We start from the raw sequence: 102,363 nt of genomic DNA on the forward strand, positions 1-102,363 counted from the left end.
CCCCTTCCCCTGTTTTGTTATGCCCAAAAACAGAGCACAACTGGGGAGATAAGCCTTAATCGTGGCAAAAAACAAGAGAAAAGAGCTATCGCCCTACGTTAATAATTAAACGTTTTGCGACAGCCCCTTTATTTTTTCCGGACTCCATATTGCTAATATTAAAGTTAATATTAAATTATTTAAGTGTAGGGCTTGCAATTTCTCTGGGAACATGTATAATATAATTCAAAACAAGCGTGCAACTTAAATTATTAAAGTATAGCATTGCATAAATCAATACAGGGAGGGATTGTTTTGACCCGCAAAGAAGAACTATTGGAAAAGGAAAAGGTTAAGTACTGGGAAATCTGTGGCAGCAAGTAGTTTTGATTACTAGCATACTCCTACACACCTCTTTTTCAGCCAAGCCAGCTTCGGTTTGGCTGTTTTTATATCCCCATAAAACCCACAGATATGCTATCATGGTGTTATCAGTTCAAAGGAGGTCACCATGCGTAAATTGATCGCCCTGGATTTGGATGGAACGCTGTTACAGAGCGACATGACCATATCCACGGCCACCAAAAAGCTTCTTAAAGAACTTCAAGCCGCCGGCCACCTAGTGACGATTGCCACTGGCAGACCATTCGTTTCTGCGGTCGGTTTTGTCCGGGAGCTTGAGATCACCAATCCGTTTTTAGCGATAAACGGCGCCCTGATGGTCAACTCCAATGGGAAAATCTACAAGACCCATCCTGTTCCTAAAAATCTTGCCAGGGAATTCCTTGATTTTTGCCTGGAAAAAGATATAACATGCACACTGGTCACCAAAGATGAAATGTTTATCAGCCGCAATGACATTTATGCCATCCAGATGCATCAGCTATATGACAAAACCACGCCGACTTTAATCGAAAACCGGGAAACGGCAACGGAAGCGCCTATCTTAAACATCTTCCTCAATTCATCTGACCATGCGCGTTTTGAGGAGATTTTCAAAACCATCCATGATGCTTTCGAACCGAGACTCAGGGTTGTACGCGTTGGCGACTTGATGATGGACGTTGTGCAGCCGGGAGTTTCCAAAGGTGAGGGGCTAAAAGATTTAGCGGCAATGCTTAATATTCCAATGTCTGACACCATCGCAATCGGCGATAACCATAATGATATTCAAATGCTAAAAATGGCCGGCACCGGTGTAGCAATGGCCGGCGCTGACCGGGAAGTACAGCAAGCAGCCGACATGGTGACGGCCGGAAATGATGAAGATGGGGTTATCCGTGCTCTGGAGAAACTGATACAGTAACCTGCACCGCCCAACGGCGGTGCTTTGCTTTACGAATATTACAATTTGATGGCGGCACTTGTCTAAAGACAGGGATGGTGATATATTTTTAACATAATGTGAGCAATTTATAACAGAGGTGATGATATGCGCCTGAATCCAATTTCCCTAGTTGGCTTGCTGGCCTTTATAGGGCGTGGTGACTGAAGGTGAAGCTAAACTCACAGCTAAAAAAACACCGGGTGCTGGCAGAACTAACCCAGGATGAACTGGCTGCCAAAGTTGGTGTGCGCAGGGAGACGATTGTTCACTTAGAGGCAGGCCGCTACAATCCATCCTTAAAGCTAGCCTGGCAGCTTGCCAAAGTTTTAAACACCGGGATTGAAGAGATTTTTTGGTACGATGAGGATAGCGAAAGCTAAAATATTTTTGGAGAGGTTTGAGCAAATGGACCATTTACTGTCTGTACGCAACCTAAGCAAAGCCTATAACGGCAAACCGGCGGTGGACAATATCAGCTTTGACGTGCGCCGCCACGAAATCATGGGATTTCTTGGGCCCAATGGCGCTGGCAAAACCACGGCGATTCGCATGATTCTCGGGATACTGAGGCCCAACGGGGGAGAAGTCAGTTTTTTTTGGAACGGTGAAGCGAGCGCTTTGAACAAACAAATGGTCGGCTACCTGCCAGAAGAGCGGGGACTGTACGATAACGCCAAAGTTCTGGACTCACTGATTTATCTTGCCGCCCTTAAAGGCGTGGACGGGCGCACCGCCCGGGCCCGGGCCATTGAGTGGCTGGAGCTCTTGAAATTAAGTGATTACGCCAACCACAAACTGGAGAAACTCTCCAAAGGTATGCAGCAAAAGGTGCAGTTTATCGCCACCATCCTGCATAAACCAGAATTGGTGGTTTTGGATGAACCCTTCTCGGGCCTGGACCCAATTAACCAGGACTTGTTCAAAGAGATGATTCTCAAGCTCCGGGAAGAGGGAATCACGGTGCTACTCTCGGCCCATCAAATGAATGTCGTGCAGGAACTCTGTGACCGGATTTTTTTGATTAACAATGGTAAGGCGGTATTGTACGGCACCTTGGAAGAAATCCGCGACCAACATAAGATTAACCAAGTTGTAATCGAGTTTACTGGGGAAGACAATCTGGAGCGTTATCTTACCGGACTGCGAGATGCCAGCGATGTAAAGGTTGCCGGCAACAGGGCCAGCCTGCGCCTGCATACCGATATGGATGTCAATCAATTTATTCAGGAAGCAGGACGGCACTGTACACTCAAAGGAATCAAAGTGGAAAAACCCCAGCTTCATGAAATATTTATCGAAACTGTCGGCGGGAGGTCTAAATAATGCAGAGACGTAATATCGCCAGTGTTTTTAAATGGGAACTGCGCAAGCACATAAAGAGTCCGATATTCTTGATCTTCACCTTTTTGATTCCCGGGTTCATGATTCTGGGAGGATTTTTACCTAACTTCGTGGTCTCCCAAATCGGGGCCGATGCCCAGGATCTCTATATCAGGGATGAAACAGCGCAACTGGCGCCCCTGATTGAGGATACCCTCAGGGATTCAAACTACGAGATCATTATCACCGACAGTGATGTTGATGAACTGGAAGCAAAACTGGAAGCGGGCGAAATCCCCGGCTATCTGCATATTACGGAAGAAACTTTGGCCAGCGGCCAGATGACCTTTTATCTTGCAGACGCAAAGGATATCAGTCGCAACGATTTGCAACAATCCCTGCAGCCGGCATACACCCAATACCGTCTGCAAGCGTCCGGGGTCAACCCCGAGGAGCTTGCGTCGATCATGGTTCCGGCAACGGTGAACGTGCTGACAGTAAGTGGCGAAGAGCAAGGGATAGCCGATATCCTAATTCCGATGTTCACCGGAATGATTCTGTTCATTTCGATTCTGTTCTCCGGTCAGATCCTGATGCAGAGCGTAATCAAGGAAAAGCGCAACCGCATTATCGAGATTCTCCTATCTTCGTTGTCAGCCAGAGAATTATTGGTTGGCAAAATCCTCGCCTTTGGCGCTCTTGGTCTGATTCAAATTGGCATTTGGTTGACTGCCGGTCTTACTGTCGCCACCCGATTCATGGACTTAAGCGCCCTTCAATTTGAATATACACAGATTCTCACGTCCCTGCCCTATTTTGTCCTCGGTTACCTGCTGCTGGCAACGATGTTTGCGGCGATGGCGGCGATGATGAAAGATGCCGAGAGTGGCAGCCAGGCCCATGGTCTTGTAATCATGATCCCCATTCTCCCGCTGATGCTTTCGGCGCCAATCATGATGGCCCCGAACCACATCATCGTCCGGATTGTCAGCTTCATCCCGATATTTACACCGGCGACAATGCTGATGCGGATGGGTGCGACCACTGTTCCGGCATGGGAAATAATCGCCACATCACTGGCACTGCTGGCGGGAACCATTTTCTTCCTTTATATCGGAGCCCGGATATATGGCGGCAGCCTCTTGAAGTATGACACCGCCTCCGGGTTCAAGGATGTAATCGGCCTCCTAAAAAACAAAGATTAAAACTAATAAGACCACAGCTATTTATGGCTGTGGTCTTATTAGTTCAAGTTATCCATAACTGAATTAAAACAATAGTTATGAGCAGCAAAAAGAAAATTGAGGACCACTTGGCCACCTTAATCGCCAATTCACTTGGCTCGAGGTCATTATCAAACTGCCAGCGTCTGCCGAACAACACGGCCTGCTCCGGAAAGAAATATGACCAGGCCAACCCCCCGATTACAGGCAACAAAGCGAATGTCAGTACCCACTTTTGGATAATAATTCTCCCTCCAGAATCCAAATCACGACAAGAGTTATGGCAATGCCCATGCCTGGGACACATCTGACTGCTTTTGCCCCGCAGTGACGACAGTTGACTTCCTTTTCGCCAGCAGGGGCTTACAATGAAACCCAATTAGTCCCTTATTCATTATACCAAAGTTGGTTAATACCCAACACAACCAGGTACGTAATTTAAAGCATATATTCAAAGGGATAGGTGATCCACGAAAGTATTCTGACCAACAAGCGCTTAAACCTTGACACAGGCCTGGCCTCCACCGCCGAGCTGTCTTGATATCCATAATCGGGGCCTACGGCCAGACTGCCTTCCGCAACAAGGTGCTTGATTTGCTCCTCCAGGATGGCTGCAAATTCCTCGCTGTCAATAACAACCATGGTTTCAGTGCTTAAAAATGCGCTGCGTGGGTCGATGTTGAAGGAGCCAACCAGACTGAGCCGGCTGTCAAAGACATAAGATTTGGCATGAACAGAGCCCGGACCCTGATACTCATATAGATTGATACCAACATCCACCAACCAGGGGCGATAACGGGTATAGCCGGACATGGCGAAGGGATTGGGGCTGGTGGCCACCGAATTTGTTAGAATATTGATATCCTCCGCCGAAATTTGTTCCACATCCAGGCAGCGCATCATTTGGCCGCCGGGAATAACGTACGGGCTTTGCATATATATCGACTCTTCAGCTCCGACAAGCAGACCCGCCAACTCCTGCCACACCCAGGGCTCTTTGTTCAGGCGTTGCAAGGGATTATGGATCAGAGTTATCTTATTTGTCGGAACTGAATCCTCCAACCAGTTATTAGCAGGCTTAAACAATTCCGGCTGCGCCCGTCTTTGTTCAGCGACAAACCGGCGCAACTCCTCTATCCGCTCTTGACCGCGGCGCCGCTGGCGCCCGGTCAAGTCCTGGCTGGGCATACTGGTAAATTCATGCTCCCAAACCTCATCGAAATAATCACCTATCTGGCTGACAACGCTCTGGGTGGGCACGTCCATGTCAGTGTTGACTATAACAACATCCCGGTCATGGACAGGCTCCCCGTCGAAGTCCTCAAGAAAATATTTATCACCGATGTTTCGGCCGCCGGTCATCGCCAATTGTTTGTCAACAACCAGCAACTTGTCATGCAAGCGATTATTTGCCGTCCAGGGCTGAAGCAAATTCAAGGGCTCATAGAGGCGGAGCTCAATATTGGGATGGTCAATCACGGCGTAGAGCAAGTCTTTGTTAGTTCCCCGGAGACTATGGAACAGGCCATCCAAAAGCAACCGCACTTGCACACCCCGGTCGGCCGCGGCAAAAATGCACCCAAAGAATAAATCGGCACTCTCCCCGGCATGGACTGCATGGTAAGTGATGTCCAGGGTATGCTGCGCTTTCTCAATTAGATTAACCCGTGCCTGGGCAGATTGGGAGCGTCCCTCCACCAAAACCACCCGGTCGGGACCAGTTTCTTCGCTAAAGAATCTGGCACTAACATACTCTGTGGGCTGGTTCACCGCCGGTTGATGAAAACCAAAGATGATCACTCCGGCCACCAGGGCGTAAACTGCATAGATTGCTGCTATGTATAGAACTACTTTTAGTGCACGACTCAGCGTCAAATCACTTACACCTCCCGGAGCATGGGCGGAGCATGGGGACGGTTCTCCTGCTCCCGTCCAAAGCCACTCCAGATAGTTTTACGAAAAAATCCTTGTTTACAATATACCCACAGACTCAGTGAAAACTCATCCCGCACCTGGAGCAAAGAGCTTAACTCCGCCACTCCCGCCAAGTCGAGAAAAAACAAGACAGAGTAAATCTGCCTTGTTTTATTTCCCGATGTTTCCCGGCTGAGTTGCGAAAACATATTTAAACGTTGCCTGGTAATGCAAAGCATTTCAAGGTCAGAAAGCCGGGAGCAGCCGGGAGCAGCAGAACCGTCCCCGTGCTCCTACTCTACTGTGACGCTCTTGGCTAGGTTGCGGGGTTTGTCGACATCCCGGTCCCGGACAACTGCGGCGTAATATGCCAGCAGCTGGGTGGGAATAACGGAGATTATTGGCATCAGCGGGTCGGGCAATTTGGGCAACTGGATGAGAATGTCTGACGCTTCCCGCATCCGCTCTGGGTACTGACTGATGCCAATGACCAGCGCACCCCGCGCCTTGGTCTCCTTAATATTGCTAATAGTCTTATCCAGCAGATCGCTTTGGGTGGCGAGACCGATTACCGGTGTTCCCTCTTCCACCAAGGCAAGGGTGCCATGTTTCAGTTCGCCGGCGGCATATGCCTCGGCGTGAATATATGATATTTCTTTTAGTTTCAATGAACCTTCCTGGGCCACAGCCCAATCCAGCCCGCGACCAATAAAGAACGCGTCATGCCATTCGCGGCCGCTATCGGCCAGTTCGGCCAGTTCTTTGCTGCTGTGGGTAAGGAAGCTGTCGGCCACATTAGGCAGTTCTCTGAGCGCCTTCAGCAGTGGCTGGAACTGCTGCCAATTGCGGTCCAGTTCCCGGGACAGGTAGCAGGCAAACAAGGCCAGGGCCACCAACTGGGTGCTGTAGGCCTTGGTGCTGGCCACAGCAATTTCAGGCCCGGCGGCGGTGAAGATGACATTGTCTGCCTCCCGGGCTATCGAGCTGCCCACCACATTAGTAATCGCCAGGGCTTTGGCGCCGCGGCGCTTTGCCTCCCGCAGGGCGGCCAGGGTGTCGGCGGTTTCACCGGACTGGCTGATTACCAGGACCAAATGGCGGGAATCGAGAACCGGGTCCCGATAGCGGAACTCGCTGGCCAAATCGTTCTCCACCGGAATCCTCAGCATCCGCTCCAACAGGTATTTGGCCATAAGGCCGGCGTGGTAGGCGGTGCCGCAGGCAACGACAAAGATTTTCTCAACCCCGGCCAGGTCTTCTGCGGTCAGCCTGACGTCGGGGAAGTCGATTGAGTCATCGGCAGACAGATACTGACTAATGGTGTTGCGCAAAGCCGCCGGCTGCTCCATGATTTCCTTGAGCATGAAGTGGGGATACCCCCCTTTTTCCACGGCTTCGGCATCCCAATCGATTGTAGTGGGCGCCTTTTCAACCTGGTTGCCGTCGGCGTCAAAGACTGTTAGGTTCTTCCTGGTCACCCGGGCCAGCTGCCCGTCTTCGAGGATGACAATCTGGCGGGTGTACTCCAAGATTGCCGGAATATCTGAGGCGATGTAATTCTCATTCTCGCCCACGCCCAGGACCAACGGACTGTCCTGGCGGACGACAATGATTTCTTCCGGATTGTCCCGGCACATCACGCCCAAGGCATAGGATCCCTCCAGCCGGCCTACAACCTGACGCACAGCGGCAAGCAAATCTCCCTGCCAGTATTCCTCCAGCAAATGCGGGATCACTTCAGTGTCGGTTTCGGAGCTGAAGCTGTGGCCCCGGGATTTTAACTCCTGAATCAACTCCTGATAGTTCTCAATAATCCCATTGTGCACCGCAGCAAACCGGTTATCGCAACCGGTATGGGGGTGGGAGTTGGCGTCAGAGGGCTTGCCATGGGTAGCCCAACGGGTGTGTCCGATACCAATGGTACCGACATTGTTCTGATTGCTCACCTGGGTTTCCAGACTGTCCAGTCGTCCCTTGGTCTTAATCACGCGAATCTCGCCCTGATGCAAAGCAATACCGGCCGAATCGTAGCCCCGGTACTCCAGGCGCTTCAATCCAGCTATCATAATCGGTGCGGCCTCGCGGCCCCCGATGTATCCCACAATTCCACACATATTTTGTTTTCCTCCAATTGTTTTGTATAGGTTGCATTGATTAGATCGTACGCCTGGTCCTATTGTCCCGGAGATCGCTCTCCGGATTTGTCAGACCGTTAACGGCGGCGCTTACGCCGGGAGGTCACCCGCCGAAAAACTCGCCAAACCTCCATCCGCGTCAACTTGCCTCACGGCAAGCCCGGGCGCTTTGCCTAAACTTTGTTTTTCACCTCCTCGCCTTATTTCCACATGTACAGGCCTCACCTCCTTAAGAGCGAGAGTTTTAGCCCTGCTCGGCTTTAATTACGTCTGCGATACCCTGGGCAAGCACAGCCAGTTGTTCCTGCTCCGGTCCCTCTAACATCACTCTGATCAGGGGTTCGGTTCCGGAAGGCCGCACCAGAACCCTGCCCCGGTCGCCTAACTGGACCTCGGCGCCAGCAATCGCCTCGTTAATGCGCTGATTGCTTTCCCAGCCATCTTTGCTGGCAACCCGCACATTCACCAGAACCTGGGGCAATCGTTCCATAACCTTTGACAGATCCGCCAAGGAACTACCGGTTTGGGACATTATCTCCATCAGCTGCAATCCTGTGAGAATACCGTCACCGGTGGTGGCGTAGCGGCGGAAAATCACATGCCCTGACTGTTCGCCGCCCAGACTGTACTCGCCTTTGAGCATTGCCTCCAGTACATACCGATCCCCGACCTTGGTGGCTACGGTCTTGATACCCAAGTCCCGAGCCGCAAGTTGCAAGCCCATATTGCTCATAACCGTCACTACCAGAGTATTGTCTTTGAGCAAACCTTGTTCCTTTAAATGCCGGGCGCAGATTAACATGATTTTGTCGCCGTCCACCTCGCTACCGGTATGATCCACGGCAATCAGGCGGTCGGCGTCCCCGTCAAGAGCTAGCCCCAGATCGGCGCGTTGTGCCCGCACTGCCTTGGCCACTGCCTCCGGATGGGTCGAGCCGCAACCGGCGTTGATATTGCTGCCATCAGGATTGGCATAGATAACCTGCACAGTTGCGCCGGCGCTCTCCAGAACCCGGGGGGCGATAAAACTACCGGCGCCGTTGGCGCAATCCAGAACCACCTTGAGCCCGTTAAGCGGCTTGCAGATGGTGCTCCCCAGATACTCTATGTAGCCCTCAGCCAGAGACTGATCATGGGCAATTCGCCCGACATTGGGACCCACCGGCCGCGGCAGGGCATCCATACCCTCCCTGATGATACTTTCAATCTCTTCTTCCTGGGCATCCTCTAATTTCAACCCCCAGGTATTTACAAACTTTATGCCATTATCGGCCATGGGATTGTGTGATGCGGAAATCATTGCACCGGCCACAGCATTGCTGGTCTTGGTAAGCCAGGCCAGAGCAGGGGTTGTCACCACGCCGGCCAAACGCACATCGACACCAACAGAGGCAATGCCGCTGGCCAAAGCCGCTTCCAGCATCGTTCCCGAAAGCCGGGTATCACGTCCAATAATAATTTCGCCACCCTGTTCCCGGGCCAGGTTCCAGGCCGCTGCCCGGCCAAGGGAAAATGCCAATTCTGGCGTCAATTGGGAATTGGCCTCGCCACGCACGCCATCGGTGCCAAACAATTTACTCATATCAAATCACTCCTTCCATCCAGGTTGCCAGCGTCTAGAAAATAGCGAGTGCTCTTGCTGTCTTGTTTGCAAAAATGTCTCCAGACGCTGTTTGAGATTCTTTTCATCTAAATAACGGGTAAGGGTTCCCTCCACCGCCATCGAAATCGCTCCGGTCTCCTCCGAAACAACAATTGCTACAGCGTCGGATTGTTCGGTAATCCCCAGGGCCGCCCGATGCCGGGAGCCCAATTCGATGTTGACCTCGGGATTATCGGTTAGGGGCAGATAACAGCTGGCGGCGCGTACCCGGTTGGCCCGGAGAATGACAGCGCCGTCATGCAGCGGTGTGTTGGGTTCGAAAATGTTAATTAAGAGTTCGGATGTAAGCTGGGCGTCAACCGCCACTCCGGACTCGGACCAGTCTTTGAGACCAGTCTCTTGCTCCCAAATAATCAGCGCTCCGACCCGGCGCTCTGCCAGGTTGACAACGGCCCGCACCAGGTGACTGATTGCCTGGGCGCGCTCCTGGGGCGGCAACAGCGACGCTTTCGGGAAAAGCCTGCCCCGACCCAACTGCTCCAGGGCCCGACGCAATTCAGGATAGAATATGATTGGCAATGCCACCAAACCAACAGTCATCACCTGGCTCAGCAGCCAGCTGGTTAACTGCAGGCCCACCCATTGACTGATGACGCTGGCAATCACCAAAACGGCCAACCCCTTAAGCAGCTGAACTGCCCGGGTGCCACGAATCAGCAGCAAAACCCGGTAAAAGAGCAGGCCGATAATCGCCAAGTCCAAAAGCAGAACCGGCGATATTAGTGTCCGCACAGATTCATACAAACCAGCGATGGTTTCCCACATCTCTTTTCCCTGCCTTATGCTTAGGTTACTCGGAACCGTTAAACTTAAACCCGCGAATCTTCAGAGCCGGCACCCGCACACTCCCCCAAAACCAACCGAAAAGCTTGCTGCTGTCTCCAACCATTTCCACCCGGCTTAAAGCGCGAATCAAACTCTCGGTAAAACGGAGGTTCTTCAGGGACCGGGTGAGTTTTCCGTCCTCAATTAACAAGGTGCCGTCCCTGGTGACGCCGGTAAGCACTGCCTGCCGGGCGTCCAGTACGTTCACATAGTGAAACCTGCTTATAAGTATACCACGTTTTGTGGACACAATCATATCGTCTAACATTGCATTGCCGGCTTCCATGAACATATGATTGGGCAGCGGGCCCTGGGAGGGCGGTAGCTGTCCGTGTCCGGTACTGGCCTTTTCCATATAGGTTGCAACAGAATTATCCGTGGCGACATTCTGAACAATACCCTTGGTAATCAAATTGAGCTTGCGTTTGGGGACACCCTGAAAATCAAAGGGCATCGCCAGCCCTTCGGGGTCAAGGGCATCATCCCAGATTGTAACGTTATCACCAAGATATTTTTCCCCCAGTTTGGGGAAGGGGCTGCGCCCTTCAAGGAGTGCCTGGCCGTTCAAGCCAATCAATGCCAGAAACCTGACTAAGTCTGCGACAGCGGCAGGCTCCAAAATGACTGTATGCTCGCCTGGCGGAAACCCTTGGGGATTGCTGGCTGCTTCACACTTCGCTGCAGCGGCGGTCATCGCCCCAATAAAGTCCAAATCTGCCAGACGCCGGCCACAGGTGCTGCCATATCCGGAGGTTGTTTGCTGGTGGTCGCTGACCACCAAATGGAAATCTGCAAATGTGGCCCGGGTCCAGGCCCGCAGGCCCCGGGTATTCACCAAGGCCAGCTCTTGGTCGGCGCCGGTAAAAGCGCCGCTAGCCTGCATCTTGGCGTTTCGCACAGTCACCAATGTGTCGGCCACCAACTGGGCATGCCCCTCAGGAGTAAGGTTGCTCAGTTCGGGATCGTGTAAATTCATTTCTTTATATGAGGTGGCCGGACTAAGGGGCGGCTGGGATGAACGGGGCATAGGCAGTTTTGCCGCCTCCAGCGCCTTGCGAACGGCACCGGCCAACTGTTTGCTATCCAGGCTGTTGGTAATAAAAGTGCCGCCTTTACCATTCTCGATCACCCGCACAAACACGCGACTGTTTTGCTCCCTGATGTTCTGATGGATGGTATTGTTACTAAACCGGGTCAGCTGCTCGCTGCTGACCTGGGCGATAATTTCGGCGTCGATATGCTCCGGCAACGCAGCCTCTAGACGGGAAAGCAATTGTTCTTTAGCCATCAGCGAGCTGCACCTGCCTTTACACGGCGGAATCGGGCAGGAGCAGCGCCATGACCGACCATCATTGCCTGGAGTGGCTCCCCTTTGCCACAATTGGGAATCCCCCACATCTGCCAAGCTTCGGGGCCGGCAATGCCGTCACACCGGGACCAGAATTCCGGCGTTATGCCAGTATAGACAGGATTTTTCACCATATGGGTTATTTTACCGCCCGCAATTCGCCAACCGATTTCGGTGCCAAACTGAAAATTGAGCCGCTGATCGTCGATGCTGAAACTGCGATTGGTCTCCAATAGCAATCCGCGCTCGATACCGCCCACAAGGTCTGCCAGGGAACCGTGGCCTGGGTGAAGGTTGACATTGGTCATCCGCACCAAGGGTAGATGGTGCCAACTCTGGGCACGCATCGCCCCGGAGCTAAAACGTCCGATGGCACCCGCCGACTCGCGCCCAGAAAGGTAGTTTTGAAAAATACCGTTACGGATTATTGGGGTTACCTGGGCCTTAACCCCTTCGTCATCATAAGCGAAACTACCCGGCGCCCCCGATATGGTGGCGTCGGCAGTGATGTTAACTATATTGGAGCCATAGCGATAATTGCCCAGTTTGTCGGGAGTGAGGAAGCTGCCGCCGGCCAAGCTGATCTCGCTGCCCAGGGCGCGGTCCAACTCCACCGCATGTCCGCAGGTTTCGTGTAAGTGCAGAGCCAGCTGGGAGCCGGCGATGATGATATCTGTTTCCTCATCGGGGCACAGGGGCGCCCGGACCAGTTCTAAGGCCTGCTCCGCAGTCTTGCGGGCATTGCCCACCAGATCCAGCTCGCGTATATATTCATAACCACGACTTGCATAGTTGCCACCAAATCCACAGGGGTAAGTACGCACCTGGGCATCTTCATCAGTGACCGCCGTTATCGTGAGCCCACCGCCACTGTAGACAAATGTCTGATCTATTACTGAATCTAATGTCGATACAAATTGCTTGCGTTCTCTACGGAAGCGCATTTGCGCCTGGCGCACAGCCACTCCCGGCAGGTTCATCTCCTGATCAGCTGCCAGCAGTAGTTCCAATTTATCTGCGTTGGGAATCGCAAACGGATCTTCTTCCAACGGGCTCTTGTAGCTGGTCTGCACCGACACATAGGGGCTGAGCCGGGCGGGTTCGCCGCCACCCAGGGCACTTGCCCGGGCCACCGCCATCGCCTGCAACACCAGCTCCTCGATTTGCTCCGGGAGCAGCGCCGGCGCAGCGGCAAACCCCCAATAACCAGCAAGCAAGACCCGGACACCTATGCCCCGGGTCTCAGACTCCATGAGAGTATCGAGACTGCCATTCTTGACAGATATTAACTGTTCAGTGCTGGTGACTCCCCGGAGCTCAGCGTAATCTACTCCCTGCTCCCGGGCAATTTTAAGGCCTTCCAGCAATAAGACATCCATGCCTCCACCTCCCAGACAGAAAAAATGCGCCCGATGGCGCCAAAACTGCAACCGGGCTTTATCAATATATTCGCTGAATCTGTTCTTAAAACCTGCTTAGCCGGTGATTTTGTCGAATCTTCTATTGCCCGGGAAATTTTTTGTCGAAATCTGACTTAAATCTGGTCTTCGTGGTCGAGAGCGCCGTCCCGGAAGGCCTCCAGCAGCTGACGCGCTTCCTCCAGGTTTTGCTCCCTAACATAGAGATCTACGTCCTGACCGAGGCCGGTATAAATTTTGGCAGCGTCACCAAATCCTCGATACTGCCGATGCACCGGAATGTTCGCCGATTTGAGCACATCCTCAAGCATTTGCGCTTCAAAGTCATCCCGACAGTTAACCAGAAGTTTCATGCTCACTGCTTACACCTCCCTATTTAGTATTTCGCTTCCTAAATACTTAATCCCTGTGTATATCTCAATATATTAACTGAAACTTTACTCAATGACCGATTAAAACAGCCCGCTCCGAAAACCGTTGAGCGGGCTATTGCGATTAGACGCTGTATTGAACTATCAAACCGGGGTCGAGCACCCGGAAGGTAAAGGACTCGGCAACAAACAAACGCACTTTTTTGCTGTCATGGGATTCATAGCCGATGGAAAAGTCCATGCCCAGGGTAAGCTCCAGATCTTCGTGGTCATAGGGCAGGAGCAGAGCGCCTTCTAAGGCGGGGCTGTAGAGGATTTCGCCGCCAATCAGCTTCTCAACCCGCTTGGATAACGGATAACCGGCAGATTCTTTGTGCAGCAACTGCCAGGCCTTTTCACCCACAACCAAAGTCAGGGGCGGCAAGACAAAGGCATCCTTCAAGGCCAAAACGCCTGAAGATAATGATTCTAAAATGGCTTCACTGCTTGCCCCAAAGGGACGGGCTTCGGCGCCAACCTGCCGGAGGCCGGCAATCATCCCGCGTTCATAACCATTAAACACTGCATCCTCTTCAAAGCGGGCCGCCTTTTTCGCTGCATCCTCCAGAGCCTCGAGATTTACATCCCGGGCGCCGCGGGCTATGTTATCCAGCTCCCAGCGATCCAGTTCAAAACTGACCCGGGTTTCCACCAGCGGCTTAACCTGATGGATACCGGTGCGCACATTTCCGGGCTCATCGTCCAGCATTGCCAGGCGGCCTTCGGGCACAGCGGTATAATCCAAGCCCAGCGGGCCTCTTACCCGAACCGCTTTCCGGGCGGTGAGATTACTTTTGAGCACCTGGGTGGCGCGTTCGTCAATTTCATGCCATGCTTCCTTGGTCAATGGAGCTAATTGCCGTTTAAGAATATCCATTAAATTTCCCTCCCAATTTATTTCTTTAAGTCGCCGAGCTTGAGCCCGGCTTGCTTATGGTCTTCGCCGTCTTCACTGTGGCCGATGGGGCCCTCGGTGAACAGATACTTCCTCAGTTCCTTGTCCCAGCCCGGCATGTTCCTGCGCAACCATTCCAAAGTCATCGCCGCATGCTCAATCTCTTCATCTCTGTTATGGGCGAGTATTTCTTTGAGAGCGGGATTGTCGCTGTTATCTACCCGCTGCTGGTACCAACTTACTGCCTCCACCTCTTCTTTGAGGCTGCTCAGGGCGCGAACATAGTCCTTCGTCTCTTCGCTCAATTTCGCCAACCCTTCCACGTATACAGACATGGTTTCCTCCTCCTTATTAGTAATGGTTCTTGTTTGTAATACTACCGGAGTTTCTGCTTGCAGTCAAGGGTTTTTTGGAACTTTTTCATTAGTATTCACGTTGCCTCAATCTATGACTAATTGACCAGTAATTAGACTGCGACATAAAAGCGAGACCGCCCCCCAGAGACAGTCCCGCAGTTTATTTTGCTACTTCCCAGAATCGCGGCCAAAATTATGATACCCGAGTGCAATCCTGGGGTTCAACTTTTTCTGCCCTAATAATCAGGGCAGCGAAAAAACCGGTATACGCGGCAGTGCCAATAAAGAGCCAATCTATGTGCTCAACATTGACAGAGGTAAAAGCCCGCAACAGGATAAGCAGAGCTAAGAGCAGAATAAAGCTTGCGAGTATAATCAAAACCATCCGCAAATGCATGCCCGGCTTTCCAACACACTCAATGAATCGATGGGCTACCCGCTTGAGCTTGGGAACCAGATTTATCCGTTGGCCCACAGTGCAATAAATCATGCCCAGCCCCAAAAACATGACACCCAGTACAATCAATTTCCACGCCGAGTCAACTGTAGCTCGACTCAGTATACGATATATTAACAGTATTAGATAAAGACCAACTGCCGACGCCCACGATTTAAAAAATGTATTTTCGTTATTCTGCAATAATTACACCCCTCCCCTTGAATAACGATAGCATTATGCAATTACCAAATCAAGGCAATACCGAATCCCTACTAAAGCTATTTAAAACGGGACTGCTCCCCAGAGACAGTCCCGTAGTGTAATTACTTCAGTTTCTCCAGGACATCGGCCAGGGTGGGATGCCCAATTTCTTGTAGTTCGTAGCGCACCCGCAAAGCGGGCTTGTTAATCCCGAGAATTCTCGTCAAGTCGATGGGCGTGGCGACGATTACCAGGTCCACATCGGTGGCGTTGATGGTCTCCTCCAGCTCTTTAATCTGCTTGTCACCATAGCCCATGGCCGGCAGCAAATTGCCCATGTGGGAATACTTCTCGTACGTATGTCGAATTGTTCCCACCGCCCAGGGTCGAGGATCGACCATCTCGGCAGCGCCGAATTTATGGGCCGCAACGACGCCGGCGCCATAGGCCATTTCGCCATGGGTGAGGGTGGGACCATCTTCAATTACCAGTACCCGCTTGCCCTTGACCTGCGCACCGTCCTCGATGTAAATTGGCGAGGCGCCCTCGATAACCACGGCGTCGGGGCAAGCCCGGGCGATGCTAGCACGCACGGTGGCAACCCCTTCAGGGGAAGCGGTTTCCATTTTGTTGATTACAACCACATCGGCCATTCGCAGATTACTTTCACCGGGATGATAGTTCAGTTCATGGCCTGGCCGGTGCGGGTCCACCAAGGTGATATATATGTCGGGCTTGTAGAAGGCAAGGTCATTGTTGCCCCCGTCCCAGACGATGACATCTGCTTCTTTTTCGGCCTCGTGAAGAATCTTTGCATAGTCGACACCGGCGTAGACGATGATGCCTTTGTCAATATGGGGTTCGTACTCCTCCCGCTCCTCAATTGTGCATTCATGCCGATCCAAATCTGCGTATGTTTCATAGCGCTGCCGGACCTGTTTGGACAGGTCGCCGTAGGGCATCGGGTGGCGAATTGCCACAACCTTTTTACCCATTCCCCTGAGCGTGTCGCATACCTTGCGGGTTGTCTGACTCTTGCCAACACCAGTGCGGACAGCGGTCACCGCCACCACCGGCTTGTTGGCCCTGAGCATGGTGGTAACGGGGCCCATCAGGCGGAAATCGGCGCCGGCAGCCATGACGATACTGGCCTTTTCCATGACATAAGTATGAGGGACATCACTGTAGGCAAAGATTACTTGTTCCACATTATGCCGCTCAATTAAGTCTGGCAGCTCTACTTCACTGTGGATTGGGATGCCGTCGGGATACATCTTTCCGGCAAGCAATGCCGGATACACCCGCCCGTCGATGTCGGGAATCTGGGTAGCAGTAAAGGCCACCACCTGATAAGCGTCGTTGTCCCGAAAGTAGACGTTGAAATTGTGGAAGTCGCGACCCGCGGCCCCCATGATAATAACTTTCGTTGCCATTCGTTTCCCTCCCAGTTTGAGTTGTATGAGTCCCTTTGGAACCCGAAGCAGTTCACCTGCTGCATTTAGCACAACTCAGAAGTCAGTCCGTCCCCCTTTCTCTATTTAGCTTATGTCAAGGCCCCTGACTACTTTCCTTTTGCAGTCAGACGCTCGGTTTTTCTCCGTAAAACAAAGGCAACCGAAAGTGCGGCTGTGCCGTACCCCGGTCGCCTAAGTTGCCCTCATTTCAGTAATTGACTGAGGCAGGCTTGGTTTATTTTTTTTGGTGCAAAAAATAGCGACCCCGTACAGTTTCGCCCGTACCGCGGTCGCTAAGCTGTCCTCATCGTGGTATGACTGAGGCACGTTTGGACTTTTTCGTTACTCCCGTTCTAAGGGCAGGCTCATGCAACGGGGGCCGCCCCGGCCCCGAACCAATTCCGAGCCCTCGATTTCGATGGTTTCGATGCCGGCAGACCGTAAAGTTTTGTTGGCCAAAGTATTGCGATTATAGACCACTACTTTACCTGGGGCCACCGCCAGCGTGTTGGTGGAATCGTTCCACTGCTCCCGGGAGGCCTGATGCAATGAGCTGCCATTGGTGTAAATTATCTGCACCGGCCGCTCCAGTGCCTGGGTAAGTCCGCCCTTGAGGTCACCCAGCTGTTCGGCATGGATGCGTCCGGACCGTCCCCGGGTCAGACGGTAAAGATATACCGAATCACGAATGCCGGGATAAAACAGGAACTTATCATAATCCAGCATTGTAAACACTGTGTCCAGATGCATATATGCCCGCTGGATAGGAATTTGCAGAACGAGGATCTGCTTGAGACGCTCCTGCTCGCCCAACAGCCGCAGGGCCAGAGTCTCTATCGCCTGTTCGGTGGTGCGCTGGCTCAGCCCCACAAGCAAAGTATCCTCCGAAAGCACCAGCACGTCGCCCCCCTCCAGGCCCTTGGGCATCGGTTCGGTGTCGATGATTTCCACATCGGCAAACAGAGGATGGTGCTTGACCACTTTGCGCAGGAACAGAGGCTCCCGTTTGCGGGCTTCGCTAAACATTGAACTCATCAGGATATCTTTGCCTACCATTACCCCATGGTCACGCATGAAATACATGCTGGGGAGCGGTGGCAGGTAGAAGGGAAAACCAACCGGTGTCAAATCGCTCAAGGACAAATGGTCCTTGAGGTCGCGGACCAAGCGCTTATGCAGACCGGCGGTCAATAACTCGGTAGTTTTATTATCAGGCAAATCCAATAGGTATTCAAAGACTGCGCTCCTGGTATCGGGATCAGCGATATTGCTCAGCTCTAAATGTTCCCGGATTAAATCTTCCTTAATTGGGCGCTCTGCCATGATGTCGGCAACAAGATCCTGGATGTAATAAACCCTGGTCCCGGCTTCGGTTAACGCCCGGGCGAAGGCATCATGCTCCTCCCTGGCCCGTTCCAGCCAGGGGATCTCGTCAAACAACATATCTTCCATATATGCAGGCAGCAGATGTTCCAGTTCCATACCGGGACGGTAGAGTAGCACTTTTTTCAGGGCGCCGATTTCAGATGTGACATTCATGGTTAATGCCCCCTTGGCTACAGCGTGCGCTGCTTAGGTTGGTTGGGCCCGGGCCATGCCGGGCCCTGGATTTAATTATTCCCTGCTGTTGCGACCATTACCGCCTTGATGGTATGCATGCGGTTTTCGGCCTGGTCAAAGACCTTGGAATACTTGCTCTCAAATACTTCATCAGTAACTTCCATTTCGGGGATACCGTGCTCTTGGAAAATCTGCTCGCCAACTGTAGTTTCCCGATTGTGGAATGCAGGCAGGCAATGGAGGAAAGTGACATCAGGAGCCGCCATTTTTATCATGTCCATATTGACCTGATAGGGCTTGAGCAGGGCGATACGCTCGGCGAATTGATCTTCTTCGCCCATGGAAACCCAGACATCAGTGTAAATGACATCGACACCAGCCACGCCTTCTTTTACATCGTCAGTAAGGGTGACCTGGGCGCCCGTTTCGGCAGCAATGTTCCGGGCCTGATCCACCAGTTCCGGCTCGGGGAACAGGCTGGATGGTGAAACGATCCGGAAATCCATGCCCATTTTGGCGGCGCCAATCATCAGCGAGTTGGCCATGTTATTGCGTCCATCGCCAACATAAGCAAACTTGATGCCCTTGAGCTTGCCCTTTTGCTCGATGATTGTCAGGAAGTCGGCGAGAATCTGGGTGGGGTGGTATTGGTCGGTGAGGCCATTCCACACCGGCACACCGGCGTGTTTGGCCAGCTCTTCCACAGTCTCGTGCTTGAAGCCACGGAACTGAATGCCGTCAAACATGCGCCCCAGGACCCGGGCGGTGTCAGCAACAGATTCTTTTTTACCCAGCTGAATGTCATCTTTGCCCAAGTAATCGGCATGGGCGCCTTCATCAGAAGCGGCAACCACAAAGGCGCAACGGGTGCGGGTAGAGGGCTTTTCGAAGATTAGGGCGATATTTTTCCCCTCCAGCATCCGGGGTTTTACGCCCGAGTACTTAAGACGTTTGAGTTCAGCCGAGAGCTCCAGCAGATAATTGATTTCCTCGGGGCTGTAATCCAACAACTTGAGAAAATGTCTTCCTTTCAAGTTAAAAGCCATTTCTATCCACTCCTTATATACGTTTTTACCGGATAAACCGGGTACCGGACTTACCTTCAATTGCTTCTAGGGCATTGTTCAGGGAAGCGATAACAGCCATCTGGCCACCAGCTTCCAGGAACCGTAGGGCAGCTTCCACTTTCGGACCCATGCTGCCGGCCCGGAAATGGCCCTGTTCCTGATATTTGCGGGCTTCTGTTATCGTCAGTTCGCCCAGGAACTGCTGATCGGGCTTGCCCCAGTTGATTGCCACGGCTTCGACATCGGTGAGAATCAAGAGGATATCGGCCTCGACATCGGCGGCCAGGCGCTGACCGGCCAAATCCTTGTCAATTACTGCTTCGACACCGACTAGCTTTCCATTCTCATCTTCGATAACCGGAACGCCGCCGCCACCAGAAGCAATGACCAGAATGCCCTTTTCAATCAGGGCGAGGACTGCGTCCTTTTCGATGATAGCCTTGGGATTAGGAGAAGGCACAACCCGACGCCAACCCCGCCCCGAGTCCTCGACAACAGCATAACCCTTTTCCGCCCGCAGTCGTTCCGCTTCTTCCTGGCTATAGAAGGGACCGATTGGCTTGGTGGGGTTCTTAAACGCGGGGTCATTGATGTCCACCAACACCTGGGTGACGACGGTGGCCACTGCTTGCTCTGGCAAAAGATTGCCCATGGACTGCTGAATCATGTAGCCGATAAAGCCCTGGGTTTCGGCGCCACAGAAATCCAGCGGAAACGGTGGGACAACGTTCTTGGCCTCTTCGTTCTGCAGAAGGATATTCCCCACCTGGGGACCATTGCCATGGGTGATAATGACCTCATACCCGTTGGTTATCATGTCCGCCAACTGTGCGCAGGTGTTGCGAACATTTTCCATCTGTATTGCCGCAGTTCCCGACTGTTTAGGCTGCAACATGGCATTGCCGCCCAGGGCAACCACAATCCGTTTGCTCAATCTAATCACTCCATTTCGTTAAAGATGTATGGGTATCCGGTGAGTACACCGGGGACATGAATCTTTATTTAGGTTGAATGCTATTCCCCGTCCTCTTACTATCACCGCTTCGCCGCATTCCGGACAATGAGTGCCGTCGATCTTGCCCGGGATATTGCCGACGTAGACATAACGCAAACGCTTCCGCGCCCGCGCTGCCAGGGCTCTGACCGTGGCAACAGAAGTAGGCGGTCGGCGCCAGTTACGCGCGGGGTAGTAGCGGGAAAGATGCAGAGGGATATCCGGGTCCAGCTCAGCAAGGAATTCGCTCAGCGCATCAATTTCTGCGGTGCCAGTGTTCTCATCGGGAACCAGCAGCGTGGTGACCTCGACATGGCAGCGGCCCACCGCCTCCCTGACGGTTTCGAGAACCGGGGCCAGACGGCCGCCGCAATGCTCCTGATAAAATTCCGGCCGGAAGGATTTAATGTCGATGTTTACGGCGTCAATGTAAGCCACGAGCTGTCGCCAGGGCTCGGGATTGATGAAGCCGTTGGTAACCAGCACGGTCTTCAATCCCTGTTTTTGCGCCAAGCGGGCTGACTCCAGCACAAACTCATACCACATTAGGGGTTCGGTATAGGTCTAGGCCAAGCCGATATTGCCGCGGTCCCTGGTTTCTTTGGCAAGTTCGACCACTTCGGCTGGGGTGACCGCTTTTGTCGGCCAGGCGCCGCTTACCGCCTCATGGTTCTGGCAAAACCCACAGTCTAGATTGCATCCCGTGGAGCCCAGAGACAAAATCATTGACCCGGGGTGGAAATGGTAGAGGGGCTTTTTCTCCATCGGGTCTAAGGCAATGCCGCCGAGCTCGTCATAGTTTCGGGCATGGAGAGCTCCCTCTCGATTTTCCCGGACAGTACAGCGCCCCCGCCTTCCGGGCTGAATTCGGCAGTTATGCGGGCAAAGCGAGCAAATCACGCTGCCGTCCTTTCCGGGCTGCCACCAAAGCGCTTCCATCTCAGCTATACCTTGTGACCGTAAATGTGAAGAGTTTGGCTTCATCGCGATGCTTTTCCGAGATGCCAGCTTTCTGGCAAGTTATCGCCAACTGTTCTTCCGCTGTATCGACTCCGGGGAGATCGGGCAGCAAGAGACCGCGTCGGCCTTGCCATTCCACCACAAGTCCCAGTTGTTTCGGGTCCAAGTCCGCGAAGGAGGCGGGAGTCAGCCCGCCCAGGACATCTATACTGATGGACAACTCTGTCAGCTCCGCTTCGGTCACCGGTTCAAACCGGGGGTCATTGACAGCGGCGTCAACAGCGTTCGCAATGATTTCTGTTGCCAGATTGGGATGTCTGGGCTCGATGGTGCCAATACAACCCCTGAGCTGATCATCCAGCTTGAGACTGACAAAGGTCCCGGCCCGCTTATCCAGAGGCGGCGCCAAGTCAGCAGGAGCATCCAAGTATTCACCGCTGGTCAAATAATGGCTTATCGCCTCCCGGGCAAGCGCGGTGAGCCGACTCCTGTCCTGGGGGGTGTGGTCGGGGAACTCTGCCTGACCGTTGGGGCCCCGTACATCAAACCCGGCCACCAGATAGCCGACGCCAAAGGGTCCTTCATAGCTGAGCACCTGTGACTCAACCTGCCACTGGGATAAGCTCCCCAAAAGGGTAATCAAGGGGCGCCAACCGCATTCGGCGGCCCGTTGACGCTCATCGGGGGGAATCGCCAGTACAGTTGCAAACTCTCCCCGTTCCAGGGCGCTGGTCACCAGTTTATCGAATTTGGCTCCTGCCGGATTGTACGGCGAAGGCGCGTCATCTGTCAAACAATGGGACATGTCGCCGCTGGCAATCAAGGCGAGTTTTTTGTCAGTGGCCATTGTCAATGCTCGGCCGATTTCCCAACATTGTCGGGGCGCCAAACCGCCGATGCGGACAACCGCAATTTTTCCGCGCCAACCCGCCTGTTCCAGATACCAGAGGGGAATCATGGCGCCATGGTCCAGTTCGGTGCTTTGTCGGTGTTTACCTAATTGCCTGCCGTCCACGGCATACAGGGGTAAGTTAACGCGCTCAGCCAGCTGATCCAGCGCTTGCACATAAGCGCTATCATTTTCCCAGACCATGGACTCGGGCGAACCAAAGGCAGTGAACCCGCCTTTCAGCGGCGTCCAATCGGCGACGGTGTACGCATCAGAAAACACGGGACCGTGGGGGGTGATAATCACCACCAATTCCGGCTCCCGGGCCGCTATCCGGCCGGCCAACTCCCGACAAGCCTGGTCGGTGGACTGCACTTCCGGTTTTTGTTCATCGCCCACGCCTGTAATCAGCAGGGGCGGATGGGGAAACAGTCCGGCGTAGACCAGAGGGGACAAATTAACACCTCCCAATTTAGTGACGGTATTCTTTGTGCACGAACTGGGATGTCATTGCTGCAAGCAACGCGCCGTACCCCGGGCTGAAGGTTAGTATATCTCCAACCGCCAGCGTACTTGCATAATTGGTCACATCCAGAAGCAGGTGGTCGCTGCTGGCACCAATTATTTCAATGCCATCAGGCGCCTCCAAACTGTCGATGGCAACATCTTGCCGCCCCAGGGCGACAATTGCCCGCTTGTGGATGCCTTTGTTTACAAATTCCGGCGTACCGCCAAAGGCATCCTGACCGATCTCTCCAATGGGCACCGATGGTTTTTCACGAAGTTCGATGACTTCAGCCTGCAACTGGAAACAATCGAGGTGGGCGCCGGGAACAGGCGCCCGGGCCACCGTCTCGCGGCCCAGCACAATGGACTCGCCAAGACGCAATTGGGTAACCGGCGGCAGCTTACCTGCCAATAGCAGGGGCAGGCTGCTGGAGTTACCGCCGGAGATTACTGGCAACGGCCGTCCGTAAACAGCCTGGGCGCGCTCATTGAGACTCAAGAGCTGTCCCAGGTTTTGCTGGGTGGGGATTACGCCACCGTAACAAGTGAGGTTTGTGCCCAGTCCCAGCAGCTGGATATGCTCAAGTCCGGCGATTGCTTTAACGGTTGTTTCCAACTGATCCGGCCAGATACCTTCCCGCAAGTCACCCAAATCAACCATAAGGATGATTTTATGGATGGTGCTCTGGTTGGCAGCGGCCCGGTTCAGGGCTTCGATGGTGGCCAGCTCCGAGTTGAGACTGACCTGAAAATATTTAACTACGTCTTCGACCTGGCTGGCCATGGGCAGACGCAATAAAAGCATTGGCGCATTAATTCCTGCCTCTCGCAGACGACGGGCGTTCTCCACCCGGGATTCACCAAGCATTTCAATACCACCGGCAATAAATGCCCGGGCCACTTCCGGATCGCCACAGGTAACCTTGGTTACTCCCACCGGCTCGATGCCGTTTTCTCGGCACAATTTATTCAGCAAGGCGGCATTTTCCTGTATTTTAGCCAGATCAATAATCAACTTGGGGTATTTCACTCTGCCTCTCCTTTCCCGTCAATGGCCAGCGATTTCATGAGCAGCTGCACTGCCGCCCGGGGATGATTCTTTGCCAACACCCCAACGGTGGCCATTATATAGTCCCGGTCCAATAGCACCCGGGTCTCTGCATCCGGTTTTAGCAACTGAGGGTCCCGGATTTTCAGGCCCTCGGCCAGTAATTGTTTGCCCCGGGGCAAGCGGGTGAGGGCGCCGCCGGTGCCAATCACGTATTTGACCTTGGTCAAATCCTTACCCCGGACTATTCGGTGGCGGCCACCGGGTCCGTAGATATAACTAATCCGGCCGGCATGGCGTTCTAAAGCCGCCTTTACCGCCCCCCCGGTCAGGGCCTCGGCCACGGCAATCTGTTCTGGGCTGGTGGGAATCGGCACAACGGCCGCTTCCGGGTCCGCGACACCGGTCAGCGCGTGCAAATTCTCCTGACCGAGCAAGTTTATCAGGTTGGAAGCGTTGACATAGACCCCCAAATCCCCTTCCACCGTCCGCTTGGCCAGCGGCTCAGGACTGAGGGCAATTGCGTTATATTCATCAGAGCCGGGGGTCACCGAATGCAGATCAGTGGTGGCGCCGCCAACGTCAAAGACCATCAGGTCGCCCAGCTCCCGGTATAGGGTGATGGCAGCGTTGAGCACCGCACCGGGCACCGGTTGGATGGAGCCCTGAACAAGCTCCCGGATTTGCCCCATTCCCGGGGCATGGACGATATGCTTCTCAAATGCAGCCTGAATCGCCTGACGGGTTGGTTCCACGTTTAACTCGTCTATCCTGGGGTAAACATTCTCCACCAGCACAAGGTCAAATTCACTGCCGCCAAATATTTTGCGGATATCCTCGGTGATGGCGACATTGCCGGCATAGATCAAGGGAATCGGCAGATTCAGGGCCGCAAGCTTGCGGGCATTATCGAGAATGATCTCCCTTTCGCCATAGTCGACACCGCCAGCCAGCAAGATAATATTTGGCATAATCGTCCGGATCTGCTCCAGGTCGCTTTCGGACAAGGGACCCGCTGTTACCTGGTGCAGGACAGCGCCAGCCCCCAGGGCGGCCTCCCGGGCTGCCCGGGCCGTCATGTCATAGACCAGGCCGTGGACGGTCATTTTCAGACCGCCGGCAGCGCTGCTGCAGGCATAGATTGTGTCCCAGGATAACTCCTCGGCGCCGAGATTATTCTGGAGAGCGGCCAGGGCCTGTTTCAGGCCCTGGCGCACATCTCCCTGTTCCACTGTTGTCGGTCCCTGACCCTGCCCAACAAAACAGGGGTCTGTTTCCAGATTGGCGAAACCGCTGACCACCGTAGTGGTGCTACCGATTTCTGCCACGATTACATCGAGTTTCACGGGATCAACTTCCTTACTCGCCGCGGCGTTTTTTGACCAGGAAGCTTGCGACCATGTGTCCATTGCTGCCCCGGCCAAAACCGGCGTCCATGCCCTCTTCCTTGGCGATATCATCAGTTACCTGGGTTCCGCCGGCCACCAGGATGATTTTATCCCGGATTCCTTTTTCCTTACAGAGGTCGTTGAGCCGGCGCATGTTGATGCGGTGAATGTCGGCATGAGTAATGATTGTGCTAATGAGAATCGCGTCGGCTGCTGTTTCAATCGCCGCATCCACTACCTTCTCGATGGAAACGGAAGTGCCAAGATAGTGGCACTGCACGCCGAAACCTTCGATGCCGCCGTGCTTGATGTCGATAATCTCCCGCATACCGACCGAGTGCTCATCCTCGCCGACGGTGGCGCCGACAATGGTCATCGGTTTTTCCTTGATATCAGCGCGAATTTCATCTTCGCTCAAGAGCGGCACTTCCGGCGGAATGTCCAGGGTGGAGGGATCGATGTCGATATCGACCTTGCCCTTCAGCTCCAGAAAGGTGCCTTCCACAGGGTGCATCGCCTGCTTGTTGATAACCTCGGCGTCCTTGATGCCCATCTTCTCCGCCAGGGCAAGGGCAGTATACTCTGCCACCCGCAGACTGGTGGGGAAGAATAGATTCATGCTGACCACGCCGTCGGCATACCATTCCACCTCGGGGCGCAGCAGGCCCTGCTCCCGATGCTCGGCCTTGGCCGCCATCCGCTGATTAGCATTATCCTCTTCATCAAGTTCATCGATATAGACAATCTTGTCGGGGTTGCACAGGGTGCAGCCGTCGATGAGATCACAGGGCTTCTGGCCGGCGCGGATGTTGTTGCGGCCATAGTGGTGACAGACCGGCGCCAGGTAATCTTCATCCCGGGGAGTGATTGTATCAACGCCAATGCCGCCGTCCATATGGCGGACGATGCCGTCGGCATTGCGCTGGGGATAATAACCGGAGTCCACGAAGAAACCCTGCTCAACGGCTTTGAAGTAGCCGCCAACTTCCAGCATTTCCTCCAGGAAGAGGATTGCCCGCTCTTTGAGCTCCCGCACCCGCTCCCGGAGCACGCCATCTTTTTTGAGCTCCACCAAGTCTTGAAGACCGTCGAGGCCAATCAGGGCCTGCTTGGCAGTGTTGACAGCGGCAACCGAGTTATAATGCCAGGGCACGTTGCGGCCCTCATCGGGGGTAATGGTGCTCTGGATGTCAACGCTGGTCAGCCGGGAGATCATCAGGTTCAAAGCATGGGTTACGGTGACTTCCCGGGTGCAGGACTCCATGTACTTGGTGTTCATCTGGGCCCGCATCTTGTATTCGCCGAACAATTCCCGCAAAGCCACGGCGTACGGCAGATCCAGATACATGTTGGGCGCCGGTGTGGCTGTAGGGGGAACCGTGGATAAACTGATATTTTCTTTCTTCATGCCAACCTTGACCGAGTAGGCGGCATTGATGCCGTGCTGAACCATCAGCTCGGGCATAACCTTCCAGGCTTCCCGGGCGGTTGCGTTGGCGTTATGGGCGCCGTCGATCTGCAGCATATCTACCGAAGCCATCAACTTCTTGGCAACGGCAGCATCGACAAATGAACGCAGCATATTGACGTTGCGGTAGAGCACGTTGTACTGGGGATCCTGATGGGCGCCGTTTACCCCTTCTTCGGCGAAAAGCACAGCAATATCCGGGCCAGCAACGCCACTGACATATGAGTGCAAGTTGATGGGGCGACCGACTTCATCTTCGATGATGTCCAAAGCCTTGCGGCTGGCGCGGATTTGCTTGCGGGTGATGGGCACGCCGCCCACCCCTTCGGGTGTACCTTCAATCAGGCCATCATAATGACTCTGGCCGGCAGTGCGAATGACCATGATATGGTCGGCGCCATGCCAGGCCGCCATCCGCATCCGACGGATATCGTCTTCAAAGCGGCCGGAGGCGATTTCGGAAGTGATAACGCATTCCGGTTGCGGGTCGATATTGCCAAAATATTTGGCAGCCGGTAGCGGCTGGCTGTTGGTCAGTGATTCCGAGACCTGCTTATATTTAAACGGTCCGATCTGGGTGTCTTCCGGCAGGCGCTTGCGCCAGGTCCAGCCTTTGCGGCGCGGACGATAGCTTTCCAGGTCCTGCAGGATTGCTTCTACGTTTAGCTTCACATTCGCTTGCATGTCCATGCTTAATTACCTCCCGCCACTTGTTCTTCCACCTGGTCCCAGAGGCGACCTTCAGCCAGTTCCAAGCCGGCCTCCCGGTAGGGTTTGCCGCTCAGCTCCGCGGCTTTCAGGACCATATGTCCGGCGCCTTTGCCCAAGAGGCCGCGCTGCTCACATTTTTCCACGATGTTCTTGGCCTCGAGACTGCTGAAACCCATCCGCAAGAGGACAGAGCGCTCAATTGCCGGAGATGTATGGGTTTTGGCCAGTTCGGTCATGGGAGTAACAACCTGGTCGAGAAGCTCCCAAAATCGTTGATTAAGCTGTTCGTCGCTGAGGTCGGCCAAATGTTTGCGTCGCTCTTGATAATCGTCTTTTCTTTCCATCTCTACCTGCCTCCTTGTGCTCTCAGTTGTTCCTGCACCCAGTCAATACTAGCCCGACAGTCCTCGGCCAAGAACTTAATGTCCTCGGCGCAGAGGTCGATTGCCTCAAATTGCTTGAGGGCGTTCTTAATGTAAGACTTGCGCAGGTCATCCAAATCAGTTTCCACTGCCTTAATTTGCCGGGGATGTTCGGGAAGAACAATCGTCTCACCCGGCTTGTTTTCCGCCGGGTCTCCGACAGAGATCTTGATGCCGTTGGCCCGGGCAAAGCTCAGCTGTGCGCTGACATGTTTACCGGCGCCAGTGTATTCAGTCTCCTGGACGACAAGGACCTTATCCTGATCCATTTCCGCCGCCAGGGCAATTGCTGCCGCCAATGAAGTGTTGCCCGCCGGGCCCCGTTCCAGGCCTTCCAGTTGGGCGAGGAGTTCGGTAACGTAAAAGGCCTCGCCCTGGGTTATGGTGACATAGCGGTCCATATAGCGTAGCGGCCGGGCAGCGTTCTTGGGCACATCGGCCCGGTCAGGCCAGGTGGCGAAGGGAACGCCAAAACCGGTATGGCCGGTGGTAAAGGATTTGCGGTTGAAATCCTGGTCGCTGGCCATATGCAGCCCCGAAAGGTCAACACTGGCAGCGACGATTTCGACATCCACACAACCGGCCTTGATCAGGCCGCGGGCGGTACCGGTGAGGTTGCCACCACCGGCATGGGTGACGACCACAGTATCCGGCTTAAGGCCATGTTGCTCCCGCAGTTGTTGTTCAATCTCCCAGCCCAGGGTCTCCACCCCGGCAATCGCGTACGGAGTATATAAAGAAGCGTTGAAATAGCCGGTATCCTCCAGGGTGCGTAGGAAAACATAGAATAGCTCCGGCCCCACCGAGAGTTGCAGCACTTCGGCGCCATAGGCTTCACATGCCCGGCCTTTCTCGGCAATCTCGGGCTGGAAAACGCCGCGGCTGTCAAAGGCCTCCTGGACGATAATCGACCGCAGATTCTTCATCGCCGCCTGGGAAGCAACAGCGGCGCCATAGTTGCCACTGGTGGCGGCCACTACGCCTTTGTAACCATGTTTGGCGGCATGATAGACGGCCAGGGCAGCGCGCCGGGCCTTAAAGCTGCCAGACGGATTTGCGGCTTCGTCCTTGAGGAATATCCGGGCGCCTTTACCGGCGGGCGCAAATTTGCGCACCAGCGCTGTAATGTTCTTCAGTTCTAGAAGTGGCGTGTTTCCGACACCGGCATCGCGCTGAATTGACACTACCTCGTCGAGACTGTAACCAGCTTCCTTCATCATGCCCTCATAGTCGAAGGCCAGTTTGCCCATGGTATAGCGGCTGTAGTCCATACCGACGGCCTGCTTCATAATGTCATTGCGGCGGTCCATTACTGCCTTGTATGAGTTGTCAGTCATTGTCTCCGCCTCCCATCAGCTGGCGCACCTTGACGCCGATCTCAAGAAGTTCCGGCACAGCTTCGCCGAAGTCATGGGTATAGCGGGGCATGACTGCAACTAGTTCGCCCCTCAGTACACGACCGCTGAGGGTGCGGATTTCCGCCTCGCTCCCGGGACTGGCTTGACTAACCAAAAAACCTTTGGCCAGCATCACCAAGGGTGTGTCGGCGGTATCGGCGGGCACCTGGGGCGCCCGCTCGCCGGCAGCGAGGACCTGGTGACGTATTTGCACCCAGGTTCCTGCAGCTACTGTATCCAAAGTCAATACCTCCTAGCGCTTAATCAGTTGACGAATATCGCCGAGAATTGCCGGTGGCAGAGGCAGGTCGATCATTGAGACCAGACCGGCAGGCGCATTAATCACGTTGGGAATTGAGTTCACGGCGACGGCGATTGTACCAATGCCGCCAGGGATTTCCGGCTTGATGGCCAGGTTGACATCGGGCTCACCCTTGATCCAGATGTAATCGCCGGTGTCAACGCCTTCGGCCTCGGGACGCACCTGCTGGGGATGCTCCATGGTGATAAGCGTCTTGCCATCTTTGATGCCATAGGCAATATGTTTGCAGCCGGCAACCATACCCGGAGCCACTTTCACATGCGGGGTCTCCCGGTGAGTTTTGGAGATAATCGGCTCTTTAGTTTGCTTGATTTCATCTAATTCCCAACCCAGTGCCTTGGCGACCATTGCCATGGACTCGGGGAAGCCGACGTGGCCAACCACGGTGCCTGCTTCGACACCGGCCTTGAATTCTTCGGGGCTGATGCCGACGCCCTGGGTCCGCATAACGGTGGGGCCAAAGGGTGAAAGGTCGTTGATCCGCGCAGCCTTGATTTCGGTTACGTTATAGCAAACGCCGGTCATGGCCACAATCAGCAGGTCGAGGACAAAACCGGGGTTGATACCGGTGCCCAGCACTGAGACATTGTTTTCCCGGGCCAGTTTGTCAATTTTCTCAGCCAGTTCTGGCTGCTGTTGCTGAGGATAGGCCATTTCTTCGGCGATACAAATGACATTCTTTTTCGCTTCGATAGCCTGAACCAGTTGGGGATATACTTCCTCTGTGAAGGAGCCGGTAGCGACGATAACCAGGTCGGCGTCGGCTTTGAGCGCTTCGGCAGCGTTGTTCACAACCTTGGCATTGCTCGCCACACCAAACAGCTCGTTCAGGGTTTTACCCTGCTTGTTGGGATCGACATCAATCGCGGCCACACTTTCGGCGCCGGTTTTGCTGCCCAGCAGCTTAACCATACCGCCACCCATGGCGCCAAGACCCCAGTGAATAACTTTAACTGTCATTAAAAATACACCCCTTTTCATGGATTATGTTTCCCCAATTACCAAATGCAAAAACCGTACCATCGGCAGGTAAAGCCTTTTATTACGGGAAGGGACAACACTGCCAACTTTTTTGCACCAATCAACCGCCACCTTTTTTGCACCATGCCCATTCGGGGACGGAGGTTAAATGGGCACGGCTTGAGATGCGCCAATCGAGAACCGTCCTGAATTGGCATCGCACGAACCCAGACATAGAATCGTACATCTCGCTTGCGGAAAACGTACAATACTTATATAATTGTACCGGAGGTGATTTCTTTGAAACCCCGCAAGTACAAAGAAGGTACGGTAGTAACGGCCACTGAGTTGAAGCAGAATTTCGGCAAATACCTGGATTTTGTCGAGGCGCAAAATGATGTGGTAATCAGCAAAAACGGACATAAGGTTGCCCGGCTCACCCCTTATGTAACGGATATCGAGCAATACTTCACCATCCGGGAAAAGGCGTTGGATTACCAGTACGGCGGCAAGAAGGTGTCGTATCAAGAATTCATGGAAATCTACGAGAAGAGCACGCTGCGGATGGAGTTTATTAACGGCGAGATTTATCTCCTGGGCTCACCCAGCATCGGTCACCAGGAGATTCTGGGTCGTCTGTATTTGCAGTTCCATGAATCCTTTAAGGGCAACAAATGCCGGGTGTTTTTTGCTCCCTTCGACGTACATTTTCACAAGATAGACTTTAAGGAACCGGATGTAATGCAGCCGGATATCCTGGTCGCCTGCGACCTGGAAGGCAATATTAGCGAAAAAGACCGGTATATGGGGACCCCGACGTTGGTGGTTGAAATTCTCTCCGACAGCACCCGCACCAAGGATATGGTCGACAAGCTCAGCACCTATATGCTCTCCGGTGTTGAGGAATACTGGCTATTTGACCCCAAGCAGGAGAGCGTGATGATTTACTCCTTTGCCAAGCACGAGATTGACAGCTGCAAGGCATATGAACGGGGCGATACTGCTCAGTCGAAAGTGTTTGCTGGGTTGCAGGTCGACGTTGAAAGCCTGTTCACCAACCTGCTCTAGGGCCACTCGAGGACGGTTCTCGATTGGCATAACAGAAAAAGCGCCTCGGGGCGCTTTTTCTGTTATGCTGGAGTCATTTCGGCCTGGTGCTGACGGGCCCAGTGCCGGTGCTGGCCAATTGCCTTGATAAACTCCTGGGCCAAGCCGCCGAGGTCCTTAGTGTCGCGGACGGTGACAACACCCAGCTCAGTGACGACATCGCCGGACGATTCCGGTCCGGCCATGGCCACATCCCGAATCCCCGACACGGCCAGCAGATCGCAGCCTTCGTTGGCGGCGGCTACCGCCTTGTAATGCTTGAATGCTTCGTTGACAAAGCCCAGGGCATCGCCCTGAAGGAGCAGGCTTTCGACGCACTTTTTGCCTCCGGCCACATACACAGCATCGTACATCACCGAAGATGTGGTCCACCAGTTGTGGCCTGCCTCCAACTCCTGTCCGTCTTCACTGGAGAGCATACCCTGGTGCTTGGAGACAAGCTCCACAACTACGTCGGCGGCCCGCAACTGGTCCATGACCTGGGAAACCTCTTGGTAATTGAAGCCGTTGTCGGCGAGGATTGCCACCCGCCGGGTGGCTGCAGACATCGGTGTATTCAGCTGGCTGACAGCCGGCGAGTTGTCGCTAACGCCGGTGCCCCCGGGCTGGGATGGTGGCTTGACGCCAATCCCCTGGGCAATCTGCTTGGCCAGTTCGCCATCGACGTTGTTGAACAGATGGACAATCTGCTCCCGGATACATTTATCCTTCACCTTGCCTACCTCAAAATGGAAGGCATCGATGATATGCTTTTTCTCCGGCTCGCTCATACTGTTCCAGAATAAAGTTGCCTGACTGAAGTGGTCCATAAAGCTTTGGCTGCGGGCGCGGATTTTCTTACCATCCACCTTCTCCGCGTAATGGACGTATCCGCCCTGGGCCTCCGGCGCCGGTGTCGGCGCGTTCTGCTGCAGGCTGTTGGGTGCGTAACTTACCTTCCCCCGATCAATGGTCATCCGGTGGTAGCCGTCCCGCTGGTTGTTATGGACCGGAGCCAACGGCCTGTTGATGGGAATCTCGTGGAAGTTGGGTCCGCCCAAACGGATGAGCTGGGTATCCATGTACGAGAAGAGGCGGCCCTGAAGCAGGGGATCGTTGGTGAAGTCAATTCCCGGCACCACATTGGCCGGGTGGAAAGCAACTTGCTCGGTCTCGGCGAAGAAATTGTCGGTGTTCCGATTCAGGACCATTTTGCCGATTTTCTGTACCGGCACAATCTCCTCGGGCCAGAACTTGGTGGCGTCGAGAATGTCGAAGTCGAAGTCAAACTCCTGACTTTCATCAATCATCTGCACGCCCAGTTCATATTCGGGATACTGGCCCATCTCAATGGCCTCCCAGAGATCGCGACGGTTGTAGTCAGGGTCCTTGCCCGCCAGCTTTTGGGCCTCATCCCAGACCAATGAGTGAACGCCTAACATAGGTTTCCAGTGGAATTTAACAAACCTTCCTTCGCCCTGCTCATTGACAAAGCGGAAGGTATTGACGCCGAACCCCTCCATCATCCGATAGCTGCGGGGAATCGCCCGGTCCGAGAGTAGCCACATGATCATCGGGGTAAGCTCCGGGGTGTTGGCGACAAAGTCCCAAAAGGTGTCATGGGCCGCCGAGGCCTGGGGCATCTCATTATGGGGCTCCGGCTTGATGGCATGGACGATGTCGGGGAATTTGATTGCATCGTGGATGAAAAATATCGGAATGTTATTGGCCACCAAGTCGTAATTGCCCTCTTCGGTATAGAACTTGGTGGCAAACCCCCGGACGTCCCGGACGGTATCTGCTGAGCCCCGAGACCCAACCACGGTGGAGAAGCGCACAAACACCGGGGTCTTCTTAGCCGGATCCTGGAGAAAACCAGCTTTAGTGTAGGTCGCCATCGACTCATAGGGCTGAAAATAACCATGGGCGCCAAAGCCCCGGGCGTGGACAACCCGCTCGGGAATCCGCTCGTGATCAAAATGGGTCATCTTCTCCCGGAAGTGGAAGTCCTCCATCAATGTCGGGCCGCGCTCGCCTACCTTCAGCGAATCGTCAGTATGGGACACCCGGAGGCCCTGATTGGTGGTGAGCTTCTCGCCAGCATGGTCGGCGCGAAACTGGGTGAGCTGTTCTATCTTGGTCTTATCGGTGATTTCCGTCTGTTCCTTTTGGACCTTATCCATCGTTGCACCCTTTCCAAATTATTCTCCCCTTAGTGTGCAACCTCTGGCAAGTTCTTATGCCCGTGATTAAGACAGTTTTGCGGACTGGCTCACGCAGAATAAAATTCCTCAGAGTAAACTTCACCGTCAAGCATACCGCAAGACAGAACATATGATTGTTTTACAATAGCAGCTGGACAACTGCTTCAGGTATTGTTAGCCCTTAATTCCTCATTATCCTATCCGGTTGATATCTGTTAACTATCACCAGAGAGATTATTGTTGGCATGACTACTGCCACCAATGAAACCAGCAAATTGATAACAAGAATGCTTATCCCTAAATTGATAATGGCGAAACTGAACATAAAGTTAACTGCCAGTATCAACAGTAGGGAAACAAGTGTTGCTAACCCAGCAATGGTTAATACCTGAATACCTGACTCAGTTAAAATTAATTTAGTTAGTTCTGCCCGTGTCAATCCATTCGCCTTTAAAAGTGAAATCTCATATTTACGGCTCATCATATTGTTAGTGTGGATTATCGCCATCAGCAAAAATATAATGACAAGAACCACTAAAACAACCGAAAGCGCAACCTGGCGGACGTTCCCTATCAATGAATTCCTGGCATTAATGTCTTGGTATTCACTAGCCGTACGAAAATTTGGGTTTATGGTGGCAACACTATCTCTGAGCTGCTGAACCAAGTTATAGCTTTTTGCATAAGCAACATAGAAACTGGGAAACCATTCATCTTCGGGCTGTCCATGCTGGGACTGAGTTTCATTTAAAATTTCCATCATCAGCGAATGAGGTATAAATATAACATTATTTCCATGATCAGTGTATTGGTTTGTTACCAGATCATCCAAAACACCTGCCACCTGGAACTTAAAATTTTCAACCACGAACTCGTCTAGCTTTACCGAGTAGGCACTACCCTCTTCATCCACTGTTGCTTCGGCAACTTGATAATCACCCGTCGGAATACAAGCTTGCACATTCAAGACAACATCTTGCGCCAGAGAATCTATTTCCAGGACCTCAGCGAATTGTGCTGATATATATATTGGATCCTGAATCGTGGCTGGAGAGGCTATCTCAAGCCTGTTATCTAAATTTTGTTCCGGGAAATATGGCAATAGAGAATAGACATCATAAGGGGGGGTATTCATTATATTAAAGTTATACTCTCTACCATTAACACTGATGGTGGACAAGTCACCGGCTCTCTGATGAGAAAATGAACGAAACTCTATAAAAGGGTAGATAGAATCAAGTTGTACGATTTTGGCCAATGCTTCAGCTTCTTGAGCATCAACGGGCATATTAGCTTCGTCATACAAAACCCGTCCCGCGCCAGAAGCCATATTAGATATATACACCTCACGCGAGGACATCTGCTCGATTAGGGCTTCTGATCCCTCAATAAATGCTTCTCCGAAGTTAAATGCTGCTGCACTAAACGCGATGGCAATTGCACATATAGTAGTCATCAAGCTCTTTTGAAAGTGGTGTTTTCTTGCGGATTTTTTTGCATAATTGTAGAAAAAACCAAGCCCGAACATCCGTGATGACGCGACTTGATTGGTAGTGGTGTCTTGGTGTGTTAAACTTAACAAATCGGCGCCTTTAACTGGGTTTAGTTTTGTGTTCTTAATTTCGTAAATTACATCGGCCTGATTGTAGATTTCTGCGTTGTGACTAGCGATAATCACTTTTTTTGAATCTTCGTGGGCCATCCGCCGCAGAATTTTCATAATACGTTGAGAATTAGTTGTATCTAAAGCGGATGTCGGTTCGTCGGCGACAATTATATCCGGCTGTTTGGCAAGGACACATGCTAAAGCAGCTCGTTGTTGTTCCCCGCCCGACAATCGCCTGGGGTAATGATTCAGATGTATGCCCGGCAGCTCGACATAGTCCATATAGTCCCGCACATTTTTGTCGCTAATCGGTATGTTGGCTATGGATGCCGATAATATAATGTTTTCCTTAATTGTCAGGTTATCTATCAAATTATTGTCTTGAAATATAAAACCGATTCTCTTTTTTCGGAGCTCACTGGTAACAACATCACTAGTTAAATCGATAGAGTTTCCATCTAATTGATAATGGTACTGGTCATTCGAAGAAATTAGGCCGATGTGGTATAACAGTGTTGATTTGCCACTGCCGCTTTCACCGATAATCGCGGTAATTCTGCCGTCCAATAGGTCAATAGCACCGTCGACAATTAAATCCCTGTCAAATCTAATGTTAATATTGCTTAGCCTGAGCATATCGACCCCTCCCTTTTAGGTAAATTGCTAGAGCATCCCCGCCAAAGGGCGGGGATGCTCTAGCGGCGAAGTCTGCGATTTGCGATCTAAGGAAACAAAATACTAAATGAGCCTTCCTGCACGTTCGAGCCTTGGAAAAACCAGTATTCACCGTACGCGTATCCTACTCCAGTGAAATTTATAATTTCATACTCTCCCCTAAAAGTAGATGGTCGATCCAAGCCATAATCAAACCATGCATCATGCACCCATCCTGTTACAACGTTGCCATAAGCGGAAAATCTTACCCACTCATGTCCGTGCCAACGAGTCTGAGATTTTGTAGTATTGGATGCGCTAGCTATATCGGCCAAGCTCGCGAAGATAAGTGTCATAAGAATAACAACAGCAATAACCTTAAAAACCTTGTTTTTTCCCATTATAATACAACCTTTCTTTATTTTCAATTCTTGGCCTGCAATGTTAGCAAACTATGACCACCTCCCGTTACATGCTTCTACCTGCACGCAACAATGCTCCTCCGATGAGACACAAGTTGATAGGAAGTTATGCCGTAAGCAGAATGCACTAGAAAAATACAGAATGTTACTTAAGCTTACCCCCCCCCCCCCCGAAAAAGGTCAAGCTAAATCGTGCAACATAATTCACCATTTTCCGACATTAATGCTGCATGTAAAGTATACCAAACTCGATTGGCATAAAAACAAACGGGAACCGCTCACAGTAACGGTTCCCAGTTCTAACATTTATGATTTATCCGCAGTAAGCGCCCGGACCAGCATGATTGCGGGACAAAAACGCTAAAAGATCCCACCAATTGAGAACCGTCCTGTTTTGGCATTTTACAAGCCATGTCGCTTCAGTTTATACTGCAGGGCCTGGCGGGTGACGCCCAACATCCGAGCCGCCCGGGTGATATTGCCGTTATAGCGGTCCATAGCCCGGCGAATCAGGCGGCGCTCCACTACGTCCAGGGCCTCGGGGAGGGTGAATTCCTCCAAATCCGAACCGTCGTCCCGGGAGCGCTGACCCAAGAGGTGTTGGGGAAGGTGCGGGACATCAATCACCTGTTCGTCGCCCAGGACGTTCATCGCCCCTTCAATGATATGCTCTAACTCGCGGACGTTGCCTGGCCAGGCGTAGGTGCGGAACAATTCCGCCACCGCCGGCGATACTCCCTCTACAGAAAGCCCGAATTCTCGGTTATATTTGTCAACAAAGTGCCTGGTCAACAAGTCAATATCTTCCCGACGGCGTACCAGTGGCGGTAAAGTGATATTAACCACCGCCAGTCGGTAGTATAGGTCCTGACGCAGAGTGCCCTGGGCAATCGCCGCCTGGGGTTGGACATTGGTTGTAGCAATTACGCGCACATCCACGGGCACCTCTTTCATTCCCCCGACTCGGCGCACGCGGTGTTCCTGTAAAACCCTCAGAATCTTGGCCTGAAGATCAATGCCCATGGAATTTATTTCGTCTAGAAGCAAGGTGCCGCCGCTGGCCTGCTCCAGCAGACCGGGCCTATCCACGGCGCCAGTAAAGCTTCCTTTGACGGTGCCAAAGAGAATCCCCTCCAGCAGTGAGCCAGGGAGGGCGGCGCAGTTTTGGGCAATGAACGGGCCCTGGCGGGCGCTGGCATTGTGAATGCTCTGGGCCACCAATTCCTTACCGGTGCCGGTTTCGCCGTAAACTAATACCGGCGAGACGGTGCGGGCTGCTCGGCGGGCCAACTCCAATTGTTGCTGAAGAGCAGGGCTTTCGCCGATTATATCTTCAAACGTAAAGCCCTGGGGCTGCTTGCGGGCACCTTGTTTCTTAGTGTAAAGCTGTTGCTGCAAATCGATGACCTTGCGGGCCAGATCTTCCATCCGGGTAACATCCTTGGCCACCTCCAACACCCCGATAAACCGGGAACGATGCCAGAGGGGAATTGTGCTGTTCACGGAAGTAATTCTCTGTCCCTTATGGTTATGGTAGGTCTGCACTTGATCATATATCGGTTCCCGGGTGCGGAGCACCCGAAGGATTGTACTGGTCTCAGGGGTCAGGGATGGAAACATCGTCAGGACATCGGTGTTAATGACCTGGGAATAGTCCATGCCTTCCATTTTTGCCAGCGTCGGGTTGTAGAAAACAGTCCGGCCATGCTCATTCACCACGTGTATACCCTCGTCAATGGCGTTGAGGATTGCCGTCATTTCACTGGACGAGCGGTCGCTCTCGGTAATCATTAGCAGTGTATAACCAGCCCAACCGTCGGCGGTGATGGTCAGAGTCCGCCCCTCCAGGTCGATGTCTTGGGGCAAGTTGCGGCTCCAACCATCCAGAGCAGCGGGCAGAGGATTACCTAACTCCAACTTCAGCCCTTCCAAAAGCTCATGGGCGCCGGTACTGGCGTACACTAAATTGCCCTGTCCATCCAGGACCAACAGAGCAGGAAATCCGGTTTTATCTATCAGACTGGCTAAATCAAGCATAAAGAAAACACCCCCTGACATAGCTTTAATTAGCCATTGGGGGCGCTTATTCCTGCTGAAAAGGGCTGGAATAACATAACTTTAACGTCTATCCAGCTCAGTGGGGTAATGAATATATTTGCTAATGCCAAGCATTATGGCCAGGGCCAGCCGCCGCTGGTATTCCGGTTGTTGAAGCAAGGTCCGCTCCCGGGGGTTGGAGATAAACCCCACCTCTACCAGGCTGCCGATCCGGGTGCTCTCCCGAAGCAAGTAGTAGTCGCCGGAAGCAACCTGACGGCTGGTGTCTGTAAACCGGGTCAGGAAAAACTGTATATCTTCCGCCAACAGCTTGCCGCCGCCATACCCTTCCTGAAAAAAGGTCTGCGCGCCATACCAAACGGACGAGCCAATGGCGTTACAATGGATCATGATAATCACATCCGGCTGGCTCTGCTCGACTACTGCCAGACGCCGCTGATAATCTGCGCGTTTCCGGGTCATATCGCCAGGGTCGTCTTCGCCAATCAGACTGTAGTCCCCATACCTGGTCATGAGCACCCGATACCCTGTGGCTAGCAAGACCTCCCGCAAAGCCAGGGCCACTTCCAAGTTTATGTCCTTCTCCAGCACCCCGTCCCGCTCGGCACCGCCATCATACCCGCCATGGCCGGGATCTATAACCACTAACGGCGGCAAAGAGCTGTTTTCAGTGGTAATCGGTACAGTTGGCTGGGCAAGGATAGTCGCCAGGACCAGGACAACAGCAAGCCCGGCGCCCAACACAATTCGCAGCTGCAGCGGCATTGCGCCTGGTCGCATTCCCTCACCTCCCTGCTGATATATATGTTGTATATGCTAAATTATTAGCAGGAATGTCTGTGGACAATAAAGAATTGTTTCTATATACGACCGGTATCTATCCAGAGAGGTGATATAAATGAAGCGTTACTCTTTCCATCCCCGGGGCAGACTAATTTGCTATATTTTTTTGATTCTCCTCGGCCCCCTGATTGCCCTGGCTGGAATGCTGGCCGGCACCAGGGTCGGCCTCACCCACTTTCTGCCTATTTATGGGGTGGTTTCTCTGATTTTTGTTCTGGAAATATTCCAGCACCTAACGGTGACTAATGAGGGCATCGAATACTACTCGCTTACCAAGCGCGCTCGCCTGAGCTGGGACCAAATTAAAACTGTTGAACTCCGGCAAATTGGCCATCGTCAGGCCCTTTGCTTCGCGGTTAAACCTGTTGTCAGGCCCCGGCCGGAGGCAATCAGCGCCGATTTTATCATGACATATAACCCTGACCCTGTGCTTTTGGCCTGGATCAAACAACGCTGGGGTCAGATTGACGGTCTTGAGAGCAAAGAAAAGAGCGCCTGAGGGCGCTCTTTTACTGGGGCTGATACATCCCCTGGCTCTTCATGTAGTTAAAGATCTGTTCGCCATGCTGTTGTTCCTCTTTTTGGATGTGGTTGAGGACGTCTCTGGCGTTGCTGTCCTGGAACTCAAAGATCGCTGTATTGTATGTGCTGGACACATATTTTTCGGTCATCAACATATCGTTGCAAAGAGCCGCGTCATTTTCGTCATATGACTGCTTGCCCGAGCCAGAAGCCTGCATCTGGAATGAATTTGATTGCCCTTTGGCGACCTGTTGTCCCTTTTGTTGCTGGCCTTGCTGCTGTTGCTGACCTTGTTGCCCCTGTTGTTGCTGGTTAGTGGCGGGAATCTGGCCACTGAGCATCTGGGTTACTGAGTTCAGATGTTCTTTTTCTACCTGGGCAATATCGTTGAACAGTTGTTTCAGCTGTGGATCCCGAGCCTGATTGGCATAACTCTGATACTTTTGAACGCAAATTTCCTCATGCTTTTGTTGATCTTGAAGTAGCGCTGTTTCTTTCTGGGTTAATTGCAGCACACAAACACCTCCATGTTTTTTATAGTGTTTGTGAAAGACCCCGGTTTAATGCGTCAGCGACCACCTATTCGCCTTGCGAATAGGTGATTTCGATTTCGGTGAAGCCAAGATTGCCAAGGAACGCCGCGATCAGGGCTTCCGCCTGGGTGGCTGCCTGAAGCAACAGGCCCCGTTCCACAGCTTCCATTTCCATCCGTTGCTTTTCGTTAGGCAGGACGGAATACAGGTCTTCGAAATCCAGCTTGTTGAACAGTGCAGAACTCTGATCATAGATGTAAACGTCATCCTCATTGAGGACGCTGTCGGTAACCCGTGGCTGCGGCAAAACTATTTCAATCGCCTGCTCCGGGTCAATCGCCACCGAAATTGCCTCCAAATCGACACCCGCTTTCACATAGCCGGTGTACATGAGCATAAAACTCTTGGTGGTAAACGGCAGTGTCATATTACGAAACTTTATATTATCTTCCCAGGCCACCACATTGGTATAGTTATAGCGGGCTGTGGCCAACTCTCCCAGCATTGCAATCTGCTCCTCCACCAGCTGCGTAGTTACAGTGGAACCACTAACGGTGTTTTTTGTTACATACAGATAAGATGACAACCCAACTACAACAACCAGCAAGAGGATAATCACCAGATTTTTTAGTTTACGCATCTTTCTCCCCCCTCATTTGAAACTGACAGCAATGGGCCCATTTGATTATACCAGTGTTTGGCGTCAGATTGTGACAAAAAAACAAACAAATGTTTGGTTTGGAGGTGAGGATTTATGAAGCGGGATTTCGGCTTGGTCTTGACCGGTGGCGGTGGTCGCGGCGCCTACCAAATTGGCGCTTGGCGGGCGCTAAGAAGAGCTTGGCCTGGACACACGCATTGGCGCTGTGGCCGGCACCTCTGTTGGCGCGCTGAATGCGGCCCTTTTTACCCAGGGTGATTACCAGCGGGCCGAGCAGGCGTGGCTGAGCATCAGCCCGGAGCAGGTGTTGCATGTAGATATATGAAACCATTTCCTTAGTGAACTATAATCTGCTACCTTGTACAGGTTGTGGCCAATGTTTTCATTCCAAACAATGCTGCCAGGATGATGACTTTAACCATCTGCATAAGCTTATGAACACAGCTGACGGCCTGATTGTTGTCAGTGCTCACTATGCTCCCATTCCGTCGAAGTTGGCAATCCTGTTGGAGAAAGCAGAGCAAATCGCCTTTTTGGGTCGATTCCATGGCGACCTTTGCCGCTCTTCCCTCTTTGGCAAACCTGCTGCAATAATCGGCCACGGCGGTGGCACTGAAGAGATTATGAACGGTTATAAAACCGTTGTCTTAAAAGCAATTGCCAACGCCTTGATGTATCCGATTGACATGGACATTATCCGCATAGGCGACGACCGGGACCCGGGGGTAGTCTTCCCCGTGGCGAAAGTGAGCAAAGACCCCGATTCTCCGTTCCCCGTTCAGGAATACGACTGGCCGGATATCCAACGCCGTATCACTCCAATCGTGCAGGCGCTCGCCGGGCGTATGCTAAATCAGGACGGTTCTCAATTGGCATAGTATAAACAAAGCCCGCCTACAAGAGTAAATAACCCGGTCTTCTTTTGGGAGAATGTGAGCAGTAGGCGAAAAAGCAACTCATTCTTTCGTGGGTGCCAATCGAGAACCGTCCTCGATTGGTGCGAAAAGACTCTGTGGGTGTCCACAGAGTCTTTGGTTTTGCTTTTTTTTAACGCTTGGAGAATTGGGGTGCACGGCGGGCTTTCTTGAGGCCGTACTTTTTCCGCTCGGTCATCCGTGGGTCACGGGTGAGGAAGCCGGCTTTCTTAAGGGTCGGGCGGAGCTCGGCGTCTGCTTTGAGCAGGGCGCGGGCGATTCCGTGCCGGATTGCGCCGGCCTGACCGCTGATGCCGCCGCCATCAACGTTGGCGAATACATCATAAGTGCCGATGTTCTGGGTTGCTTCGAGAGGCTGGGCAACGATCAGCTTCAGGGTTTCAAGACCGCCAAAGTAATCGTCGATATCCCGCTTGTTGATAACAATCTTACCTTCGCCAGGGACCAGACGGACCCGGGCGACTGCGTTCTTCCTACGACCGGTACCAATGTACTGAACTTGAGCCATTATTTACACATCCCCCTTTCCTTAACCTCTTGGTTCCCATTTTTCGGGCATCTGGGCGGCATGGGGATGGTCCGCGCCTTTGTAAACCCGGAGTTTCTTGAGCATTGCCCGACCCAGCTTGTTGTGGGGGAGCATGCCCTTGACGGCCAGGTGCAGTACCCGCTCGGGATGCTTCTGCATCATGGTCGCGAAGTTGGTTTCCTTTAGTCCACCGGCATAACCGGTGTAGCGATAATACTTTTTGTCTTGGGCTTTGTTACCGGAAACAACGACCTTTTCAGCGTTTATGATGATAACGTGGTCCCCGGTATCAACGTTAGGGGTAAAAACTGGTTTGTGTTTGCCGCGCAACAATGTGGCGACTTCACTGGCCAGGCGACCAAGGGTTTTGCCCTCGGCGTCAACCAACAGCCATTTACGTTCAATCTGACCTGGTTTGGCCAAAAATGTGGTGCGCATGTTTTCCCTCCTCGGTGAATTCTGTGCAAAATCCGGGGCTCACGGATTTTAGCATATCCTGAATCATTTTATTATAGCTGCGCCAGCCTGTCAAGGGAAGGGCGATATATAACCCGTTCCAGGAACAGTCCGGCAGCAGGCGCAGTTGGTCCTGTTAGTTTTCGGTCCCGGGCAGCCAGAGCCGCGGCCACTTCCGGGGCTGAGCGTTTGCTAAGGCCACACTCGGCAATGGTGCCGGCGATAATTCGCACCATGTTATACAAGAAACCATCGCCATAGACGGTCATCACAACCCAGTGCCCGCGCCGCTGAGACCAGATATGCTGTAACGTGCGCACTGTGCTGGCGACTGCGGAACCGGCGGCCTGAAAGGCCTGGAAATCGTGGCGGCCACGCAGACAGGCTGCTGCGGCATTCATGGCTTGAAGATCCAATGGCTTCGGAATATGCCAACAATAGTTGGCTGCAATTGCCGGCGCATGGGAACGGTTAAAGAAAAAATATCGGTAAATTTTTCCTTTGGCAGCGTACTGGGGATGAAAATCTTCCGGCACTTCTATGGCCCGCACCACCCGGATATCCCGGGGCAGATTGCCATTTAAGGCCGCTGCCAGCCGCTCCACGGGAAAGGGCCGGCTGCGGTCAAAGGCGACAACCTGGCCGCGGGCATGAACGCCAGCGTCGGTGCGACTGGCTGCTTTGGTTGACACAGAAGCGCCCATTATGGTTGCCAGCGCTGCTTCCAAACGAGCCTGAACCGAGTCGCCGTTAAGCTGGAACTGATAGCCGCTATAGCGGGAACCATCATATTCTAGAATCAGGGCACAGCGCCCTAGAGGCCCAACCATATGACCACCACCATGGCGGCGATAAAGCCACCTAGCGTAAGCCAGTCTTTAGCCCTGATGACCTGGACCCGCATCCTGGTCCGGCCCTTGCCACCGCGGTAGCAGCGGGCTTCCATGGCCAGAGCCAACTCATCGGCCCGGCGGAAGGCGCTGATAAACAAGGGCACCAAGAGCGGTATCATTGCCTTGGCCCGTTTGAGGATGCTCCCCGATTCAAAATCGGCGCCCCGGGCCATCTGGGCCTTCATGATCTTCTCCGCTTCTTCCAGAAGTGTGGGGATGAAGCGCAGGGCAATGGTCATCATCATTGCCAGCTCATGGGCCGGCACGCCTATTGGCCGCAGGGGGTTGAGCAAGCCCTCAATAGCGTCGGTGAGAGCAATTGGTGACGTGGTCAGAGTTAAAAGCGAGGTTGTGGTCACCAACAGCACCAGACGCCAAGCCATCATCAGGCCGGTGATTACCCCGTTGGACTCGATGGTAAACCTCCCCAACTGCACCCAGACCTCGCCGCCCTTGGTGAAGAATATGTGCAGCAGCAAGGTAAAACCAATGATGAAAAACAGCGGCTTCAGGCCCCGCAGCATCAGCTTTAGGGGCAGGCGAGCTGTGAGGATTACCAACAAGGTCAACGCCATCATCAGCAAGTAGCCCCAGGCGGTGTCGGCCAAAAATAAAAATACTATATATGCTGTAATCAGGCCAATCTTTATCCGGGGCTCGAGATTGTGCATAAAGGACTCGCCTGGATAATACTGGCCGATTGTTATTCCTTTAAGCATTGTTTCCGCCCCCCCTTCCAGGTCCGGATGGCAGCCCGCACCTCTTCAAGGGTCAGGAGATTGTTGGGCAGATCATAGCCTCGGGCTGAGAGCTCCAACATCAGACGTGTAAGCGGGGGCACGTCCAGGCCAATGGCCTGCAACTCCTCAGCACGGGTGAATACCTCCCGGGGCGTACCCTGGGTGTGGATTGTCCCTTGATCCATGACAATGATCCGGTCAGCAAAGGTAGCGACCTCTTCCATACTGTGGGACACAATAATCATTGTCAGCCCCTGTTCGCTGTGGATGCGCCGTAAATGGGAGAGGATTTCCCGACGGGAGCGGGGGTCCAACCCGGCGGTGGGTTCATCAAGAATTAACACTTCCGGCGCCATGGCCAACACACCGGCCACGGCAACCCGCCGCATTTGCCCGCCGCTAAGCTCAAAGGGCGAACGGTCCTTTACCGCTTCGTAATCTAGGTCCACTGCTGCCAATGCCTCACGAACCCGTTCGGTTACCTGGTCCGGGCTCAACCCAAGATTCTTGGGACCGAAGGCCACGTCTGCAGCTACAGTTTCTTCAAACAGTTGATGTTCGGGATACTGAAAAACCAGCCCGACCTTTTGCCGAAGCTTCTTCAGGGAAGTGCCCTTTTCAGCGGTGTTAATACCCTGAACCTCAATCCTGCCGCTGGTCGGTTTGAGCAGTCCGTTGAAATGTTGAATCAGGGTGGACTTGCCCGAGCCGGTATGGCCAATCAGGCCAACGATTTCGCCGTCTTTAATTTCCAGATTGACATTACGTAGCGCTTCAACGGCAAAGGAAGTGCCAGGAGAATACATGTGCCCAAGATTGGTGGCGATTATTGACATAAATGCATCACCATCTCATCTACAGTCAGTATGTCGTCGGGGAGGTCAAGGCCGTCTTCCGCCAGCAACTGGCCAAGGCGGGTAATTACCGGCACATCCAAGTCCAGGTTTTTGAGGCGCTCTGTCTGACGGAAAACATCTTTGGGCTTGCCTTGCATAACAATTGCGCCCTGCTCCATTACCAGGACTCGATCGGCGTGGGCCGCCTCATCCATATGGTGTGTAATCCAGACAGCGGTCATGCCATCCCTGGCATTTAGCTGACGCACAGTCTTTAATACCTCCCGGCGGCCCCGGGGATCGAGCATTGCCGTGGGTTCATCCAACACCAGACAGCGGGGCCGCATGGCTAGGATACCGGCAATCGCAACCCGTTGCTTTTGTCCGCCGGACAAGAGGTGGGGCGCATGGCGGCTGTACTTGGTCATGTCCACCTGGCGCAGCGACTCCCGGACCCGCTCAACAATCTGGACCGACGGCACACCCAGGTTCTCGGGACCAAAGGCAACGTCTTCCTCAACAACAGTGGCAATGAGCTGGTTATCCGGGTTTTGGAATACCATCCCCACCTGTTGACGGATCTGCCAGTAGTGTTCGGGATCCAATGTCGAACGCCCGTTAATCGTCACAGTCCCTGTGTCGGGGGTGAGCAGGCCATTGAGCAGCTTCGCCAGAGTGGATTTCCCGGAACCATTGTGGCCGATAATAACGACAAATTCGCCTTTTTCAATGCTCAGATTAATATCCCTAAGGGCATGAATCCCCTGTTCCTCCCCTGTGCGGTACCAGTAGTTTGCGTCTGTTACCTGTATTAAACTCATACTCTCCTCCCCTGCCGTGGATAAAAAAAGACAGGACAAACAGTCAGCGACCCTGGGGTCCCCAACTGTGACTGACCTGTCCACGGCTTTGATTTAGACCAGTTCCAGAATCGCCTGGGGCGCTCCGTCTCCGCGCCGGGGGGAAGCTTTATAAATTCTGGTATAGCCACCGTTGCGCTCGGCATAACGGGGGGCAATGTCTTCAAAAAGCTTGGTTACCACGTCTTCTTCTAAAACATAGCTGAGTACCTGGCGACGGGCGTGAAGGTCGCCCTTCTTACCCAAAGTAATCAGCTTCTCCACAACCGGCTTGACGGCTTTTGCCTTCGCTTCGGTTGTGGTGATGCGTTCGTTTTTCAAGGCTGCAGTGGCCAGGCCACGCAAGAGGGCACGCCGTTGGTTGGTTGGACGGCCAAATTTGGATTGTGCCACGGGTCTTCCCTCCTTATTCTTCTTCTTGCCTGAGGCTCAGTCCCAGACTATCCAGTTTTTGGACAACTTCTTCCAGGGACTTCTTGCCCAGGTTACGCACCTTGACCATCTCGTTCTCGGTCTTGGCGGTTAATTCGTGCACAAAATTAATGCCAGCCCGCTTTAGGCAGTTATATGAGCGAACCGACAGGTCCAGTTCTTCGATGGGCATTTCCAGCGCTTTGCCTTTTTCCTCTTCTTCCTTCTCAACCATCACTTCGATATCATTTACCGACTGACTGAGGTTGACGAATAAATCCAAGTGTTCTTTGAGAACTTTTGCAGAAAGGCTGATTGCTTCATCAGGACGGATGCTGCCGTCGGTCCACACTTCCAGAGTCAGCTTGTCGTAGTCGGTGACCTGGCCAACCCGGGTGTTTTGAACATGGAAATTGACCCTGCGCACTGGCGAAAAGATTGAATCTACGGCAATTACGCCTATCGGTTGCTCCGGCGACTTGTTTTTCTCGGCTGCGACATAACCCCTGCCGGGGCTGACTGTCAGTTCGGCCTGGAAACGCTCACCGGGTTCCAAAGTGGCGATTAACTGTTCCGGGTTGAGAATCTCAACATCGGCATCGCCGGCGATTATGTCCTTGCCGGTAACGGGACCTTCGCCACTGGCTTCGATCCGCATGGTTACCGGCTCAAACTGGTTCTGGAACATTTTAAATCTTAATTTCTTAAGGTTAAGGACGATCTCAGTGGTGTCCTCAACTACCCCGGGAACGGTCGAAAATTCGTGGAGCACCCCTTCAATCTTGACACTGGTCACCGCTGCTCCCGGCAAAGACGAAAGCAGTACGCGACGCAGACTGTTCCCCAGAGTGGTACCATAACCTCTTTCCAGAGGTTCAACAGTGAACTTGGCATAAAAGTTCTCTTCCGACGAGTCGACACATTCAATACGGGGCTTTTCTATTTCAAGCACTTACACAGACCCTCCCTTTCTTAATTGACTCGAGGGTGGTTTTAACGAGAATAACGCTCAATGATAAGATGCTCTTCGATTGGAACATCTTGGACATCTTCGCGACGTGGCAGCGCCAATACGGAGCCGCTGAGGTTTTCCGCGTTCTTTTCCAACCACTCGGGATGAGTATGCTGGGCCGCGAACTCACGGATGTCTTTGAACTTGGGCGAGCTTGCGCTCTTTTCCAGAACGGTGATTACGTCGCCAACTTTGCACTGGAAGGAAGGAATATTGACCTTCTTGCCGTTGACGAGGAAATGACCATGCCGGACTAGTTGTCTTGCCTCGGGGCGGGACAGCGCAAATCCGAGACGGAAAACCACGTTGTCCAGACGGGTTTCCAAGAGTTGAAGCAGGATTTCGCCGGTTACTCCCTCGCGACGGTTAGCTTCCTCATAGTAGCTGCGGAACTGACGTTCCATAACACCGTAAATACGGCGCACTTTTTGTTTTTCCCTGAGCTGGATACCAAACTCGGTCTCTTTACGCCGACGCTGCCCATGTTGTCCCGGCGGATAAGTCCGACGGTCGATGGCGCATTTGGGCGTATAGCAACGTTCGCCTTTTAGAAACAGCTTGTGGCCCTCACGACGACACAGGCGGCAAACTGCTTCGGTATATCTTGCCATATAGCTTACACCTCCTGTAGATTACATCCGGCGCCGTTTTGGCGGCCGACAGCCGTTGTGGGGGAAGGGGGTTACGTCTCTGATTGCAGTGACTTCCAGACCAGCGGCCTGCATCGAACGAATAGCGGCTTCCCGGCCGGAACCGGGGCCTTTGACGAAGACCTCGACCACCCGCATTCCATGTTCCATGGCGGTGCGTGCTGCCGATTCCGCTGCCGTCTGGGCGGCAAAGGGAGTGCTCTTTCTCGAGCCCTTGAACCCGTTGGCGCCGGCGCTGGACCAGGCAACAGTATTGCCGTTTACATCACTGATTGTGATGATTGTGTTGTTGAAGGTTGACTGAATGTGAGCGACACCGCGCTCAATATTTTTACGCTCCCTGCGTTTGGGGCGTGCAGTTCTCCTGGCCAAACTCAAATCCCTCCTTCTTAATTACTTCTTCCGTTTGATTCCAACGGTGCGCTTAGCACCCTTGCGGGTCCGGGAGTTGTTCTTGGTGTTCTGGCCCCGGACGGGTAGTCCGCGACGGTGTCTGATACCGCGATAGCAGCCAATCTCCACCAAACGCTTGATATTCATTGATGTTTCCCGACGCAGGTCCCCTTCGACTTTATATTCTTTGTCCAAGGTTTCCCGCAGGCGGGAGATTTCGTCTTCGGTCAGGTCGCGTACCCGGGTGTCGGGGTTGATGCCGGTTTTGGCGACAACTTCCTTAGCCAGGCTGGGACCGATACCGAAAATATATGTCAGGGCAACTTCGATACGTTTTTCCCTTGGCAGGTCAACGCCAGAAATACGTGCCAATCGATTACACCTCCTGCTATCCCTGTTTTTGTTTGTGTTTGGGGTTTTCGCAGATCACCATAACTGCGCCTTTCCGGCGGATGATCTTACATTTTTCACAGATTTTCTTGACCGATGGTCTTACCTTCACTGTTCTACCTCCTTTTCAGGGGTGGGTCTCATTTATGACGATACGTAATCCGACCTTTTGTCAGGTCATACGGTGATAATTCCAACGAGACCCGGTCACCGGGCAATATCCTGATAAAATTCATACGCAATTTGCCGCGCACGTACGCCATAATCACATGGCCGTTCTCCAATTCCACTTTAAATGTGGCGTTGGGCAGTGCGTCGATGACCCGGCCTTCTACTTCGATGACATCCTGTTTAGCCATCAAAAATTCCCTCCCTCTCTTCCTTGTCTGGAGTTGTTCCGCCGCCTTCTGAAAGTATCTGCCTGATTTCCAAATCCGTGGGCGCCACGTCCTTGGCGGCCGGCCTCTGACTGACCAATTGCAGATGTAACGGATTTTTGGCCTTTGGCTTGGCCGTGGTTCGCACCCGACCGTCAGCTACCAGCACACGTTTTGGTTCAATGGCAATAACCACGTATTCGCGGCCGTGGTCACGGCCGGCAGTTGAACGAACAATCTGACCAACTGAAAACTCCATTTGCACGCCCTCCTTAGTCCGGGGTCGTGAGCACCCACGGCCCCTGAGGCGTAATCGCAACTGTGTGTTCAAAGTGGGCCGAGAGTTTTCCGTCAACAGTAACGACAGTCCAATCATCTGCAAGGGTTTTGACATGAAAGCTACCCGCATTGACCATTGGCTCGATTGCAAACACCATGCCTGCTGCAAGCCGGGGGCCAAAACCGGGTCGGCCAAAGTTGGGAATTTGCGGATCTTCGTGCATCTGCTGGCCTATGCCATGGCCGACGTAATCCCTGACCACTGAAAATCCATGGGATTCGGCCCACTGTTGGACAGCGGCCGAGATGTCGAAAAGACGGTTTCCCTCCACAGCCTGGGCAATCCCCTTTTCCAGGGATTCGGCGGTGACCCGAAGCAGTTTCTCAGCGTCCGGGGAAATTTTCCCCACCGGATATGTGGCCGCTGCGTCGCCAACATAACCGTCGACGATGGCGCCAATGTCCACACTGAGAATGTCTCCCTCGTTAAGGATCACGTCATTGCTGGGAATGCCGTGCACGACCTGTTCGTTTACTGATGCACAGATGCTGGCAGGGAAACCGTTATACCCCTTGAAGGCAGGTATCACACCCTGACCAAGCAAAAAATCTTCCACTAATTTATCCAGTTCGCTGGTAGATATTCCCGGACGCACCGCCTCTTTGACCAATTGATGGGCTTGGGCGGTTACTTTTCCTGCCCGGGCCATTATCTCCAGCTCCCGGGGCGATTTAACAATGATCATTGGGCAGCTCCCAAAACACTGAGGATATCGGCAAAGACCCGGTCTATAGCCTGGTTGCCGTCTACCTCGGACAGCAATCCCCGTTCCTGGTACCATCCCTTAAGCGGGCTGGTCTGCCGCTCATAGACGTCCAGCCGGGATCCTACTGTCTCACTGGTGTCGTCGCTGCGCTGATAGAGCTCGCCACCACACTCACAGGTGTCGCCGCTAGGGGCTGGATTGAACTCCACATGCCAGGCGCGGCCACATTCCCGACAGATCCGGCGCCCGGTCAGGCGCTTAAGCAACAGTTCCCGGGGCACTTCGATGCTGACAGCTGCATCCAGTTCAACTTCTGCCTGTTCTAGGGCCAACGCCTGCTCTACAGTGCGCGGAAACCCGTCCAACAAGAACCCCTGGGCACAGTCGGGCTGACTGAGGCGCTCCCGGACGATGCCAACAACCACTTCGTCGGGCACCAGTTGTCCGGAGTCCATGTAACTCTGGGCCTTTTTGCCCAACTCGGTCTTTTGGCGCCGCGCCTCCCGGAGCATGTCACCGGTGGAGATATGGGGTATTTTGAAATGGTCACGTATCAGTTCCGCCTGGGTGCCTTTGCCGGCGCCCGGGGGGCCCAATAAAATCAGACGCATAATTACCTCCTACATAAAGCCCTTGTAGTGGCGCATCAACATCTGGCTTTCGATTTGCTTCATAGTTTCCAAAGCCACGCCAACCACAATCAGGAGGGCAGTTCCGCCCAGCCCCATCTGAATACCGGTCAAAGCATTCAAGGCAAAGGGCAAGACTACGATGATGGCCAAAAATACAGCGCCGGCCAAAGTGATGCGGTTGATGATCCGCTCGATGTATCCGGCTGTCGGCCGCCCCGGACGAATACCGGGTATGAAGCCGCCATTCTTGCGCATGTTATCGGCAAGGTCATTGGGGTTAACTGTAATGGCGGTGTAAAAATAACTGAAGAAAACAATAGCAATTACATAGAGGGTGGTCCCAAATGGGGAGCCAATCCGCAGGAAATTGCTGACTCTGATTAGGAAATCATTTTGCCAAAACTGGGCAATTGTTTCCGGGAATAACAGAATCGAAGAAGCGAAAATTACCGGGATAACCCCTGCCTGGTTAACTTTGAGGGGAATATGACTGCTGGCGCCGCCATACATCCGACGTCCGACAACCCGCTTGGCATATTGGACGGGAATCCGCCGCTCGCCCTGCTGGATGTAGACAACACCGGCGATAACGACCAGCGCAAGAACCGCGATTGCCACCAAATTAAAGACATTGATTTCACCAACCCGGTACATCTGGTAGGTCTCGGTGAAGGTTATCGGCAACCGAGAGATAATCCCGGCGAAAATGATGATTGAGATTCCATTGCCAATTCCCTTGTCAGTGATTTGCTCGCCCAACCACATCAGGAACGCAGTTCCGGCAGTCAAGGTCAGGGCAATAATCGCCAGGGTTGTGTAAAAATTCAGGGGATCAACCACACGGCTGACGCCGATAGCGCCCTGAAAAGCCCAGGCCATACCGGTGGACTGAATAAAGCCCAAAAGAACGGTTCCGTAGCGAGTGAACTGATTGAGCTTTTTCCGGCCCTCAGGACCCTCTTTGGACCATTCTTCAAACTTGGGAATGACAGTCTGCAGAAGCGTCATGATAATTGACGCGTTAATATAGGGCATAATCCCCATGGCGAATATCGAGAATTGGGACAATGCACCGCCGGCAAACATATCAAACATGCCCAAAATTCCGCCGGTGCCGTCGCCGCCGCCACTGAGGATTTCGCTGACTGTATCGGCATCGATACCGGGAACCGGTACAAAGGAACCGAGGCGGAAAACAAAGAGCATTGCCAAGGTGAACAACAGTTTGCGACGTATGTCCTTAATCTTCCAGGCGTTTGTCAGTGTCGCCACCAGTTGCATACTATATCACCTCGATACTGCCGCCGGCAGCCTGAATTTTTTCTTCGGCTCCTTTGCTGAAACCATGGGCCTTGACTGTAAGCTTTACGCTCAGTTCGCCAGTGCCCAGGACCTTTACTCCGTGCTTGAGTTTCTTTATCAAACCGTTCTCAATCAAGAGCTGCGGTGTAACTTCGGTGCCGTCAGCAAACCGGTTGAGGTCGCTAACATTAACTTCCGCATACTCTTTGCGGAACTTATTGGTAAATCCGCGCTTGGGGAGGCGTTGATGCAGTGGCATCTGGCCGCCTTCGAAGCCGGGACGGGTGCCGCCGCCACTGCGGGAGTTCTGTCCGTTATGCCCGCGACCGGCAGTCTTGCCCAAACCTGAACCGATGCCAATACCCTTGCGCTTGCCTTTTTTGCGTGCGCCTTTGGGCGACTTGAGTTCATGGAGTTTCACGTCTGCACCTCCTCTACTCGATTACCTGAACCAGGTGTGATACCTTGTCAATCATCCCGCGGATCTGTTTGTTGTCGGGCTTGGTTACAACCTGGTTAACCCTGACAAAACCAAGAGCCCGAAGGGTCAGGCGCTGATCTTTGGGACGACCAATAAAACTCTTGACCAATTTTATACGAATTTGTTTTTCCATCTTTGTTACCTCCTAGCCCCGCAGTTCTTCCACGGCCTTGCCCCGGAGCCTGGCAACTTCTTCGGCGGTGCGAAGACTCTTGATTGCCTCCAGGGTAGCGCCGACCATGTTGATGGCGTTGGATGAACCCAGGGATTTGGTGAGGATGTCGCGGACCCCTGCAGCTTCCAGAACAGCACGCACCGGTCCACCTGCGATAACACCGGTACCTTCGGAGGCAGGTTTTAAGAGCACCTGTCCGGCGCCAAACTTTCCGAGTACTTCGTGGGGAATGGTGGTACCGACAATTGGGACTTTGATCATGCTCTTCTTGGCTTCTTCGATTCCCTTGCGGATTGCGTCGGGAACCTCGCCCGCCTTACCAAGTCCGGCGCCAACATTACCATTGCCGTCACCGACGACTACCAGGGCGCTGAAGCTGAAACGACGGCCACCCTTGACAACCTTGGCAACCCGGTTTATATTAACAACCTTTTCGGTCAGATCCATTGTGCTTGGGTCTTTTCTTGGGTCTTTTTTGGTGTTCAAGTGTTTCCCTCCTTTGCCTAAAACTCGAGGCCCGCTTCACGGGCTGCGTCGGCAAGTTCTTTGATGCGTCCGTGGTAGAGGTATCCGCCACGGTCAAAAACAACGTTGCTGATACCAGCTTCTTTTGCGCGTTCAGCGATGACGCGTCCGACTATGCGGGCAGCGTCCTTGTTTCCGCCGTGCTCCAAATCGGCTTTGACAGCCGGATTCAGGGTTGAAGCCGCCACCAATGTGTTGCCTTTGGTGTCATCGATAATCTGTGCGTAGATATTTTTTGCGCTCCTGAAGACATTGAGACGTGGACGCTCAGGGGTGCCAAACAATCTTTTGCGCACCCGCAAATGTCTTTTCTTGCGCGGATTAATATTACGACCCAACCGGTTTCACTCCTTTCAGTGCTGCTACTTGCCGGCCTTGCCTTCCTTGCGCCGGATAGTTTCGTTCTCATATTTGATGCCTTTGCCAAGATACGGTTCCGGCTTGCGGACCGCACGAATCTCAGCGGCAATTTGTCCGACTGTCTGCTTATGAATACCCTTGACGGTTATCTTGGTGGGCGCCGGTACTTCAAACTGAATACCTTCGGGCGCTTTTATTACCACGGGATGGGAATAACCGACTGCAAGGTTGAGATCCTTGCCCTGCAGGGTTGCCCGATAGCCGACTCCGACCATTTCAAGATTGCGGGTATACCCTTTGGCAACGCCCTCAACCATGTTGGCCAACAGACTGCGGGACAAGCCGTGCAACGCGCGATGCTGTTTATGATCGCTGGGACGGGTAATCACAATCTGATTTTCCGCTTGCTCTATTTTCATTTCGCCGGGCAGTTTTTCGCTCAGCTGGCCCAGAGGACCTTTAACTGTAACCATATTGCCCTCGGCGATGGTAACCTGAACGCCGGCAGGTAGTTCGACCGGCTTTCTACCGATTCTGGACATCACTACACCTCCGCTCTGAAGTTACCAAACGTAGCAAAGGACTTCGCCGCCAAGGCCGGCTGCCCGGGCCTGACGATCAACCATTACCCCTTGTGAGGTAGAAATAATCGCCACTCCCAGTCCGCCCAGAACCCGGGGGATCTCATCCTTTTTGGCATAAACCCTGAGACCGGGCTTGCTAATCCGTTTGATACCTGTAATTATTCTGCCTTTGCTGTTCTCATAGCGCAATCTGATGCGCAAAATACCTTGTTTGTTATCTTCTACGACTTCATAGTCGCCTATATACCCTTCCGCTTTGAGAATGTCAGCCACCGCAACTTTGAGTTTGGAGGCAGGAATCTCGACGCTGGGATGCAGGGCCATATTCGCATTTCTGATTCTGGTCAGCATATCAGCAATTGGATCTGTCATAGTCATCGGGGTAAAACCTCCTTTCCTAACACTACCAGCTGGCTTTCTTGACGCCGGGGATTTGACCCTTGTAGGCCAAATTACGGAAGCAGATACGGCACATACCAAACTTGCGCATATATGCGTGGGGACGACCGCAGATTTTGCAGCGGTTGTAACCCCGAACGTTAAACTTAGGGTCACGCTTTTGTTTGGCAATCATCGATTTTTTTGCCACCCGTTTATTCCCTCCTTGTCGGGTTTATTTACTGAAGGGGACGCCAAAGGCTTTCAGCAGCTCCCGGCCCTCTTCATCAGTCTTGGCTGTAGTCACTATGACTACGTCCATACCCCGCACCCGGTCAACATTATCGTAGTTGATTTCCGGGAAGATCAGCTGTTCTTTGATGCCCAAAGTGTAGTTGCCGCGACCATCAAAGGCCTTGGGCGAAACACCGCGAAAGTCCCGCACCCGGGGCAGAGCGAGTCCCAGCAAGCGGTCGAGAAACTGGTACATCCGCTCGCCACGCAGAGTAACCTTGGTGCCGATGGACATGCCGGCCCGGATTTTGAACCCGGCAATCGCTTTTTTTGCCTTGGTGATGACCGGCTTTTGTCCGGTGATCAAGGTCAATTCTTCGACTGCGCTGTCCAGGAACTTGGGGTTTTCCTTGGCATCGCCAACGCCCATATTCACGACGATCTTCTCTATTTTGGGGACTTCCATAACACTGGAATACTGAAATTTTTCCATTAAAGCAGGCACAATTTCCTGCTTGTATAATTCTTCAAGTCTAGCCACGTTGTGACCTCCCTTCCGCATCGGTCAGTTACTTTTCGTTGACCTCGCCACAGTTTTTGCAGTAGCGAACCTTATCGCCGTTTTGCAGAAATTTATAGCCAACCCGGCTGGCCTCCTTGCACTTTGCACAAACGACCATTACCTTGTCGCTGTACAGAGGAGCCTCTTTTTCAAGGATACCGCCCTGGGGATTGTCACGGGTGGGACGCTGATGGCGCTTGATCATGTTTACGCCTTCCACAACCACTTTCCGCTCCCGGGGCAGAACTTCCAGAACTTTGCCGGTTTTGTTCCGGTCCTTGCCGGACATGATTTTGACTTTATCGCCTTTTTTAACGTGCAATTTGGGAACTGTCACGTCTACACCTCCTTGCGGTCTACAGAACTTCGGGCGCCAGGGAAATTATTTTCATAAAGTCCTTTTCCCGTAACTCCCGGGCCACAGGCCCAAAAATCCTGGTTCCCCGTGGATTTTTAGCATCATTTATGATAACCGCAGCGTTTTCATCAAACTTAATATGGGAGCCGTCCTTGCGATGAACTCCGGTCTTGGAGCGTACGATAACTGCCCGCACGACCTCACCTTTCTTGACAACCCCGCCGGGTGTTGCCTCTTTAACGGAAGCAACGATGATGTCGCCAATATTACCTGCATAGCGTTTGGAGCCGCCGAGCACCCGGATACACATGACCTTTTTGGCCCCCGAATTGTCGGCCACATTCAACATCGACTGCTGCTGAATCATTGTCTGCCCCTCCTTTCAAGCGCTAGTAAATTACTGGGCTCTTTCGAGAATTTCCACCAACCGCCAGCACTTGTCTTTGCTGAGCGGACGAGTTTCCATGATTTGAACAATATCGCCAATGTTGCATGCATTGTTTTCGTCATGAGCTTTAATCTTCTTAGTTTGTTTAACGGTTTTGCCGTATACCGGATGGCGCAGTTGGTCTTCAACAGCTACAACTACGGTTTTGTCCATCTTGTTGCTCACAACTTTGCCGGTCCGGACTTTGCGATTGTTGCGGTCACTCATTCGACAAAAGCCTCCTTTCCGATTCCTATTGGGCGCCGGTGTTCAGTTCCTGCTCGCGCATAATTGTCTTAACCCGGGCGATGTCCTTGCGGACACGTCTAATCTGCATCGGGTTATCCAATTGACCGGTGGCTAACTGAAACCGCAGGTTGAACAATTCAGTCTTGAGCTCATCCAGCCGGCGCTGCAGTTCGGTAGCGCTCAGTTCACGGATTTCTTTAGCTTTCATGGTCTTCACCACCCATTTCCGCACGATTTACAAACTTGGTCTTGATGGGCAGTTTGTGGGCTGCCAAACGCATGGCTTCCCGGGCGACGTCTTCAGGGACACCGGCCAGTTCAAACATAATATGACCGGGCTTGACAACGGCCACCCACTTTTCGGGAGAACCTTTACCACTACCCATCCGGGTTTCTGCCGGTTTGGCGGTGATGGGCTTGTGGGGGAATATTTTAATCCATACTTTACCGCCCCGCTTGATATAACGGGTCATCGCTACCCGGGCGGCTTCGATCTGCTGATTGGTGATCCAGGTAGGCTCCAAAGCCATCAGGCCATACTCGCCAAAGTCAACCTGATTACCGCTCTGAGCTTTTCCCCGGATACCGCCGCGATGAGGACGACGATATTTAACTCGCTTAGGGATCAACATGGTTGATTATTCTCCTCCTTCCTCAGCACCTTGCTTCTTGGGGGCCTTGGGCAGGATTTCGCCTTTATAAATCCAAACCTTGACGCCAATCTGGCCATAGGTTGTCTTGGCTTCGGCAAATCCGTAGTCGATATCGGCCCTGAGGGTGTGCAAAGGAACTGTGCCTTCGGTGTACCATTCGGTCCGGGACATTTCAGCGCCGCCGAGACGACCGCTGGTCATAACCCGGATACCTTTGGCGCCGGCCCGAATTGTCCGACCCATTGCCTGCTTCATAGCGCGGCGGAATGCAACACGCTTTTCCAGCTGGGCGGCAATTCCTTCGGCCACTAGTTGGGCATCAAGTTCCGCTACCCGGATTTCAATGATATTGATGTGAGTGTTCTTACCGGTAAGCGCGTCTAATTGCTTGCGCAGCTTTTCGATGCTGGAGCCACCCTTGCCGATGACAACGCCCGGCTTGGCAGTATGGACCGAAATCCGCATCCGGTTGGCTGCACGCTCAATCTCGACCCGGGAAATGCCGGAGTTGGGCAATTGTTCGCTGATAAATTTACGAACAGCGAAGTCTTCGTGCAGGGTGTCTACAAAATCCTTGCGCTCTGCGTACCATTTGGATTCCCAATCTTTAATGATGCCGATACGCAGACCGACAGGATTGACCTTCTGTCCCACTAACTATCCCTCCTTTGGTTCTCCATGTCGGCGACCACCAAAGTTATGTGGCTGGTCTTCTTGTTGATGCGGCTGGCCATGCCTCTGGCCCGGGGGCGGAAACGCTTAAGGGTTGGCCCCTGGTCGACAAAGACTTTAGCCACAAACAAATTTTCGGGATTCAATTCAAAATTATGCTCTGCGTTGGCCACTGCTGATTTCAAGACTTTCTCCACCACCGGCGAGGCAGCTTTAGGAGTGTTTCTGAGGATGGCCAGCGCATCACCCACCGCTTTGCCGCGAATCAGGTCTACAACCACGCGGACCTTGCGGGGTGCAATCCGAATATGGCGTGCACTTGCTTTAACTTGCATGAGATCTCCTCCTCTCTGCCTATTTCAGTGATGTGGACCGCTCGGTATGACTACCGTGTCCCCGGAATGTACGGGTGGGAGCGAATTCGCCTAGTTTATGGCCAACCATGTCCTCGGTTACATACACAGGAACGTGCTTGCGGCCGTCATAGACAGCAAAAGTATGACCAACAAATTCAGGGAATATCGTTGAACGGCGGGACCAGGTTTTGATAACCCGCTTTTCGCCTTTTTCGTTCATCTGCCTGACCTTTTTCAGCAGGCTCGCGTCACAAAAGGGACCTTTTTTTAGAGATCTACCCATCGAGATTCCTTCCCTCCTTTGGTCATGCCGTATTATTTGTTACGGCGTTTGACGATATATTGATTGGACTTTTTCTTCTTACGGGTTCTGTAACCCAGTGCCGGCTTGCCCCAGGGGCTGACCGGTGCAGGCATACCAATGGGCGCCCGGCCTTCGCCACCGCCGTGGGGGTGATCGGTCGGGTTCATGACCACACCGCGGACGGTGGGCCGCTTGCCCAGCCACCGGGAGCGCCCTGCTTTACCGATGGTGATGTTCTCGTGGTTGATATTGCCAACCTGGCCAATGGTCGCCCGGCAGTTAACATGGATCAGGCGCACTTCGTTAGACGGGAGCCGCACGTGGGCGTAATTGCCTTCTTTGGCCATCAGCTGGGCGCTGGCGCCGGCGGAACGTACCATCTGAGCACCTTTGCCCGGTTTAAGTTCGATATTGTGAATGACAGTACCGGTAGGCATATCCTTGAGGGCCAGACAATTGCCGACCTTGATGTCGGATCCCGGTCCGGAATGGACTTCCATGCCCACCTTGAGGTTGTTGGGGCAGATGATGTAACGCTTCTCCCCATCGGCATAATGGAGCAGGGCAATGTTGGCAGACCGGTTGGGGTCGTACTCAACAGCCGCCACCTTTGCGGGGATGCCGTCCTTATCCCGCTTAAAGTCAATGATTCTATACTTGCGTTTATGTCCACCGCCCCGATGGCGAACCGTAATCCTGCCTTTGTTGTTGCGGCCTGAGTGCTTTTTCAGGGGCGCCAGCAGCGATTTTTCTGGTTCAGTTTTGGTGATCTCTTCAAAAGTGGAGACCGTTGCAAACCTTTTGCCTGGGGAAGTGGGTCGGAATGACTTGATAGCCATGACTCACCCTCCTTCTCGGAACTAGCTTGGTCGGATTATCGACCTAGTCGAAAATTTCGATTGGTTTGGAATCGGCAGTCAGGGTCACTATCGCCTTTTTCCAGCTGGGGCGATAGCCTCTGTGTACGCCGAACCGCTTAAACTTGCCTTTGACATTGGCGATGTTTACAGCTGCAACCTTGACTTTGAACAAAGATTCGACGGCCTGTTTGACTTCAATTTTGTTGGCGTCTTTTTTGATGACAAAAGTATATTTGTTGTCAGCCATCATATCATTGGTCTTCTCTGTTACCAGCGGGCGGATGATAATATCACGGGCGTCGCGCATTATGCAAACACCTCCTCAATCCTGGCCACAGCGTCCCGGGTCACGATCAGCGTATCGCTATTGACAATATCGTAAGTGTTAATGCTATCAGCAGAACTTGTGACCACGCCGGGAATATTGCGGGCGCTTTTGTAGACAACCGGCTCGGAACCGGCTGTAACCAACAAAGTCTTGCCTGTTACCTGCAAGTTTTTCAGAATATCGGCAACCGCAGCTGTCTTCGGCTCGGGGATTGAGAGCTGGTCCAAAACAATCAGGTTGCTGTCGTTCACTTTAACAGTGAGCGCTGATTTTAAAGCCAGACGTCTGATTTTTTTGGGCAGACGAATCGTATAATCCCGGGGATTGGGGCCAAAGACTGTGCCGCCGCCGACCCAAATCGGTGAACGGCTGGTGCCGTGCCGGGCACGTCCGGTACCCTTTTGGCGCCAAGGTTTACGGCCACCGCCCCTGACCTCTCCGCGGGTCTTGGTGGATGCTGTTCCCCGGCGCTGGTTGGCTTGGTACGCCACCACTGCCTGATGGATTGCAGTCTGGTTAACCGGCGCTGCAAACACGGTAGCGTTTAATTCCAGTTCGCCGACCTGTTCGCCTTGTTGATTCTGTATTGCCACCTTAGGCATCTCCTGTGTCCTCCTTTCACAAACAAGTGCTAAGACTTAACGGAATTTTTAATGCGCAACAGCGCGCCTTTAATGCCAGGCATAGCGCCCTTAATTAAAAGCAAGTTGCGTTCGGCGTCCACGCGGACAATTTCCAGACCCTGAACTGTAATTTTTTCGCCGCCCATGCGACCGGGAAGCGGACGTCCTTTGAATACACGCGCGGCATCGACACCGGCCAGGGCGCCAGGTCCGCGATGATAATGGGAACCATGGGACATCGGTCCACGATGCTGGTTATGGCGCTTGATTGAACCGGCAAAACCTTTACCCTTGGAAATCCCTGTAACGTCTACAATATCGCCGGCTTCAAATATATCGGCGGTTATTTGTTGTCCTACTTCAAATTTATTGCTGTTTTCCAGCTTGAATTCTGCCAGATGCTTCATGGCCGGCTGTCCGGCACGCTTGAAATGTCCCAATTGCGGTTTGTTCAAACGTTGTTCTTTCTGCTCTGCAAAGCCAACCTGAACAGCATCATAGCCTTCATTGGCAACGGTTTTTTTCTGGATTACGGTGCAGGGGCCAGCTTCGACGACTGTTACAGGGATAACATTGCCCTTATCGTCAAAAATCTGGGTCATCCCGACCTTCTTACCGAGAATCGCTTTATTCATGCTTGCCACCTCCTTGAACACTGGTGAAAACTATTAAAGTTTGATTTCAATGTCAACTCCCGCGGGTAGGTCCAGGCGCATCAGGGCGTCGACTGTCTTGGGTGTGGGCTCAAGGATGTCAATCAGACGCTTGTGGGTGCGCATTTCAAATTGCTCCCGGGAATCCTTATATTTGTGAACAGCCCGCAGAATTGTATACACAGACTTGTCTGTGGGCAAAGGTACAGGACCGGAAACTTTGGCGCCGGTCCGCTTGGCTGTCTCAACAATCTTCTCTGCAGATAAGTCGAGAACACTGTGATCGAAGGCCTTGAGCCGGATCCTTATTTTTTGTGTGGCAGTCACTATTTTCCCTCCTTTTATCCCAAAAGGGCACTAACTCCTGTTTGTGATTTCCTCGGCAATAGACTTGGGTACTTGTTCGTAATGGGAAAACTCCATCGAATAAATACCCCGGCCCTGGGTTCTGGAGCGCAGTTCAGTGGCGTAGCCAAACATCTCCGCCAGGGGAACAAAGGCTCTGATAACCTGTGCACCGGCAACGGGCTCCATCCCTTCGATGCGGCCACGTCGGGAGTTGATATCACCCATGACATCTCCCATGTTTTCTTCGGGAACGGTGACCTCAACTTTCATCATTGGCTCCAACAATATCGGCTTGGCTTTGAGCATACCATTTTTAAAGGCCATGGAGCCGGCAACCTTGAAGGCAATTTCCGATGAGTCAACATCGTGGTAACTGCCGTCATAAATTGTAGCCGCCACGTCTATTACCGGAAAACCGGCCAGGGCTCCGTTTTCCATCGCTTCCTTTACACCGTTTTCTACCGCCGGAATATATTCCCGGGGCACAACGCCGCCGACAATTTTATTGTGGAACTGGAAGCCGCTACCGGGCTCAAGCGGTTCCAACTCTAACCAGACATGGCCGTACTGACCGCGGCCACCGCTCTGGCGGACAAACTTCCCTTCAGTCTGAACCGATTGGGTAATTGTCTCTTTGTACGCCACCTGGGGCTTGCCAACATTGGCGCCCACTTTGAATTCCCGCAGCAAGCGGTCGACGATGACCTCGAGGTGTAACTCACCCATGCCTGAGATGATGGTTTGTCCGGTTTCAGCATCGGTGTATGTGCGGAAGGTTGGGTCTTCCTCGGTGAGTTTTTGCAGGGAAATCGACATCTTTTCCTGGTCGGCCTTGGTTTTGGGTTCAATGGCTACCGAGATAACAGGCTCGGGAAAAACCATAGACTCAAGAAGTACGGGGTTCTCTTCCGCACACAGACTGTCGCCGGTGGCGGTATCCTTAAGGCCGACGGCAGCGGCAATGTCGCCGGTGCGAACCTCGTTGATTTCCTCCCTGTGATTTGCATGCATCCGCAAAATTCTGCCGATGCGCTCTTTCTTGCCCTTAGTTGAGTTGTATACATAGCTACCGGAACGCAGCACACCAGAATAAACCCGGAAAAAGCACAGCTTGCCGACATAAGGGTCGGACATGATTTTAAAAGCCAATGCTGAAAACGGCTCGTCATCGGACGACTTCCGGGTTATTGGTTCTTCGGTTTTGAGATCTTTACCTTTTATATCCGCAACCTCATGGGGAGCAGGCAACAAATCGACAACTGCGTCCAGGAGCAGCTGAACACCCTTGTTTTTGTAAGACGAACCGCAGAGTACCGGGACCAGAGCATTGCTGAGGGTTGCGGTCCGCAGAGCGGCCATAATCTCATCAACGCTGATTTCCTCGCCCTCCAGATACTTGTCGGTAAGTGTTTCATCAAATTCAGCGACAGCTTCTACCAGTTTTTCCCGGTATTCTTGGGCCACCTCCAAGTATTCAGCCGGAATCTGCTCTCGCCGGCTTTCGGTCCCCAAGTCATCGCTGTAAATAATCGCTTCCATGCGAACAATATCAATAATACCGGCAAATTGATCTTCGCTGCCGATGGGCAACTGAATTGGCACCGGATTGGCCTTCAGTCGCTCGTGAATCATATTGACAACCCGGTTGAAATCAGCACCGGTGATGTCCATTTTGTTTACGTAGGCAATCCGCGGCACCTGATACTTGTCAGCCTGCCGCCAGACGGTCTCCGACTGTGGTTCAACACCGCCTTTGGCACAAAATACACCGATGGCGCCATCCAACACCCGGAGGGAACGCTCGACCTCAACAGTAAAGTCAACGTGTCCTGGTGTGTCGATAATGTTTATTCGATGCCCTTGCCAGTGAGCCGTTGTAGCCGCTGAGGTAATGGTAATTCCCCGCTCCTGTTCCTGAACCATCCAGTCCATTGTGGCGGCGCCGTCATGGGTTTCACCAAGCTTGTGGACACGACCGGTATAGAACAGAATCCGTTCGGTTGTAGTGGTTTTGCCAGCATCGATGTGAGCCATAATTCCAATATTGCGTGTCTTTTCTAATGGGAATTCCCTTGCCATGTAAACTCCCTCCTTCCTGTGGGTGTAATAAATGTTTTACCAGCGGTAATGAGCAAATGCCTTGTTGGCTTCTGCCATTTTGTGGGTGTCTTCCCGTTTCTTTACCGAAGCGCCTGTGTTATTGGCTGCATCAAGCAATTCGCCTGCCAGTCGCTGGCTCATGGTCTTTTCGCCACGTTTGCGGGCATAACCGATTATCCAGCGAATCCCTAAGGTCCGGCGACGATCAGGACGGACTTCTACAGGCACCTGGTAGTTGCTGCCGCCTACCCGGCGGGATTTAACTTCCAGAACGGGCATAACATTGTTCATAGCCTCTTCCAGCACTTCCACAGGATCTTTGCCGGTTTTGGCCTGTATGCTGTCCATTGCTTCATACATTATTGACTGCGCAATCCCTTTTTTCCCATCCAGCATTATCTTGTTGATAAAACGGGATACTAACTGATTTTTGTAAACGGGATCAGGCAGAATTTCGCGCTTGGGCACTGCACCTCTTCTGGGCATATTTGTCCCTCCCTTGTCAATTACTTAGCTTTTGGGTTTTTTGCTGCCATATTTGGAGCGACCCTGATTCCGGTCTTGAACACCGGCCGTGTCCAGCGCGCCCCTGACTATATGGTAACGAACGCCTGGCAGGTCTTTTACCCTGCCACCCCGAACCAAAACTACGGAGTGCTCCTGGAGGTTGTGACCAATTCCCGGAATGTAGGCGGTTACCTCTGTTCCGTTCGTCAGACGAACCCTGGCAACTTTACGCAACGCAGAGTTGGGCTTTTTCGGAGTCATGGTCGAAACCCGGGTGCAAACACCACGCTTTTGCGGTGACCGCTCCAATGCTGGCGCAGTTGATTTCTTTACAGATTGTTTTCTGCCCTTGCGGACCAATTGGTTGATTGTCGGCATGTGTACACCTCCTTTGCATAGTTGGGTAAAATTGCCCGGCCCAAAAGGCCGGGCAGCTATTTAATCACTGCAGCGGCTGCGGCACCAACCTGGATACCGCAGGCTTTGCCCAGCTCCCGCATACTGACGACCTTAATTACAGGTATCCCCTTTTTTTGACAAATGTCTGCAATAGGTTTAACCACGCGGAGCTCGGCATCCTCCGCAATAAACACCTGGGCCGCCTGGTTGTTTTCCAGGGCGAGCCTGGTCTGCTTACTGCCGATAGTCAGCTTTGCGTCAGACTGGAGTTCAGGAATTGCCATAAACTCAGCAACCTCCCTGTTTTTACGAAAAATGCACACTCAATCAGTTTATCATCGTACCTCGTTTATGTCAATTGGTTTCGGCCGCATCCGGCAGGTCTTCAACAGCAGTTTCTTCCTCTGGCGGCTCCTGCATTTCCGGGGTCTCATCAGGCACCTGTATGCTGCTGTAGCGGGTCATTCCGGTTCCGGCAGGAATCAGCTTGCCAATGATGACGTTCTCCTTGAGGCCCAAGAGCGGATCTTCCTTGCCTTTGATGGAAGCTTCGGTAAGCACCCGGGTTGTCTCCTGGAAGGACGCCGCCGATAGGAATGAATCTGTAGCCAGGGATGCCTTGGTAATCCCTAGAAGCAACGGACGGCCGGTGGCGGCTTCGCCGTCAGCCATGGTCGCTTTCCGGTTGGACTCTTCAAATTCAAAGACATCAATATAGCTGCCGGGCAGCAAGTCGGTGTCCCCGACTGTTTCAACCTTTACCTTCCGCAGCATCTGCCGGACGATGACCTCAATATGCTTATCGTTGATGTCAACGCCCTGATTGCGGTAGACCCGCTGAACTTCCTGGGTCAGGTAGGACTGAACACCATCGGCGCCCTTGACTTTCAGAAGCTCGTGGGGATTGATGGAACCCTCAGTAAGGGGATCTCCAGCCGCTACCAGCTGTCCGTTGCGTACCCGAATCCGTGAACCATAGGGAATCGCGTAGAGCTTAGAATCGCCTTCCTTGGTCTTGACCTCCACTTCCCGCTTGGTCTTCTGCTCATGAATCTGGACCATGCCGGACACTTCTGTGATAACCGCCTGCCCTTTGGGCTTGCGGGCTTCGAACAATTCCTCAACCCGTGGCAGACCCTGGGTGATGTCATCGCCGGCGACGCCGCCAGTATGGAATGTCCGCATCGTCAGCTGTGTGCCGGGTTCGCCAATGGACTGGGCAGCAATAATCCCCACTGACTCGCCAATGTTTACCACTTTACCGGTGGCCAGGTCTTCGCCATAACATTTTACGCAGACACCATGCCGGGTCTTACAAGTAAGGACAGTCCTCAGGGACACGGAGGCAAATGTCGCCGCCAGTTTATCGCCGGCAAACACGCGACTGCCGTTGGGGATAATATATTTGTGTCCGTCCAGAGGGAATTCCTTCTCTTCCCCTGTATCGGCGACAAAAGTTAATTTGTCATCATCAACCCGGACAGTGCCGGACTCGGGGGCCTCAATTACACCGTGGCCGGAGATGCGGGCGGCCTGTTCTCTGGTGATCAATTGATTGGTCGCCACCAAAAGCTCGCCATCGGGGGCGATTATATCGCTGGCGGCATAGCGACCGACAAGTCGTTCTTCCAGGGGCTCAATTATGCTGCGTCCGTCACGGATTTCGCTGATTTCCAGGCTTTCCATGGTGCCACAATCTTCCTCCCGGACAATTACATCCTGGGACACATCCACCAGACGGCGGGTCAGGTAACCGGAGTCCGCTGTCTTGAGGGCTGTATCGGCCAGACCTTTCCGCGATCCGTGGGAGGAAATGAAGAATTCGATAACCGTCAGGCCTTCCCGGAAGTTCGCCTTGATTGGCAACTCGATGATATGACCGGTGGGATCGGCCATCAAACCACGCATACCGGCCAACTGGGCGATCTGGGACTCATTGCCCCTGGCGCCGGAGCCAATCATCATATAGACAGGATTGAATGGGTCGAGCCTGCCCATCAGAGTCTTGGTCACGTCGTCCTTGGCTTTGTTCCAGATGGCAATTACCTGTTGATACCGTTCCTCGTTGCTGACCAGCCCGCGGCGGAAGTTGCGCTGGGCGCTTTCCACCTTGGTCTGAGCTTCCTCAAGGATCTGAGACTTTTCCTCGGGAACTTCGATATCGGAAACGGCAATGGTAATACCGGCCCGAGTTGAATATTTAAAGCCCTGCGCCTTAATGCGATCCATGGTTTCCGCGGTGGCTGTCGTTCCATAGCGATGGAAGCAGGCGGAAATAATCTTGCTGAGGAATTTGCTGTTTACGCCGGGAACAACCGGTCGATTTACGATTGTTTCGAACAAGTTTGCGCCCCGGGCGCTGACAATGTCTTCAGCGGCCACAGGCTCGGTCATGTTCGGCCGATTAATGTATGGAAAGTCTTCCGGGAAGATTTCGTTGAAGATCAAACGGCCAACTGTGGTAATCAGGTAACCCCGCTCGTCACGATGAGGACCAAGATTTTTTTGACCTAAGCCGCGAACAGCGACAGCAATCCGACTATGCAAATGAATAATTTTGTTGTTAAAGGCCATCAGCGCTTCGCTATAATCTGCGAAAACCTTGCCTTCTCCCGCTTCGCCTGACTTTTCCACCGTCAGATAATAGATACCCAATACCATATCCTGGGTCGGAGTCACTACCGGGCGGCCATCCTTGGGGTTAAGGATGTTATGGGCAGCCAGCATCAATAGGCGGGATTCAGCCTGGGATTCAGCAGAAAGCGGAACGTGCACGGCCATCTGATCGCCGTCAAAGTCTGCGTTATAAGCAGTACAAACCAAGGGGTGGATCTGAATTGCCCGGCCTTCAACCAGCACCGGTTCAAAAGCCTGAATCCCAAGGCGGTGCAATGTGGGCGCCCGGTTCAAGAGGACCGGATGCTCTTTGATAACCTCTTCTAGGACGTCCCAAACCTCGGGTTCAACCCGCTCCACCATGCGCTTGGCGTTCTTTATATTGTGGGCAACGCCGTCATTGACCAGGCGCCGCATGACAAACGGCTTAAACAGTTCCAGCGCCATTTCCTTTGGCAAGCCGCATTGGTAGAGCTTGAGCTCCGGACCAACGACGATAACGGAACGGCCGGAGTAGTCAACCCGCTTACCCAGCAAGTTTTGGCGGAACCGTCCCTGTTTACCCTTAAGCAAATCGCTTAGGGATTTTAACGGCCTGTTGCCGGGACCGGTAACGGGGCGGCCGCGACGTCCATTGTCGATCAACGCATCTACTGCTTCTTGCAGCATACGTTTTTCGTTGCGGACTATGATATCGGGCGCGCCCAAATCCAATAACCGCTTAAGCCGGTTATTGCGGTTAATTACCCGGCGATACAAATCATTGAGGTCAGCGGTGGCAAACCGCCCGCCTTCCAGTTGAACCATCGGTCTCAGCTCCGGAGGCAGAATGGGGATTGCCTCCATGATCATCCATTCAGGGCGGTTGCCCGAGGCCCGAAATGCCTCGACAACTTCCAGACGCCGGACGGCGCGGATTTTGCGCTGGCCACTGCTGTTCTTGACCTCGGCCCGCAATTCCCGGGCCTCTGATTCTAAATCAATTTCTTCCAGCAGTGTTTTTATCGCCTCAGCGCCCATTTCGGCCCGGAAGCCGCGGCCGCTGCGGAACAACTGTACATATTTATCATAACTTTCCCGGTATTCAGCTTCGGTCAGCAGTTGCTTCTTTGAAAGCTGGGTATCACCGGGATCAAGCACAACATAATTGGCGAAATAAAGGATTTTCTCCAGCGCCCGGGGCGACATGTCCAACAGAAGCCCCATGCGGCTGGGAATCCCCTTGAAATACCAAATATGGGAAACCGGCGCGGCCAATTCGATATGCCCCATGCGTTCGCGACGCACTTTAGCCCGGGTTACTTCGACGCCGCAACGGTCACAAACTACACCCTTGTAACGGATGCGCTTGTATTTACCGCAATGGCACTCCCAGTCCTTTTGGGGTCCAAAGATTTTCTCGCAAAACAGACCTTCCCGCTCCGGCTTCAAGGTTCGGTAGTTAATGGTCTCGGGCTTCTTAACCTCGCCCTTCGACCAGGATCGGATTTGCTCAGGTGATGCCAAGCCAATCCTCAGGGAATCAAAATTGTTGACATCCAACAAGGCACTTCCCCCTTTACGGTTATTGGTTGTCAAAATTCAGAAGCATTGTCGTCGTCGTCATCGTCAGTGGTAAACTTCTTAGTGCGCTTGCGGCCTCCAGAGCGGTCCAGATCGTCAAATTCATCTTCCATTTCGGCGAAACGGTCCAAATCGGGGTCGAGGACATCGTCCAACTCGTCGGCCTCTTCGCTCTCTTCCTCGGACGGGCTCTCTGGGGAAATGGTCTCAGCGTCCATCAGCTCGGTGGCGTCCAAGTCTTCGATGACATCCTCGTCATCATCATCGTCACCGTGCTCGAGACTGACTTCCAGTTCCCGTGGCTCGTCGTCGTCATCGCTCTCGCGGATCTCAATTTCATCGACGCCCTCGGCCAGGATTTTCACATCCAAGCTGAGACTCTGAAGCTCTTTGACCAGAACCTTAAACGATTCCGGCACTCCGGGCTCGGGGATGTTTTCGCCCTTGACGATGGCTTCGTAGGTCTTCACCCGCCCGACGACATCGTCAGACTTAACGGTGAGGATTTCCTGAAGGGTATAGGCTGCGCCGTATGCCTCTAAGGCCCACACTTCCATCTCACCGAATCGCTGGCCGCCAAACTGGGCTTTACCGCCCAAGGGTTGCTGGGTAACCAACGAGTAGGGCCCGGTGGAGCGGGCGTGGATTTTGTCATCAACAAGGTGAGCCAGTTTAAGCATATAAACCAAACCAACTGTAACCCTGTTATCAAACGGCTCGCCGCTGCGACCGTCATAGAGCATCGTTTTGCCGTCTCGGGGGAAGCCCGCCCGTTCCAGGGCATCGAAGACATCGTGCTCTGACGCCCCGTCGAAGACCGGACTGGCCACACTAAAGCCCAAGGCCCTGGCCGCCCAGCCCAAGTGAGTTTCGAGGACCTGACCGATGTTCATCCGAGAGGGAACCCCTAGAGGATTGAGCACAATTTCCACTGGTGTGCCATCGGGCAGGAAGGGCATATCCTCAACTGGCAGAATTTTGGCGATAACCCCTTTGTTTCCATGGCGGCCCGCCATTTTATCGCCCACAGAAATCTTGCGCTTCTGGGCAATAAACACGCGAACCAACTGATTGACACCAGGGGAAAGTTCATCACCGTTTTCCCGGGTGAAGACTTTGACATCGACAACACGCCCTGACTCACCATGGGGAACCCGCAAGGAGGTGTCGCGAACTTCCCGGGCTTTCTCGCCAAAGATTGCCCTAAGCAGCCGCTCTTCCGCAGTGAGTTCGGTCTCACCCTTCGGCGTTACCTTGCCGACAAGGATATCATTGGGCAGCACTTCGGCGCCGACACGAATGATACCGCGGCTGTCTAAGTTTTTGAGGGCATCCTCGCTAACATTGGGAATATCCCGGGTAATTTCTTCCGGACCCAGTTTTGTGTCCCGGGCCTCGGCTTCGTATTCTTCTATATGAATTGATGTAAATACGTCTTCCTGGACTAGTTTTTCGCTAATCAGGATTGCGTCCTCATAGTTATAGCCTTCCCAGGTCATAAACGCTACCACAACATTGCGGCCCAAGGCGAGCTCGCCACCTTTGGTGGAAGGTCCGTCGGCCAATAACGAACCGATATCAACCTTATCTCCTCGCCGCACCATCGGTTGCTGGGAAACACATGTGCCTTGATTGGAGCGCTCAAATTTGGTTAAGCGGTAGATGTCCAAACCATTGCGGGTAGCCTGGGGGAATTGCTCTTTGGTCATGCCATTGATAAGAACATCGGCGCCACCGTCGCCGCGGTTGACAACCACTTCATCGGCGGTGACCTTCTCCACGACCCCGGGGCTTACAGCCAAAACCACAACCCCGGAATCCCTGGCAACTTTTGACTCCATACCTGTGCCGATCAACGGCGACTCTGCCACCAACAGCGGCACGGCCTGCTTCTGCATGTTAGCCCCCATCAATGCCCGGTTGGCATCGTCGTTTTCCAAGAAAGGAATCAAACTGGTGGCCACGCTGACCAATTGTTTGGGCGAGACGTCCATAAAGTCAACCTCTTTGGGCGGGCGGGTAAGAATCTCGCTCCCCAGACGCACGGTAATTGAGTCGTGGACAAAAAATCCGTTATCGTCTAAAACTGCGTTGGCCTGGGCGATTGCATACTGATCTTCATCATCGGCAGTCAGGTATACAATTTCGTCAGTGACCCGACCCTGAGCCCTGTCCACTTTGCGATACGGAGCTTCGACAAAGCCGTACCTGTTGACCCGGGCAAAAGTGCTGAGCTGTCCAATCAATCCGATGTTGGGACCCTCAGGAGTTTCTATCGGGCACATCCGACCATAGTGGGAATAGTGCACGTCCCGGACTTCAAATCCCGCCCGTTCCCTGCTCAGACCACCAGGCCCAAGGGCGCTGAGGCGGCGTTTATGACTCAGTTCGGCCAGGGGATTGGTCTGATCCATGAACTGGGAGAGCTGGGAACTGCCAAAGAACTCTTTGATGGCGGCAATTACCGGACGGATATTAATCAGCGCCTGAGGCGTAATCGCATCCACGTCCTGAATCGTCATCCGTTCTTTGACGACACGCTCCATCCGGGACAATCCAACCCGGAACTGGTTTTGCAAAAGCTCACCGACACAGCGCAAACGCCGGTTGCCCAGGTGGTCTATGTCGTCGGTATCGCCCAGGTCCTGCATCAGGTTGAGCAGATAGCCGATTACAGCAACAATATCATTTTTGGTGACATGGTTTATACCCTTGGGGGGCTGCCCGTTATCCCGAACGATCACGGGCTCATTATCAGTGCTGTACACCACAAAAGCTGCTGGCGGATTTTCTTCACTATAAATCCTTTCCAACAGTTCATCGGTCAGCACATCGCCCTTCTCGGCCAAAATCTCGCCTGTGGCGGTTGAGACAACTGGCTCCGCCAGTTTGCGGTAACGAATCCGCCGCCGGGCGCTGAGCTTTTTATTTAACTTATATCGACCGACATGGGCCAGATCATAACGCTTGGGGTCAAAAAACAAATTTTCAAACAAAGACTTCGCGTTGTCCACGTTGGCTGGTTCGCCAGGGCGAAGACGTTTATACACCTCAAGCAAGCCGGTTTCAAAGGAATCGGTATGATCCTTTTCCAAAGTAGCATTAAGTGCAGGATGTTCGGATCCAAACAGGTCTAAAATCTCTGCATCGGTGCCAAAGCCGATACTGCGGAGCAGCACTGTCATTGGCAGTTTCCGCGTCCGGTCTACCCGCACCCAGATGATGCCGTTACCATCGGTCTCGAACTCCAACCAGGCGCCACGATTAGGAATCAATGTTCCAGTAAACAACCGCTTGCCGGCAGGGTCAATAGAGCTGTTAAAATAAGCCCCCGGTGACCGAACCAATTGGCTGACAATAATCCGCTCTGCGCCATTGATGATAAAAGTTCCGTTTTCGGTCATCTTAGGGAAGTCACCCATATAGACTTCCTGTTCTTTGACTTCGCCGGTATCCTTGTTGATCAGGCGCACCCGGACCTTCAGGGGGGCAGCATATGTGGCATCCCGTTCTTTACATTCATCCACAGTATATTTAGGAGTATCAAGACTGTGGTCGATAAACTCCAGGAGCAACACCTCTGTAAAGTCCTTAATTGGGGAAATGTCCTTAAACATTTCCGCCAACCCCTCATGGATAAACCAGTTGTAGGATTCCCGCTGAATTTCTATCAGGTCGGGAATCTGCAAAATTTCTTCAATCTTGGAGTAGCTGACGCGTTGGCGCACACCCGCTGTGACCGCATTGGCCAATATCAATCACCCCTCGTCCAGATTTTGACAGTTGGTTATGTTTTCATAGCCCTATAGCTTGCCCCAACGGAGGGCTGATTATTCTCCGCTTTAAATATAAATAGGGGCAAAATGTGTATTACATGGCAAGTAATAATAATAACACAACATAGTGCCCCTGTCAAATTTTGTGCAGTATAAACAAGGCGTCCCGGGGGACGCCTTGCGAATTGGACTACTTAACTTCTACGCTGCCGCCCACTTCGCTAATTTTGGCTTTAATTTCTTCAGCTTCTTCTTTGCTGACCTTTTCTTTAATGGGCTTGGGCGCATTGTCAACCAATTCCTTGGCTTCCTTAAGTCCCAGACCGGTAATTTCGCGGACGACTTTGATAACTTTGATCTTTTGGTCGCCGGCAGAGGCGAGAACTGCGTCAAATTCTGTTTGCTCTTCAGCAGCGTCGGCAGCGGCGCCGCCAGCAGCGGGCATTGCAGCCATAGCCATAGGAGCAGCGGCAGTTACACCAAACTCCTCTTCACAAGCTTTTACCAGCTCGGACAATTCCAGTACGGTCATACCTTTTACGATTTCAAGAACTTCTTGGACTTTAGACATATTAGTTAACCTCCTGATTAATTAGTTTCTTTTTGTTCACGAATGGCGTCGATGACACCGGCAAAATTACGCAAGTTACCCTGCAAGACGTTGACAAAGCCAGAAACAGGCGCCTGGAACCCGGACAGAACCTGGGCCAGAAGCACCTCCCGGCTGGGAAGGTCGGCCAGGGCGCTGATACCGGCGGCGTCGATAATCTTTCCTTCAACCACACCGATTTTTAACGCGGGTTTTTTGTGCTCTTTGGCATATTTGCTCAGAATCCGTGCCGGCGCAACCGGATCTTCATAACTGAAGGCAATCGCTGTCGGGCCAACCAACTCATCTTTCAAGCCGTCCAGTCCGGCTTGTTCAGCAGCAAACTTGGTAAGCGTGTTCTTTAGCACCTTGAACTCAACGCCGGCCTCACGTAACTGACGACGCAGTTCGGTGACTTCAGCCACATCCAGACCACGGTAATCGGTGAGAACAACGGCGCTTGCCCGTTCAAAACGGTCGGCAATTTCGGCAACTATCTTTTGCTTTGCTTCTAATACTGAAGCGGAACTCAATCGCTACACCTCCTGTCGCTAAAATCAACAAACCCTTCCCGAGGGCAGGAAGGGTCAAGGGCAATAGAAACAAGCCTTTATCCACTCCGCCTCGGCAGGAAGATTAAGTCCCGAAGGACTCCTGAGTCTGTGGCAGATATATTCTCTTTTAATTGCTGCCAGCAAAGTGTATCATGGACCGCTAGGTCCAGTCAAGCATTAAATTTCGCGGTCGATGGCAGCTGCCCGTTGCGGGCTGACCTTAACGCCAGGGCCCATGGTTGAGGAAACCGTGATGGAACGGAAGTACTGGCCTTTGGCAGCAGCGGGCTTGGCTTTGAGCAGGGCTTCAATGATTGTGCGGAAGTTGCCCAGCAATTGCTCCAGCTCGAAGGATGCCTTGCCGATTGGGGCATGAATGATTCCGGCTTTTTCGACCCTGTACTCAATTTTACCGGCTTTGATTTCCTGAACTGCGCGCCCCACATCCATGGTGACGGTGCCGGTCTTGGGGTTGGGCATCAGGCCTCGGGGGCCAAGCAACCGACCAAGTTTACCAACTGTTCCCATCATGTCAGGGGTTGCGACGGCCACATCAAAATCAAGCCATCCACCCTGAATTTTTGTGACCAAGTCAGCTTCACCGACCACATCAGCGCCAGCCTCTTCTGCTTCCTTGGCTTTTTCGCCTTTGGCGAATACAACAACCCGGGCAGTCTTGCCGGTTCCGTGGGGCAGGACAACCGCTCCCCGCACCTGCTGATCAGCATGCTTGGGGTTTACGCCCAACTTAAAAGCAACTTCGATGGTCTCATCAAACTTGGCTGAAGCCATGTCCTTTACAAGTTCCAGCGCTTCCTTAGGACCGTAATATTCGGTGCGCTCAAACTTCTTTAAACTCTCTTGAATCCTCTTGCTTTCTTTGGCCATGTTTAGTCCTCCTTGTGGTGCAAACGGGCAATTACCCTCCCACATAATTTAAAAATCCTTAATCCTCGACAACAATACCCATGCTGCGGGCGGTGCCTTCGACCATCCGCATGGCGGCCTCTACATCGGCTGCGTTCAGATCGACCTTTTTCAGCTCGGCAATTTCCTTTACCTGATCGCGTTTGACTGTGGCAACCTTAACCTTATTTGGTTCACCGGAAGCCTTTTCAATCCCGGCAGCTTTCTTCAACAAGACTGCGGCCGGCGGCGTTTTGGTAATAAAGCTGAAGGAACGGTCCTGATAGACTGTAATCTCCACAGGTATAATCAAGCCTGCCTGCTTGGAAGTCTTTTCGTTGAACTCTTTACAGAAGGCCATGATATTAAGACCTGCCTGACCCAACGCGGGTCCTACCGGGGGAGCCGGGTTGGCCTTGCCTGCAGGGATCTGCAGCTTGATTACCTTAATCGCTTTTTTGGGCATGATTCCACCTCCTGCTAAACAAAAATATATAAACTACAGCGGTTCTACCTGATCAAAATCCATTTCCATTGGCGTTTCACGGCCAAATATCGACACGGAAACCTTTATTTTGCCCTTGTCGGGCACAACCTCTTGAACAACAGCGACCACGCCAGCAAATGGGCCGTGGTTAATCTTGACATTGTCGCCAACTTTGAACTTCAGGTTGACCAGCGGTTCTTTCATGCCCATGCGCTTCATAATGTTACGCAATTCAGCCTCCGCCAACGGAATTGGCCGGGGACCTGAACCCACAAATCCGGTAACACCAGGGGTGTTGCGCACAACAAACCAAGACTCGTCGGTCATAATCATTTCTACCAAGACATAGCCGGGAAAGAATTTTCGGTGGACCGTTCGCATCTGATTGTTTTTTTGCTCCACCTCATCCTGGGTAGGCACTAGCACGCGAAAAATCCGATCTTCCATTTTCATGTGAACCAGGCGCTTCTCCAGGTTGGTCTTGACCTTGTTCTCGTAACCGGAGTAAGTATGGATAACATACCACTTTTTTTCCATAATACTTGGGCTCAGGGGCCCAACCCCCTTTTTCAGTAACTCAGTAAATCTAGAAAATTAAATCAAGCACGCCCAGATACAGACTATCCAGTACCCAGACAATCAGCGTGACCACGCCAACAGTCACTAAAACCACCGATGTATAAGTGGTGAGCTCCTGCCGATTGGGCCACACAACCTTTTTTAACTCACGGCGGACATCTTTAAAGAAATTAATTATTTTCCCCATGGGTCTCCCCCCTGCTACTTGGTTTCTTTATGAACGGTTTGCTGCCGGCAAAAACGGCAGAATTTTTTCAGTTCAATCCGATCAGGGGTGTTTTTCTTATTCTTGGTGGTTGTATAATTGCGCTGCTTGCAATCATTGCAGGCCAAGGTAACAATTACCCGCATTGAAGACACCTCCTCTGGTATGCCACAGGCCGACTTAACTTTTAGTCACCTGTAAAATCTATCACACCAACCCGTCCTTGTCAATAAATCAGCAAAAAAGTGGCCGCCGAAGCGGCCACTTTGGACTCTTTAGATAAGAGCTGTTACGGCACCGGCACCTACGGTGCGGCCACCTTCGCGGATAGCGAAACGCAGACCTTCTTCGACACCGATCGGAGTGATCAGTTCGATTTCCAGGTTGACGTTGTCGCCAGGCATGACCATTTCCACGCCCTCTTCCAGCTTGATAACGCCAGTAACGTCAGTTGTCCGGAAGTAGAACTGGGGACGGTAACCGTTGAAGAACGCTGTATGACGGCCACCTTCTTCTTTGCTCAGGACGTAAACCTGGGCCTTAAAATTGGTGGCAGGCTTAATGCTGCCCGGCTTGGCCAGAACCTGACCACGCTGAACATCCTTGCGGTCGACACCACGCAACAGGGCGCCAATGTTGTCGCCGGCTTCTGCATAGTCCAGCAGCTTACGGAACATCTCAACACCGGTACATACGGTCTTGCGAGATGCTTCTGCCATACCGACAATCTCAACCTCGTCGCCAGTCTTGATTTGACCACGCTCAACACGGCCAGTAACAACAGTACCGCGACCAGTGATGGTGAAAACGTCTTCGATGGGCATCAGGAACGGCTTATCTACATCACGCTCGGGCTGGGGAATATACTCGTCCACAGCGGACATCAGTTCCATGATTTTGTCGGCCCATTCGCCATCGGGATCTTCGAGAGCCTTGAGGGCGCTGCCCCTGACAACTGGGATGTCGTCACCGGGGAAATCATACTCGCTGAGAAGTTCGCGAACTTCCATTTCTACCAGTTCCAGTAGTTCCTCATCATCAACCATGTCCACTTTGTTCAGGAACACAACAATGTTGGGAACGTCAACCTGGCGGGCCAGCAGAATGTGCTCACGGGTTTGGGGCATGGGACCGTCAGCGGCGGAAACAACGAGAATCGCACCGTCCATCTGAGCAGCACCGGTAATCATGTTTTTGACGTAGTCGGCGTGACCGGGGCAGTCAACGTGGGCATAATGACGGTTTTCAGTCTCATACTCAACGTGCGCGGTGGAGATTGTGATGCCCCTTGCTTTTTCTTCAGGAGCCTTGTCGATTTGATCAAACTCAACTTGTGCAGAAAGACCCTTCTGTGCCAGTACGTATGTAATGGCAGCGGTCAAAGTGGTTTTGCCGTGGTCAACGTGACCGATGGTGCCGACGTTGATATGCGGCTTTGTGCGTTCAAACTTTTGCTTTGCCAACGTGCTCATCCTCCCTTTTGATGAAAAATATCTTAACCAATATTTAGTGTAAAATACCTGCCGCTCCTAAAAAGGACCAGATTAAGTATGGTGGCGGCGCAGGGACTTGAACCCCGGACACTGCGGGTATGAACCGCATGCTCTAGCCAGCTGAGCTACGCCGCCACAAATATGGAGCTCACGACCGGGATTGAACCGGTGACCTTATCCTTACCAAGGATACGCTCTGCCGACTGAGCTACGTGAGCATGATTTGGTTGCGGGGACAGGATTTGAACCTGCGACCTCCGGGTTATGAGCCCGACGAGCTACCTGACTGCTCCACCCCGCGATGGAGCGGGTGATGGGAATCGAACCCACGTAACTAGCTTGGAAGGCTAGGGCTCTACCATTGAGCTACACCCGCGTTGGTGGAGAGGACTGGATTCGAACCAGTGAAGGCTGAGCCAGCAGATTTACAGTCTGCCCCCTTTGGCCAACTCGGGAACCTCTCCACATGTCAGTCACAAACTACATTATACACAGCACAACCCTCGAGGTCAAGAAGATTATCTGTCCAGATTCTTGAAAAACAACAGAAAATTAAATGTCGCGAATTTCCAGATATCGCTCCAATTTCCGCTTCACTCGTTGGAGTGCATTATCAATTGATTTTACATGGCGCTGCAATTCGGCGGCTATCTCCTGATAAGACTTCCCTTCCAGATAGAGCATCAATACCTTGCGCTCGAGACCACTGAGGATTTCACTCATTTTCTTTTCTATGTCACTATATTCTTCCCGGTTTATCATTAATTCTTCCGGATCGGTGATCTTCACTCCCGAGATCACATCCATTAAAGTGCGGTCAGAATCCTCATCGAAGATGGGCTTATTCAGTGATACATACGAATTAAGCGGGATGTGCTTTTGCCTGGTGGCAGTTTTTATTGCCGTGATAATCTGCCTGGTCACGCAAAGCTCGGCAAATGCTTTAAATGATGAGAGCTTGTCCCCCCGAAAATCCCGGATTGACTTATAGAGGCCGATCATGCCTTCCTGAATAATGTCTTCCCTGTCGGCGCCGATCAAAAAGTAGGACCGGGCCTTGGCGCGCACAAAATTTTTATATTTGTTAATTAAAAATTCAGTGGCATGGCGATTGCCTGCACAGGCGGCCAAAGCAATTTCTTCATCACTGAGCATGTCCCAGTCAAAACTGTCATGTTGGACAGTTGCTGTCACGCCGGTTCCTCCCCCCACTTTGATAGCTATTTTACGCTTAATTATAACCCCGGCGGCAAATTAGGTCAAGGTTTGCCGGGACTAGAGCCTTTTATGGTAAATCTTTTCAAATCTTTTAAGGCTTCATTTTTCAGGCGTGTCTCCAGACGCGTAGTTTGCTGGTCAGTTTGAGTATTGCGGGCAGATTGGGAAATCACCGCGGAAACACGTTTATATTCCAGATAAAACTCCCGGCTGGACCAGCGCCGGGCGCCCTTGCCCATGACAATCTGCTGCTGAGCCCAGTCAGAAGTGACAACAGCAACCTGATTGCGGTCGGTAAGACCGGCGGTTAGTTTTTCGATTAAGGAGTCGGCGGTCTGTCCATATTCGGTGTAATAGACATCTAAGCCCGGCCAGGACTCCTGACTGCCGGCGCCCTTGCTGCGGTAGGCATCGAACACGACAACCACATGTTCACCGGTATAAGCCCGGTATTCCAGCAGCATCTCCACCAGACGATCCCGGGCCTCGGCTAAAGCAGTTTTTTGAAGCGCTTTCAGCTCCGGCCAACTGCCAATTACGTTATAGCCGTCAACAATCAGGTAGTTCATCCTAGGCCACGCTGGCGGACGATCTCGTAGAGCATAATTGCGCCCGCAACTGAAACATTTAATGATTCGACGGTCCCCAGGACCGGAATGCTCGCCACATAGTCGCTTTTCTGCCTGAGCAGCCTGGGGACTCCCGTTCCCTCGCCGCCGAGGACCAGAACCACTGGAAAGTCCCACTTGATATCCGTATATCGCTCCCCATCCATGTCCGCAGCTGCAATCCAAAAACCTTTTTCTTTGAGATATTCTAACGCTTGCGCCAGGTTTGTCACCCGGGCCACAGGCACCGATTCCACAGCTCCCATTGACACTTTGGCCACAGTTTCGTTGAGCTGGGCGCTGCGCCGCTTGGGGATTATCACGCAGGAGACACCGGCGCAATCAGATGAACGCAAGAGGGATCCGAAATTATGCGGATCCTCGACATTGGCCAACATCAATAGCACGGGATTTTTGCTCATATCCATTTCGCCAAGAACATGGTCTAGATCTACATATTCCCATGCCGAGGTAAAGGCAAGCACACCCTGGTGGTTTACCTCGCCGGCGGCCTCATCAAGTTTTTCCCGGGGAACAAACTGAACCGGGCATCCACGCTCGCGAGCGGCGTTGAGCAGCGTCTGCAGATTGCCACGCACGTTTTTTGCTACCAAAACCTTCAAGATTGTGCGCCGCCCCTTGAGAGCAGCTAAGACATTATTGCGTCCGCCGATAAGCTCACTCATTTTTCTGCATCCTCTGCCAGCGCCCGCAAGACATGGCGCCTTCATTGCATGTGCCGTCGATATCGCAGCGAGCGCCGGCATTAGCAAAGAGAATCGGCGCCTGCTCCCGAACCAAACTCAGCATCTTCCAGGCCAGACGGCGGATTTCCCACTGGGCACGCTGACAGCACCGCTGCTCGAAAAAATTGTGCAAACTTCGGCAGTTCATGGTCACCACAAGACTTGTGTGACAGGCATTGGGCAGGACATAACGCGCGTCCTCTTTGTCAACCAGCGCGGCCAGCTCGCTGTATGCCCGATCAATTTCCCGCATAACCTTTTGATACCGGCTGGCGGCTTCTGAATTGGCCTGTATCCCTGGCGGCACCACATACTCAAATCCCGCCTCGGCAACATAACGCTGGGATTTCTGCGAGTAGCTGGCGATGCGATGGCGGACCAACTGATGGGACAGGGCCCTGCTGACTCCCTCGATGCCAAAGGTAAAGGAAACATGTTCCAGAGGCGACATGTGTCCCATGGACAACAATTTATTCACCAGCTTCTCCGCTTTGCCGGCGCGCATTTGCTCCCGCAAAGCTTCGATGCCGGCATCTGAATAACACAGACGGGCGGCTGCCGCCACTTGTTGTTCAGGATTAGGCGTCCAGCTCAGCAAACTAACCTTCACTGTCATCCACCTCCAGGATAGTTTGAAATAACGCTTCCAGGCGCTGGTTCTGACCGCTTAACCACAGCCAACCGACCACAACCTCCAAACCGGTCGCCTGACAATATTCGGCCGAACTCCGGGGCAGTCCCTTGCAATTACGCCCCCGGCGTTGCAAATCCAACTCCCGCTCGGTAAGCAGGCTTCGCACTTTTTCCAGAACCCGGGCCTGGCCATGGGCGCTGGTCAACGCTACCGCTGCCTTCTGGGCGGACTGCCCCGGCGCCAGCTGGCGCCCGACCACCAGCTCTTGACGGCAATAGAGCTCATAAACCGCATCACCAATCCACGCTAGATGCTGCACGGGTAAAAGTGCTGCCTGGTCGGCGCTCAGGGTGTGCATCATATACCCGCCTGAGCCTGGGCAGATTCAATTCGGCGCAGCGCTCGCTCCCGCCCTAGAATCGGCAGCAAATAGTATAGTTCCTGTCCGCTTGTCGCGCCCGAAAGGGCGACGCGGATTGGCATAAATACAGCCTTGCCGCTGACACCTGCGCTCTTTTTCAGGTCTTTATTTAGCTGCTTTAGCATTTGTTGACAGGCATCCTGCTCCAACTTCTCCATATCTTTCAGGCGCTCGGTAAGGGCGTCTAAAACCAGAGGCGTGCTCTCTAGAAGCAGGTGCTCTTTGGCTTCCGGCGACACAATAACCGTATCACTCAAGTATTCCTTGACATGCTCCGGGAACTCGCTGAGATTGTTCAACTCGTCCCGCACCACACCCAGAACATAGGCCAGCCATTCATCACTAAGCTTTGCATCAATCCCGGCAGCCTCTAGATGGGGGTGACTGAGTGACACCAAGTAATCTAAATCAGCATGCTGCAAGTATTGATTGTTAAGCCAATCCAACTTCTTAAAATCAAAGACTGCCGGGCTCTTAGAAACCCGTTCCAGATCAAAGCGGCTGACAATCTCCTCCAGGGGCATGATTTCCTTTTCCTCATCAGGAGACCAGCCCAGCAAAGCCAAGAAGTTGACGATTGCCTCGGGCAGGTAACCGCGCCGGGCATAGGCTTCAACCGACATATCCCCCATACGCTTGCTCATCTTGCGCCCGGTTTCGTCCAAAATCAACGATACATGGGCAAATTCCGGTGTATCTTCCCCCAGGGCATCGTAAATGAGGATCTGATTGGGCGTATTGGTCAGGTGTTCATTGGCCCTAATTACATGGGTGATACCCATGGTGAGATCATCAACTACCACAGCGAAATTGTAAGTGGGAATGCCGTCGGACTTTATGATCACGAAATCACTGATATCGCTGGTATCAACACTTACCTCGCCGCGAATCAAGTCCTGGAAAACCACAGTCTTTTCTTTTGGGACCTTAAAACGTATCGTGGGTTTGAGTCCCTCGGCCAGCTTTTGCTCTACTTCCTGGGGCGCGAGGTGGCGGCAACGCCCGCTATAGCCAAAACTACCCTCGCCCTGTTGACGCTGGGCAGCCAATTCTTCTGCGGTGCAAAAACAATAGTATACATGTCCCCCCAGCCATAGACGGCCCAAATACTCTTTATAGATTTCCAGACGTTCGGTTTGGCGGTAGGGCCCGTTGGCGCCGCCAACTTCAAGCCCTTCATCCCACTCTAAACCCAACCAACGTAGGTTTTCGGCAATCGCCTGCTCCCACTTAACATCAGACCGCTCTAAGTCTGTATCCTCACTGCGGAGCAGCATCTTCCCGCCCTGCCGGCGCGCAAAAAGCCAGTTGAACAACACTGTGCGGGCGCCGCCGATATGCAGGGGTCCAGTGGGGCTGGGCGCAAATCTTACTCTGACTGTCATTTAGATTACCTCCTCACAGGCACCAGCGTGCACACACAATGGGCGGCAATTCCCTCCCTGCGCCCGGTAAACCCCAGGCCTTCGCTGGTAGTTGCCTTTATATTTATGTTTTCCTTAGCAATGCCAAGTATTTCCTGAAGCCTGTCCACCATTTCCGGAATAAACGGACTGAGTTTGGGTACTTGGGCAATAACTACGATGTCGACATTGCCAACTGCATAGCCTTTCGCCGTGACCTTGTCAACGACACTAGCTAAAAGCTTGCAACTGTCGACTCCGGCCCACCGAGCATCGCTGTCGGGGAAATGTTGCCCAATATCCCCCAGCGCCGCAGCGCCTAACAGAGCGTCCATCAAGGCGTGAACCAAAACGTCTGCATCGGAATGCCCCAATAAACCTTGGTGATGTGGCACTGCCACACCGCCAAGAATCAAGTCTCTGTCCTCAGCAAAGCGGTGAACATCAAAACCCGTACCAACCCGCATCTCTGTACCTCCAGACTCGATCCGTCGCAAATCCTCCGGGGTCGAGATTTTAAAATTCCCCGGCTCTCCCGCAACAACAGTCACCTGCTCCCCTAAAGCTTCCACCAGGGAAGCGTCATCAGTCGCGATTATCCCCCGTTGCTGGGCATTGAGATACGCGCGCCACAGCAGCTCCCGCCGGAATGCTTGCGGTGTCTGGACAGCCACAAGACGGTCGCGCTCAGGGGTAGCTTGGACCTTATCCCCGGCGAGGACTTTTATCGTGTCTGTCACGGGCACTCCAGGAATTGCGGCCCCGTGCTCGCTGGCGGCAAGAAGCACACGCTGAATTAAACTGTCGCTGGCAAACGGCCTGGCGCCATCATGGACCAATACCAAATCGCTATGTTCTGTATGTACAATACCGTTATATACTGACTGTTGCCGTGTAGCTCCGCCAGTTACAACCCGGCAGTTCAACCCAGCCGCCTCAGCTACCGCCGCTGCCCGCCCTTCTTCACCGGCGCGGGCAACAATCAATAAATCGTCAACGAAATCACTCAGGGATAACAAGCTGCGGGCCAACACAGGTTGACCCGCAATCTCAATAAACTGCTTATTCACAGAGGCGCCCATGCGCGTGCTTTTTCCGGCTGCAACAACAATTGCCGTAATCATAGCGTTACTCAGCCCGTTCTTTCCTGTTTTAGTTTTGCAAAAATCATCCGACCGGCGGCAGTCTGAAGAACACTGGTCACCAGGACGCCGATTTCCTGTCCAATATGGGACTTGCCACCGTCGACAACAATCATTGTGCCGTCGTCCAAGTAAGCGATGCCCTGACCGGATTCCTTGCCGTCCTTTATGATTTGGACATCCATTTCTTCACCCGGCAGAACAACCGGTTTTACTGCGTTGGCCAGTTCGTTGATATTTAATACCGGCACACCCTGAAGCTCGCAGACTTTATTCAGGTTGTAATCGTTGGTTACAACTTTCCCACCCATCCTTTGAGCGAGCTTTACAAGTCTGCTGTCAACTTCAAGTCCGTCATCCACATTATCATCCAAAACATTGACAGGCACTTTTAGTTCCTTTTGAATCCGGTTGAGTATATCCAAGCCCCGCCGACCCCGGTTGCGTTTCAGGGTGTCGGATGAGTCAGCGATATGCCTTAGCTCCTCAAGCACAAAATTGGGTATAACAATCTTGCCGTCGATAAATCCGGCATGAGTGATGTCGGCGATTCGACCATCTATTATAACACTGGTGTCGAGAATTTTTGGCATCGATGAATCTGCAGGGGCAACCCTTTCCCGGGGTGCCCGGGAAAACGCGGAGAAAATATCGTCCCGTTTTTTTACTGCCACAACCAGGCCCAGATAGGCCAACAGCAAATTACTGAGAATGGGCAAATAAGGACCAACCACCGGCACAACGCCAAATGGCTGAATTAACAGGGTGCCAACTGCCAAACCAATGATTACGCCCAACGTGCCGGCAACGATGTCCTGGCCGGGAACCAATGCCACGGCACGTTCCATTAGTCCGGCCAAGTTTACCACTGTGCTTGTCGCCCAGGGAGCGATAAGGAAACAGATAAGGCCGAATAAAAGTGCGCCCAGGACGATGGTTATATTCAGTTGAACATCGGGCAGAGGAGTAAGCGTGAATGCTGGAATTGCCGGCAGAGCGTTTACAAGAGAATAGCCTGCCAACAAACCGAAAAGTGTTAGGACTATGCGTACTATTTTTGCGAGCAATTTTTCACCTCCCAGCTGTCTGGCAACTATTATACACTAAACAGACTACCACTATTCAAGGGTCTGGGCAAGTAATTTTGAGGCCATTTCTTCATCGATTCCCTTTGCCAGGGCCACCTCGCTGAGCAAAATTTGCCGCGCTGTATCGAGCATTTTTCGCTCACAGGTAGACAGACCCTTTTCCCGCTCTCTGAGCATCAGGTTGCGGACCACTTCGGCAATGGCAAAAACATCACCGGATTTCATTTTGTCCAAATGGGCCCGGTAGCGACGGTTCCAATTAGCGGTGCTGAGGCTGCGCTTGATGCGAAGCTCCTCAAGGACCCGTTGCACTGTCTCGGCATCAATAACCTGACGCAAGCCGACATCGCCAACGTTTGCCACCGGAACCATCACTTTCATGTCGCCAATTGGCATCTTTAAGACATAGTACTGTTTGGTTTTGCCCAGGATTTCTCTGTTTTCAATTGCAACAATAGTGCCCGCACCATGCATCGGGTACACCACCTTGTCCCCAACCTTAAAAACGGACATGGCCAGCCCTCCCTTTGTGACATAACAATAGTTTAGCATAACGCAAAAGAGGTGTCAAAAAAGCTTATAGTAACATACAGCGGCTCTACTGTCAATAAAAAATTTGCCTGCTCCTCCACCGGACCCAGATTGACATTGCCAAACCAATATCGGTATAATCTATAATAATTACTTGTTAACGGGGTAATTCCGTGAAAGAGGTTGCTGATTGCACACGCTTCCAACAGAAAGTTGAAGAATTTTTGATTCGGCACCGCAGTATCCTAGATGTATTATCCAAATACCAGGAATCGAACGCCCGGGTTAACAGGTCTGTAATCAAGGCGGTCACAAATTGCGGCTTTCTGAAGATCAGAGCTGAGCGACAACCATTTTCGCCCGAGCTAAGCCTGGTGGAAATCAGTGAGCACACCCGCACCCATGTTGAAGGAGCTCTCTGCGAGTACTGCCGGGAAGTCGTGGAAACAGAATTGGGCAACAATCTCTTTTATCTGGAGGCGCTTTGTAATTTACTTGATTCCGACCTGTTGGCGATTCTGGAACGGGAGTATGACAAAGTTTCAACCCTGGGCAAGTTCAATCTGTCCTGACAAAAAGCCGCAGCGTTTATGCTGCGGCTTTTTTAGTCTGCCAGCACAGGCAGAGCTTCAGTTTGCAAAAATACGGCCAGCACTTCGCCCGATTCTTCCCACGCTGTGGCAGCCTCCACACCGATATAGCGGTAATGCCAGGGCTCATATATATAGCCGCTAACATCCTCACTGCCTTCAGGGTAGCTGAGGGCAAAACCAAACCGGTGGGCATTAGCCAGCAACCACTGCCCGGGCTCAGTATCAGCGAAACCAGCGCTGAAATCCCTGTCGGTGCCACCAAAATCGACGGCTGTGCCCAATTGGTGCTCCGACTGCCCCGGGCGGGCACTAAACCGATTGGCCGCTTCCTCGCCATGCTGACGGGCATAGTTGGTAAACAAGTTCACCTGGGTCTGATAAGATCGATATGCGGAGTTCACCAGCAGAGTGACACCATCTACCTGCGCAGCTTCCCACATCTGCTCCAAATGTTCTAGAACCTCCATTCGCACTTGACGATTGGCACTGGGGTTTTGTTTCATGCGGCTGGGGATGTCCACTAAATCACCGGGAACAAACTGACCAAGACTGGTGGTTTTTAAAACTGGAACAAAGAGATTGTTGCCGTCGTATACCGGATCCCCCTGGTAACTGAAGCGAGCGACAATTTTTTTGTCCTCCGCAGCTGCAAACTCAAATTCAGACTCTGCACCCAATACTTCACCGGCAGACTCCCACTGCAGAAAATCGTAACCGGCAGCAGGCTGGGCCTTGAGTTTTACAAAATCCCCATATGCATAGTCGCCAGCGCCGGAAACGGTTCCAACGTAAGGAGCAATCTCGAGATCTATGACAAATTGTCTGGGATCGAAACGGGCGACAAGCTCTCGATCGGACCCAGCTGTAAACTCGACAACTGATTGCTCTGAGAACAACTGTTCATCTTCATACCAGCCGGCGAACTCATAACCGGGTTCTGGTTCCGCACTTAGCCCGACCAAACTTCCATCTTTATAGACTCCGGCGCCGGAAACGGAGCCATTGCCATCAACTGCAACGGCGACATCATATTGCGGACCAGTCTCTGCACAGCCAGCGCTTGCAAGTAATAGCACCAGAGTCAAGGCTAGCAAAGTTTTCATATGGCTCCCCCTTGTCTGCGACGTCTATAGTACTGCCAATAGTCCACAAGATAATTTTTTATCCCAACCAAAACGTAGATTACTATGGGAAACATGAAAAATGCAGAAGCATGCCATTTAAACAAAATAACTACAGCGATTAAGACTGCCACAATTGCCAACACCACCGGCCGTGACACACCCGCAGTCTTGAAATCTGGATACTTGATGGTGCAGACCATCAACCAGGCCAAAAACAGGGTCAATACAGCAATAATCCACCCGGGTATATACGCTGCATACATCATTGTTAAAGCCAGAAACCCTCCGGTAAGCGTTATTGGCAAGCCGATAAAATAACCGTCTGCCTTACCGCTGCTCACATTGAACCGGGCGAGACGCAAAGCGCCCATCAGCGTAAAACTGAAAGCGATGATCAGCCCCAGGTATCCAAACTGGGAAAGGCTGACAGCGTATGCTAACAGGGCCGGAGCAACACCAAAGGTTACCAAGTCAGAGAGAGAATCCAACTGTTTGCCAAATTCGCTGCTAACTCCCAGAAACCGCGCCAGGCGGCCATCAAATCCATCAAAGAGCATTCCGGCTACAATGTAGACGCCAGCCCAGTCCCATTGCTCGTTGAGCAGCATCACCAGAGCAACGAGTCCAAAGACCAAGTTCGCCAACGTACACAAACTGGGGAGAATCTTTTTTAGGAGATGCATCAGTCAACTCTCTCCCCAATAATGGTGCAACCGGCTATCACTTTATCTCCCACTTTAACCAACGGGGAAACATTGCCCGGAAATATTATCTGGGTACAGGAACTGAACTTTATCATACCAATTTTTTCGCCCTGGGCGACGGCTTGTCCGCCCTGAACCCAGCTAACCACCCGGCGGGCCACAATCCCGGCAATTTGCACGATTTTCACCGGCAAATCCCCTTGGACTGTAATCAGGTTTTTTTCGTTGTACAACGGAGCGCCCGGGTTCATTGCCGGCAAAAACCGACCAGGTCGATGCACGCTTTCCACTACCTCGCCCGCCACGGGACTGCGATTGACATGGACATTCAGGGGGGACATAAATATGCTTACCTCCCAGGCGTCATCTCCAACAAATTGGCAATTGGTTCGACTGACTTTTGTTACGGTTCCATCAGCCGGCGCCAACACAGCTTCGGCTCTCTTTAGCGGCTGCCGCACAGGATCGCGAAAAAAATACAATACGAAAATAAGTGCTCCCAAGGGGACGACAACCAGCCAGGTTTGCAACAAGCCGGCGATTAACAATAACAAAATACAGCATATAACATACCACTTGCCTTCACGAAATGCCAAACCCACTCTGTTACCTCCTTATATAAACCGCTGCCGGTCAATAATCATTTGTTGTTGCAGCCGCCGAAGCCCTTCCTTGATGGTCCGGGCCCTTGCCTCGCCAATCCCCTCAACCTCGTCAAGCTCTTCCAGGGAGGCGGCAACTATGCTTTGTAGAGAACCAAATGCCGCCACCAGGTTTTCGACAATAAGCATCGGCAGGCGGGGAATCTTGTTGAGCAGACGATGGCCCCGGGAGATCAACGGTTGCTCCAGGGCGCTAACGGCGCCGGAGTAACCGAGAATTTTGCTGAAGTTAGTAAGGTCCAGCAGTTCCTCCGAGGAAAGCGCTGCCATATCCGATAACACGCCTTCAATAGAACGATTGTCGCCGGCAACGAGATAGTCCTTGACCACCAGTTGCCCATCTTCATCGGTATCGGCAATCAATTCTTCCAGCTGCATTTTGATCAAACGTCCCTCGGAACCAAGCTCAACAATATATTTCGTTATTTCTTTAACAATCCTTGTAACCATTTCAAAACGTTGTAATACAGTGGTAACGTCGGATAAATTCACCATCTCCTCAAATTCCAGGACACCCAAGTTAGAAAGTGCGTGATTAAAAACCGATTGGTATTTGTCCAGGGTCTGTATGGCCTGATTAGCCTTGGTGAGGATGAAACCGATGTCTTTTAACGGATATTTGACACTGCCCTTATACAACGTGATGATGTTCCGACGTTGGGAGATAGAAATTGTGAGCAGACCTGTCGCCCGGGCCACGCGCTCCGCTGTCCGGTGACGGATGCCGGTTTCGGTGGAGGGGATGCCGGGGTCGGGCATCAACATGGCGTTTGCATACAGAATCCTACGAGTATCGGGGCTGAGGATGATGGCGCCGTCCATCTTAGCCAGCTCATACAGGCTTGCAGGAGTAAATTCGGTATCAAGCCGAAAACCGCCGTCCACCAGTGGCATGACATCCTCTGGTTCGCCGATTACAATCAGCGCACCGGTCTTGGCACGCAAAACGTTTTCCAAACCTTCCCGGAGTAAAGTTCCGGGCGCCACCAAATTCAAAACCTGAAATATTCCCTCGCTGGGCAATCTGATCTCAGCTATCTTTGTCACCTCCAAAAGCAGCATCTATTGCTTCGGACACCGTGTCCGCAGGGATTACGTTAAAATTCGGGGGAACAACACACTCAACCCGGGGAACTACCGCTTGGGCAAAGCCGAGCTTGGCTGCCTCCCGAAGACGTTGATCCAGCCGTGCAACAGCACGCACTTCCCCGGTCAGGCCCACCTCCCCAACAGCAATCATGTTCCGGGGCAACGGGCGCTCTCGGAAAGCAGAGGCCACAGCCAGAATAACCGCCAAATCAACAGCGGGCTCAGAGACCTGGACACCGCCTACCACATTAATATACGCATCATGGTCCTGTAAATGCAGCCCTGCACGTTTATCCAACACGGCCAGCAACAAAGCCGTGCGGTTATGGTCAACGCCGTCTGCCATTCGCCGGGGCGTGGCATAGCCACTTCCGGCCACCAAGGCTTGAATCTCAACCAATAGCGGCCTGGTCCCCTCCAGGGTGGCCGTTACCACCGAGCCAGCCTGACGGGAACTGTGTTGAGATAAAAATAGTTCTGAAGGATTGTCCACCGGATTTAGACCGGCGGTGGTCATCAAAAACACGCCGATTTCATTGGTAGCGCCAAAGCGGTTTTTGACACACCGGACCAGGCGGAAGGTATGATGCCTGTCACCTTCAAAATACAGCACGCAGTCCACCATATGCTCCAGGGTCTTGGGCCCCGCCAAACTTCCATCCTTGGTTACATGCCCCACCAACAACACCGAGCACCCTGTCTCCTTGGCCAGACGCATTAAGCCGGCAGTACATTCCCTGACCTGGGACACTGTGCCGGGGGACGAGGAAAATTGATCATTAAACAGGGTCTGTATTGAATCAATGATTACAAAATCTGGTTTGTGCTCGCGGATTGCCGTTTCAACTGCAAAAAAATCGTGCTCTGCCAAAAGCAAAACACTGGTGTCTAACGCATTTACCCGGTGAGCGCGCAGACTAATTTGCCGCGATGATTCCTCACCGGTCACATAAAGCACTTTGCCGCCGGAACGGGCCAATGCGGCGCTGACTTGCAATAACATCGTAGATTTTCCGATTCCCGGTTCACCACCGATCAGAATCAGAGAGCCCTGGATTATTCCGCCACCCAAAACCCGGTCTAACTCAGCCATGCCGGTGGGCCAGCGACTCTCCTCTGCAGATTCCACCTCGGTAATGGCTACCGGCCGGGAAGCGGCACGAACTGAAACAGAACCGGACCGGGACTTGTTGCCAACCGAAAACTCCTGCAGGGTATTCCACTCCTGACAGGATGGACAACGCCCCAGCCAGCGCAAGGCTTCATAGCCGCAGTTATTGCATAAAAAATTTGTTTTTTGTTTCTTTGACATTTTCATCACAACCCGTTCTAACCCATTATAACAGTAATTTTCACCCGGCGCCAGGGAAATTCCTGCCCTTCACGCCCCATGCAAACTGCCCGGGAAACCCCTGGCAGATGGTGTTTTTTACATACTTAGAACAGATCTTTAAACCTGCGTTCTGCAATTTAGAAAACGCTATTTAGTAAACACTAATTCTCCCTCTTTGGCATCAACCGTTACTCTATCACCGGCGGCAAAACTACCTTTGAGCATCTCTTCCGCCAATTCATCTTCGACCAAATGCTGAATAGCCCGGCGCAGCGGACGCGCGCCGTAGGTGGGGTCGAACCCCTTCTCTGCCAGCAATTCCCTGGCGGCAGCAGTAACCTCCATACTCAACCCATGCTCTGCCAACCGCACTTCCAGCTCTCCCAACATCAGACGGACGATGTCATCTATATGCGCCCGCTCCAAAGCATGGAAGACAATTACATCGTCGATTCGGTTGAGGAACTCAGGGCGGAAAGTGCTCTTCAGCTCACTCATAACCTGATCGCGCATCGACTCATAGTCAGCGCCGACATCATCGGTACGGAAGCCCATGGTTTTCACCTTGTTGAGGGTATGGGCGCCGACATTGGAAGTCATGATGACCACGGTATTGCGGAAGTCCACCCGGCGCCCCTTACCGTCGGTGAGAATTCCATCCTCCAGCACCTGCAGCAAGGTGTTGAACACTTCAGGATGCGCCTTCTCGATTTCATCCAGCAGCACCACTGAATATGGACGCCGACGCACTTTTTCTGTGAGCTGGCCACCCTCATCATAACCAACATAGCCCGGAGGCGAACCAATCAGGCGAGAAGTGGTGTGCTTTTCCATATACTCGGACATATCGAGACGGATCATTGCATCTTCATCGCCAAACATCACTGCTGCCAGGGCGCGGGCCAACTCTGTCTTGCCTACCCCGGTTGGCCCCAGGAAAATAAAGGAGCCGATTGGGCGTTTGGCCGCCTTGAGACCGGCACGGGCACGACGCACAGCCCGGGAAACCGCCTTGACAGCTTCCTCCTGCCCGATAACCCGTTTGTGTAGTTCGGATTCCAGATTCAGCAAACGTTCTGATTCTTCCTGGGCAAGTCGCTGCACCGGTATCCCGGTCCAACTGCTGACAATGTGTGCCACATCTTCGGACGATATCTCCGGCTTGTCGGCACTCTGTTTGCTTTCCCAGTCTTCTTTACGCTGCTCCAACTCCTCTTGCAATTGTTTGCGACGGTCCCGCAAATCCGCCGCCTTCTCAAACTCCTGATTATGAACAGCGGCATCCAATTCATTTTGCACGGTGTCCAGTTCCTGCTCCAAACTCTTGAGATCTGGCGGCGCCGTTAATGTCCGCAAACGCTGCCGCGATGCGGCCTCGTCTATCAAGTCTATTGCCTTGTCCGGCAGAAAGCGGTCAGGAATGTAGCGTGCAGAGAGCTTAACAGCCGCCTCAATCGCCTCGTCGCCAATTGTCACCCGGTGATGTGCTTCGTAGCGATCCCGCAGGCCCCGCAATATTTCCACTGCTTCTTCCTGGCTGGGTTCGCCGACAGTAATTGGCTGGAATCTGCGTTCCAGCGCGGCATCCTTCTCGATATGCTTTCTGTACTCGTCCAGCGTTGTGGCGCCAATGGTCTGCAGCTCGCCCCGACTTAAGGCGGGCTTAATAATGTTCGCAGCATCTAAGGCCCCCTCGGCGCTGCCGGCGCCAATTATCGTATGCAGCTCATCGATAAACAGAATTACATTGCCAGCGGATTTCAACTCAGCCATCAGTTTTTTCAGACGCTCCTCAAACTCGCCCCGGTATTTGGTGCCGGCAACCATCGATGCTAGCTCCAATGTGACCAAACGCTTGCCCTTTAGCAGTTCCGGAACAGAGCCCTCGTGAATCCGTTGGGCAAGCCCCTCGGCAATCGCCGTCTTGCCCACACCAGGTTCGCCTATCAGGCAGGGGTTGTTCTTGGTGCGGCGGCTGAGGACCTGGATTACCCGTTCAATTTCCTGCTCGCGACCAATAACCGGGTCCAGCTTATCGGACTCCGCTTCCTTGGTAAGGTCGCGGCCAAAGGAATCCAATGTCGGGGTTTTGGTTGCCTGCTCACCTTTTGCAGAAGGCTTGCCGCCGCCAGCCGGGGTTTGGGCGCCCAAAGCCGCCAGCACCGCCTGACGCACTCCGTCCAAATCGAGATTATTTGAGACAAGCAGCCGGGCGGCAACTCCTTCCCCTTCCCGAAGCAGCCCCAGAAGTAAATGTTCGGTGCCGACATAATTGTGGCCAAGGCCGCGGGCTTCTTCGGCAGCCAATTCCAGTACCCGCTTGGAGCGGGGAGAAAATGGAACTGCCTGTTGTACCTGGTGGGCGCTGCTTTCTCCCATAGCCTGGCGTATCTGCTCCTGCAATCGCTGAGCATTGAGACCCATTTGGCCTAGCACCTGGGCCGCAATACCCTGTTCATCAGCCGACAGACTGAGCAGCAAATGCTCTGTCCCGACAACAGAATGCCCCATCTTAACAGCCAATTGTTGAGAACGGACTAAAACTTGTTTAGCACGCTGGGTATAGTTATCAAACATGTTAAACACCTCCTATTGTTTAACCAAACTTTCTCTGATTAGTTGGGCTCGGTACATATCCCTTTCCCTGGGCGCAAGCTCACGGCCAAAAATCTTCTGCAGATAGCCGGCGCGTATGAACACCAAGAGTTCATTAAAAATTTGCGGTTTGATTCCCGAGATTAATTCCAAGTCAATTCCCAGCCGCAGATTGGAAATTAACTCCATGGCCTCCCGGGATTCAATGGTGCGAGCGTGGGCCAAAACCCCATAGGCTCGCCAAACTCGGTCGGCCAGGGCATTCTCACTGTTCTTTACCAACTGTTCCCGGGAATCCAATTCATGGCGTATAATTTGCAGGGCCACCCGATTCAGGGCTTCGGTAATTTGTTCTTCGCTCTGCCCCAGGGTAACCTGATTGGAGACCTGATAAATATTGCCCTGGGCCTCTGACCCCTCGCCATACATGCCACGGACCGCAAAGCCCAGCTTGCCGACAGCTCCAAGAACCTGATTCAATGAGCCGTTGAGAGCGAGCCCGGGTAAGTGCAGCATCACCGAAGCGCGCATCCCAGTGCCGACATTGGTCGGGCAGCTGGTCAAGAATCCCCTTTCCGGAGACCATGCATAGCGAAACCGGGCGTCAAACAAATCATCGGTATCGCTGGCAGCCTGCCAGGCTTCAGCCAGTTGCAAGCCTGGGAGCAACGCTTGGATACGTAAATGGTCTTCTTCGTTAATCATGATGCTTACTGATTCATCGGCGTTGACAATCGCAGCTCCCGGATTCTTGATTAATGCCGGGCTCACCAGGTGTTTATCCACCAAGGCCTGACGTTCGGATGCCGGCAGTTCCTTGATCGAGACAAATTTGGTTTCGCCCAGGCCCTTGAGACCACCGTTATTCCACCAGCGGCGAATCTGGTTTTGCACTTCGTCCAATTGTCCTTCCTCAGCCTGGCCGGGAAATGTGAACTCTCCAAAATTGCGGGCCAAACGCATGCGGCTGCTGATAACCACCGTGGAGTGGGGGGCCTCACCGTCCATCCACCGACTCAGATTCTGACCAAATGACTTAATTGCCATCTTCTGCCCCCTCCTTAGTTTGCTGCAGAGCCCGGATTTCGTCCCGCAGCCGGGCCGCAGTCTCGAATTGTTCTTCGCGGACAGCCTGCTCCAATTGCGCCTTCAGCTCTTGAATTTTGCGACTTCTGCGTACGTGTTCGCCGGCACTTTTGGGAACTTTGCCGGTGTGTTCGAGGCGCCCGTGAATACGGCCAAGTATTGTCTCCACCAGGGGCTCCCAGGTTTTATAGCACTGCTCGCATCCCAGGCGCCCGGTTTGGCGAAACCCCTGTTCGGTCAAGCCACACTGGGGACAGGTTCGGGAAGCAGGCGCCTGGGGCTCCCAATCGACCAAGCCTGTCAGCAGCTTGTGCAGACCAAACACGGGGTCAGAGTAACCACCCTGTTGGGCACATTGGTGACATAAGTGGACTTCTTTCTTTTGATTATTGACAATCTGGGTGATATTAATCCTCGCTTCCCGTTCACCGCAGTTTTGACATTTCATTAAAATCACTCCTCGGCAATAATTGCTGTGAGCATTGAAACCAGCAGGCGGGAACGTAAAAGATCCCGCTCTGGCAGAGGCAGCTCCAGGACCGCCCTGTCCACTGCCCTGGACATGATTCTGGCTTCCCGGGCACTGATTAAATCATGGTCCCGTAACCAACAAATAATGTCCAGCGCCTGGCGCTGACTGACGGCGCGATTGCTCAGATCTTTTAGAGGCAGGTCTTGAACCTTGCTTAAGTCCAAACGCATCACCCGGACAAAGCCACCGCCCCCTCGCTGACTTTCAATGACATAGCCTTTCTCAACAGAAAACCGGGTTTGGATTACATAGTTTATCTGGGAAGGGGCGCAACCAAAAATTTGCGCCAACTCATTCCGCCTAAGTACAACCTGGTTATCATTGCTATTGTTAAGCAGGTTTTTAATATGCTTTTCTATTAAATCGGCCATATTCATAAAATCACCTCTGCACTGACTTTGACTTTCCTTGACCAATTACTATTATAAAAAAAATCCCCGGATTTGGCAATAGTTTATACCAACCGGGGGACAAATATTTTTGCAGTTTTCAACGGATTTACAACCTGACTTAATCCCAGGTCACAAACGGAGCCAGCCAGCATGTATGCTTCGGCATAGCTCAGGCTGTGCTCCTCCGCCAGCAGCAAAACAGCTTCACGGGCGGCCTCACGGAGCGCGGCGTCGGTAGAAGAGGCGCTGGCCAAGATAATTGTTCCCTTTTCGGTGACAATCCGTGGGTGCTCTGGGGCCTGCCCCGGCAGTATATCAATTCGCAGCTTTACCTCCGCGCCCGCCTCCAAAGCGCATCCGGCCAGCTCACCGTCGCCCATGGCGGCGTGCACATCCCCCAGGGCCAATAAACCGCCGCTGTGGGCCACGGGCAAAATAATTTTATTGCCTGGAGAAAGCTCCTTGCAGTCCAAATTGCCTCCATGTTTGCCGGGGCAGGTGGTGTCTACGCTACCTTCAGCGGGGGCGATTCCAATCACGCCCACCATTGGCCGCACTGGTATGGTAATGTTCTCAGTAAAACGGGCGAAATTACCCGCTAACTCCAGAACCCGCACCTTTGGCTCCGTGATATCTTCAAGCACTCCCTGGCCAGGGGCAACAATAATCACTCCCCGTTCCGCCAGCTTGATTTCTAAAATCTCTATCTGCAGGCCATCGCCTGGATTGGCGTTGTTTATATAGAAAGGGCCGGTGGCCGGGTTGCCCCGGGAAAAGTCCACTTTTGCCAGATCCTGCTCTTCGCTGTGCACCTGACCGTTAAAACAATCGGCGGTTTCTACCACCAGGGTTTCGCCGGAAGCAATTTCTGCAACCGGTTTATGCTCTGCGGAAAATGAATAGATTACATTTGTTTTTGCATTTGCCATTTCTATCCCTCCATGCTCAGATTATAACATGGATTGCCTTCCCGAACAGTTCACAACAAAAAATCCGGCCCAAGGACCGGATTTTCTTTATAGAATTTTGCTTAAGAATTGTTGAGTTCTTTCCTCTTGCGGATTGTCAAAGATTGAATCAGGACAACCCTGCTCAATGATTTCACCTTCATCGATATAAATTACGCGATCGGCCACTTCCCGGGCGAAGCCCATCTCGTGGGTAACAACCGCCATGGTCATGCCTTCTTTGGCCAGATCCTTCATTACTGTCAGAACCTCGCCTACCAGCTCCGGATCTAATGCGGAAGTGGGCTCATCAAAGAGCATCAATTTTGGCTCCATGGCCAGCGACCGGGCAATAGCCACCCGTTGCTGCTGTCCGCCGGATAAGCTAGAGGGCCAGGCGGTGATCTTATCCTCCAAACCAACCTTGGTGAGCAGGTCTACCGCCAGTTTTTCTGCATCATCTTTTGCTATTCCCCGCACCTGGATTGGCCCCTCACAAACATTTTCCAGCACAGTCATGTGGGGGAAGAGATTGAAGCGTTGAAAGACCATGCCAACCTGTGCCCGCATCAGATTGATTTTCCGGGCATTGGCTTCCAGTAGCTCGCCATCGATATAAATCTCGCCCTGCTGATACTCTTCTAGATAGTTAATGCAGCGGAGCAGAGTACTCTTCCCGGAGCCGCTGGCACCGATAATCACCACCACTTCGCCGGCCTCTACGTCTAAATCAATATCCTTCAGGGCATGGAGCTTGCCAAACCACTTATTCAAACCACGAACTTTAATCATGCGCGCACCTCCCCTTTGGACAAATAGCGTTCAATCATATTAACAATCACGGAAAGACCTGTGGTCAAAATCAAGTAATACACTGAGGCAATGGCCAGCATCGGAAACGGCTGGTAATTGGACCCGAAGAACACCCGGGTCTGGCCCATGATTTCCATGACAGATATCGAGAAAGCCAACGATGAGTCTTTTACGGCAATGATAAACTGGTTACCCATGGGAGGAATTGCCCGTTTTAAGGCTTGCGGCAAGATAATCCTACGCATCGCCTGATAGTGGGTCATCCCCAATGAGCGGGCCGCCTCCATCTGACCGCGGGCAATTGATTGGATTGCGCCGCGAAAAATTTCCGCCAAATAAGCGCCGTTATGAATACCGAGGCCAATTGAAGCGAGCAATGGCGCCGATAGATTGACGTACGCACCCACAACCCAGTACATAAGCATCAACTGGACCAAAAGCGGGGTCCCGCGAACGAAGCCGATATAAACGCCGGTAATAAAGCGGAGAATCGGGTTTTTTGATAACTTCATCAAACCAAATACCAAACCAAGCACAAGGCCAATTAGAATACCCAATGTGGCCAAGTACAAAGTCATCTTTACAGCGTCCCCAAACATAAAGAAATAATCGGAGAAAAATCTAAAAAAAGTTTCCAAAAACAGCCCCTCCCAATAAGACGGCATAGCGCACTTATGCGCTATGCCGTGCATTCTAGTCTTTTGTTAGTACGATTGATTACTTAACGCCAATATCTTCGCCGAAGTAACGTTCGCTAATTTCCTGGTACGTGCCGTCAGCACGCATATCTTCCAGGGCCTGGTTAATTGCTTCACGCAAGTCATCATCGCCTTGGCGAACGGCAACCGCACATTCCTCCAGATAGAGATAATCGCCGACCATGCGAATGTCAAATCCACGCTCATCGGCATTAATCAGAGCCACCAAGCGGTCAGTGATGACACCGTCCACATTACCGACGTTCAACTCCTGTAGAGTCAACGCGTCACTGTCATAATATACCGCCTCGGCACCCCATTCATTTACCTGATCAGCGAAAGTTGTGCCTGTTACCACACCAATACGCATATCTTCGGTGATATCAGAAACGTCTTCTATCGATGAGTCTGTAGCCACAACCAACTGGGCACCAGAGTAGTAATAGGGGTCAGAGAAGTCCACCGCCTCCAATCGCTCTGGCGTAATCGCCATACTACCAAGAATGCCGTCAAAATTGCCGGCCTGCAAGCCACCAACTAAACCATCAAAATCATTGGTTACCGGACGAGACTCTACGCCCAGCCGTTCGGCAACTTCGGCGGCAATCTCGACGTCAAAGCCAACCAGTTCCCCGGCATCGTTATAATAATTGAAGGGCGGATAGCCGCCGCTCATGGCAAACTCAATATATCCTCTTTCCTCTACTTCCGCCAGGGTGTCTGTTGCGCCACACCCGGCAACTACCACAATCATCAGCCCAACAACCAACAAACCAAACAATTTACGCATATAACCTTTTCCTCCCAGTAATTTTTTAAACAAAAAACCCAGGTCCTCTGTCTGCTATCAGCAAGAACAGAGTACCCGGGTTTCGCTGCTACACTCACCCTGACCCACCATACGGTAGGCCAACCCCGGCCCACCTGGACCGGAGCGAGGTCCCTTTTCTCAAATTGTCATAGTTTTTCGCCAGCCAATTTCGGCTTTGCTGCGCAGGCTTGACCGGAACCCGCCAAAGGCATGAACCGACTCACCTGTACCTACTAAGGGCTGTTACTTCACCAACGCCAATAATTATACCATCTTGACGTTTAAAAGTCAAATGGAGCCTCCCAGACAGGGTCCATTGCCTACAGCCACAGCAGCCAAAGTACATATGACAGCAAAAGCAAAAACCCTAATGTGAGTATGACACGCACCAGCCACCGTAAAAAAATTCTTAGAAGCAGCTTTGGAAAACTTTGTTTAACAATTTGTTTGGCATGGGATTCGATAATTGAATCGGGCAACTGCACAAGATAATTATCCATCGCCTGACCAAGAACAGCCAAGTCCCTGGCCTCCATCCCGGCCTCACTTCCGATTTCGTCGAGCATTCTTTTATTCACAGACCTTCACCCCCTAGATAATCGCGCAAACGCAACAGCCCCTGACGCAGCCGGGACTTTACCGTGGAAACAGGCGCATTAGTTATCCGGGCAATCTCCTCCAGCTTAAGTTCATGGTAATAACGCAGGACTATCACTTCCCTTTGCACCGGAGACAAGCCGCCAAAGGCTTTATTTATCTGTTCAATATGACTTTGGCGTTCAATGATTGAGTTTATTTCATCTTCCTGCGGAGCATCCTGTTCGCTAAGGGGCACTGTTGGACGGCGTCGTTGCCCGCGCCAATGATCTTTTACCCGATTGGACGCTATGGACAGAAGCCAACTGTCAAACCTGCCGTCCATCCGGTATGAAGCCAACGCTGCCAGCGCTTTGATGAACACCTCTTGAGTTAAGTCTTCTGCCAAGTGATAATCGCCCGTCATTCGGTAAATAAAGGAAAAAACCAGGCGGTAATTACTGCGGGTCAACTGCTCTGCCGCAGACGGCTTGCCCGCCAGCGCCTCTTTGATTAATGCAACCTCCAAATTACCCCTCCTCTACACACCTGACGCCCAATCGAAAAAAAAAGTTTTAAAAAAGGCCGGAAAAAGTTCCGACCCTTTTATCAGTCGTTATAGTTGTCAGTATAAGCATTCTGGTTATAGCGGTTGCCGGCATTCCACATTAAATACTCGGTTACGCTCAGCTCTCTTAAGGCCCGAATTTGCGCGCGAATCTGCTCTTCGCCATAATGGAAGCTCGGGTCATGCCAATCATTAAAGTCTTGAATCCAAGGTCTCAAATAAACCTCTGTGCCAAAGGCCTCCATCCGTTCCAGGTAGTCTTTGGTGCTGTGATATACGGTCTCATAGGGGTAACGGTTGGGGTTAGCCAATCCGTAACTGCCGTTGGCATAATGTCCGGGATAGATCATCGGACTGAGCAAATCTATTTCGGTCTCCAGTAGCAGTTCTAGCTGTTGTCCAATGTTCATTTCATGGGGCACAGAACCAATGAGGCCGAAAATGTCTGCTGAAACCTCTACATTGTAGGGCTCTAGCCGCTCTTTGGCGTAGGCAAGGAACTCCGCTATCGCTTCGGTTCTTTCGTACGGACCTTGATCGGTTAGATTGCCTGGTGGCATATCGGCAATTTGGCTGACGGCACCATCGGAAGGCCAGCGCACATAATCGTATTGAATCTCGCCAAAGCCCATTTCGGCGGCTTCGATGGAGAGGTCAATGATATACTCCCAGAAATCTTTGTGCCGGGGATCAATCCAGATATTCTTGCCCTGCTTCCAGACGTTACCGTTTTTATCTTTCAAAGCCCATTCCGGTTTGTGTTCACCGATATACGTGTCCTTAAACACAACAATCCGGGCAATTGGGTAAATCTGATGTTCTTCCAGAATTTCGAAGAATTCTTCCATATTGACCTGGTTCATGGGAGCACCGGCATCGATGGCCAGCTGCACCTGTGTATCCTGATAAGCGATATTGCCATTATCGTCTTTTACGTTAATAACCAGGGAGTTGAGCTCGCTGTTGGCAATCAGATCGAGAATCGGGTCCCGCAAATTAGAGTAACCAGCCCCATAGCCGCTTATATAGAGCCCGCGCACATGTTCTGGGCGGGGAATCCGCGCTTCCGGCTCCGGCTCGGGATCGGGTTCAGGTTCCTCATCGATTGGATCATCATCTTGATCGTTGCTGTTGCCGTTATCCGAGTGGTCAGGCGGATCAATTTGCGGTGGCTCTGTACGTCCAAGAAACGGGTACGCAAAGGCATTGACAACACAGCCACCCAAAATTACTAGTGCAATGAATACTGCGATTAACTTTAGTCTCTTCAATAATATCCCTCTCCCCGATAGTTTTTTCAGTGGTTATGTCAACAGTATAGCAAGATGCTTGTCCACTTGAAAGCTGTAAATGTTGGTTAGAAACAGACAGCTCCACCCAATCCCAGCCGCTCATACTAGCTTATATATGTTAGACTGGATATACTAGCAAAAGGTTCGCAGCATTATTTGCCAAGAGGTGATTAAATGAAATTCTATCAAATGTTTTGTGCCTATTATGATAACATATTTCCGTTTGCAGGGGCGAAAAAATCTTTTTTTGAGAAATTACTTGTGGATTCAACTCCCGCTGTCGCCCTGGACCTGGGAGCCGCAACCGGCGAGCTGACCAACTGGCTGGCAAGCCGGGGGATTATGACCACTGGAGTCGATCTCTCAGAACACCTATTAAACCAAGCTCGCGAGCGGCAGTTGCCCAATGCAAACTTTGTGCTGGATGATCTGCTCCACTATACCGAGAACACAAATCAGCGTTATGACCTTATTGTCTGCATCGGAAACACGTTGCCCCACTTGCGTCCCGCTGAGCGCAAAGCGTGGTTAGACCTGCTGCCTAGCCGGCTCACCCCACACGGAACCCTGGTTATCCAAACCGTCAATTATACCCGGATACTGAAAGAAAAGCCGCCGGGACTGGCGGAAATCAAACGTGAAGATCCCGAACTAACTTTTACACGTCTATATGATTACAATCACGACGGCTCCATCACCTTTACCGCCCGACTCCGGACACAGGAGGCGGGCGACAGCTCGGCAGTCACCCTTTGGCCCTTCACCGCTCAGGAATTAATCAACGAATTGCCAGAATCGCTTGTTCCCCAAATCCAATACGCCAGCTTTAACCAGACACCCTACGAGCCCGACCAAAGCCCCGCCTGGATTCTCGTCGCCACTTGCTCCGGGGACGATTCCTGACCTGCGATTGCATTGTCTTCACTGTGGTGGCAAAGTTAATTCAAAAAGCACAAACGCCCACTGAAAAATTTCAGTGGGCGTTTTTTTACATGGCTCCCCAGGTAGGATTTGAACCTACGACCTACCGGTTAACAGCCGGTTGCTCTACCGCTGAGCTACTGAGGAATAAAGGATCCGGCGACGACCTACTCTCCCGGGGGGAAATCCCCAAGTACCATCGGCGCTGGAGAGCTTAACTTCCGTGTTCGGTATGGGAACGGGTGGGACCTCTCCGCCATAGTCACCGGATACTACACATG

The 102,363-nt window shown here is 52.6% G+C and carries 116 protein-coding genes, 6 tRNA genes, 1 rRNA gene and 1 pseudogene; 9 read left to right on the forward strand and 115 right to left on the reverse strand.

Annotation, left to right across the window (positions count from 1 at the left end):
• The first annotated feature begins 490 nt into the window (after positions 1-490).
• The 4 genes from FH749_01525 (at position 491) to FH749_01540 (ending at position 3,831) form a co-directional block, all read left to right on the forward strand.
• Positions 491-1,285, forward strand: coding sequence for an HAD family hydrolase (locus tag FH749_01525; protein MTI94159.1), 795 nt, complete (start codon positions 491-493; stop codon positions 1,283-1,285).
• A 182-nt stretch (positions 1,286-1,467) separates the two neighbouring features.
• The gene (locus FH749_01530) at positions 1,468-1,686 is read left to right on the forward strand and encodes a helix-turn-helix transcriptional regulator (GenBank protein ID MTI94160.1); all 219 of its coding nucleotides are present in this window, start codon (positions 1,468-1,470) and stop codon (positions 1,684-1,686) included.
• Positions 1,667-2,629 (forward strand): ATP-binding cassette domain-containing protein, encoded by a 963-nt coding sequence (locus FH749_01535; GenBank protein MTI94161.1) that lies wholly within the window; start codon positions 1,667-1,669, stop codon positions 2,627-2,629. Before FH749_01530 ends, FH749_01535 begins: the two co-directional genes overlap by 20 nt.
• Positions 2,629-3,831 carry an ABC transporter permease gene (locus FH749_01540; protein ID MTI94162.1) on the forward strand — a complete coding sequence of 401 codons (1,203 nt, stop codon included), beginning with the start codon at positions 2,629-2,631 and terminating at the stop codon, positions 3,829-3,831. The genes FH749_01535 and FH749_01540 overlap by 1 nt, the downstream gene beginning before the upstream one ends.
• Positions 3,832-4,287: 456 nt before the next feature.
• On the opposite strand, the gene FH749_01545 is transcribed toward FH749_01540, so the two are convergent.
• The 24 genes and pseudogenes from FH749_01545 to FH749_01660 form a co-directional block, all read right to left on the reverse strand.
• Positions 4,288-5,724, reverse strand: a complete 1,437-nt coding sequence (locus FH749_01545) for a phospholipase D family protein (GenBank protein ID MTI94163.1) — start codon at positions 5,722-5,724, stop codon at positions 4,288-4,290.
• 5 nt (positions 5,725-5,729) lie between these two features.
• Positions 5,730-5,972 carry a hypothetical protein gene (locus FH749_01550; GenBank protein MTI94164.1) on the reverse strand — a complete coding sequence of 81 codons (243 nt, stop codon included), beginning with the start codon at positions 5,970-5,972 and terminating at the stop codon, positions 5,730-5,732.
• An 84-nt stretch (positions 5,973-6,056) separates the two neighbouring features.
• Entirely contained in the window at positions 6,057-7,877 is a 1,821-nt protein-coding gene (gene glmS / locus FH749_01555; GenBank protein MTI94165.1) for a glutamine--fructose-6-phosphate transaminase (isomerizing), read from the reverse strand.
• Positions 7,878-8,142: 265 nt separating this feature from the next.
• Positions 8,143-9,480 carry a phosphoglucosamine mutase gene (locus FH749_01560; GenBank protein ID MTI94166.1) on the reverse strand — a complete coding sequence of 446 codons (1,338 nt, stop codon included), beginning with the start codon at positions 9,478-9,480 and terminating at the stop codon, positions 8,143-8,145.
• A gap of 6 nt (positions 9,481-9,486) precedes the next feature.
• The gene (locus FH749_01565; GenBank protein ID MTI94167.1) at positions 9,487-10,326 is read right to left on the reverse strand and encodes a TIGR00159 family protein; all 840 of its coding nucleotides are present in this window, start codon (positions 10,324-10,326) and stop codon (positions 9,487-9,489) included.
• 25 nt (positions 10,327-10,351) lie between these two features.
• Positions 10,352-11,674 carry a TldD/PmbA family protein gene (locus FH749_01570; GenBank protein MTI94168.1) on the reverse strand — a complete coding sequence of 441 codons (1,323 nt, stop codon included), beginning with the start codon at positions 11,672-11,674 and terminating at the stop codon, positions 10,352-10,354.
• Positions 11,674-13,113, reverse strand: a complete 1,440-nt coding sequence (locus FH749_01575; protein ID MTI94169.1) for a TldD/PmbA family protein — start codon at positions 13,111-13,113, stop codon at positions 11,674-11,676. Before FH749_01575 ends, FH749_01570 begins: the two co-directional genes overlap by 1 nt.
• Before the next feature lie 155 nt (positions 13,114-13,268).
• Complete coding sequence (locus FH749_01580; GenBank protein ID MTI94170.1) at positions 13,269-13,511, reverse strand: DUF2007 domain-containing protein; 243 nt, start codon at positions 13,509-13,511, stop codon at positions 13,269-13,271.
• Positions 13,512-13,647: 136 nt separating this feature from the next.
• Positions 13,648-14,439: a bacteriocin gene (locus FH749_01585; GenBank protein MTI94171.1), complete on the reverse strand. Its 792-nt coding sequence runs from the start codon at positions 14,437-14,439 to the stop codon at positions 13,648-13,650.
• 17 nt (positions 14,440-14,456) lie between these two features.
• Positions 14,457-14,792, reverse strand: coding sequence for a hypothetical protein (locus FH749_01590; GenBank protein ID MTI94172.1), 336 nt, complete (start codon positions 14,790-14,792; stop codon positions 14,457-14,459).
• Between the two features lie 214 nt (positions 14,793-15,006).
• A complete protein-coding gene (locus FH749_01595) occupies positions 15,007-15,453 on the reverse strand; it encodes a hypothetical protein (GenBank protein MTI94173.1) in 447 nt (148 codons plus the stop codon).
• A gap of 122 nt (positions 15,454-15,575) precedes the next feature.
• Positions 15,576-16,886, reverse strand: a complete 1,311-nt coding sequence (locus FH749_01600; GenBank protein ID MTI94174.1) for a GTPase — start codon at positions 16,884-16,886, stop codon at positions 15,576-15,578.
• Positions 16,887-17,249: 363 nt separating this feature from the next.
• On the reverse strand, positions 17,250-18,446 hold the full coding sequence (locus FH749_01605) for an arginine deiminase (GenBank protein MTI94175.1): 1,197 nt from the start codon (positions 18,444-18,446) through the stop codon (positions 17,250-17,252).
• A gap of 71 nt (positions 18,447-18,517) precedes the next feature.
• A complete protein-coding gene (gene argF, locus FH749_01610) occupies positions 18,518-19,513 on the reverse strand; it encodes an ornithine carbamoyltransferase (GenBank protein MTI94176.1) in 996 nt (331 codons plus the stop codon).
• 25 nt (positions 19,514-19,538) lie between these two features.
• Positions 19,539-20,468 (reverse strand): carbamate kinase, encoded by a 930-nt coding sequence (gene arcC, locus FH749_01615; protein ID MTI94177.1) that lies wholly within the window; start codon positions 20,466-20,468, stop codon positions 19,539-19,541.
• A gap of 18 nt (positions 20,469-20,486) precedes the next feature.
• Positions 20,487-21,467 (reverse strand): annotated as a pseudogene (gene amrS, locus FH749_01620) (AmmeMemoRadiSam system radical SAM enzyme).
• Between the two features lies 1 nt (position 21,468).
• Positions 21,469-22,848 carry an AmmeMemoRadiSam system protein A gene (gene amrA / locus FH749_01625; GenBank protein MTI94178.1) on the reverse strand — a complete coding sequence of 460 codons (1,380 nt, stop codon included), beginning with the start codon at positions 22,846-22,848 and terminating at the stop codon, positions 21,469-21,471.
• Position 22,849: 1 nt separating this feature from the next.
• Positions 22,850-23,914 carry an alanine/ornithine racemase family PLP-dependent enzyme gene (locus tag FH749_01630; GenBank protein MTI94179.1) on the reverse strand — a complete coding sequence of 355 codons (1,065 nt, stop codon included), beginning with the start codon at positions 23,912-23,914 and terminating at the stop codon, positions 22,850-22,852.
• Complete coding sequence (locus FH749_01635) at positions 23,911-25,278, reverse strand: DNA mismatch repair protein MutL (GenBank protein MTI94180.1); 1,368 nt, start codon at positions 25,276-25,278, stop codon at positions 23,911-23,913. The genes FH749_01630 and FH749_01635 overlap by 4 nt, the downstream gene beginning before the upstream one ends.
• 13 nt (positions 25,279-25,291) lie before the next feature.
• Complete coding sequence (locus tag FH749_01640; protein MTI94181.1) at positions 25,292-27,478, reverse strand: LuxR family transcriptional regulator; 2,187 nt, start codon at positions 27,476-27,478, stop codon at positions 25,292-25,294.
• Positions 27,479-27,480: 2 nt separating this feature from the next.
• Positions 27,481-27,843, reverse strand: a complete 363-nt coding sequence (locus tag FH749_01645) for an ornithine aminomutase (protein MTI94182.1) — start codon at positions 27,841-27,843, stop codon at positions 27,481-27,483.
• A gap of 2 nt (positions 27,844-27,845) precedes the next feature.
• Complete coding sequence (locus FH749_01650) at positions 27,846-29,258, reverse strand: PLP-dependent lyase/thiolase (protein ID MTI94183.1); 1,413 nt, start codon at positions 29,256-29,258, stop codon at positions 27,846-27,848.
• The gene (locus tag FH749_01655) at positions 29,251-29,559 is read right to left on the reverse strand and encodes a 2-amino-4-ketopentanoate thiolase (GenBank protein ID MTI94184.1); all 309 of its coding nucleotides are present in this window, start codon (positions 29,557-29,559) and stop codon (positions 29,251-29,253) included. The genes FH749_01650 and FH749_01655 overlap by 8 nt, the downstream gene beginning before the upstream one ends.
• Before the next feature lie 12 nt (positions 29,560-29,571).
• The gene (locus FH749_01660; GenBank protein ID MTI94185.1) at positions 29,572-30,600 is read right to left on the reverse strand and encodes an NADP-binding protein; all 1,029 of its coding nucleotides are present in this window, start codon (positions 30,598-30,600) and stop codon (positions 29,572-29,574) included.
• Positions 30,601-30,891: 291 nt separating this feature from the next.
• On the opposite strand from FH749_01660, the gene FH749_01665 reads away from it, so the two are divergent.
• Complete coding sequence (locus FH749_01665) at positions 30,892-31,668, forward strand: type II toxin-antitoxin system Phd/YefM family antitoxin (protein MTI94186.1); 777 nt, start codon at positions 30,892-30,894, stop codon at positions 31,666-31,668.
• A gap of 62 nt (positions 31,669-31,730) precedes the next feature.
• Here FH749_01665 and FH749_01670 read toward each other — a convergent pair whose 3' ends face one another.
• The 5 genes from FH749_01670 to FH749_01690 all read right to left on the reverse strand — a co-directional run bounded on the left by FH749_01670 (position 31,731) and on the right by FH749_01690 (position 39,410).
• The gene (locus tag FH749_01670) at positions 31,731-33,869 is read right to left on the reverse strand and encodes a catalase (protein ID MTI94187.1); all 2,139 of its coding nucleotides are present in this window, start codon (positions 33,867-33,869) and stop codon (positions 31,731-31,733) included.
• A 202-nt stretch (positions 33,870-34,071) separates the two neighbouring features.
• The gene (locus FH749_01675; protein MTI94188.1) at positions 34,072-36,132 is read right to left on the reverse strand and encodes an ATP-binding cassette domain-containing protein; all 2,061 of its coding nucleotides are present in this window, start codon (positions 36,130-36,132) and stop codon (positions 34,072-34,074) included.
• 86 nt (positions 36,133-36,218) lie between these two features.
• A complete protein-coding gene (locus FH749_01680; GenBank protein ID MTI94189.1) occupies positions 36,219-36,578 on the reverse strand; it encodes a hypothetical protein in 360 nt (119 codons plus the stop codon).
• A 396-nt stretch (positions 36,579-36,974) separates the two neighbouring features.
• A complete protein-coding gene (locus tag FH749_01685) occupies positions 36,975-38,330 on the reverse strand; it encodes a PAS domain S-box protein (GenBank protein MTI94190.1) in 1,356 nt (451 codons plus the stop codon).
• Positions 38,331-38,690: 360 nt separating this feature from the next.
• Positions 38,691-39,410 (reverse strand): N-acetylmuramoyl-L-alanine amidase CwlD, encoded by a 720-nt coding sequence (locus FH749_01690; protein MTI94191.1) that lies wholly within the window; start codon positions 39,408-39,410, stop codon positions 38,691-38,693.
• A gap of 118 nt (positions 39,411-39,528) precedes the next feature.
• Between FH749_01690 and FH749_01695 the strand changes: the two genes are divergently transcribed.
• Positions 39,529-39,972 (forward strand): hypothetical protein, encoded by a 444-nt coding sequence (locus FH749_01695; GenBank protein MTI94192.1) that lies wholly within the window; start codon positions 39,529-39,531, stop codon positions 39,970-39,972.
• A 10-nt stretch (positions 39,973-39,982) separates the two neighbouring features.
• On the opposite strand, the gene FH749_01700 is transcribed toward FH749_01695, so the two are convergent.
• The gene (locus FH749_01700) at positions 39,983-40,510 is read right to left on the reverse strand and encodes a spore coat protein (GenBank protein ID MTI94193.1); all 528 of its coding nucleotides are present in this window, start codon (positions 40,508-40,510) and stop codon (positions 39,983-39,985) included.
• A gap of 64 nt (positions 40,511-40,574) precedes the next feature.
• A complete protein-coding gene (locus FH749_01705) occupies positions 40,575-41,168 on the reverse strand; it encodes a DUF4230 domain-containing protein (GenBank protein MTI94194.1) in 594 nt (197 codons plus the stop codon).
• A gap of 338 nt (positions 41,169-41,506) precedes the next feature.
• Between FH749_01705 and FH749_01710 the strand changes: the two genes are divergently transcribed.
• Positions 41,507-42,067 carry a flavodoxin family protein gene (locus FH749_01710; protein ID MTI94195.1) on the forward strand — a complete coding sequence of 187 codons (561 nt, stop codon included), beginning with the start codon at positions 41,507-41,509 and terminating at the stop codon, positions 42,065-42,067.
• A 169-nt stretch (positions 42,068-42,236) separates the two neighbouring features.
• On the opposite strand, the gene rpsI is transcribed toward FH749_01710, so the two are convergent.
• The 66 genes from rpsI to FH749_02040 form a co-directional block, all read right to left on the reverse strand.
• Positions 42,237-42,632: a 30S ribosomal protein S9 gene (rpsI, locus tag FH749_01715; protein MTI94196.1), complete on the reverse strand. Its 396-nt coding sequence runs from the start codon at positions 42,630-42,632 to the stop codon at positions 42,237-42,239.
• A gap of 21 nt (positions 42,633-42,653) precedes the next feature.
• Positions 42,654-43,091 carry a 50S ribosomal protein L13 gene (gene rplM / locus FH749_01720; protein ID MTI94197.1) on the reverse strand — a complete coding sequence of 146 codons (438 nt, stop codon included), beginning with the start codon at positions 43,089-43,091 and terminating at the stop codon, positions 42,654-42,656.
• Between the two features lie 71 nt (positions 43,092-43,162).
• A complete protein-coding gene (gene truA, locus FH749_01725) occupies positions 43,163-43,939 on the reverse strand; it encodes a tRNA pseudouridine(38-40) synthase TruA (GenBank protein ID MTI94198.1) in 777 nt (258 codons plus the stop codon).
• Positions 43,924-44,721: an energy-coupling factor transporter transmembrane protein EcfT gene (locus FH749_01730; protein ID MTI94199.1), complete on the reverse strand. Its 798-nt coding sequence runs from the start codon at positions 44,719-44,721 to the stop codon at positions 43,924-43,926. The genes truA and FH749_01730 overlap by 16 nt, the downstream gene beginning before the upstream one ends.
• Positions 44,706-45,578 (reverse strand): energy-coupling factor transporter ATPase, encoded by an 873-nt coding sequence (locus tag FH749_01735; GenBank protein ID MTI94200.1) that lies wholly within the window; start codon positions 45,576-45,578, stop codon positions 44,706-44,708. Before FH749_01735 ends, FH749_01730 begins: the two co-directional genes overlap by 16 nt.
• Positions 45,569-46,399, reverse strand: a complete 831-nt coding sequence (locus FH749_01740) for an energy-coupling factor transporter ATPase (GenBank protein ID MTI94201.1) — start codon at positions 46,397-46,399, stop codon at positions 45,569-45,571. Before FH749_01740 ends, FH749_01735 begins: the two co-directional genes overlap by 10 nt.
• Positions 46,400-46,492: 93 nt before the next feature.
• A complete protein-coding gene (locus tag FH749_01745) occupies positions 46,493-46,831 on the reverse strand; it encodes a 50S ribosomal protein L17 (GenBank protein MTI94202.1) in 339 nt (112 codons plus the stop codon).
• A 13-nt stretch (positions 46,832-46,844) separates the two neighbouring features.
• Positions 46,845-47,801 carry a DNA-directed RNA polymerase subunit alpha gene (locus tag FH749_01750; GenBank protein MTI94203.1) on the reverse strand — a complete coding sequence of 319 codons (957 nt, stop codon included), beginning with the start codon at positions 47,799-47,801 and terminating at the stop codon, positions 46,845-46,847.
• Positions 47,802-47,842: 41 nt separating this feature from the next.
• The gene (gene rpsD / locus FH749_01755; protein ID MTI94204.1) at positions 47,843-48,472 is read right to left on the reverse strand and encodes a 30S ribosomal protein S4; all 630 of its coding nucleotides are present in this window, start codon (positions 48,470-48,472) and stop codon (positions 47,843-47,845) included.
• A 21-nt stretch (positions 48,473-48,493) separates the two neighbouring features.
• Positions 48,494-48,883: a 30S ribosomal protein S11 gene (gene rpsK / locus FH749_01760; GenBank protein MTI94205.1), complete on the reverse strand. Its 390-nt coding sequence runs from the start codon at positions 48,881-48,883 to the stop codon at positions 48,494-48,496.
• A gap of 21 nt (positions 48,884-48,904) precedes the next feature.
• On the reverse strand, positions 48,905-49,276 hold the full coding sequence (gene rpsM, locus FH749_01765) for a 30S ribosomal protein S13 (protein MTI94206.1): 372 nt from the start codon (positions 49,274-49,276) through the stop codon (positions 48,905-48,907).
• 16 nt (positions 49,277-49,292) lie between these two features.
• Positions 49,293-49,406 (reverse strand): 50S ribosomal protein L36, encoded by a 114-nt coding sequence (gene rpmJ, locus FH749_01770; GenBank protein ID MTI94207.1) that lies wholly within the window; start codon positions 49,404-49,406, stop codon positions 49,293-49,295.
• A 28-nt stretch (positions 49,407-49,434) separates the two neighbouring features.
• Entirely contained in the window at positions 49,435-49,653 is a 219-nt protein-coding gene (gene infA, locus FH749_01775) for a translation initiation factor IF-1 (GenBank protein ID MTI94208.1), read from the reverse strand.
• Positions 49,646-49,930, reverse strand: coding sequence for an RNA-binding protein (locus tag FH749_01780; protein MTI94209.1), 285 nt, complete (start codon positions 49,928-49,930; stop codon positions 49,646-49,648). The genes infA and FH749_01780 overlap by 8 nt, the downstream gene beginning before the upstream one ends.
• A 13-nt stretch (positions 49,931-49,943) precedes the next feature.
• Positions 49,944-50,696: a type I methionyl aminopeptidase gene (gene map / locus FH749_01785; GenBank protein MTI94210.1), complete on the reverse strand. Its 753-nt coding sequence runs from the start codon at positions 50,694-50,696 to the stop codon at positions 49,944-49,946.
• The gene (locus tag FH749_01790; protein ID MTI94211.1) at positions 50,693-51,328 is read right to left on the reverse strand and encodes an adenylate kinase; all 636 of its coding nucleotides are present in this window, start codon (positions 51,326-51,328) and stop codon (positions 50,693-50,695) included. The genes map and FH749_01790 overlap by 4 nt, the downstream gene beginning before the upstream one ends.
• 9 nt (positions 51,329-51,337) lie before the next feature.
• Positions 51,338-52,624, reverse strand: coding sequence for a preprotein translocase subunit SecY (secY, locus tag FH749_01795; protein MTI94212.1), 1,287 nt, complete (start codon positions 52,622-52,624; stop codon positions 51,338-51,340).
• 7 nt (positions 52,625-52,631) lie between these two features.
• Complete coding sequence (locus FH749_01800) at positions 52,632-53,072, reverse strand: 50S ribosomal protein L15 (GenBank protein ID MTI94213.1); 441 nt, start codon at positions 53,070-53,072, stop codon at positions 52,632-52,634.
• 13 nt (positions 53,073-53,085) lie between these two features.
• On the reverse strand, positions 53,086-53,265 hold the full coding sequence (rpmD, locus tag FH749_01805; protein ID MTI94214.1) for a 50S ribosomal protein L30: 180 nt from the start codon (positions 53,263-53,265) through the stop codon (positions 53,086-53,088).
• 12 nt (positions 53,266-53,277) lie between these two features.
• A complete protein-coding gene (locus FH749_01810; GenBank protein MTI94215.1) occupies positions 53,278-53,754 on the reverse strand; it encodes a 30S ribosomal protein S5 in 477 nt (158 codons plus the stop codon).
• Between the two features lie 56 nt (positions 53,755-53,810).
• Positions 53,811-54,170, reverse strand: a complete 360-nt coding sequence (locus FH749_01815) for a 50S ribosomal protein L18 (protein MTI94216.1) — start codon at positions 54,168-54,170, stop codon at positions 53,811-53,813.
• Positions 54,171-54,194: 24 nt separating this feature from the next.
• Positions 54,195-54,734, reverse strand: a complete 540-nt coding sequence (locus tag FH749_01820) for a 50S ribosomal protein L6 (protein MTI94217.1) — start codon at positions 54,732-54,734, stop codon at positions 54,195-54,197.
• A gap of 21 nt (positions 54,735-54,755) precedes the next feature.
• On the reverse strand, positions 54,756-55,154 hold the full coding sequence (rpsH, locus tag FH749_01825; protein ID MTI94218.1) for a 30S ribosomal protein S8: 399 nt from the start codon (positions 55,152-55,154) through the stop codon (positions 54,756-54,758).
• A 25-nt stretch (positions 55,155-55,179) separates the two neighbouring features.
• A complete protein-coding gene (locus tag FH749_01830) occupies positions 55,180-55,365 on the reverse strand; it encodes a type Z 30S ribosomal protein S14 (GenBank protein MTI94219.1) in 186 nt (61 codons plus the stop codon).
• Positions 55,366-55,389: 24 nt separating this feature from the next.
• Positions 55,390-55,929, reverse strand: a complete 540-nt coding sequence (gene rplE, locus FH749_01835; protein ID MTI94220.1) for a 50S ribosomal protein L5 — start codon at positions 55,927-55,929, stop codon at positions 55,390-55,392.
• Positions 55,930-55,957: 28 nt separating this feature from the next.
• Entirely contained in the window at positions 55,958-56,272 is a 315-nt protein-coding gene (locus tag FH749_01840) for a 50S ribosomal protein L24 (protein MTI94221.1), read from the reverse strand.
• A 34-nt stretch (positions 56,273-56,306) separates the two neighbouring features.
• Complete coding sequence (gene rplN, locus FH749_01845) at positions 56,307-56,675, reverse strand: 50S ribosomal protein L14 (GenBank protein ID MTI94222.1); 369 nt, start codon at positions 56,673-56,675, stop codon at positions 56,307-56,309.
• A gap of 30 nt (positions 56,676-56,705) precedes the next feature.
• Entirely contained in the window at positions 56,706-56,963 is a 258-nt protein-coding gene (gene rpsQ / locus FH749_01850; GenBank protein ID MTI94223.1) for a 30S ribosomal protein S17, read from the reverse strand.
• 25 nt (positions 56,964-56,988) lie between these two features.
• Complete coding sequence (locus tag FH749_01855; GenBank protein ID MTI94224.1) at positions 56,989-57,192, reverse strand: 50S ribosomal protein L29; 204 nt, start codon at positions 57,190-57,192, stop codon at positions 56,989-56,991.
• Positions 57,182-57,616 (reverse strand): 50S ribosomal protein L16, encoded by a 435-nt coding sequence (gene rplP, locus FH749_01860; GenBank protein ID MTI94225.1) that lies wholly within the window; start codon positions 57,614-57,616, stop codon positions 57,182-57,184. The genes FH749_01855 and rplP overlap by 11 nt, the downstream gene beginning before the upstream one ends.
• A 6-nt stretch (positions 57,617-57,622) precedes the next feature.
• Positions 57,623-58,291, reverse strand: a complete 669-nt coding sequence (rpsC, locus tag FH749_01865) for a 30S ribosomal protein S3 (protein MTI94226.1) — start codon at positions 58,289-58,291, stop codon at positions 57,623-57,625.
• A complete protein-coding gene (locus tag FH749_01870) occupies positions 58,291-58,644 on the reverse strand; it encodes a 50S ribosomal protein L22 (protein MTI94227.1) in 354 nt (117 codons plus the stop codon). The genes rpsC and FH749_01870 overlap by 1 nt, the downstream gene beginning before the upstream one ends.
• 19 nt (positions 58,645-58,663) lie before the next feature.
• Positions 58,664-58,948, reverse strand: coding sequence for a 30S ribosomal protein S19 (gene rpsS / locus FH749_01875; GenBank protein ID MTI94228.1), 285 nt, complete (start codon positions 58,946-58,948; stop codon positions 58,664-58,666).
• Between the two features lie 32 nt (positions 58,949-58,980).
• Positions 58,981-59,808, reverse strand: coding sequence for a 50S ribosomal protein L2 (gene rplB, locus FH749_01880; GenBank protein ID MTI94229.1), 828 nt, complete (start codon positions 59,806-59,808; stop codon positions 58,981-58,983).
• A gap of 43 nt (positions 59,809-59,851) precedes the next feature.
• Positions 59,852-60,136: a 50S ribosomal protein L23 gene (locus tag FH749_01885; GenBank protein MTI94230.1), complete on the reverse strand. Its 285-nt coding sequence runs from the start codon at positions 60,134-60,136 to the stop codon at positions 59,852-59,854.
• Complete coding sequence (gene rplD, locus FH749_01890; protein ID MTI94231.1) at positions 60,136-60,759, reverse strand: 50S ribosomal protein L4; 624 nt, start codon at positions 60,757-60,759, stop codon at positions 60,136-60,138. Before rplD ends, FH749_01885 begins: the two co-directional genes overlap by 1 nt.
• 29 nt (positions 60,760-60,788) lie before the next feature.
• A complete protein-coding gene (locus tag FH749_01895) occupies positions 60,789-61,415 on the reverse strand; it encodes a 50S ribosomal protein L3 (GenBank protein MTI94232.1) in 627 nt (208 codons plus the stop codon).
• Positions 61,416-61,448: 33 nt separating this feature from the next.
• Positions 61,449-61,760, reverse strand: a complete 312-nt coding sequence (gene rpsJ, locus FH749_01900; protein ID MTI94233.1) for a 30S ribosomal protein S10 — start codon at positions 61,758-61,760, stop codon at positions 61,449-61,451.
• A gap of 30 nt (positions 61,761-61,790) precedes the next feature.
• Positions 61,791-63,860, reverse strand: coding sequence for an elongation factor G (gene fusA, locus FH749_01905; GenBank protein ID MTI94234.1), 2,070 nt, complete (start codon positions 63,858-63,860; stop codon positions 61,791-61,793).
• 36 nt (positions 63,861-63,896) lie between these two features.
• The gene (rpsG, locus tag FH749_01910; GenBank protein ID MTI94235.1) at positions 63,897-64,367 is read right to left on the reverse strand and encodes a 30S ribosomal protein S7; all 471 of its coding nucleotides are present in this window, start codon (positions 64,365-64,367) and stop codon (positions 63,897-63,899) included.
• A gap of 24 nt (positions 64,368-64,391) precedes the next feature.
• The gene (locus FH749_01915) at positions 64,392-64,766 is read right to left on the reverse strand and encodes a 30S ribosomal protein S12 (GenBank protein MTI94236.1); all 375 of its coding nucleotides are present in this window, start codon (positions 64,764-64,766) and stop codon (positions 64,392-64,394) included.
• A gap of 56 nt (positions 64,767-64,822) precedes the next feature.
• Positions 64,823-65,071, reverse strand: a complete 249-nt coding sequence (locus tag FH749_01920; protein MTI94237.1) for a 50S ribosomal protein L7Ae-like protein — start codon at positions 65,069-65,071, stop codon at positions 64,823-64,825.
• A gap of 70 nt (positions 65,072-65,141) precedes the next feature.
• The gene (gene rpoC / locus FH749_01925) at positions 65,142-68,948 is read right to left on the reverse strand and encodes a DNA-directed RNA polymerase subunit beta' (protein MTI94238.1); all 3,807 of its coding nucleotides are present in this window, start codon (positions 68,946-68,948) and stop codon (positions 65,142-65,144) included.
• Positions 68,949-68,977: 29 nt separating this feature from the next.
• Positions 68,978-72,718, reverse strand: a complete 3,741-nt coding sequence (gene rpoB / locus FH749_01930) for a DNA-directed RNA polymerase subunit beta (protein ID MTI94239.1) — start codon at positions 72,716-72,718, stop codon at positions 68,978-68,980.
• A 214-nt stretch (positions 72,719-72,932) separates the two neighbouring features.
• Positions 72,933-73,313, reverse strand: coding sequence for a 50S ribosomal protein L7/L12 (locus tag FH749_01935; protein ID MTI94240.1), 381 nt, complete (start codon positions 73,311-73,313; stop codon positions 72,933-72,935).
• Positions 73,314-73,330: 17 nt separating this feature from the next.
• Entirely contained in the window at positions 73,331-73,864 is a 534-nt protein-coding gene (locus tag FH749_01940) for a 50S ribosomal protein L10 (protein MTI94241.1), read from the reverse strand.
• A 198-nt stretch (positions 73,865-74,062) separates the two neighbouring features.
• Positions 74,063-74,773, reverse strand: coding sequence for a 50S ribosomal protein L1 (locus tag FH749_01945; protein ID MTI94242.1), 711 nt, complete (start codon positions 74,771-74,773; stop codon positions 74,063-74,065).
• A gap of 58 nt (positions 74,774-74,831) precedes the next feature.
• A complete protein-coding gene (rplK, locus tag FH749_01950; GenBank protein MTI94243.1) occupies positions 74,832-75,257 on the reverse strand; it encodes a 50S ribosomal protein L11 in 426 nt (141 codons plus the stop codon).
• 33 nt (positions 75,258-75,290) lie between these two features.
• On the reverse strand, positions 75,291-75,815 hold the full coding sequence (gene nusG / locus FH749_01955) for a transcription termination/antitermination protein NusG (GenBank protein ID MTI94244.1): 525 nt from the start codon (positions 75,813-75,815) through the stop codon (positions 75,291-75,293).
• Positions 75,816-75,864: 49 nt separating this feature from the next.
• Positions 75,865-76,044, reverse strand: coding sequence for a preprotein translocase subunit SecE (secE, locus tag FH749_01960; protein MTI94245.1), 180 nt, complete (start codon positions 76,042-76,044; stop codon positions 75,865-75,867).
• Between the two features lie 14 nt (positions 76,045-76,058).
• On the reverse strand, positions 76,059-76,208 hold the full coding sequence (gene rpmG, locus FH749_01965) for a 50S ribosomal protein L33 (protein MTI94246.1): 150 nt from the start codon (positions 76,206-76,208) through the stop codon (positions 76,059-76,061).
• Positions 76,209-76,337: 129 nt separating this feature from the next.
• Positions 76,338-77,525, reverse strand: coding sequence for an elongation factor Tu (gene tuf / locus FH749_01970; GenBank protein ID MTI94247.1), 1,188 nt, complete (start codon positions 77,523-77,525; stop codon positions 76,338-76,340).
• Positions 77,526-77,613: 88 nt separating this feature from the next.
• Positions 77,614-77,690: transfer RNA gene (locus FH749_01975), tRNA-Met, on the reverse strand.
• Positions 77,691-77,697: 7 nt separating this feature from the next.
• Positions 77,698-77,773: transfer RNA gene (locus FH749_01980), tRNA-Thr, on the reverse strand.
• Positions 77,774-77,779: 6 nt separating this feature from the next.
• Positions 77,780-77,856: transfer RNA gene (locus FH749_01985), tRNA-Met, on the reverse strand.
• A gap of 1 nt (position 77,857) precedes the next feature.
• Positions 77,858-77,931, reverse strand: a tRNA-Gly gene (locus FH749_01990).
• Positions 77,932-77,933: 2 nt separating this feature from the next.
• A tRNA-Tyr gene (locus FH749_01995) sits at positions 77,934-78,019 on the reverse strand.
• 88 nt (positions 78,020-78,107) lie between these two features.
• Positions 78,108-78,749, reverse strand: a complete 642-nt coding sequence (gene sigH, locus FH749_02000; protein ID MTI94248.1) for an RNA polymerase sporulation sigma factor SigH — start codon at positions 78,747-78,749, stop codon at positions 78,108-78,110.
• Between the two features lie 65 nt (positions 78,750-78,814).
• On the reverse strand, positions 78,815-79,342 hold the full coding sequence (locus FH749_02005) for an NYN domain-containing protein (GenBank protein MTI94249.1): 528 nt from the start codon (positions 79,340-79,342) through the stop codon (positions 78,815-78,817).
• Positions 79,339-80,067, reverse strand: a complete 729-nt coding sequence (gene rlmB, locus FH749_02010; protein MTI94250.1) for a 23S rRNA (guanosine(2251)-2'-O)-methyltransferase RlmB — start codon at positions 80,065-80,067, stop codon at positions 79,339-79,341. Before rlmB ends, FH749_02005 begins: the two co-directional genes overlap by 4 nt.
• Entirely contained in the window at positions 80,060-80,737 is a 678-nt protein-coding gene (locus tag FH749_02015; protein MTI94251.1) for an FAD-dependent thymidylate synthase, read from the reverse strand. Before FH749_02015 ends, rlmB begins: the two co-directional genes overlap by 8 nt.
• Positions 80,727-81,122, reverse strand: a complete 396-nt coding sequence (locus FH749_02020; GenBank protein MTI94252.1) for a ribonuclease III — start codon at positions 81,120-81,122, stop codon at positions 80,727-80,729. Before FH749_02020 ends, FH749_02015 begins: the two co-directional genes overlap by 11 nt.
• Entirely contained in the window at positions 81,119-82,567 is a 1,449-nt protein-coding gene (locus FH749_02025; protein ID MTI94253.1) for a glutamate--tRNA ligase, read from the reverse strand. The genes FH749_02020 and FH749_02025 overlap by 4 nt, the downstream gene beginning before the upstream one ends.
• 5 nt (positions 82,568-82,572) lie before the next feature.
• Entirely contained in the window at positions 82,573-83,709 is a 1,137-nt protein-coding gene (locus tag FH749_02030) for a 2-C-methyl-D-erythritol 2,4-cyclodiphosphate synthase (protein MTI94254.1), read from the reverse strand.
• A gap of 8 nt (positions 83,710-83,717) precedes the next feature.
• Positions 83,718-84,794: a PIN/TRAM domain-containing protein gene (locus FH749_02035; GenBank protein MTI94255.1), complete on the reverse strand. Its 1,077-nt coding sequence runs from the start codon at positions 84,792-84,794 to the stop codon at positions 83,718-83,720.
• A 51-nt stretch (positions 84,795-84,845) separates the two neighbouring features.
• Positions 84,846-85,328, reverse strand: a complete 483-nt coding sequence (locus FH749_02040; protein ID MTI94256.1) for a CarD family transcriptional regulator — start codon at positions 85,326-85,328, stop codon at positions 84,846-84,848.
• Positions 85,329-85,519: 191 nt separating this feature from the next.
• Here FH749_02040 and FH749_02045 point away from each other — a divergent pair, with 191 nt between their 5' ends.
• Complete coding sequence (locus FH749_02045) at positions 85,520-85,918, forward strand: DUF1573 domain-containing protein (GenBank protein MTI94257.1); 399 nt, start codon at positions 85,520-85,522, stop codon at positions 85,916-85,918.
• Between the two features lie 32 nt (positions 85,919-85,950).
• Here the strand turns inward: FH749_02045 and FH749_02050 are convergent, their stop codons facing one another.
• The 16 genes from FH749_02050 to FH749_02125 all read right to left on the reverse strand — a co-directional run bounded on the left by FH749_02050 (position 85,951) and on the right by FH749_02125 (position 101,170).
• Positions 85,951-87,042, reverse strand: a complete 1,092-nt coding sequence (locus FH749_02050; protein ID MTI94258.1) for a hypothetical protein — start codon at positions 87,040-87,042, stop codon at positions 85,951-85,953.
• Complete coding sequence (gene pssA, locus FH749_02055; protein MTI94259.1) at positions 87,039-87,746, reverse strand: CDP-diacylglycerol--serine O-phosphatidyltransferase; 708 nt, start codon at positions 87,744-87,746, stop codon at positions 87,039-87,041. The genes FH749_02050 and pssA overlap by 4 nt, the downstream gene beginning before the upstream one ends.
• On the reverse strand, positions 87,746-88,369 hold the full coding sequence (locus tag FH749_02060) for a phosphatidylserine decarboxylase (protein MTI94260.1): 624 nt from the start codon (positions 88,367-88,369) through the stop codon (positions 87,746-87,748). Before FH749_02060 ends, pssA begins: the two co-directional genes overlap by 1 nt.
• A gap of 12 nt (positions 88,370-88,381) precedes the next feature.
• Complete coding sequence (gene disA, locus FH749_02065) at positions 88,382-89,491, reverse strand: DNA integrity scanning protein DisA (protein ID MTI94261.1); 1,110 nt, start codon at positions 89,489-89,491, stop codon at positions 88,382-88,384.
• Positions 89,460-90,830, reverse strand: coding sequence for a DNA repair protein RadA (radA, locus tag FH749_02070; protein MTI94262.1), 1,371 nt, complete (start codon positions 90,828-90,830; stop codon positions 89,460-89,462). Before radA ends, disA begins: the two co-directional genes overlap by 32 nt.
• Positions 90,831-90,998: 168 nt before the next feature.
• A complete protein-coding gene (locus FH749_02075; GenBank protein ID MTI94263.1) occupies positions 90,999-93,428 on the reverse strand; it encodes an ATP-dependent Clp protease ATP-binding subunit in 2,430 nt (809 codons plus the stop codon).
• Between the two features lie 12 nt (positions 93,429-93,440).
• Entirely contained in the window at positions 93,441-94,487 is a 1,047-nt protein-coding gene (locus tag FH749_02080; GenBank protein MTI94264.1) for a protein arginine kinase, read from the reverse strand.
• Positions 94,483-94,980, reverse strand: a complete 498-nt coding sequence (locus FH749_02085) for a hypothetical protein (GenBank protein ID MTI94265.1) — start codon at positions 94,978-94,980, stop codon at positions 94,483-94,485. Before FH749_02085 ends, FH749_02080 begins: the two co-directional genes overlap by 5 nt.
• A 5-nt stretch (positions 94,981-94,985) precedes the next feature.
• The gene (locus tag FH749_02090; GenBank protein MTI94266.1) at positions 94,986-95,441 is read right to left on the reverse strand and encodes a CtsR family transcriptional regulator; all 456 of its coding nucleotides are present in this window, start codon (positions 95,439-95,441) and stop codon (positions 94,986-94,988) included.
• Positions 95,442-95,518: 77 nt separating this feature from the next.
• A complete protein-coding gene (locus FH749_02095) occupies positions 95,519-96,385 on the reverse strand; it encodes a hypothetical protein (GenBank protein MTI94267.1) in 867 nt (288 codons plus the stop codon).
• Between the two features lie 87 nt (positions 96,386-96,472).
• Complete coding sequence (locus tag FH749_02100; GenBank protein ID MTI94268.1) at positions 96,473-97,195, reverse strand: amino acid ABC transporter ATP-binding protein; 723 nt, start codon at positions 97,193-97,195, stop codon at positions 96,473-96,475.
• Entirely contained in the window at positions 97,192-97,815 is a 624-nt protein-coding gene (locus FH749_02105) for an amino acid ABC transporter permease (protein ID MTI94269.1), read from the reverse strand. Before FH749_02105 ends, FH749_02100 begins: the two co-directional genes overlap by 4 nt.
• Before the next feature lie 118 nt (positions 97,816-97,933).
• Complete coding sequence (locus tag FH749_02110) at positions 97,934-98,704, reverse strand: transporter substrate-binding domain-containing protein (protein ID MTI94270.1); 771 nt, start codon at positions 98,702-98,704, stop codon at positions 97,934-97,936.
• 341 nt (positions 98,705-99,045) lie between these two features.
• Positions 99,046-99,303, reverse strand: a complete 258-nt coding sequence (locus tag FH749_02115) for a hypothetical protein (protein ID MTI94271.1) — start codon at positions 99,301-99,303, stop codon at positions 99,046-99,048.
• Positions 99,300-99,830, reverse strand: a complete 531-nt coding sequence (locus tag FH749_02120; GenBank protein MTI94272.1) for an RNA polymerase sigma factor — start codon at positions 99,828-99,830, stop codon at positions 99,300-99,302. The genes FH749_02115 and FH749_02120 overlap by 4 nt, the downstream gene beginning before the upstream one ends.
• Before the next feature lie 80 nt (positions 99,831-99,910).
• A complete protein-coding gene (locus FH749_02125; GenBank protein MTI94273.1) occupies positions 99,911-101,170 on the reverse strand; it encodes a hypothetical protein in 1,260 nt (419 codons plus the stop codon).
• Positions 101,171-101,335: 165 nt separating this feature from the next.
• Between FH749_02125 and FH749_02130 the strand changes: the two genes are divergently transcribed.
• Positions 101,336-102,064 (forward strand): class I SAM-dependent methyltransferase, encoded by a 729-nt coding sequence (locus FH749_02130; protein ID MTI94274.1) that lies wholly within the window; start codon positions 101,336-101,338, stop codon positions 102,062-102,064.
• Between the two features lie 90 nt (positions 102,065-102,154).
• Here FH749_02130 and FH749_02135 read toward each other — a convergent pair.
• Positions 102,155-102,229: transfer RNA gene (locus tag FH749_02135), tRNA-Asn, on the reverse strand.
• A gap of 7 nt (positions 102,230-102,236) precedes the next feature.
• A 5S ribosomal RNA gene (gene rrf, locus FH749_02140) occupies positions 102,237-102,352 on the reverse strand.
• Positions 102,353-102,363: the final 11 nt, after the last annotated feature.

This window comes from Bacillota bacterium (assembly GCA_009711825.1).
Lineage (GTDB): Bacteria > Bacillota > Proteinivoracia > UBA4975 > VEMY01 > VEMY01.

What these genes read in the sequence shown, in the direction of transcription:
- glmS (MTI94165.1), bottom strand. Translation starts at nt 7,877, where the DNA reads ATGTGTGGAATTGTGGGATACATCGGGGGCCGCGAGGCCGCACCGATT.
- FH749_01650 (MTI94183.1), bottom strand. Translation starts at nt 29,258, where the DNA reads ATGACTGACAACTCATACAAGGCAGTAATGGACCGCCGCAATGACATT.
- FH749_01735 (MTI94200.1), bottom strand. Translation starts at nt 45,578, where the DNA reads ATGTCAATAATCGCCACCAATCTTGGGCACATGTATTCTCCTGGCACT.
- FH749_01870 (MTI94227.1), bottom strand. Translation starts at nt 58,644, where the DNA reads ATGCAAGTTAAAGCAAGTGCACGCCATATTCGGATTGCACCCCGCAAG.
- FH749_01675 (MTI94188.1), bottom strand. Translation starts at nt 36,132, where the DNA reads ATGCTCAGGCTAAGCAATATTAACATTAGATTTGACAGGGATTTAATT.
- rplN (MTI94222.1), bottom strand. Translation starts at nt 56,675, where the DNA reads ATGATTCAGCAGCAGTCGATGTTGAATGTGGCCGACAATTCGGGGGCC.
- infA (MTI94208.1), bottom strand. Translation starts at nt 49,653, where the DNA reads ATGGCTAAACAGGATGTCATCGAAGTAGAAGGCCGGGTCATCGACGCA.
- FH749_01740 (MTI94201.1), bottom strand. Translation starts at nt 46,399, where the DNA reads ATGAGTTTAATACAGGTAACAGACGCAAACTACTGGTACCGCACAGGG.
- FH749_01690 (MTI94191.1), bottom strand. Translation starts at nt 39,410, where the DNA reads ATGCGACCAGGCGCAATGCCGCTGCAGCTGCGAATTGTGTTGGGCGCC.
- FH749_01575 (MTI94169.1), bottom strand. Translation starts at nt 13,113, where the DNA reads ATGGATGTCTTATTGCTGGAAGGCCTTAAAATTGCCCGGGAGCAGGGA.
- rplK (MTI94243.1), bottom strand. Translation starts at nt 75,257, where the DNA reads ATGCCCAAAAAAGCGATTAAGGTAATCAAGCTGCAGATCCCTGCAGGC.
- FH749_01780 (MTI94209.1), bottom strand. Translation starts at nt 49,930, where the DNA reads ATGGAGTTTTCAGTTGGTCAGATTGTTCGTTCAACTGCCGGCCGTGAC.
- FH749_02105 (MTI94269.1), bottom strand. Translation starts at nt 97,815, where the DNA reads ATGTTTGGGGACGCTGTAAAGATGACTTTGTACTTGGCCACATTGGGT.
- FH749_01730 (MTI94199.1), bottom strand. Translation starts at nt 44,721, where the DNA reads ATGCTTAAAGGAATAACAATCGGCCAGTATTATCCAGGCGAGTCCTTT.
- FH749_01670 (MTI94187.1), bottom strand. Translation starts at nt 33,869, where the DNA reads ATGGATAAGGTCCAAAAGGAACAGACGGAAATCACCGATAAGACCAAG.
- FH749_01810 (MTI94215.1), bottom strand. Translation starts at nt 53,754, where the DNA reads ATGGATCTGACCGAAAAGGTTGTTAATATAAACCGGGTTGCCAAGGTT.
- FH749_01660 (MTI94185.1), bottom strand. Translation starts at nt 30,600, where the DNA reads ATGACAGTTAAAGTTATTCACTGGGGTCTTGGCGCCATGGGTGGCGGT.
- FH749_02085 (MTI94265.1), bottom strand. Translation starts at nt 94,980, where the DNA reads ATGAAATGTCAAAACTGCGGTGAACGGGAAGCGAGGATTAATATCACC.
- pssA (MTI94259.1), bottom strand. Translation starts at nt 87,746, where the DNA reads ATGCATCTCCTAAAAAAGATTCTCCCCAGTTTGTGTACGTTGGCGAAC.
- FH749_01855 (MTI94224.1), bottom strand. Translation starts at nt 57,192, where the DNA reads ATGAAAGCTAAAGAAATCCGTGAACTGAGCGCTACCGAACTGCAGCGC.
- FH749_01640 (MTI94181.1), bottom strand. Translation starts at nt 27,478, where the DNA reads ATGGACATGCAAGCGAATGTGAAGCTAAACGTAGAAGCAATCCTGCAG.
- rpsS (MTI94228.1), bottom strand. Translation starts at nt 58,948, where the DNA reads ATGGGTAGATCTCTAAAAAAAGGTCCCTTTTGTGACGCGAGCCTGCTG.
- FH749_01535 (MTI94161.1), top strand. Translation starts at nt 1,667, where the DNA reads ATGAGGATAGCGAAAGCTAAAATATTTTTGGAGAGGTTTGAGCAAATG.
- FH749_01590 (MTI94172.1), bottom strand. Translation starts at nt 14,792, where the DNA reads ATGTCTGTATACGTGGAAGGGTTGGCGAAATTGAGCGAAGAGACGAAG.
- FH749_02040 (MTI94256.1), bottom strand. Translation starts at nt 85,328, where the DNA reads ATGTCCGTTTTTAAGGTTGGGGACAAGGTGGTGTACCCGATGCATGGT.
- FH749_01935 (MTI94240.1), bottom strand. Translation starts at nt 73,313, where the DNA reads ATGTCTAAAGTCCAAGAAGTTCTTGAAATCGTAAAAGGTATGACCGTA.
- FH749_01565 (MTI94167.1), bottom strand. Translation starts at nt 10,326, where the DNA reads ATGTGGGAAACCATCGCTGGTTTGTATGAATCTGTGCGGACACTAATA.
- rplB (MTI94229.1), bottom strand. Translation starts at nt 59,808, where the DNA reads ATGGCTATCAAGTCATTCCGACCCACTTCCCCAGGCAAAAGGTTTGCA.
- disA (MTI94261.1), bottom strand. Translation starts at nt 89,491, where the DNA reads ATGCTGCTTTTGGAGGTGACAAAGATAGCTGAGATCAGATTGCCCAGC.
- FH749_02075 (MTI94263.1), bottom strand. Translation starts at nt 93,428, where the DNA reads ATGTTTGATAACTATACCCAGCGTGCTAAACAAGTTTTAGTCCGTTCT.
- rlmB (MTI94250.1), bottom strand. Translation starts at nt 80,067, where the DNA reads ATGAGTGAGCTTATCGGCGGACGCAATAATGTCTTAGCTGCTCTCAAG.
- FH749_02095 (MTI94267.1), bottom strand. Translation starts at nt 96,385, where the DNA reads ATGGCAAATGCAAAAACAAATGTAATCTATTCATTTTCCGCAGAGCAT.
- rpsD (MTI94204.1), bottom strand. Translation starts at nt 48,472, where the DNA reads ATGGCAAGATATACCGAAGCAGTTTGCCGCCTGTGTCGTCGTGAGGGC.
- rpsG (MTI94235.1), bottom strand. Translation starts at nt 64,367, where the DNA reads ATGCCCAGAAGAGGTGCAGTGCCCAAGCGCGAAATTCTGCCTGATCCC.
- FH749_01560 (MTI94166.1), bottom strand. Translation starts at nt 9,480, where the DNA reads ATGAGTAAATTGTTTGGCACCGATGGCGTGCGTGGCGAGGCCAATTCC.
- nusG (MTI94244.1), bottom strand. Translation starts at nt 75,815, where the DNA reads ATGGAAAAAAAGTGGTATGTTATCCATACTTACTCCGGTTACGAGAAC.
- FH749_02020 (MTI94252.1), bottom strand. Translation starts at nt 81,122, where the DNA reads ATGATGCACACCCTGAGCGCCGACCAGGCAGCACTTTTACCCGTGCAG.
- rplM (MTI94197.1), bottom strand. Translation starts at nt 43,091, where the DNA reads ATGCGCACCACATTTTTGGCCAAACCAGGTCAGATTGAACGTAAATGG.
- truA (MTI94198.1), bottom strand. Translation starts at nt 43,939, where the DNA reads ATGGTTGGGCCTCTAGGGCGCTGTGCCCTGATTCTAGAATATGATGGT.
- FH749_02130 (MTI94274.1), top strand. Translation starts at nt 101,336, where the DNA reads ATGAAATTCTATCAAATGTTTTGTGCCTATTATGATAACATATTTCCG.
- FH749_02005 (MTI94249.1), bottom strand. Translation starts at nt 79,342, where the DNA reads ATGAACTACCTGATTGTTGACGGCTATAACGTAATTGGCAGTTGGCCG.
- FH749_01600 (MTI94174.1), bottom strand. Translation starts at nt 16,886, where the DNA reads ATGGCAACGAAAGTTATTATCATGGGGGCCGCGGGTCGCGACTTCCAC.
- secE (MTI94245.1), bottom strand. Translation starts at nt 76,044, where the DNA reads ATGGGGAAAATAATTAATTTCTTTAAAGATGTCCGCCGTGAGTTAAAA.
- FH749_01895 (MTI94232.1), bottom strand. Translation starts at nt 61,415, where the DNA reads ATGAATAAAGCGATTCTCGGTAAGAAGGTCGGGATGACCCAGATTTTT.
- rpsH (MTI94218.1), bottom strand. Translation starts at nt 55,154, where the DNA reads ATGACTATGACAGATCCAATTGCTGATATGCTGACCAGAATCAGAAAT.
- FH749_01915 (MTI94236.1), bottom strand. Translation starts at nt 64,766, where the DNA reads ATGCCGACAATCAACCAATTGGTCCGCAAGGGCAGAAAACAATCTGTA.
- rpmG (MTI94246.1), bottom strand. Translation starts at nt 76,208, where the DNA reads ATGCGGGTAATTGTTACCTTGGCCTGCAATGATTGCAAGCAGCGCAAT.
- FH749_01945 (MTI94242.1), bottom strand. Translation starts at nt 74,773, where the DNA reads ATGGCCAAAGAAAGCAAGAGGATTCAAGAGAGTTTAAAGAAGTTTGAG.
- FH749_01705 (MTI94194.1), bottom strand. Translation starts at nt 41,168, where the DNA reads ATGCGTAAACTAAAAAATCTGGTGATTATCCTCTTGCTGGTTGTTGTA.
- map (MTI94210.1), bottom strand. Translation starts at nt 50,696, where the DNA reads ATGATCATTGTTAAATCGCCCCGGGAGCTGGAGATAATGGCCCGGGCA.
- rpmD (MTI94214.1), bottom strand. Translation starts at nt 53,265, where the DNA reads ATGGAAAAACAAATTCGTATAAAATTGGTCAAGAGTTTTATTGGTCGT.
- rplD (MTI94231.1), bottom strand. Translation starts at nt 60,759, where the DNA reads ATGCCTAAGGTGGCAATACAGAATCAACAAGGCGAACAGGTCGGCGAA.
- FH749_01820 (MTI94217.1), bottom strand. Translation starts at nt 54,734, where the DNA reads ATGTCCAGAATCGGTAGAAAGCCGGTCGAACTACCTGCCGGCGTTCAG.
- FH749_01645 (MTI94182.1), bottom strand. Translation starts at nt 27,843, where the DNA reads ATGGAAAGAAAAGACGATTATCAAGAGCGACGCAAACATTTGGCCGAC.
- FH749_01790 (MTI94211.1), bottom strand. Translation starts at nt 51,328, where the DNA reads ATGCGTCTGATTTTATTGGGCCCCCCGGGCGCCGGCAAAGGCACCCAG.
- rpsI (MTI94196.1), bottom strand. Translation starts at nt 42,632, where the DNA reads ATGGCTCAAGTTCAGTACATTGGTACCGGTCGTAGGAAGAACGCAGTC.
- rpsQ (MTI94223.1), bottom strand. Translation starts at nt 56,963, where the DNA reads ATGAGTGACCGCAACAATCGCAAAGTCCGGACCGGCAAAGTTGTGAGC.
- FH749_02030 (MTI94254.1), bottom strand. Translation starts at nt 83,709, where the DNA reads ATGATTACGGCAATTGTTGTTGCAGCCGGAAAAAGCACGCGCATGGGC.
- FH749_01695 (MTI94192.1), top strand. Translation starts at nt 39,529, where the DNA reads ATGAAGCGTTACTCTTTCCATCCCCGGGGCAGACTAATTTGCTATATT.
- FH749_01570 (MTI94168.1), bottom strand. Translation starts at nt 11,674, where the DNA reads ATGGCTAAAGAACAATTGCTTTCCCGTCTAGAGGCTGCGTTGCCGGAG.
- fusA (MTI94234.1), bottom strand. Translation starts at nt 63,860, where the DNA reads ATGGCAAGGGAATTCCCATTAGAAAAGACACGCAATATTGGAATTATG.
- radA (MTI94262.1), bottom strand. Translation starts at nt 90,830, where the DNA reads ATGTCAAAGAAACAAAAAACAAATTTTTTATGCAATAACTGCGGCTAT.
- FH749_01525 (MTI94159.1), top strand. Translation starts at nt 491, where the DNA reads ATGCGTAAATTGATCGCCCTGGATTTGGATGGAACGCTGTTACAGAGC.
- FH749_01605 (MTI94175.1), bottom strand. Translation starts at nt 18,446, where the DNA reads ATGAATGTCACATCTGAAATCGGCGCCCTGAAAAAAGTGCTACTCTAC.
- FH749_02100 (MTI94268.1), bottom strand. Translation starts at nt 97,195, where the DNA reads ATGATTAAAGTTCGTGGTTTGAATAAGTGGTTTGGCAAGCTCCATGCC.
- FH749_02110 (MTI94270.1), bottom strand. Translation starts at nt 98,704, where the DNA reads ATGCGTAAATTGTTTGGTTTGTTGGTTGTTGGGCTGATGATTGTGGTA.
- FH749_01585 (MTI94171.1), bottom strand. Translation starts at nt 14,439, where the DNA reads ATGGATATTCTTAAACGGCAATTAGCTCCATTGACCAAGGAAGCATGG.
- FH749_01920 (MTI94237.1), bottom strand. Translation starts at nt 65,071, where the DNA reads ATGGCAATTCCTGAACTCCAGTCTGACGCAAAGCTGACTATCGGCAGT.
- FH749_01685 (MTI94190.1), bottom strand. Translation starts at nt 38,330, where the DNA reads ATGACGGCAATCCTCAACGCCATTGACGAGGGTATACACGTGGTGAAT.
- FH749_02050 (MTI94258.1), bottom strand. Translation starts at nt 87,042, where the DNA reads ATGAAAACTTTGCTAGCCTTGACTCTGGTGCTATTACTTGCAAGCGCT.
- FH749_01885 (MTI94230.1), bottom strand. Translation starts at nt 60,136, where the DNA reads ATGCGCGACGCCCGTGATATTATCATCCGCCCGCTGGTAACAGAGAAG.
- FH749_02090 (MTI94266.1), bottom strand. Translation starts at nt 95,441, where the DNA reads ATGAATATGGCCGATTTAATAGAAAAGCATATTAAAAACCTGCTTAAC.
- argF (MTI94176.1), bottom strand. Translation starts at nt 19,513, where the DNA reads ATGGCTTTTAACTTGAAAGGAAGACATTTTCTCAAGTTGTTGGATTAC.
- FH749_01540 (MTI94162.1), top strand. Translation starts at nt 2,629, where the DNA reads ATGCAGAGACGTAATATCGCCAGTGTTTTTAAATGGGAACTGCGCAAG.
- rplP (MTI94225.1), bottom strand. Translation starts at nt 57,616, where the DNA reads ATGTTGATCCCTAAGCGAGTTAAATATCGTCGTCCTCATCGCGGCGGT.
- FH749_02025 (MTI94253.1), bottom strand. Translation starts at nt 82,567, where the DNA reads ATGACAGTCAGAGTAAGATTTGCGCCCAGCCCCACTGGACCCCTGCAT.
- FH749_01550 (MTI94164.1), bottom strand. Translation starts at nt 5,972, where the DNA reads ATGTTTTCGCAACTCAGCCGGGAAACATCGGGAAATAAAACAAGGCAG.